Below are 114837 nucleotides of genomic sequence, written 5' to 3'. Positions count from 1 at the left end.
GCTGCTGCAGGTCTGGAGCGAAGAGGATTTTTTGCGGCTGCAGGAGAATCTGATCGGACATCTGATCATGAAGCGCCGCCTGAAACAGACGCCGACGCTGTTTATCGCCGCCACCGAATCGGAGCAGGAGATCGTCTCGATTTGCAACCTGACCGGCGAGGTGATTCTTGAACAGCCCGGTACCAAAAAACGCGAAATTCTGGCGGAAAATGCTCAGATATTTCTTAAGAATTTACAGGTGGTTATACCGGGCTTTGCAGATAATCGCTAGTGACCTTGTGAGATATCTCTTACATGTGCTGTGAGAGATTGGCATTTCTCTCAAGGGACATCCAGAAGTCTGCAATGTAAAAAGATTGTGAATCATTGACTTAATGGCATTACTCCTAAATCTGGTCTATAAACAAATAATGTAACGCTGTTTAGTACCTTGTTTATTCAGCGGCCTCTGCCAGAATAGTCAGCAGTTGGCAGGAAGCCAGAGGATTGAAGATAGCGTCAGGATACGTCATGCCAGGAGGCGGGACCGTAACGGAGTTTACGTCACACGGAAGGCTTCAGGATGAAGCAGGATACTCAGGAGAGAGTCAGGGACACCTCCAGGAAGGAGAACGAGAGCCGTACATGATGCGCGGCGGGCCTGGAAGCCAAAGGAATTATCAGGACGATAAGCGCAGGATGGCGCACAGGAAAAGTTGTCACGGATGAGGCAGGGAGCATCAAAGTAGCGGGAAAGCTGCAAACGAACCGGGAGCACTGTTTTAACAGTGCTCCCTTTTTTTGCGCCCGCGTCCGGCGGTGGTATGCTTGCGGCCCGAATTTACCGCTCGCTGGAGGTGGCCTATGACCCCTTTACTGTTACAACGGCTGGAGCAGCTCGAAACGCTGCTGCGCGATCACCATCACTGGCAGGAAACGCCCCCGTCCGCCAGCGCGCTCGCCAGCAGCCGGCCTTTCTGTCTTGACACGCTGGAGCCGCTCGAATGGCTGCAGTGGGTTCTCATTCCGCGTATGCGGGCGCTTATCGCCGCGCAGCAGCCGCTGCCGCAAAATTTCGCTATCGCCCCCTATTTCGAGGTCGCGCTGACCGCCGCCACGCCGGGCCATGCGCCGATTCTGCACAGCCTGACCCAGCTCGACGCGCTGTTTATGGACGATCCCGCCTGATGCTGGAGATTATCTATCAGGATGAATGGCTGGTGGCGGTCAATAAACCCGCCGGCTGGCTGGTACATCGCAGCTGGCTGGATCGCAAAGAAAAGGTGGTGGTGATGCAGACCGTGCGCGACCAGATCGGCCAGCACGTCTTTACCGCGCATCGGCTCGACCGTCCGACCTCCGGCGTGTTGTTGATGGGCCTCTCCAGCGACGTCGGGCGCCTGCTGTCGCAGCAGTTCGAGCAGCATCAGATGCGGAAAACCTACCACGCGGTGACGCGCGGCTGGCTGCAGGAGAGCGGCACGCTCGACTATCCGCTGGTGGAAGAACTGGACAAGATCGCCGATAAGTTCGCCACGGAAGCGCGCGCGCCGCAGCCTGCAGTGACCGACTATCAGGCGCTGGCCTGGGCGGAAATGCCGGTGGCGATTGGCCGCTATCCGAGCGCGCGCTACAGCCTGATGCAGCTCTCGCCGCGTACGGGCCGCAAGCATCAGCTGCGCCGCCATATGGCGCATCTGCGTCACCCGATTATCGGCGACACCACTCACGGCGATCTGCGGCAAAATCGCGGCGCGGCGCAGCATTTCGGCGCCGACCGCCTGATGCTGCACGCCAGCAGCCTGGCGCTGACGCACCCGGTGACCGGCGAACCGCTGGTGATCCGCGCCGGACTAGATGCGGTTTGGCACCGGCTGGCCTGCGAGTTCGGCTGGCAGGCAGCGTTCGCCGCCGCAGGGCTTGAGTTTGCCGCCGCGGCAGGCGAGGATAGCACCTCAGCTTAAGGAGCAGGCACATGGCGAAGATTGGCATTTTTGTAGGTACGGTATACGGCAACGCGCTGCTGGTGGCGGAAGAGGCGCAGCCGGTTTTACAGGCGCAAGGGCACGAGGTTGCGGTCTATGACGATCCGACGTTAGCGCAGTGGCAAAACTACAGCAGCGACGTCGCGCTGGTGATCACCTCGACCACCGGCCAGGGCAATTTCCCCGACAACATCGCCGCGCTTTATCACGACGTGAAAGATAAGCTGGGCTATCAGCCGACGCTACGTTACGGCGTCATCGCGCTCGGCGACAGCAGCTACGACCACTTTTGCGGTGCGGGCAAAACCTTTGACGCGCTGTTGCAGGAGCAGGGCGCGCAGCGCGTCGGCGAGGTACTGCTGGTAGACGCAACCGAAGATCCTGAGCCGGAGACGGTCACTTCGCCCTGGGTTGAGGCCTGGGGAAAACAGCTGTGAGTTAATCGCGCGCTGCCGCAGCGCAGCGCGCGCCCTTATCAGGTCACCGGCGCCGGATTGAACACCGCCAGCTGATTGCGAATGCCCCAGCGATCCGACCAGGTTTGCTGGCGGCCGCTGGCGATATCCAGAATCAGGTGGAAGAGCCGCCAGCCAACCTGCTCGATAGTCTCTTCGCCCGTGGCGATAGTGCCGGCGTTGATATCCATCAGGTCGTGCCAGCGATCGGCCAGCGCGTTGCGCGTCGCCATCTTGATCACCGGAATCGCCGCCAGGCCATAAGGCGTGCCGCGTCCGGTGGTAAAGACCTGCAGCGTAATGCCCGACGCCATCTGCTGAGTGCCGCAGACGAAATCGCTGGCGGGCGTGGCGGCGTAAATCAGCCCGCGCCGCGTCGGCCGCTGGCCTGGCGACAGTACTTCGACAATGGCGCTGCGGCCCGACTTGGCGATCGATCCCAGCGCTTTTTCCACCACGTTCGCCAGTCCGCCCTTTTTATTGCCGGGCGAAGGGTTGGCGCTGCGGTCGGTCTGGCCCTGATCGAGATAGTCGTCATACCACGCCATCTCTTCCAGCAGCCGCTTGCCCACCTCTTCATTAACGGCGCGCGGCGTCAGCAGATGAATAGCGTCGCGCACTTCGGTCACTTCGGAAAACATCACCGTCGCGCCGCAGCGCACCAGCAGATCGGAGGCGAAGCCCACGGCGGGATTGGCGGTCACGCCGGAAAAGGCGTCGCTGCCGCCGCACTGCGTGCCGACAATCAGCGCGGAGGCGGGGCAGGTTTCGCGCTGGCGGCGGTTGAGGCGCTCAAGGTGCCTTTTCGCCACGCTCAGGATCTCTTCCACCATCGCACCGAAGCCGATATGGCGCTCATCCTGCAACCGTACAATGTCGCTATCGTCCAGCGAGATCGCCTGTACGTCGCTGGTGCCGGTCAGCAGACGCTCGGGCTGCAGCTTCTCGCAGCCAAGGCTCACCACCATGATTTCGCCGCCGAAGTTGGCATTCAGCGCCAGGTTATGAATGGTGCGGATCGGCACTACCGCCGCCGGCGCGTTAATCGCCACGCCGCAGCCGTAAAGGTGGTTCAGCGCCACGACGCCATCGACATTCGGGTAGTTCGGCAGCAGGTCGCGCTCGATAATCTGCACCACATAGTCCACCACGCCCGCCACGCAGTGCACGCTGGTGGTAATGCCGAGCAGGTTGCGCGTGCCGACGCTGCCGTCCGCGTTGCGGTAGCCTTCGAAGGTGTAGCCTTCCAGCGGCGGCAGCTCGGGCGGCACATTAGTCGCCAGCGGCAGGCTGGCGAGCGGCGGCGCTTCAGGCAGCGCCACCAGCGACTCGTCGATCCAGCCGCCTTGCGCGATATCGCGCAGCGCATAGCCGATCACTTCGCCATAGCGGAGGATGGGCGCGCCCTGCGGAATGGCAGCAAGCGCCACTTTATGCCCTTGCGGCACATGCTCCGTCAGCGTTAGCCCGTCGGGAAAGGTCGTGCCTGCCGGCAGTCCCTGGTTGTTGACCACGATAGCGACATTGTCATCTTCATGGACTTTGATATAAAGCGGCGGCTCATTGAGAATTCGGTTCATCGCTCACCTTCCAGTCATGCATACGCAAGTCATTAATAAAGTGCCTTCGCAGGCGAGAGCCTGCCTGCAGGCCAGGTCATCAGTCTGGCGCGCCGTACGTGGCGGCGCGTTATCGTTCTTCATGTCGCACATCGGATTTGCCAGCCTTAGTATATGAATGCGGGTTGCTCGCCGCATTGTGCAACTGTCCGGCATTTACACCCATTTCCGCTGCTTTTTGGTTCGCTTTTCCAAAATCAAGTGAAGAGTCTCACAAAGGCGCCGACCTTCGCTTAATTAATCGCCATTTCGGACGGGAAAAACCGGGTTCCGTGAAGCGCGCCGCAGTCGGCTGTGCAACTGCCAGACAATGCGTGCATTAGCGGCTTAATTGTCAGGCGTTCTTCCAGTGCCTCCGCCTTTTGTCATTCCTATACTGGCTTTCGTTATACGACGTTAGGTTATTCGTCACGACGCACTATCGGTTTGCCCCTATAAAAAATCGCCGTGTTTAACCCGACTTCTCTCTGATACCCAACGCGATGTGTATGCAGTCAGAGCGAATGTAGCGAACGCTATATTTCAGGAGTGCATCATGAATAGTTACAGCCAGACGGCGGAAGCGGTGCAGAAGCGCACCAACGCCCGCTACTGGATCGTGGTGATGTTGTTTATCGTCACCTCGTTCAATTACGGCGACCGCGCCACCATTTCCATCGCCGGTTCCGCCATGTCGAAAGATATCGGCCTCGACTCGGTCGGACTGGGCTACATCTTCTCGGCGTTCTCGTGGGCCTACGTTATCGGCCAGATCCCAGGCGGCTGGCTGCTGGACCGCTTTGGATCAAAACGCGTCTACTTCTGGAGTATCTTCCTCTGGTCGCTTTTTACTCTGCTGCAGGGCTTTGTCGATATCTTCAGCGGCTATGGCATTGTGGTTTCACTGTTTCTGCTGCGCTTTATGGTCGGTCTGGCAGAAGCGCCATCCTTCCCAGGTAACAGCCGTATCGTCGCGGCCTGGTTCCCGGCGCAGGAGCGCGGCACCGCGGTGGCGATTTTCAACTCCGCGCAATATTTCGCTACGGTAATTTTTGCGCCGATTATGGGCTGGCTGGTATCAGAAGTGGGCTGGGCGCATGTGTTCTGGTTTATGGGCGGTCTCGGCATCATCCTCAGCTTTATCTGGCTGAAAGTGATCCACGATCCCAACGACCATCCTGGCGTGAATAAAGCCGAGCTGGAGTATATGGAGCAGGGCGGCGCGCTGATCAATATGGATGCGAAAAAGGCGCAGCAGAAAGTGAGCTGGGATGAGAAGTGGTTCCAGATCAAGCAGCTGCTCTCCTCGCGCATGATGCTGGGCATCTATCTCGGCCAGTACTGCGTCAACGCGCTCACCTACTTCTTTATCACCTGGTTCCCGGTCTATCTGGTGCAGGCGCGCGGCATGTCGATTCTCAAAGCGGGGATGATCGCCTCGATTCCGGCGGTATGCGGCTTCCTCGGCGGCGTGCTGGGCGGCGTCATCTCCGATTACCTGATGCGTAAAACCGGTTCGCTCAACATCGCGCGCAAAACGCCTATCGTGCTCGGCATGCTGCTCTCTATCAGCATGGTGATGTGCAACTACAGCGACACCGAATGGGTAGTGGTGTTCTTCATGGCGCTCGCCTTCTTCGGCAAAGGCATTGGCGCGCTGGGCTGGGCGGTGATGGCGGATACCGCGCCGAAAGAGATCAGCGGCCTGAGCGGCGGCCTGTTCAATATGTTCGGCAACTTTTCCGGCATCGTCACGCCTATCGCTATCGGCTACATCATCGCCACCAGCGGCTCGTTTGAAGGCGCGCTGATCTATGTCGGCATCCATGCGTTCGTCGCCGCCTTCAGCTTCCTGGTGATTGCGGGCGATATCAAACGTATCGAACTGAAACCGCGGACATAAGGAGGGAATATGTCTACGCAAAGCTCACCGGTGATTACCCGCATGCAGGTGATCCCGGTCGCCGGATACGACAGCATGCTGCTGAATATCGGCGGCGCACATAACGCCTGTTTTACCCGCAATATCGTGGTGCTGACCGACAGCGCCGGGCATACCGGCGTCGGCGAAGCACCGGGCGGCGACACCATCTACCAGACGCTGGTCGAGGCGATCCCGCAGGTCGAAGGCCAGCAGGTGGCGCGCATGAACCGGCTGGTGCAGCAGGTGCATAAGGGTAACCAGTCGGCCGATTTCGACAACTTCGGCAAAGGCGCCTGGACCTTCGAGCTGCGCGTCAACGCGGTCGCCGCGCTCGAAGCGGCGCTGCTTGACCTGCTCGGCCAGTGCCTGGGCGTGCCGGTAGCAGAGCTGCTCGGTCCCGGCCAGCAGCGCGACGAGGTGACGGTGCTGGGCTATCTCTTCTATATCGGCGACCGCCGCAAAACCGATCTGCCCTACCAGAGCGGCGAGAACGGCGACCACGACTGGTATCGCCTGCGCCATCAGGAGGCGCTGACGCCCGACGCGGTGGTGCGTCTGGCGGAGGCGGCGCAGGACAAATACGGTTTTAAGGATTTCAAACTTAAAGGCGGCGTGCTGCCGGGCGAGCAGGAGATTGAATCCGCAGCGGCGCTGAAGCGGCGCTTTCCAGACGCGCGCATTACCGTCGATCCCAACGGCGCATGGACGCTGGACGAGGCGATCCGCCTCTGCAAAGGCATGGGCGAGGTGCTGACCTACGCGGAGGATCCGTGCGGCGCCGAGCAGGGCTATTCCGGCCGCGAGGTGATGGCGGAGTTCCGCCGCGCCACCGGGCTGCCGGTCGCCACCAATATGATCGCCACCAACTGGCGCGAGATGAACCACGCGGTGATGCTCAACGCGGTCGATATTCCGCTGGCCGATCCGCACTTCTGGACGCTGAGCGGCGCGGTGCGCGTGGCGCAGCTCTGCGACGAGTGGGGCCTCACCTGGGGCTGCCACTCCAATAACCACTTCGATATTTCGCTGGCGATGTTTACCCACGTCGGCGCAGCGGCGCCGGGCAATCCGACCGCGCTCGATACCCACTGGATCTGGCAGGAGGGCGACCAGCGCCTGACCAAACAGCCGCTGCAGATCCGCAACGGCAAAATCGCCGTGCCCGATGCGCCGGGGCTCGGCGTCGAGCTGGACTGGGATCGGCTGCGCCAGGCCAACGACCTCTTTAAATCGCTGCCGGCGGGCGCGCGTAACGACGCCACCGCCATGCAGTATCTGATTCCCGGTTGGACGTTCGACCGCAAGCGCCCGGCATTCGGCCGCGCCACAGTGTAAGGAGCAGGAGATGAGTTCGACACCGAAAGTCACAGCGATGCAGGTTATTCCGGTAGCCGGATACGACAGCATGTTGCTCAACCTGAGCGGCGCGCACGCGCCTTTTTTCACCCGCAATATCGTGATTATCAAGGATAACGCGGGCCACACCGGCGTTGGCGAAATCCCCGGCGGCGAGAAAATCCGCCAGACGCTGGAAGATGCGGCGGCGCTGGTGATCGGCAAAACGGTGGGCGAGTACAAAAACGTACTCAGCCTGGTGCGCAGCACCTTCGCCGACCGCGATTCGTCGGGACGCGGCAGCCAGACCTTTGACCTGCGCACCACCATTCACGTGGTCACCGGCATCGAGGCGGCGCTGCTCGACCTGCTGGGTCAGCATCTGCAGGTCAACGTCGCTACGCTGCTGGGCGACGGACAGCAGCGCGACCGCGTCGAGATGCTCGGCTACCTGTTCTACATCGGCGACCGTAAAAAGACGGCGCTCCCCTACCAGAACCAGGAAGATGAAGCCTGCGACTGGTATCGCCTGCGCCACGAAGAGGCGCTGACGCCGGAAGCGGTGGTGCGGCTGGCCGAGGCGGCGTACGACAAGTACGGCTTTAACGACTTCAAGCTCAAGGGCGGCGTGCTGCGCGGCGGCGAAGAGGCGGAAGCGGTGACGGCGCTGGCGAAGCGCTTTCCCGAGGCACGCATTACGCTCGATCCCAACGGCGCCTGGTCGCTCAACGAGGCGATCCTGCTCGGCAAGCAGCTGAAAGGGGTGCTGGCCTATGCGGAAGATCCGTGCGGCGCCGAGCAGGGCTATTCCGGCCGCGAGGTGATGGCGGAGTTCCGCCGCGCCACCGGGCTGCCGACCGCCACCAATATGATCGCCACCGACTGGCGGCAGATGGGCCACACGCTGTCGCTGCAGTCGGTCGATATTCCGCTGGCCGATCCGCACTTCTGGACCATGCAGGGCTCGGTGCGCGTGGCGCAGATGTGCCACGACTTCGGCCTGACATGGGGCTCGCACTCCAACAACCATTTCGACGTCTCGCTGGCGATGTTCACCCACGTCGCGGCCGCCGCGCCAGGCGCTATCACCGCCATCGACACTCACTGGATCTGGCAGGAGGGCAACCAGCGCCTGACCAAAGAGCCGCTGCAGATCAAAGGCGGCATGGTGCAGGTGCCGCAGAAGCCGGGGCTGGGCGTCGAGCTGGATATGGATCAGGTTATGCAGGCCAACGCGCTTTATCAAAAACATGGACTGGGCGCGCGCGACGATGCGCAGGCGATGCAGTTCCTCGTGCCGAACTGGACCTTCGACAATAAACGTCCCTGTCTGGTGCGCTAACTTTTAGGCTTCCTGCGGGGAGCGGTTGTAACGGGAGAAGAGATGATGAGTAACACAGCCTGGCCGAATGCATTTCGCCGTCGTCTGCTGGCAGGAGAAACCCTGATCGGCAGCTGGTGCGCGCTGGCGAACCCTATTACCACCGAAGTGCTCGGCCTGGCCGGTTTCGACTGGCTGGTACTGGACGGCGAACATGCGCCCAATGACATTACCACCTTCGTGCCGCAGCTGATGGCGCTCAAAGGCAGCGTCAGCGCGCCGGTGGTGCGTCCGCCCTGCAACGAACCGGTGATCATCAAGCGCCTGCTGGATATCGGCTTCTACAACTTCCTGATCCCGTTTGTGGAAACGGAAGAGGAGGCGCTGCGCGCCGTGGCCTCGACCCGCTATCCGCCCGCTGGCATTCGCGGCGTCTCGGTGTCGCACCGCAGCAATATGTACGGCACGCTGCCCGACTACAACGCCACGGTGAACGACAACATTACGGTGCTGGTGCAGATTGAAACCCAGCAGGCGGTCGACAATATCGACGCCATCGCCGCGGTAGAGGGCGTCGACGGCATCTTTGTCGGGCCGGGCGATCTTTCCGCCGCGCTCGGCTATCTCGGCCAGCCTGCGCACCCAGAGGTGCTCAAGGTCATTAAGCATGTCTTCGAACGCGCCAAAGCGGCGGGCAAGCCGAGCGGCATCCTCGCGCCGGTCGAAGCGGACGCGCGCCGCTATCTCGAATGGGGCGCCAGCTTCGTGGCGGTAGGCAGCGACTTAGGCGTCTTCCGCAACGCGACTCAGGCGCTGTGCGACAAATTTAAGAAGTAACTGACGAAGGGGAAAGGCAATGAAAATTGGATTTATCGGCCTCGGCATCATGGGCAAACCGATGAGTAAAAATCTGGTGAAAGCCGGTTATTCTCTGGTGGTGCGCGATAACAACGCCAGCAACGAAGCGGAACTGACCGCGCTGGGCGCTACCGTAGCGAAAACAGCGAAAGAGGTGGCCGAGCAAGTTGACGTGGTGATCACCATGGTGCCCAACTCGCCGCAGGTGAAAGAGGTTTGCCTGGGCGAAAACGGCATTATCGACGGCGCGAAGCCGGGCCTGATCGTCATCGATATGAGCTCTATCGCGCCGCTCGCCAGCCGCGAGGTGCATGACGCGCTGGCAGAGAAGGGCATCAAAATGCTCGACGCGCCGGTGAGCGGCGGCGAGCCGAAAGCGATCGAAGGCACGCTTTCCGTAATGGTGGGCGGCGATAAAGAGATCTTCGATCGCTGCTACGACATCATGAAGGCGATGGCGGGATCGGTGGTGCACACCGGCGATATCGGCGCGGGCAACGTCACCAAGCTGGCGAACCAGGTGATCGTGGCGCTCAATATCGCGGCGATGTCGGAAGCGCTGTCGCTGGCGACCAAGGCGGGCGTTAATCCCGAGCTGGTCTATCAGGCGATCCGCGGCGGACTGGCCGGCAGCACCGTGCTCGACGCCAAAGCGCCGATGGTGCTGGATCGCAACTTCAAGCCGGGCTTCCGTATCGACCTGCATATTAAGGATCTGGCCAACGCGCTCGATACCTCGCACGGCATCGGCGCCCATCTTCCGCTCACCGCCGCGGTGATGGAGATGATGCAGGCGCTGCGCAACGACGGCCAGGGCAACGCCGACCATAGCGCGCTCGCCTGCTATTATGAAAAATTAGCCAAAGTTGAGATAACCCGTTAATGCGTCGCGGCGGTCGGCGCGGCCGCCGCACTGCGCCATCGCGGATGATGAATCATCTATCAACAGCGCCTGGATTGCCTATGAAAATCGTAATCGCACCGGATTCATACAAAGAGAGTTTATCCGCCTCAGGCGTGGCAACCGCGATTGAAGCGGGCTTCCGCGAGATTTTTCCTGACGCCACTTACGTGAAGATACCGGTTGCCGACGGCGGCGAAGGCACGGTTGAGGCGATGGTGGCGGCCACGGTGGGGAGTATCGTCAACCTGCGCGTAACCGGACCGCTCGGCGCGCCGGTGGACGCCTTCTACGGCCTCTCCGGCGACGCAAGCACCGCCTTTATCGAAATGGCGGCCGCCAGCGGGCTGGAGCTGGTGCCCGCCGCGCAGCGCGATCCCCTGACCACCACTTCGTTCGGCACCGGCGAGCTGATCAAGAGCGCGCTGGATAAAGGCGTCGGGCATATCATTATCGGCATCGGCGGCAGCGCCACCAACGACGGCGGCGCGGGCATGATGCAGGCGCTGGGCGCGCGGCTGCTCGATGCGCAGCAGAACGAGATCGGCTTCGGCGGCGGCGCGCTGCCGGCACTGACAGAAATTGATATCAGCGGACTGGACGCGCGCGTGCGGCAGTGCCGTTTCGAAGTGGCGTGCGACGTGACTAATCCGCTGACCGGCCGCGACGGCGCGTCGGCTATCTTCGGTCCGCAGAAAGGCGCGACGCCGCAGCTGGTGGAGCAGTTGGACAGCGCGCTGGCGCACTATGCGGCGATTATTCAGCGCGATCTCGATATCGACGTGCTGCATATTCCGGGCGGCGGCGCGGCGGGCGGCATGGGCGCGGCGCTGCACGCCTTCTGCCAGGCGGATCTGCGACGCGGCATCGAAATCGTCACCGAGGCGCTCGGGCTGGCGGAGCAGGTCAAAGACGCTTCGCTGGTGATCACCGGCGAAGGGCGCATCGACAGCCAGAGCATCAACGGCAAGGTGCCGATTGGCGTGGCGCAGGTGGCGAAACGGTTTAATAAGCCGGTAATCGGCATTGCCGGCAGCCTGACGGCGGATGTTGGCGTGGTGCATCAGCACGGTCTGGACGCGGTATTCAGCGTGCTCTACAGCATCTGTACGCTGGAGGAGGCGCTGACGAATGCCGAAACCAATCTGCGGCTGGCGGCGCGCAATATCGCCGCGACGCTGAAGATTGGCGGCGTAATAGAGTAAAAAAGCGGCCCTCAGACGGCTAACAAACTTAAAATGTGGATGACATGGATCGAAGAGCAAAGCGTCCCGCGCAAGGGACTGCGCGGGTCGAGCTGTCAGGGATGACGTTTTTTGCGTCTTTGCGATCGAGCCATGTCATCCACATCAGCGCTTTTTCAATAATCTCAAGCAGCCCTCAGGCCGCTTTCTGCTTTACTTTTTGTATTTCGCTTCCAGCGTCGCGAACCACGGCGCGACGAAATCGTTATTGCCGCCCCAGCCGGGGACGATCTTGTTCAGCGACGCCACGTTAATCGCGCCCTGCTGGCTGTTCAGCTGCTGCTGGGAGATCGAGGCGCCTTTGAAATCGTAGCTGGCGGGCGTGGCTTCGCCGGCGATCTTATTCGCCACCAGGCGCATATTCACCGCGCCGATGGTTTTCGGATCGACCGCCACGGTCTGCACCCACGGGCTATTCTTCTCGCGCATCAGCTGCAGATCCTGGTTCGAGACGTCGATGCTGTAGAGCTTGATCTCGGTGCGGCCGTTCTCCTGCAGCGCCTTATAGGCCCCCTGGCTAAAGGCGTCCCACGCGCCCCAGATCGCGTCGATCTTACCTTTCGGATACTTCGCCAGAATCGCGCCGATCTTATTGGCGGTATCGCCTTGCACGTCGGAGGAGACCGCGCCGATCGACTCCAGCTGATGAATGCCCGGATTCTCCTTTAACAGCTTCTCATACACCACCTGACGGCGCTCCATCGCCGGGAAACCGGCGACCCACAGCTTGACGATATTGGCCTTGCCGTTGAAATCCTGAATTAGCTGCCCGAGCGACGCCTGCGCCAGCGAGGCGTCATCCTGCGCGGTGACGGTCACGCCGGGGATCGGCGAATCGACCGGCGTATCGAACACCGAGACTTTGATGCCGGCGTCGGCGACGCGCTTCACCAGATCGCTGGCGTAGGGCGCTTTGCCGTGCGACAGAATAATGCCGTCGTACTTCTGGCTGATCGCCTGATTAACGAAGTCCTGGAAACGTGCGTCGTCGCCGTTGCTGAGAAAGGTGCTGACCTTAAAGCCGAGCTTGCGGCCCTCCTGAATGGCGCCGGCGACAAACTGTGTGGTGTTGTCGTCAGAGCCCAGGTTGCGGATCACCGCGATGCGCACCGGCCCTTCGTGGTTCGCAATGGGCGCCGGCACGGGTACGACGCTATCGGCAAAGGCGCTGGCGGAGAGCAGGCTGACGGCCAGCAGAGAGAGCGTTATTTTTTTCATTGTCTTTTTCCTGGTTAATCAGCGCTAGCGGCGCTGAACGTAGGTCATCGCCAGTGCCAGAGCCAGCACCAGTCCTTTAATAATGTCCATGGCGTAATAGGGAACGGAGAGCATCACCAGCCCGTTTTGCAGCACGCCGAGCAGTACCGCGCCCACCAGCGTGCCGAGCGCGTTAGGCTTGCCGGCGCCCGCCAGCGACAGGCCGATCCAGGCGGCCGCTACAGCGTCCATCAGATAGCCGCCGCCGGCGTTGACCTGCGACGAGCCGATGCGCGACGCCAGCAGAATGCCGCCCAGACCCGCCAGCAGCGAGGCGATCACATAGGCCAGCACGCGGTAGCGCGTGGTGCGAATGCCGGAGAGGCGCGCCGCTTCCGGGTTGCCGCCCAGCGCATACATGCGGCGGCCGTGCGTGGTGAGCGACAGCGCCAGCTGCGCCGCTGCCGTCACCACCAGCATAATAATGACGATCACCGGCACCTGGCCGAGCAGGCCGAAGCCCGCCGGGATAGCGCCTTCCGCCATATCGCCGCTCGGCATCACCATGTTTTCCGTGATCGACCCGCCGAAGCTGTAGGTCATCGCTACGCCCTGGATAATAAACAGCGTGGCGAGCGTCGCCAGCATATCGGGAATGCGCAAAATCACGATCAGAAAGGCGTTGAACAGGCCGATCAGCGTACAGAGCGCCAGAGTCAGCGCAATCGCCTCGACGCTGTTCATGCCGTACCAGACGAACAGCGAAATCACCAGCGCGTTGGCCAGCGAGGCGGTGGAGCCGACCGAAAGATCGAAGCCGCCGACGGTCAGCGACACCGAGACGCCCACGGCGATCACCGTCACGATGGCAATGGAGCGTAGAATATTGATGATGTTATTGGGTTCCAGAAAACTGTCGGAGGCGATGCCGAAGCCCGCAATCAGCAGGGCGACCGTGATCAGCATGCCCCACTTATAGAGGAAGTCGAACAGTCGATGGCGCAGCGGCGTCGCCGCGGTCAGGGTAATCTCTTTGCTGCTCACGCAGGGGTTCCTCCAGTGGAATAAAGCAGAAGCGTCTCTTCGGTGGCCGCGCGCCCGTCCAGCTCGGCCACGATGCGCCCGTCCCAGAGCACGCAAATTCGGTCGCACAGCCCAACCAGCTCGGAAAATTCGCCGGAGGCGTAAATCACGCCTTTGCCTTCCTGAGCCAGACCGCTAATTAAGCGGAACAGTTCGGTTTTCGCCTTGATATCGACGCCTTTGGTCGGCTCATCGAAAATCAGCACGTCGGCGTGGCTGCGCAGCCACTTGCCGATGGCGATCTTCTGCTGGTTGCCGCCGGAGAGGCGGCGCAGCGGCTGCCCCGGACCAGTGGTGCGTACGTTCAGACGCTGGATCACCGCTTCCGCCCAGCGCCACGCCTGGCGATGGCCGAACAGGCTCCAGCGCGAAAAGCTGCTGTCGGCGCTGACGCTGAGATTCATCGCCACAGGCTCGTCGATAAAAATGCCCTCTTTGCGCCGCTCTTCCGGCACCAGCGCCATGCGCCGGCTCACCGAATCGTGCGGCGAGCGCGGCCGCCACGGCCTGCCGTGCAGTTCGCCGCGCGTTACGCGGCTTTTGCTGGCGCCGAACAGCGCTTTGCACAGCTCGGTTTTGCCCGCGCCCGCCAGCCCGGCGATGCCGAGGATCTCGCCCTGGTGCAGCCGCAGCGAAATATCCTGCAGCAGCCGATCGTCGTGCAGCCCCTCTACCGCCAGCAGCAGCGGCTGCGCGCTTTCGGGACGGCGCGGCGGATAGATATCGGTCAGCTGATGGCCGAGCATCTTCTCGACGATCTGCTCGCCGCTGAGCGCCGCCATCGGGCCGCTCTCGATCAGGCGGCCGTCGCGCAGCACCGTCAGACGGTCGCAGATCGCCTTCAGTTCATGAATGCGGTGCGAGATAAACACCACGCCGATGCCGCTGTTTTGCAGGCGGCGCACCACGGCGAACAGCCGCTCGCTTTCGTGCTGGTCGAGCGGGGCGGTCGGTTCGTCGAGGATCAGAAAGCGGCAGTGGTGCGACAGCGCGCGCGCCAGCAAAATCTGCTGCTTCTCCGCCAGCGTGCAGCGCTCCACCAGTTGGTTTACGTCGATGTTCGCCTCGAGCTGCGCCAGCAGAGCGCGCGCCTGGCGGCGAATGGCGCGCCAGTGAAAGCCGTGTCCCGGTTCGGCCAGCCGATCCAGCAGGATGTTTTCCGCCACACTGAGCTGAGGCACCAGGGCTACGTCCACCTCCTGCTGCACCAGATGTATGCCGAGTCGTTTCGCGTCGCGCGGGCTGCGTATCGATACCGGCGCGCCGTCCAGCCAGATTTCGCCGCTGTAGTGACTGTGCGCGCCGGCCAGCACCGCCATCAGCGTCGATTTGCCCGCGCCGTTAGCGCCGGTCAGCGCATGCACCGAGTGGCCTTCCGCGACGAAATCCACCTGCGTCAGCGCGGCGAATCCGCCGAATGCGAGTGAGATATTGCGCATCTCAAGGCGGTTTAAGGCACTCATTAGCTGAAGCTCTCCTGTTACTGGCTGGCCGCAATTTTTTCCTGAAGTTTCAGGCGCGGCAACAGCCGAAAGCGCATAAGCTAGCACGAAATCTTATTAGCCATCCAGACATCTGGATAGTTTGGCGGCTAAAGCTGGCTCGCCCGATAACGCTGGTGTTTTACAACAGGGAAGGAAAGAGAAGTGGTGTTTTATGCTGGCGCGGCGCGCGGGCATAAAAAAACCAGGCCGAAGCCTGGTTGCATGCAGCTGAAAAACTCACTACGCGGATGACATGGACCGAAGAGCAAAGCGTCCCGCGCAAGGGACTGCGCGGGCCGAGCTGCCAGGGATGGCGTTTTGCGTCTTTGCGATCGGGCCATGCCATCCGCGTTAGCGCAGAGCAACATTCCTAAACCAGGCCGAAGCCTGGTTTATCAAAACATGATGCGCTTACTTTTCTGGAATCGCATTCAGCAGGGTAGTGAGCAGTTTCCAGTAAAGGCCAACGCTCTCAATATGCACCTGCTCGTCCGGCGAGTGCGGACCGGTGATGGTCGGGCCGATAGAAACCATATCCATGTTCGGGTAAGGCTTCTTGAACAGGCCGCACTCGAGACCGGCGTGGATCACCTGAATATTCGGCGTTTTGTCGAACAGCGCGATATAGGTCTGACGGGTCAGCGCCATAATCGGCGAGTTAGCGTCTGGCTGCCAGCCCGGATAGCCGCCTTTCGGTTTGGTCTGCGCGCCAGCCAGCTGGCCGAGGGAGGTCAGCATCTGCACCACATAGTCGCGACCGGTGTCGATCAGCGAACGAATCAGGCAGTTAATCTCCGCCTTATCGTGATCCATGGTGACCACGCCGACGTTCAGCGAGGTTTCCACCACGCCTTTCGCCACGTCGGAGTTGCGGATAACGCCGTTCGGCGTGCTGTTTAGCAGGTTCAGGAAGCGGTCGCGGCTCTCTGCGCTCAGCGCCTCGCCCTGATGCGCCAGCGGCTCAGTAACGACGTTGATGTTCTTCTCTTTCACGCCGTGCTCGTTTTGCAGCGCCAGCAGGAAGTGCGCCGCTGCCGATTTCAGCGCGTCGACCTTATGGCTCTCGACCGCCAGCGTAGCGAAGGCTTCGCGCGGGATGGCGTTGCGCAGCGTGCCGCCGGTAAAGTCAATCAGACGCAGGTCGAGCTCGGCGGCGTGCGCGGCGAGGAAGCGCGCCAGCAGCTTGTTGGCGTTGCCGAGGCCCATATGGATATCCGCGCCGGAGTGGCCGCCGCGCAGCCCTTTCAGGGTCAGCTTCAGGGTGTCGAAATTAGCCGGAACCGCTTCGCGCGTCAGCGGGAGAGTAGTGATAAAGTCGATGCCGCCCGCGCAACCCATGTAGATCTCGCCTTCCTCTTCCGAGTCGGTGTTGATCAGGATCTCCGCCTGCAGCCAGTTCGGCTGCAGACCGAAGGCGCCGTCCATGCCGGTCTCTTCGGTCATGGTGAGCAGCACTTCCAGCGGGCCGTGGGTCAGGCTGCTGTCGGCCAGCACCGCCAGCGCGGACGCCATGCCGATGCCGTTGTCGGCGCCCAGCGTGGTGCCGCGCGCCTTCACCCATTCGCCGTCGATATAAGGCTGAATCGGATCTTTGGTGAAGTCATGGGCGGTGTCGTTGTTTTTCTGCGGCACCATATCGAGGTGCGCCTGCAGCGCCACCGGCGTGCGGTTTTCCATCCCGGCGGTGGCCGGTTTGCGGATCAGGATATTGCCGACCGCGTCGCGCTCGACCCAAAAACCTTGCTCTTTCGCCCAGCCGACAATATAGGTGGCCAGCGCTTCTTCATGAAAAGAGGGGTGCGGAATGGAGCAGATTTTGGCGAAGATATCCCACAGCGGTTGGGGAGAAAGCTGAGACAATTCAGACACGACAGGTCTCCTGTGTCAGTGCGCCGGCCAGGCCGGTGTGCGCGAGTTTCCAGTGAATGGTCGCCGTCAGCGAATCTGACGTGATGGGGCTGAGAATATCACTGTTATCGCCGGGTGCGTACTCAGGCGCGCTAAAAAGCCGCAACCAGTGGTTCGGATGCTGGTTTTTAGCGCTGAGGATCCTTATAATCTCGCGCAACCTTTTTCCCGTTGCACATTTTTAAGCCGATTAAACTGGCTGGGATCGCTATTCATGAGTGAAAAATACGTCGTTACCTGGGACATGCTGCAGATTCATGCCCGCAAACTGGCTCAGCGCCTGCTGCCTGTCGAACAGTGGAAGGGCATTATCGCGGTCAGCCGCGGCGGCCTGGTGCCGGCTTCTCTGCTGGCGCGCGAGCTCGGCATTCGCTATGTCGACACCGTCTGCATCTCCAGCTACGACCACGACCATCAGCGCGAGATGACCGTGCTTAAGCGCGCGGAAGGCGACGGCGAAGGCTTTATCGTCATCGACGACCTGGTGGACACCGGCGGCACCGCGCAGGCGATCCGCGAGATGTATCCCAAAGCGCACTTCGTCACTATCTTCGCTAAGCCGGCAGGCCGCCCGCTGGTGGACGACTACGTGGTGGATATTCCGCAGAACACCTGGATCGAGCAGCCGTGGGACATGGGCGTGGTTTACATTCCGCCTATCGTTAAAGGCGCCTGATCGTTTCGTGTTAACAACGCCCGGCTTGCCGGGCGTTGTGCTTTCTGCCGCCGGCATCCGATAGACGGCGGGTCGCATGGCCTGCCCGCAAAGCGTCCTGCGCTCTTTTGCACCTCGCGCCGCCCCTGACCCTGCAGTACACTTAGCCTCTGCCAGAGCCGTCAGGAGAACCGAGCATGTCGAGCAAAAATCTCAGCGAAGAGTTATTTAAGCCGCACTACAACTACCCCGAAACCTCCTCGCTGGTGCATCGCCAGCACCACGCCCAGGTAGACGTCGAAGCGACGCTGGACGGCAGCAGCCAGCACGGCTGGTATCGCATGCTCAACAAACTGATGTGGACGTGGCGCGGCGTGCCGCCGCAGGAGATCATCGAAGTGCTGGCGCGTATCGCCAACAGCGACCAGCGCCATACCGACGACGCGCTGCTCGACACCGTGATCGGTTTTCGCAGCGGCAACTGGGCGTTTGAGTGGTCGAAGCAGGCGGGCCTCTGGCAGGCGCGCGCGCAGGAAGAGCGCGACGACAGTCTGGCTGGCGAATACTGGCTGCGCGCCTCGCACCTCTTCAGCATGGCCGCCTATCCCTATATCAAAGGCGACGAGCTGGCGGACCAGGCGCAGACGCTGGCGAATCGCGCCTATGAAGAGGCGACGCGTCGACTGCCCGGCGAACTCAAGGCGCTGAGCTTCAATATCGAAGGCGGCAGCCCGATTACCGGTTTTCTGCATATGCCGCCCAACGCCTCGGCGCCGTATCCCACTGTGCTGCTGTGCGGCGGCCTCGACTCGCTGCAAAGCGATCACTATCGGCTGTTCCATGACTATCTGGCGCCGCGCGGCATCGCCATGCTGACGCTGGATATGCCGTCGGTGGGCTTCTCGGTGAAGTGGCGACTCAACCAGGACACCAGCTTTCTGCATCAGCAGGTGCTGCGCGACCTGGCGAACGTGCCCTGGATCGATCACCGGCGCGTGGCGGCGTTCGGCTATCGCTTCGGCGCCAACGTCGCGGTGCGGCTCGCCTATCTGGAAGCGCCGCGCCTGCGCGCCGTCGCGACGCTCGGGCCGATGGTGCACAGCCTGCTGACCAGCGCGCAGCAGCAGGACGCCATTCCGGATATGTATATGGATATGCTCGCCAGCCGCCTCGGCATGGCGTTTACCAGCGACAGCGCGCTGCGCACCGAGCTGAATCGCTACTCGCTCAAAGTGCAGGGGCTGCTGGGCCGTCGCACGTCGACGCCGATGCTGGCGGGCTACTGGCCAGACGATCCCTTCGGCCCGGAAGAGGACGCGCGGCTGATCGCCAGCTCCTCCGCCGACGGCAAACTGCTGCCGATCGCCGTCAGGCCGGCGCTGGCGAATTTCGAGCGCGCGCTGAATGAGGTTTGCGACTGGCTGGCAAAGCGGTTACAACAGTAGCTGGCAAATTCACAGCGGTTTGCTTTAATACTAACGGTCAAACTTATGGAGAATTAGCATGACGTTACCGAGTGGTCATCCCCGTAGTCGCCTGCTTAAGCGCTTCACCGAGCTGGGACCGTATATCCGCGAAGGGAAATGTGAAGAAACGCGGTTCTTTTTCGACTGCCTGGCCGCCTGCGTCAATGTCAAACCCGCGCCGGAAAGCCGTGAGTTCTGGGGCTGGTGGATGGAGCTGGACGCGCAGCAAGACCATTTTACCTACGTTTATCATATTGGCCTGTTCGATAAAGATGGCGACTGGTCCGTGGCGAACATCAAGGGAAAAGAGAACGCTCAGAAAGTGGAAGAGACGCTGCGTAACTTCCATACCCGTCTGAAAGCGATGCTGCAGGAGCTGAATCTGGGGCTGACGCCCGCCAGCGGCTTTAAAGAGCCGGTCGATCTCAGCGCGTAATCCTCAACCCTGAACGGCAGGCATAGTTCGATTCGCTTCGGCTATGCCTGTTCTGCATTATTACGGCACTGGCGCTGCGTTTATATTTTTCTCCGCTTTAACGATATTTCCCGACGCGCTTTTTTATTATTTTTTACTCCCGCTTTTATTTAATCTCCTCTCGCAGACATAAAATATTCTCACGGCTTATTTGATTATGGATATTAACTAAAGCCGCTTGATAAAAGCTGTTTAATCAACGGCAGGCGTTGAAATAACCGGTCCAGCTAAATCAGAGGGCGGCACGGTATAATTCCTATTCTCTTTTTATTGAGGCGGATCGCACTGACGATTTGTAGACGTTTTCCTGACGAAATGGTGTGATACCCGCCAGCGCGACTGCCAGTGTCGCGGCTTTTCTCCGTTTGTTATCGGCAAAAAAAGAACGCCAACCCGGACACCTAAAAGTCCGGGTGGTCCTGTGCTGTCTCTCTGGAGGAAAACCCTTTGTTTAAATTAAATCCGCTGTTATTAAGCCTGGCCGCTGCGCCCGGGCTGCTTTTTCCGATTACCTGTAGTCAGGCCGCTACGTTAAAACCTTTTTCCCCATTATTAAATGACTACAAGGCAGGCGTATTTTGCGTCTGTAATGGATCGACGCAAACCCTGAGCGGCATTCAACGCTTTCAGCCGGGCTTAGATGGCGGCCGTCCCATTACCGTCGGCGAATTGTTATCGGGCGGCAGAATTATTTCCGATGACAATGTTATCGGCGCGGATCGCCTGACGTTCGGCGCGCAGGATTATCTGATCAGCGTGCCCGACGTCAACGGCAGCGGCAACAATCAGCTGCCGGTGTTTAATTCGGCAAATATCAGCGCGCTCGCCTCGGTGACGCCCGCCAGCGAATTGCCTGACTACTACAACGTCAACGGCGAGCAATATATCGATGCCCGCGTGGCGCAGGTGAGCAACGGTACCATTAATGTCGATATCGGCGTCGACGGCGCGGCCACCACCGCCGCCACCAACGGCTGGAGCATGGCGGCGAAGCAGAGCCAGCTGTTTACCGCCAGCGGCAGCGGGGCGATGAACTGGCAGTCGGCTAACCGCATCGCCTTTACCGGATCCTATACCGAATACACTTACAACCTGGCCTGGTGGGTAGATAACGTCGCCCAGTACAGCGGCCCGTTCAGCGTCACCACGCTGGACGGCAACAGCCGCGAATTCAACGTCGCCAGCCTGAACGATCTGCGGCAGTACAACGACTGGCTGATTGAGCAGCTGCAGAGCGGCAACCTCAGCGCCGGCAGCTACAACGGCGAATTCAATAAGGCGCTGTCGCTCTACAGCGCGCCCATCGCCTATGTGATCGACGCCGATGAGTACAACGACGAGGTGACGTTGCCGGTGGGCGAGCGCTCGGTGCTGAGCGCCGACGGCCCAGGCGCCAGCGTCTCGGTGCAGAAGGGCGCCACGCTGGAGGTGGTCGACTCGGACGGCGGCGCGGTGCGCGCCACCAACGGCGCGAAGGCCACCATCGACGGCAAGCTGGCCGCCAGCGGATCGGCGGCCCATGAAAACACCGCGCTGCGGCTGGCGGGCGCCAGCGGCGTCAATAACGGCGTCATCAACGGCGGCTTCTTCAATAACGCAGACGGCAGCGGCGTGGATGCGGCGACGCTCGGCTACAGCGGCAGCACGGTACTGGCGACCGGCGGCAGCCGTTTCGTCAACAACGGCGTGCTGAATTACGCCACTACGCAACCAGGCAGCGCGCTGCGGCTCAGTGACGCCCAGGGGATCAACAATGGCGCGATTAATCTCGGCGTGGCGGAGTCGATCGGTAGCCACAGCAGCGCGGGCGTCTTGCTCGACACCAGCGGCGCCAGCTTTATCAACACCGCGGGCGGCGTGATCTACGTCGGCCGCGCGCCGCAGAACGCGAAAAGCGACGTCGTGGAGGATGTGGCGATTAACCAGAGCGGCGGCGTCAACGCCATTGCGCAGCAGTTTAACTCTACCGCGATTAACGACGGGCGCATCGTGCTCGGCAGCAGGGTGCAGAACGCTGCCGCCATGCGCGTCGAGAACGGGCCGGAAGCGATCGCGCTTAACAACGGCACCATCGATCTCAACGGCCGCGCGCAGTTTCGCCCGGCGGAAAGCGTGGGCCTGCTGGCGATCGATTCCGGCAGCGGCGGACTGGTGGGCAACAACGGCACCATCAACCTTAACGGCGACGGCGGCACCGGCATCAAAGTCATCGCTCGCGACGGCCAGCGCGCCAGCGCTTTCTCCAGCGGGACAATCAACGTACCCGGCCGCGCCGATACCCTGAACGGCAGCTTCAACACCGCAGTATGGGTAAACGGGCAGGGCAGCGGCAAAGCGTCCGCTACCCTGAGCGGCCCCATCGCCCTGCAGGGCTACGGCGCGGTCGGCATTCGCGCCGAGGGCAACGCCACGGTCGATCTCACCGCCGATGCGGTGCCGCAGCTCGGCGGCAGCGGAGAGTACCAGATGGGTTTCCTCGCCATCGGACCGAATGCGCACATCAATCTGCCGCAGGCGGGCAACTATGCCACCGGCCCTGACGACTGGTACGCCACTATTTTCCGCTATCAGGACGGCGCAGACTTCGACGGCGCCGGGCTGACCATCGCGCCGGGCGCGGCGTTCTCCACCGGCATCGAAGCGGTGGGCGAGGGTTCGGTGGTCAACACCCACGGCGCGACGTTTAATATCGGCAACACCTCGACCGGCCTGCGCATCGAGGGCGGCGCGCAGGGCACCATCGATGCGGCGACGCAGCTTAACCTCAACGTCGGCGGCGCGACGGCGGCGGTGGTGGATGGCAACTACTACAACCTGACGCGCTACATCACCAACAGCTTCGACCAGCCTTTCGCCTCGACGCTGGTCAATCACGCGAATATCAACGGTCAGAGCGGCCTGCAGGTCGGTTTGATCGCCCAGTACGGCGGCGCGCTGACCAACACCGGCGACATCAGCCTGCGCGGCGAACAAAGCTACGGCATCCAGGCGCTGGTCGGCGGCCAGGCGACCAGCAGCGGCAATATCAGCGTCAGCGACGGCGCGGTGGCGCTCTTTGCCTCAGGCTACGCCTTTGCCGATCCACAAAGCAGCACCATCACCAGCAGCGGCACGCTGAACGTGACGGCAGGCAGCGCGGACGGCTTTTTCCCCACCACCGGCTTATACGCCACAGGCGATGCGGCGCGCATCGAGCAGAATGGCGTTATCAACCTCTATGGCGGCAACGCGCTGGCGGGCGAGGCCCTTTATGGCGGCGCGCTGGTGCTCGGTCAGCAGAGCAAGGTGGTGTTTCACGATCCCAACCAGACCGCTTACCGAGTGGTGGAGGGAGGCGGGACCATCTATGCGTACGGCAGCAATCAGGATGTCTCTACCGACGGCTCGACGCTCTACCAGCTGGGCGACGGCGCAATCCTCTCGCTGCAGCGGTTAGGGGAGATCACCCTGAGCGGCGCTAACACCACTGGGGTGAAAATGTCCGGCAGCGCCACGCTCTATGACAATGAAACCTACTTCGTTAACGGCAAGGGCGCGGTGGCGCTGCGCGCTTCCAACGGCGCCTACGGCGATCTGGGCGACGTGTGGCTGAACGGCGACGAGACTATCGGCGCAATCAGCGAAAACGGCGACGGCGTGGTGTTTAGCAACCGCAACATCATCGGCAGCGGCAAAAACGTCACCGCGCTGCAGGCGTCCGGCGGCGCGACGGTGATGAACAACGGCACCATTATCCTCGACGGCGAGAACAGCACCGGCGCGCGGCTGCTGGACGGCGGCCGCCTGATCAACAACGTCTGGATCCACGTAGCATCCGGCATTGGGATTGACGCCAGCGAAGGAGCAAGCCTTTATCAGCCCTACAACGGCACGGTGCAGGTAGATGGCGGCATTGCTGGCGCGCGCGTGGGAGAAAACGCCATCCTCAACATTGAGGGCGACCAGCTGTTCCGCAGCGGTATCTGGGTCAAAGGTGGGGCGGACGCGGTATTGCTGGATCGCGGCGCGGCGGGGCTGCAGGCGAGCGAAATTATCCTCAGCGCCGAGGGCGGCGGCAGCGCCATCAACAACCGCGCCGAAACCGCGAATATTGCGCTGAATAACGCCTATCTTATTCCTACTAACGGCGCGGGCATCCGCTCCGCCACGTCGTTCGACTACGGCGGCAAGGCAACGATTGACGTGCAGGGCGGCGGCGTCGGCTATCTGTTCCAGAACGAGGATGGCTCCGCCACCGCTAACGATTTGGTGGTGCCGCCAGGCTACGCAATTATCGTCAACGGCAGCGGTGACGGCATTCGCGCCAATACCACCGGCCGCGTCTTCGCCGACGGCTTTATCGCCGTGGGCAGCGAAGCGGGCGGATCGGCGATTGTCACCCGCAGCGCCAGCGAGGTGATAAACCGTGGCACCATCGTCTCCTACAGCCGCGTCGCGCCGGTGATCGATCTGCGCGGCGGCCAGACGGTGTTTATCAACCAGGGCGATATCAGCGCGGAATACCCGGAAACGCCGATCGTGGCGGGCGGCGCGACCAATGACCAGCTCGCCTTTATCGGCGGCAGCGTCATCGGCGAAGTCGATACCGGCAACGGCAGCGATACGCTTGCCGTCACCGGCGGCACCCTCAACGGCAGTCTCACCATGGGCAGCGGCGAGAACAACCAGGCGCTGATCGAAAACGTCAGCCTGGCGAATACCCGTCATATCACCACCGCGGGCGGCGTCGGCAGCACGCTCAGCTTCCGCAACATCGACGCCAGCGGCGGCTCCCTTAGCGGCGACGACCTCAGCAAAGGGGTTAACCTCGGCGCAGGCTGGAGCACGCTCAACTTTACGAAAACTCAGTGGACGCTGACCGACAACCTGAAGCTGGCGCACAGCACCATCAATATCGACCGCGACTCCACGCTGTTTGCCGGGAATAACGTCAACCCGCTGCTGGCGGGCGCCACCGACGACTCGCTGGTGGTGAACAACGCCGGTACGCTCGATCTGAGCAACGGTGGCGCGGGCAACAATCTGCTGACCATCGACGGCACCCAGGCGTCGCTCGGCGGCACGCTGCGGCTGGCGACGCGGCTTAGCGGCGCAGGCGGCCAGAGCGATGCGCTACGGGTGAACGGCGACGTCACCGGCACCACGCTGATTGACGATCGCATTCTCGCAGGCAGCGCCGCGACGCAGAGTGACGCCAGCGGCGACGGCGCGATCGACGGCCGCGAAGGCGTCTCGCTGGCGCAGGTTTCCGGCAACGCCAGCGCCGACAGCTTCGCGCTGCAGGGCGGCTACCTCGCCGCCGGGCCCTGGCAGTACGGGCTGTATGCGTTTGCGCCCGACGGCAGCGGCACGGGCTGGGACTACCGGCTCGCTAACCGCTATGTGTGCGAGGACGGCGCACTGTGCCAGCCGCAGGCGGGCCGCGCCGCATCGCGCGCGGCGCGTCCGGCGCTGGCGCCGCAGGTGCCTTCTTATCTCTCCGCGCCGGTCGGTCTGGCCTACTACACCCAGGCGATTACCGACGATCTGCATAAGCGTCTCGGTGAACTGCGCGACGGCCAGCGCAGCGGCGCGGGCGGCGAGCTGTTCCTGCGCTATCTCGGCTCGAATCTGACCTACCAGAGCAACCGCGACTTTAGCGACTACGGCTTTGACGCCGATATCGACTACAGCGCGGCGCAGCTCGGCGGCAATCTGCTGCAGCTGGACGGCACGAGCGACAGCCTGCGCGGCGGCGTCGCCTATACGCGCGGCAATACGCGCATTCGTCCGCACGCGGCCGACGGCTTTAGCTCAACCACGTTCGACAGCGACAGCGTTTCGTTCTACGGCACCTGGCAGCGCGACAGCGGCTTCTATCTGGACGGCTCGCTGAGCTGGAGCTGGCACCGCGGCGACACCGATGTCGCGCGGCAAAAAGAGGTGGCGAAGCTGAAGGCCGACGGCTGGAGCGCCTCGCTGGAGTCGGGGTATCCCTTTGTTTTCGCCAACGGTCTGCGTCTTGAGCCGCAGGCGCAGCTGACCTGGATGCGTCTGAAGTTCGATGACGCCACCGATAAGGATGGCACCACCGTGAAGTTCGACGACGACGATCAAACCATCGGCCGTCTCGGCGCGCGGCTGGATCGCACCTGGCAGGACGACGCGCAGCGTGAATATACGCCTTATCTGCGCGCCAACTACTCCCACGGCTGGGGCGGTGGCTCGAAGGTAAAAGTCGGCGCGGCGGGGAGCGACATCGGTCAGGATTTCAACAGCGGCAGGTTCGGGCAGATGTGGGACGTCGGCGTCGGCGGCACGACACGCTTCCGCAACGACGTGTCGCTCTACGCCGAAGCGGACTACCGCAAGGAGATCGACGGCAACGGCGCGAAGGGGTGGCGCTATAACGCCGGCGTGCGCTGGACATTCTGAGAGGCAAGGTAAGAACCACCTTAAGGTGGTTCTTACAAAAAAGGTGCAAAAGCGGATGGCATGGTCTGATCGCAAAGTCGCTCAAGGCATCCCTGCGCGCTCGGCCCGCGACATCCCTGTCGCGGGACGCTTTGCTCCTCAGACCATGCCATCCACTTATTGACCAGGGTGCTGCATAAAGAAAGGGCCGCTGATGAGGCGGCCCTTGTTTATCAGACACATTGAGGGGAAAACACTGATGCCGTCGCGCGTCGCTTCGCGGCGGCGCCAGATTTTTAGAACTGGTAAGTCATGCCCAGCGCAACCACGTCGTCGTTGTTCAGGCTCAAACGGTTGTCGTCGTCCAGCTGGTTGATTTTGTAATCCACGAACGCCGACATGTTTTTGTTGAAGTAGTAGGTGGCGCCTACGTCGATATATTTCACCAGATCTGCATCGCCGATACCGTTTTCGATATCTTTGCCTTTGGTCTGCACGTAGCCCAGTGACGGACGCAGGCCGAAATCAAACTGATACTGCGCCACCAGCTCGATGTTCTGCGCTTTGTTCGCCGCGCCCGCGGCCGCCAGACCTGTTGCGCGATCGGTGCCGTTGAACGGCGTCATATTGCGCGTTTCGGTATAAATAGCCGCCAGGTAGACGCTATTGGCGTCATACTTCACGCCAGCGCCCCAGGAGTCCGCACGGTCGCCCTGACCGTAAACGCGCGCCTGCTGCTGGTTGGTGCGGTCGGAAGAGGTGATCGCCGACATCACGCTGATGCCGGTATCGGCGATGGTGTAGCCCAGAGACGCGCCATAGCCGTCGCCGTTCTGACGGTTGATATCGGTACGCGAGTTGCCGCCGTTGGCGTCGTTGCGGCCCTGGTACTGCAGCGCGAAGCGCAGGCCGTCAACCAGACCGAAGAAGTTGTTGTTGCGATAGGTGGCTACGCCGGTGGCGCGCTGCGTCATAAAGTTATCAGCACGCGCGGTGCCGTCGCCGCCGAACTCCGGGAATACGTCGGTCCAGGCTTCGACATCATAGAGCACGCCGTAGTTGCGGCCGTAGTCGAAGGAGCCGTACTGACCAAACTTCAGACCGGCAAAGCCCAGACGGGTTTTGTTGCCGTTGTTGGCGTCGGAGCCTTCAGAGTTATTGACGTTGTACTGATATTCCCACTGGCCGTAACCGGTCATCAGGTCGTTGATCTGGGTCTGGCCTTTGAAGCCGATACGTACATAGGACTTATCCCCGTCCTGGCTGTCCGCGTCGCTCAGATAGTGCATCGCTTTTACTTTGCCGTAGAAGTCCAGCTTATTGCCGTCTTTGTTATACACTTCCGCCGCATGAGCAGCAGAAGTCAGCGCCAGAGCAGAGACGACGAGTGCCAGTGTACTTTTCTTCATTTGCTATCAATCCCGATGAGTAAAATGTGTTATGCCCCTGAAAAGGGCTTATAAAACAGGGGACGTTTTACCGTCTGGAGATGAACGTTTTATGACATTTTTTCTGATTTCTTGTGATATGCGAACTTTTGGTCTACCTGCTTGTCTCGGGTTTTTCGTGCTTTTCCCCGGCGGAGAGTTGGCTTCGCTTCTGACTCCTGATAAAAAGTTCCTTCGCAGAAATTTTTTTCTTTTTTTACTTAAACGGCAGGAAATATGAGCGGCAGTCAGACCCTGGTGGTCAAATTGGGGACCAGCGTCCTTACCGGCGGTTCGCGCCGGTTGAATCGGGCGCATATGGTGGAGTTGGTTCGTCAGTGCGCGCAGCAGCACGCGGCCGGCCATCGCATCGTGATCGTCACCTCCGGCGCGATGGCCGCCGGGCGCGAGCACCTGGGTTACCCGGAACTGCCCCCTACCATCGCCTCAAAGCAGCTGCTGGCTGCGGTGGGGCAGAGCCGTTTAATTCAGCTGTGGGAGCAGCTCTTCTCTATCTACGGCATCCATATCGGCCAGATGCTGCTGACCCGCGCGGATATGGAGGATCGCGAGCGTTTCCTTAACGCCCGCGACACCCTGCGCGCGCTGCTGGACAACCATATCGTGCCGGTGATTAACGAAAACGACGCGGTGGCCACGGCGGAGATTAAAGTCGGCGACAACGATAACCTGTCGGCGCTGGCGGCGATGCTGGGCGGCGCCGATAAGCTGCTGCTGCTCACCGATCAGCAGGGGCTTTATACGGCCGATCCGCGCAGCAATCCGCAGGCGGAGCTGATCGCCGACGTGCATGAAATCGACGACGCGCTGCGCGCGCTGGCGGGCGACAGCGTCTCTGGCCTGGGCACCGGCGGCATGTTCACCAAGCTGCAGGCGGCGGACGTCGCCTGTCGCGCCGGCATCGACACTATTATCGCCGCGGGCAGCCGTCCCGGCGTGATCGCCGACGTGATCGCCGGCAATCCGGTCGGCACGCGCTTTCACGCTATGCAGTCGCCGCTGGAGAACCGCAAGCGCTGGATCTTCGGCGCGCCGCCGGCTGGCGAGATCACCGTGGACGACGGCGCGCTGGCGGCGATACTGGAGCGCGGCAGCTCGCTGCTGCCGAAAGGCATCCGCGAGGTGCGCGGCAACTTTTCGCGCGGCGAGGTGATCCGCATTCGCAGCCTGCAGGGCCGCGATATCGCGCACGGCGTCTCGCGCTACAACAGCGATGCGCTGCGCATCATTGCCGGCCATCACAGCCAGCAGATCGGGGAGATCCTCGGCTACGAATACGGCCCGGTGGCCGTGCATCGCGACGACATGATCGTCAGTTAAGGAGCGGTCAAATGCTTGAAGAAATGGGAAAAGCGGCGCGCGCCGCCGCATATAAGCTGGCCGATCTGTCGACCGCTGAGAAAAACCAGGTGCTGCTGGCGATCGCCGATCGTCTCGACGCGGAGCGCGACGCAATTCTGGCGGCCAACGAGCAGGATCTCGCCGATGCGCGCGTCAGCGGCATGAGCGCCGCGCTGCTCGATCGCCTGATGCTCAATCCGCAGCGCCTGAGCGCCATCGCCGACGACGTGCGCAAAGTGTGCCAGCTCGCCGATCCGGTCGGCCAGCTGATCGACGGCGGTCAGCTCGACAGCGGGCTGCGCATCGAACGTCGCCGCGTTCCGCTCGGCGTGGTTGGGGTGATCTACGAAGCGCGCCCCAACGTCACGGTGGATGTCGCCAGCCTGTGCCTGAAAACCGGCAACGCGTCGATTCTGCGCGGCGGCAAAGAGACGTGGCGCACCAACGCCGCCACGGTGCGGGTGATTCAGAACGCGCTGCAGGCGTTTGGGCTGCCGGCGGCGGCGGTGCAGGCGATTGAAAACCCGGATCGCGAACTGGTGAATCAGCTGCTGAAGCTCGATCGCTACGTCGATATGCTGATCCCGCGCGGCGGCGCCGGCCTGCACAAGCTGTGCCGCGAAAACTCCACCATTCCGGTGATCACCGGCGGCATCGGCGTCTGTCATATCTATCTCGATGAAACCATGGAGGTCGCGCCGGCGCTGGAAGTGATCGTCAACGCGAAAAAACAGCGCCCCAGCGCCTGCAACTCGCTGGAAACCCTGCTGATCCATCGCGCCGCTGCCGACCGTTTCCTGCCGGCGTTTACGGCGCGTATGGCGCAGGAAGGGATCCCGCTGCACGCCGATGAAAATCTGCTGGCGCAGCTGCAGGATAGTCCGGCCAGCGTGACCCCCGTCAGTCAGGGCGATTACGATGACGAGTGGCTGTCGCTCGATCTTAATGTGAAGCTGGTGGATGACATGGACGCGGCTATCGACCATATCCGTACGCATGGCACCCAGCATTCCGACGCTATCCTGACGCGCAGCACGCAGAACGCCAGCCGCTTTGTGAAACAGGTCGACTCCTCGGCGGTGTACGTCAACGCCAGCACACGTTTCACCGACGGCGGCCAGTTCGGTCTCGGCGCGGAAGTGGCGGTGAGCACGCAAAAGCTGCATGCGCGCGGCCCGATGGGGCTGGAGGCGTTAACGACCTACAAATGGGTTGCGTGGGGCGACGATACGCTGCGCCCCTGATTGCGACTTTATTTAACAAAAAGGGTGTCCAGAGCGGGCGCCCTTTTTTTTAACCCCTGTTTTTCGATCCAGTTAATTTTGGAGTTTTCAGGTGTGACATTCGACGCGTCTGGACGCCACTTTTTTTTCGACAAAGTGGCTGTCTGTTTTTTGCCCGTTTTTCTACGGAACATTCCTGAAAGCCGCGCCGCAACGGGGCGCGGCGCGATCGAGACTGGTTGCCCAGAGCATGAGGAGGATAATGATAATTAGCGTTGCTTTACAAAAGCAATTGGGTAGCAAACGGACGGTAATATAAAATGAACTGGTAGCAATAATGAAAATAACATCCAGTATCTCCTCTATGGCAGATTATTAACTAATGGTTAAAAAAGAGAGTACGAGACAAGCTTTTACTGCCAGGCTGATTGCCGCGTGCGAAAGTGCGGGAATTGTCGGACATGGACGAAATAAACAGGTTGCCAAAGCGTTACAGCAGCTGGGGTGCAAAATATCGACGCCGGGCGTGTGGAAGTGGTTCAACGCGCAGTCCGTGCCGGATGATAATAATTTGCTGGCGCTAAGCCGCCTGCTGGGCGTACGGGTTGAATGGCTGCAGTATGGAATGGAAAAGCCCGCTGAATCGCTGTCGCTCGACAGCCTGAAGGCGCAGCGCAACGTCTTCCGTATCGAAAGCCTCGATATTGGGCAAAAGTCAGCATCGGGATTGCACGCGCGCGATGAGTTTGTTGAGACCATTCATGCCATTGAATATGGCGTGGATGAGGCGCGCGTGCTGTTCAACGGTCGGCCGGCGGAAAATATTCGTTTGATAGCGATCAACAGCGATTCGATGGTAGAGACTTTCGCGCCGCGCGATCAGCTGTTCGTGGACATTAGCGTGAAGTTTTTCGACGGGGACGGCATCTATATTTTTACCCTCGATAACCAGCTTTACCTCAAGCGTTTGCAGCTTCAGCACAAGAAAATCGCTGTTATTTCAGACAATAAGCGTTATGAAACCTGGTATCTCAATCGGGAGGATGTCGACAGCATGCAGGTGATGGCCAAGGTGATCCTGAGCCAGACACGGCACTATCAGCTGCTGGGTTAACCTCTGGCTAAATTCTGTTCAGCTGCAACCTGCTGAAAAAAAATAATTCAGCAGAATTCAAAAATTTAACCAATGGTAAATAAAAAATTAACTGTTGGTGTTTGATAAAGCATAAGAACAGGTTAATAATTTGAGCGTGGACCAACGAAGCCCTTCTCTCACGGAGTGAGCCGCTCTTAAACAATCGAGGCGCTGCACAAGCGCGAATCAAACCATCCAAAGTCAGTGAACTTTGGGATGGGGTGGATGCGCACATGCAGCGTCGTCAGATGCCGCCTTTTTCTCCCAACTCGCGCTTAGCCTGGCTGTTATTACAGCCGGGGCATTGCGTCGTGAGCGGAAAACGCGGCATCCGGGACGGTTCGGCTTGCCGAAAACCCATGCCTGCCACCCCATCGCCAAAGACTCATTCACAGGAGGAGTTATGGCGATAATACACTATGGCAAAAGCGTCTTTGTTGGTAATGCCCGCACCCGCAGGCATCGGCGGCGCCAGCCGCTCAGTCGACTCAAGCTCAGCATCGATCAGGCGCTGGGCTGCGAACCCGAAAATCCCCCGTTACGCCACGCCGAGCGCATCGCTCAGCGTCCGGTGACCTCGCGTGTTGAGCGGGCGATTGCCCCGACGCCCGTTAACCGTTCTGAAACCGCCAGTTTCGATAACTGCTGTTTGCCGCATGTGCATCTCTACGCCGTGCGCTAAATCTGCTCTCTATCCGCCTGTACCGCTGTATCTCATCTTTTCTCCCGTTTTATCTGGACGGGAATTCTCAACGCACTGTTTAGTGCCGCTGCTGGTTTCATCTGCAGTTTTGCTGGTGTTATCTCTGGCACTGATCAGTGTGATTTAACTGTCGCTGTCGCATTGGGAATATCTTTCCCATGCCCGGAAAAGAGGAATGGTCATGAGCCAGATTATTGAGATTCTCAATTTTGAAGAGGGTTACGTCGAAGCGCCTTATCTCGACACGCAGGGATTTCCCACCGTGGCGGGCGGCATACGCATCGGTCCGAAAGGCGCATCGCTCAATAACTATGTGTTTCGCGTGCCGCGCCAGGTCGGCGACGTCTGGAAGAAGTGCATTATCGAGGGCAAAGCCCAGCAGATGCAGGGCGTGCCGCTGCTGCAGCAGGCGCTGGCGAAGTGCAACGACGCGCGCAGCGATGTGCTCTACAGCATGGCCTATCAGCTCGGCGTCGACGGACTCTCCTTGTTTAAAAACATGCTGACCGCGGTGGCGGCCGAGGATTACGACAGCGCGGCCAACTCCATGCTCAATAGCCTGTGGGCGCGTCAGACGCCGGGACGCGCCCGCCGTCATGCCGAAGTGATGCGCAGCGGCACCTACGACGTCTACAGGGGGCTGCTATGAGATGGCTCTTTTTTATCATCGCCGTGCTGATGGTGGTGATCGTGCTGCTGATTATGCAGCGCTTTACCACGCTGGAGTTCGTGGCGCATGCGCGCCTGCTGTTTAAAACCTGGTCGGTCTGGCTGGCGTCGCTCGGGTCGATGCTCAGCGCCTGGGTGCAATCCTTTCCCTCCGCCTCGGTGGATGCCTGGAACGCCCTGCCGGAAGATGTGAAATCCATTCTGCCCCACAACTACCTCGGCCTGATCGGCGCCTTTATGGTGGCGATGGGCGTGATCGCGCAGTTTGTGCGACAGAAGAATCTGGTGCAGCAGAGGCAGCAGCTTGAGGCGAAAAAATCATGAGTCTATTTACCGCACTGCTTAGCGGCGGCTGGCACTGGCTCGCCGTCATCGGCGCGCTGATCGCCGCGCTAGGCGCCAGCTACTTCGGCGGCAAAAAGATCGGCAAGGTGCAGCAGCAGGCCGAAGCCGATACCAAAAGCGCGCAGAAAGAGGCGGCGCAAACCGCCGCCGTCGCGCAACAACAGCAAAAGCATCGTGAGGAGGCGACCCGTGTTACCACCGAGAACAGCAATCTTGATGACGCTGCTGCTCGCGACAAGCTGCAGCAGTCGAAATTCAACAAACCCTGAGCCTACGGCCGTCACCGATTCGGCCTGCGTGCTTTTTTCCCCGATTTACACCCACGGCGACGACGCGCAACGCATGGACGTTCGCACAGTTCGCGCCATCAATACCCACAACGACATGTGGGATCAGCTTTGCGGCCATGCGGCCAAACCCTGATTAACGACGTGCTTTAGTACCCAAAATCCTGAGGAGGATACCATGATTGAAGTGAACTCATATGCCGAACTGCGTACCACTAAACCCGCAGCAGCAGGCCAGGTCGCCAGCCTGAATCGTTACTACGATAAGGATTCCACCTTCCGCGGCGGCGGCGATTTTGTCGGCTATCTCGGCACCACCACGCTAAAAGATGACGGCGGCACCATTGCGGTTGGCGACGGCTTCTACTGGAAGCGCACCATCAACGATCCCTCCGAGCTGAACGTGCTGCACTTCGGGGCGAAAGGCGATGGCTACGCCGACGATACCGAAGCCTTTATGCGCATGTACAACTGGACCAAAACCTGGAACGCCAACTGCGTCGCGCTGCCCGTGCGTTTTCCCGGCGGGAAATACCTGATCAAGCCGATCGATCTCAGCGCCACCGACGCGACCTTCTTTGGTCTGCTCGGCGACGATTCGCCGCTGGGCTCGCTGCCGCGCACCACCATTATCTCCGATAAGAGCGATGCGCCGGTGTTCAAGGTAAAAGCGCGGCGCACGGTGATCACCGGGATGGCGTGGAACGGTCAGGCGAGCGCCGATACCGTCGCCAATACCGGCACCATCACCGCCGATCTGGTGAGCAACAAGCAGCCGTTCTTCGAGAACACCTGTATCGAGGGTGAAACGGTGAATATTCACTGCTTCCGCGCGCAGAACACCGGCGGCACGGTATTCAAGCTGCTGGATACGCTCGACAGTAAGTTCGACCAGATCTATACCCTCTACACCTATTCGCGCGTGTTCGATGTAGGCTGGTCAAACTCACCGCGCGGCGTCTGGGATCACTCGACGGCGATCGAGCTGAGCAACGCCAACTTCCAGACCGGCTACGGCGACGCCACGCTCTATATGCCGCGCGTCACCCAGGGGATTATGCGCAACGTCTGGATTGAGCATACGCGCAACCCGGGCGATCTCTCCGACGGCGGCTGGACCATCGACACGCTGAACATCGAGGATTGCGGCAGCCCGTTCAATCTGAACAATGCGCGCGTGGTGATGCGTCAGATCGGTCTGCAGTCGGGGGCGAGGATCTCTCAGGACGCCGCCAGCGGCCGCTGGCTCTCTACCTTCGAGTATGGTTATCGCCGCGATGAAAACCACGGCACCTTTATGACCGGCTCGCTGCGGGTAGGGTACTTCAGCGGTTATAAGGTGACCAACAATACCGGCACCGATAACTGGTATCGCCTCGGTCAGTTCTTTTTCCCTAACGCCAACCAGCAGTGGGTCATCGAAATGATCGGCAAAGGCGACGCCACCTCGCCATCCACCACCGCCGCTTCGCCGGTGAATATGGTGGGCACCGGTAAAACCTGGATTAACCTGCAGCGGCTGGAAACCGTCTGGGCCGACGCCCACCATATGGGGCAGCCGGCCGTGCTGGATATCCGCTACAACCGCGTCGGCACCACCTACGCGGTGGTCTGGGTAAAGCTGGCCGCGAACAGTGGGGACACCCTGTTCAACCTGAAATGTACCGGCCCGACGCGCTTCGATACCGGTTCATGCTCGCTGTTCCAGTCTGATCTGTCGATGGTAACGGATACCACCAAAATAGGGACGCTGAAACCGGCGGCACGCTTTGGCCTGCACAATGGAGTGGCGGGTATCGGCGCCAACGAGAAAGGCGTAGTCACGCTCGCGACGACCGCGGGTACGCCGACTAATAAAACCACGCCTTCGGGCTTTGTGCTGATCAATATCAATGGTACCGACCGCAAGGTTCCTTATTACGATTGATGAAAGGCACTTTTGGCGAGGCTGCGGCCTCGCCTTTTTTTGTTTTTGGCCTGGTAGTGCGCAGGGAAGGGCAGCTGCCGTGCTGTTTTCATTATCAGATGACGAGAAAAGCAGCATCCGCGCGCTGCGGCTCTTGACGGAAGTGACGCTTTTTTCTAACTTAATGCCCCGTAGTTCTCGCCTCTATGCCGGTGTAGCTCAGTTGGTAGAGCAGCGCATTCGTAATGCGAAGGTCGCAGGTTCGACTCCTGTTTCCGGCACCAGTCAGTTCAAGCCTGTGGCTCTGATCCCACTCTTTTCTTCATTTTGTGAGACAGATTTGGCACAGCAGCGGTCCCGTCAAATTCCTGCCTGAAACCTCAAGATGACCTGTTCCTCCTCATCGTTAGCTTATCTGTTGTCCTTTTTGCCAACGCTTAGCATTACGTGCCTGGTAGATAATTTAAATATCCTTAATATCAGATGCTTGCTTCCATTTTAGCATGACAAGGTGATTTTTTATTTGCTATTAAATAGCGCGCTATATATATTCGCCTCATTCCGAATGCGCCGTCGCGAAGGCGGTGCATTTAAATAGCGTGCGATTTAATAGTGAAACAATTCAAGGAGTCACCTGATGACCATTAAACATACCGTTTTAGCGCTGGCGCTGGCCGCCGCGTCCGCCAACAGCTTCGCCGACGTGCCGCAGCCGGAGCGCCACGTACAGACTTTTTTGAACGCGCTGAACAGCAGCGGCGGCAAACCGATTGAGCAGCTCTCGCCGCAGGCGGCGCGCGAGGTGCTGATCGGCGCGCAAAAGGGGGCGACGCTGCCTGAGGCCGAGGTTACGGAAAAAACCATTGAGGTGAACGGCCAGCCTTTAAAACTGAATATCGTTAAGCCCAAAGGGGCGCAGGGCACGCTGCCGGTGTTTATGTTCTTTCACGGCGGCGGCTGGGTGTTAGGGGATTTTCAGACCCATGAACGCCTGGTGCGCGACCTGGTAGTTGAGTCAGGTGCCGCTGCGGTCTTCGTTAACTACACGCCGTCGCCGGAAGCGCACTTTCCCGTCGCGATCAATCAGGCCTACGCCGCTACCCGCTGGGTAGCAGAGCACGGCGCCGAGATTGGCGTAGACGGCAAGCGCCTGGCGCTGGCGGGCAACAGCGTCGGCGGCAACATGGTGGCGGCGGTGGCGCTGCAGGCGAAGCAGCAGCATGCTCCGGCCATTCGCTATGAGGTGATGCTGTGGCCGGTGACCGACGCGCGCTTCGATACCGGCTCCTATCAGCAGTTCCAGAAGGGCTATTTCCTGACGCGCAATATGATGAAATGGTTCTGGGATAACTACACCACCAAAGCAGGCGACCGTAACAATATTCTGGCGTCGCCGCTGCGTGCGACCCGCGAACAGCTGCAGGGGCTGCCGCCAACCTTAATTCAGACCGCCGAGCTTGACGTGCTGCGCGACGAAGGCGAGGCCTTTGGCCGCAAGCTGGACGCGGCAGGCGTCGACGTCACGGTAACGCGCTACAACGGGCTGATCCACGACTACGGCTTGCTGAACGGGCTGAGCGACGTGCCGGCGGTGCGTACTGCGCTGCGCCAGGCGGCCGATGGGCTGAAAACGCACCTGAACTGATGCTGCGCCAGGCGAAACGCCTGGCTTTTTTCCCTTGCCGCAGCACAAAAAAAGCAAGGCATCCGCGACTGGCCAGGTTAGATTAGCAAAATCATACGGTTAATCTACTCACTACTGCAGGATACGGACATGTTTGCAAAGCATTATGATGTTGATGAAAAGCATATCGATTTCCAGGGCATCGTCGACGGCCTCTATTATCCGTTTTATATGGAATGGACGCGGCATGCCTACATGCGCGAAGCGCTGGGCATCGACATCGAAGAGGAGTTCAAACAGGGACGCCTCTATATGGTGCTGGAATATTCGCTGCGCTTCCGTAAAAGCCTGCAAAAGGGCGACCGCCTGGAGGTGACCTGCGCGCTGGAGAAAAATAGCAAGCGCAACCGGGTAAACTTCGTTCAGCAGATCAGAGTCGATGGCGTCACCTGTGCCGAAGCGACCTTCGTCTGCACCTGTCTCAGCAACGGCAGGCCCAGCATGCCGGATGCGGTCATGAACGCGCTGAATGCGCTTTAACCCCTTGCGTTAAGGGAGAAAGCCAGCTCTTCACGCAATGCGCGGCGCCAGCGCCTTGTTTTCCTCTGCCCTGACGCCTCGCTCAATTCTTAGTCCGACCGGCAAAATTTACGCGACCTGCGTCACGTTAACCGCCTTAATTTTTCCCCGCTTTTTCCCCGTTTTTTTCACATCAGCGTTGTTTAACCTGGCGCTATGCTTTAAATGTATATTGTTATTATCCTTAAGAGAGCATAATTGACCGCTGATAAATAACGACGCTTTCGAGAAATAAAAATTATTAAGCCCGATTAACAGGATTGCATGCTTAATTTTGTGATGCCATGAAAGCACTGTACTTTTTATTTTCCGCTACCAGGATAATTCCTAATGGATAAGCGTTTGCTGGCGCCGTCGAAGCACGGTTTTTATTCGACTTTTTTTCGCCTTTTAATGGTTTCGGTTCGAAGAAGCGAGAGCAATCACAGATAAGCGTAATGCCCGCTTATCCATTAATTCTGATGGATAAGCAGAGCATCTGTGCGGAAATTCCGGTTTAGCGCTCGCCCCATTGACGCAATAAAAGCGCCACGTAATATCTCCTCATTCAATCCTGATTTTTTCTGTAGTCGCACAACACTTATCCGGGATAAAAACAAAAACGCTAACGTGAGCCCGGCACTAAAACTTTATTGCGGTTATTGCCGCGCTTTTTAGCGCGGAGGTAAAAACTTTTCCAGAGGATCTATGGTGACGCTTAACAACCCGTTAATTAGCGTAATTGTGCCGGTCTATAATGCCGAAAACTCGATTATTCGCTGCGTTGAAAGCGTGCTGGCGCAGCGGGCGCCGCGCGTCGAGCTGATTCTGGTGGACGACGGTTCGACCGACAGTTCCCCGCTGATACTGGAGAGCTGGAGCGACCATCCTCAGGTGCGTATTATCACCCAGCGCAATGCCGGCGTTTCGTCGGCGCGCAACGCCGGCATTGCCGCCTCGCGCGGCACCTATTTGCGCTTCGTCGATGCAGATGATTTTCTACCCGCCGACGCGTTGAGCCTCTGTCTGGCGCTGATGAATGACGAAGTCGGCCTGATTGTCGGCGAGTCGCAGCACTTTACGCCGCAGGGGCAGCCGATTGCGCGCACCTTTCCGCCGGAGGCGCAGCGCGTACTCAGCGCCAGCGACGCGGTCAACGATCTGCTCTATTTCCATCCGCGCCACGGCATCTGCGACAAACTCTTTAACGGCGAGCTGATCCGCGCACATCAGCTGCGCTTTAACGAACAGATCGCCAATTTCGAGGATCTGCTGTTTGTGATGCAGTATCTCAGCCTGCTCAGCACGCAGCGGGTCATCTGCATCAACAGCGTGATTTATCACTACGTTGAGTCAGAGAACTCGGCGACGCGCTCGTCGGTGCGCGAAAAGCATTTCTCCTTCGCCCGTTCATTTAGCGAAATGCAGCGGCTGCTGTCGCGCAGCAACGATAAGTTTTTCTATTTTCTGCTGCTAAAAGTCTCTTCAGCCTATTTATATAAGGCCATCGCCTCCGGCGAATTTAACGCCGCCTTTATCAACGACCATATTCGGCGCTATCGCAAAGTCTTTAAAGCCTATCTCTCTTCCGGCGTCATCGTTAACGGCTGGAGTCTCTACTTCACGCTCTTTTTCTGCTCGCCGCGCCTGGTTTCGCAACTGCGTAAGCTGGCGCAAAACGTGGGGCGCGAAGGATAACCATGAAAGATAAACTGAAGAACTCGATGTGGATGATCGCCGAAAAGATCATTGCGGTGTTCGGCCTGATTTTCGTCACCTCTTTTGTGGCGAAATATGTCGGCCCGACCACCTTCGGCATTATCTCTATTTCGCTGCTGGTGTTTCAGTTTTTGCAGACCGTGGCCTATATGGGCAGCGATGTCATCCTGCTGAAACGGCTGTCGCAGAATAAAGCGTCCGGTATCAGGCTGATGATCTCCGCCTCGGTGCTGATCGTCACGCTCTACCTGGCGCTGGCGTCGGTCGGGATGGTGATCATGCACAAAGAGATGAGCTCGCAGGCGCAGATCTTTATTGTCGCTGCGGCCATCGCCTGCCTCTTTTCCGCCATCGATCTGGTAAACGTCTTTAACGAGGCGATGCTGAATGCGAAGCTGAACGTTATCGCTAACGTTATCGGCTTAACCATCAGTTTGACGATACGCTTCGTTATCTCCAGCTGGGGGCTCGACCCCGCCTGGCTGGCGCTGCCGATCGTACTGGCGACCTTTATTCCCTTCGTGATTAAGCTGGCGCTGTTCCGCCGCTACGAAGGCGCGCTGCACAGGCCCAGCCGTAAACAGCTGAAAGCCTATTCGCGCTACATGCTGGCTTCCGGCGGCACGCTGATCTTCTCGGTAATCGCCGTGGCGCTCTATACGCGCCTCAACCAGTTCAGCGTCAGCTATTTTCTCGGCGTAAAAGAGGCGGGCGTATTTTCCGTGGCCTTAACCCTCTCCGGCGCCTGGGTCTTTTTGCCCAATGCGCTGCTGGCGTCTTTCTATCCGGCCTTTTTCTCGGAGCGCGATCCTAAACGCGCCATCGTCAAAATTCAGCAGCTGCATCTGCTGGTGGTCGGCGTGTCGGCGCTGGTCATTGCCGCCGTCGCGCTGCTGGCGCCGCCCTTTATTCACTACTTTTACGGCCCGGCCTACCAGGATGCGGTCGCGCCCACGGTCTGGCTCTGCCTGGGCGCAATGTTCGGCCTGCTGAGCAGCGTCATGGATCGCTTTATTATCAAGTACAACGGCTACGCCTACCTGGTGAAAAAAACCTTCTTCGTACTGCTGATTTGCCTGGTTTCTTCCGCCGTGCTGGTGCCGCTCTATGGGCTAACCGGCGCTGCCTTTAGCGTAATTTTGACCGAGCTGCTCTCCTTTACGCTGCTGAATTACTTTTTTGCCGCTCAACCGATGTTCACTATTCATCGCTCTTTTTTCAGTCCCAAAAAAATATGGTTTTTATTAAACGACGCCAAGACCCTCAGATAGTTAAGAGGAATGAAAAATGATTCCAGCACCAAAGTTCAGCATTATTATTCCCGCGTGGAATGCGCAAAAAACATTGAGAAGAACCTTGATCAGTGTGCTGCAGCAAACCTGCGATGATTATGAAGTGATCGTGGTTAATGACGGCAGCACCGACGGCACCGCCGCGCTGCTGGAGGAGTTTAGCTATCAGCCGACGATCCGCGTTATCAATCAGCCGAATGGCGGCGTCAGCGCGGCGCGCAATCGCGCGCTGAAGCAGGCGCAAGGGGATTTTATTATTTTCCTCGACGCTGACGACTGGGTGGAAGAGTCTTTCCTCGCCAGCTTTCAGCAGTCGCTGGATAACAGCCACGGCCGGCCGGTGGATTTAATTGTCGGCAACCTCGTGGACGACCGTATCGGCAGCATTCGCAAATATGGCTATTTTGCGGCGCAGGAGATGCCTTATCTACTGGGCGAGCTGGAGATGAGCGACAATATCGGCTATCTGCACAACAAGTGCTACAGCCGACGGGTGATTGAGGTGAACAATCTCTATTTCCTCGAGGGCATCTCCATGAGCGAGGATCTGCTGTTCAATCTCAAATATTTCTACAATATCAGCAACTGTCTGGTGATTGACAGCGCCGCCTATCACTATGAAAACGTGATGGATTCGCTGTCAAAAAAGCGCGTGCAGTACAACGAGCTCAAGGAGCGCAAGCAGTTTCTGACCGGGCTTTACGACACCATTATGAATAAATATACGCATCGCGATCTCGACTACTTCCTTAAAGGGGTGTCGAAACGGGTGCTGGCGCTGGATATGCAGATTGTGACGTCGATGTACCACGACTCCTTTACGCACAATGAAATCTCGCGCGAAATTAACGAGATCAAGCGCGGCAAATATTCGAAAGGGATTTTTATTCTGCTGAACCGCAATGAAAAGCTGAAATATATTATTATGAATTTCAACAGCTTTGCGGCTTACTACTGCCTTTACGCCCTGTATAAGGCGCGTGCATTTTAATGGATGTGCTTCATCCGCTACACACGACCAGGTTTGACGTTTCTGTGGTTTATTCGCGCTAATCGCATCGGGCGGCCCTTTCGGGTCGCCCAATGCTGAACGGCTTACTGCGCCGGACGCAGCGCGCCGGTTTTAAACACGCTCATCGCCTGCGCCATGCGCTCTGCCTGATCCTGCAGCGCCTGCGACGCGGCGGAGGCTTCCTGCACCAGCGCGGCGTTCTGCTGCGTTACCGCTTCCATCTGGGTAATCGCCATATTGATCTCGCTGATGCCGGTGCTCTGCTCGCTGCTGGCAATAGTGATTTCACTCATAATGCCGGCCACGCTCTTCACGCTATTGACCACCTCGCCGATGGTTGAGCCGGCATGGGAAACCAGCTTGCTGCCTTCCTCTACTTTAGCCACCGAATCTTCAATCAGCAGTTTGATCTCTTTCGCCGCTGACGCCGAGCGCTGCGCCAGATTGCGCACCTCGCTCGCCACCACCGCAAATCCGCGTCCCTGTTCGCCCGCACGTGCCGCTTCGACGGCGGCGTTGAGCGACAGGATGTTGGTCTGGAAGGCGATGGAATCGATGACGCTGATGATATCGACAATTTTCTTCGACGAGAGCGCTATCGCCTCCATCTTCTCAATCACCTGTTCCATCACCACGCCGCCTTCGCGCGCGACCGCGGAGGTGCTCGCCACCAGCTGGTTGGCTTCGCGCGCGTTGTCGGCGTTGTGCTTCACGGTAGAGGTCATCTGCTCCATCGCCGAAGCGGTCTCCTCCAGCGAGCTGGCCTGCTGCTCGGTGCGGGTGGAGAGATCGAGGTTGCCGCTGGAGATTTGATTCGAAGCGACGGCGATGGTGTCGGAGCCAGTGCGCACTTCGGTCACAATGCTCAGCAGGTTGTCGTTCATCTGCTGCAGCGCGCGCATCAGCACACCAGTTTCGTCGCGGCTGTCGATGGTGATTTTCGAGCTCAGATCGCCGGCGGCGACGCGTTCGGCGACGCCGACCGCTTCTGTCAACGGACGTACAATTGAGCGGGTCAGGTAGATGCCCAGCAGGATCGAGGCGATAATCGCCAGCGCGGCGCACACCAGCGTAATCATAATCGCCGTGCTGGCGGCGCTGACGATGGTTTGGCCTTCATTGCGCAGCTGCGAATCCTGCGAGTTGGCGAACTTCACGGCGCCCTCAAGAAAGGCGTTCTGGCTTGGCGTCATGGTTTTTAGCGCATAGACACCCGCGCCTTCAAAATCGCCGGCTTTGACCAGCGCAATCAGCGCGTTTTTCGCGTTTTCAAACTGCTGGCCAGATTCAATCAGTCCCTGAATTTTCTTTTTGCCGACGGCGGTGACCTGAATGGCGGCGATGCGGTTCATCGCGGTATTGGTGCGCTGGGTCGCTTCATCCAGCTGGCCATAGCGCTTGATGTTTCTGTCGGGATGGGCGGTATCAATTACCAGGCCGCGCAGGTATTTAATCTGATCGTTTACGCCGTCGCGCACGTCGAAGGCGAGGCGCACTTTGACATAGCGGTCGTCGACGATAGCGGAAATGCCGCTGTTAATGCTTTGAATTTTGCTGACGGTAGTGACGCCGATGATCACCATCAGCACCACGACAATGCCGAAGGCGACGCCAAGCCGGGCGCCGACCTTCATATTTTTTAAACTCCACATCTCTGTTCTCCCGCGATTACATCGAATGTTGCTGCTGCAATAGTTAAGTTTTTTAACGCCTGTGCGTGACCAGCCCAGGCCGCCCAATAGCGGTTAAAAATGAGAGCTGGCGCACAGGTTATCGGATGTTTTTGTTTTGACTTTAATTTTTTCCAGGCGGTTTCTGCCTGCCTGAACGGCGTAAAGGGGGCGTTGAACCGCAACCATAAGCCGCAAAGGCGGCGCTCCAGCGGCGATGTGCGATCAGATTAACCTGGCTAAGCAGTTGAATAACGGCGGTCAGCGCGTAAACGGGCAGGGCAGCAAGGCGAGAAGGAGAAAGCGGCAGGAGAGGCGATGAAAGGGCAGCAGAAAGGGAACACGCGACGTAGCGTCGCGTGTTGAGTGCGCATCAGGGCGCTTTTTCCAGCACGCTGTGGATCACGGTGGAGAGTTCGTTGATTTCAAATTTGGCGACGTAGCCGTCGGCACCGACTTTGCGCACGTGATCTTCGTTGGCGCTGCCGGAGAGCGAGGAGTGGATCACCACCGGAATGCGCTTCAGCGACTCTTCGCGCTTGATATTGCGCGTCAGGGTAAAGCCGTCCATCTCCGGCATTTCGAGGTCGGTCAGCACCAGCGCGATTTTGTCGTGGATCGACTCGCCCGCCGCCTGCGCCGCTTCGTTCATCTCTTTAATTTTCAGCCAGGCTTCAAGCCCGGTGTTGTGCATCAGCGCGGGAATGCCCATGCTTTTCAGACCCTGCTCCAGCAGTTGACGCGCCACTTTCGAATCTTCCGCCACGATGGCGACCGCGCCCGGCTTAAGATTAAAGTTGCGCACGTTTTCCGGCGCCGGCTCGACGCCGCGCACCGAAGGGATAACGTCATAGAGGATCTGCTCGACGTCGAGCACCATCGCCAGGCTGTTGCTGCCCTTTTCATCGTCGAGGCAGGCGATGCTGGTGATATTGCGGCCGCCAATCCCTTTCTCGGCGGTATGCACCTGGCTCCAGTCGAGGCGCACGATGTTATCTACCGACTCCACGGCGAAGGCCTGGGTGTTGCGCGCATACTCGGTGACCAGCAGCAGGTTCAGGCCGGTTTCCGGCGTGCAGCCCGCTACCGCCGGCAGATCGATTACCGGGATAAACTGGCCGCGAATATTAGTCATGCCCAGCAGCGGCGAGCGCATGCCGGCCGCGCGGGTGATGGGCTGCATCGGCACAATTTCGCGCAGCTTGAAGACGTTAATGCCGAACAGCTCCGATTTACCTTTGGCCTGATCGGTGCCGAGACGGAACAGCAGCAGTTCAAAGCGGTTCGATAACGCCAGATTCGCTCTTTCATCTATCTCTTTTTGAAAATTATCCATCGTTGCTCTGCCTTGCTGCCGCCTGTGACGCGGCGAAAGTGAATGATAAGAGCGTTATCGGCACGGTTGGCTAAAAAGTGAGAGGCGAGCGCGCAAATTTGATCGCGCGGGCAGTTAGCGATTCTTGTGCCAGGCTTAGAGGGTAACAACGGAAAAATTTCACTAAAGGAGCGCACCATGAAAAAAGTCATGACGTTTACGCTGTTGGCCGTTTTGAGTCTGCCAGCGCTGGCTGAGAAGGGCGGTTTTGAAGCGGGCGCGACGCCGCCGCCGCAGAAAAAACAGGATGCAGGTTATAAAGGTTCAGAGGATACCGGCCAGACCCACATCAACCAGATCCGCGATTTTCGTCAGGACGGTTACGTCACGCTTGAAGGCTATATTCTGAAGAAGCTGCAGGGCGATAACTACCAGTTCCGCGACAGCACCGGCACCATCACCATTATCGCGCCGGAGAAAACCTTCGACGGCAAAACCTATAAAGCGGACGAGCAGGTGCGCGTCAGCGGCCGCGTACACGGCAAAGGCGAGAAAACGGTGCTGCACGTTACGCAGATCGACGAGCCATAAGCGCCAGAACGGCTTTTCAGTGTCATGATATTTGGCGCGGGCGGGTTAACGCCGCGCCGTTTCAGCGTGACGCTTAGTCCTGCAGCAGAATCGCCCGCACGCTCTTACCCTTCATTTTTCCCTGCTTCAGCCTGACCAGCGCCGCTTTGGCTTCGCTCGCCGCCACGGCGACATAGGCGTGAGTAGGAGTAATATCGATTTTGCCGATCTGGTCGGCGCGGAAGCCCGCATCGCCGGTCAGCGCGCCGAGAATATCTCCCGGACGGATTTTCGCTTTACGGCCGCCGTCGATGCAGAGCGTCATCATGTCAGCCGGAAGCGGCTGGCGCGCGCCTTTTTTCAACGCGCTTGCCGCCAGCCAGCGAAGCGGCTGCTGGAGAAAATCTTCCAGCGCGTGGGCGCGCGCCATTTCGTCCGCCGCGACAAAGCTTACCGCGCTGCCCTGTTCGCCGGCGCGCCCGGTGCGGCCGATGCGGTGCACATGCACCTCGGGATCCCACGCCAGCTGATAGTTCACCACCATCGCCAGCGCTTTAATATCCAGGCCGCGCGCCGCCACGTCGGTCGCCACTAATACGCGTCCGCTGCCGTTGGCGAAGCGGATCAGCACGCGTTCGCGATCGCGCTGCTCCAGATCGCCATGCAGCGCCAGCGCGCTGATGTTTTGCTGGTTGAGCGCGGCGGCGATATCGTCGCACTCGCGTTTGGTATTGCAGAACACCACGCACGAGGCTGGCTGACGCTGCGCCAGCAGCGCCTGCAGCAGCGGCAGCTTTTCGCTCGGGCTCGCTTCGATAAATTCCTGTTCGATCGCAGGCAGCTCGCTCACCTCTTCAGTGGCGACATGCAGCGCGTCGCGCTGAAAGCGCGCGCTGAGCGAGGCGATGCTCTCGGGCCAGGTGGCGGAGAAGAGCAGCGTCTGGCGACTGGCGGGCGTAAGCGCCGCCACCGCTTCCATATCGTCGCGGAACCCCATCTCCAGCATGCGATCCGCCTCGTCGAGCACCAGCGTGTCGAGCTGATCGAGCTTTAGCGTCTCGCGTTTCAGGTGATCGAGAATACGGCCCGGCGTGCCGACCACGATGTGGGGCGCGTGCGCCAGCGAGTCGCGCTGCGCGCTGATGGGCTGGCCGCCGCACAGGGTGAGGATCTTAATATTGCGGGTAAAGCGCGCCAGCTGACGCAGCACGTTGCTGACCTGATCAGCCAGCTCGCGCGTTGGACAGAGCACCAGCGCCTGAGTAACGTAGCGGCTGCTGTCGATATGCTGCAGCAGGCCAATGCCGAACGCCGCCGTTTTGCCACTGCCGGTTTTGGCCTGCGCCCGCACGTCGCGTCGCGCCAGGATAGCGGGCAGCGTGGCGGCCTGAACAGGGGTCATCTCGGTGTAACCCATGTCGGCCAGATTGGCGATCTGGCTGGCGGGAAGATCGGTAAGGGTAGTAAATGCGGTCACGGGCGGCCTCGGCGGCAAAAGGTGGTCGAAAAATAGCGCGGCAAGTCTGGCAGAATGTGCGTCGCGCGGCAACCTGCGAAAAGGGTTACCTGCATGATAGCTTCGCGCGACGGGCGTTTAGGAATAACCCGAAGATCGGTGAGAATGGATGTTATCTTCTAATGCTTTTACCCGGCGTCAGTCTGTTTGTGCATATCGTGTGGCGTTTCAAGGCCAGTGAAAACTTTATAACTACGCGAATAAGCAAATTAATTTCTTTTGGTATCAGATGATTCCCTTTTTTACACTCCAGCAAAAGAATTAATCATTAAATAAAGTCACCTGTGCAGCCGATAAAATAATCACCGCAATTGCTTTATATTTAGCGCGCCATACTTCTATTACAACGACAGTTTGAGGGTTCTCCATTGAGTAATATTGCCCAGGGATCACATGAAGAAGTGCTGAAAATCGTTGGCCGCGCAGTGCTTACGCTGCATGTCCACGGTGAAAGCTTATCTGCTGACAAGGTTGTCTCAATGATCGGCTGCTACGCCGAAAGCGCGGAACAGAACCAGCAGCAGCTGTTTGCGCTGGCGATGGAAATGATGACGGCCCAGAAATGGGCGAAGAGCGCCTGACGTCATCGTCTCAGTTGAACCAAGCCTCCAGCCGGAGGCTTTTTTTATGCCTCTCTCTTTTTCTCGATTCGCCCTGTTGGTCCTACCAATTCAAGCCTGCTTTTTAGCATCAGTCACAGAAGCGGAAAAATAGCGCCGCAAAGGTTGTCTCAGGTTAACAAAAGATTAACCATTTGGACTCTTATTGTCGCGCAGCGCGCCGTTGGTCCGACCAAAAAGGGCGCGCCGCTTTGGAATAACGCCATGAGTGAATCGACATCGACGGCCGCAGAGCATCTTGTGGTGCGGCTGCGCCGCTATATCGAGCAGCAAAAGCTGGAGCCAGGCATGAGGCTGCCCGCGGAACGCCAGCTTGCCGCTGAGCTGGGCGTGTCGCGATCGTCGCTGCGCGAAGCGCTGCAACAGTTGATCAGCAGCGGCCTGCTGATCAGCCGTCGCGGCGGCGGCACCTGGCTGCGTCAACAGCTGGCGCCCTGGGCGGAACAGCGCATCGTCGCGCCGGTGCGCGCGCTGCTGCAGGACGATCCCGACTATCGCTACGACATTCTCGAAGCGCGCCATGCCATCGAGGCGAGCACCGCCTGGTATGCGGCGCAGCGCGCCACCGAGGCGGATAAGGAGCGGCTGCGGCTCGCCTTCGACGCCACGCTGAAGCTGAAAGAGAGCGACGATCCCGACCTCGCCGCGCAGGCCGACGTGCGCTTTCACCTTGCTATCGCCGAAGCGTCGCACAATGTGGTGCTGCTGCAGACCATGCGCGGTTTCTTTGCGCTGCTGCAATCCTCGGTGCTGCAAAGCCGACAGCGCATGTACAGCCAGCCGCCGATTTTCGCCCGCCTCACCGAACAGCATCAGCGCCTGCTCGACGCCATCCTCGCCGGTGAGGCTGAGGCGGCGCGCCGGGCGGCGATGGATCATCTCGGCTTTGTCCACGCCACCCTGAAAAGCCTGCATGAAGACGAAGCGCGCCAGGCGCGCATCACGCGTCTGCCAGGCAATGACGCTCTTTAACCGTAAGGAAACTGACCTGTGATTATCTCTGCCGCTTCCGATTATCGCGCCGCCGCGCAGCGTATTCTGCCGCCGTTTCTTTTCCACTACATCGACGGTGGCGCCTATAACGAGCGCACGCTGCAGCGCAACGTCGAGGATTTGGCCGACGTGGCGCTGCGCCAGCGCGTGCTGAAAAATATGTCCGACCTAAGCCTGGAGACCCGCCTGTTTAACGAAACCCTGGCGATGCCGGTGGCGCTGGCGCCGGTCGGGCTTTGCGGCATGTACGCGCGTCGCGGCGAGGTGCAGGCGGCGCGCGCCGCGGCGCTGAAAGGCATCCCTTTTACCCTGTCGACGGTCTCGGTCTGTCCGATCGAAGAGGTGGCGCCCGCCATCAACCGTCCGATGTGGTTCCAGCTCTACGTGCTGCGCGACCGCGGCTTTATGCGCAACGCGCTGGAGCGCGCCAAAGCAGCCGGCTGCTCGACGCTGGTGTTTACCGTGGATATGCCGACGCCCGGCGCGCGCTATCGCGATGCGCACTCCGGCATGAGCGGGCAGCACGCCGCGCTGCGCCGCTACTGGCAGGCGGCGACGCATCCGCAGTGGGCGTGGGACGTCGGCCTGCACGGCCGTCCGCACGATCTCGGCAATATTTCGACCTATCTCGGCAAACCGACAGGACTGGAGGATTATATCGGCTGGCTGGCGAACAACTTCGATCCCTCTATTTCCTGGCGCGATCTGGAGTGGATCCGCGAATTCTGGGACGGCCCGATGGTGATCAAAGGGATCCTCGATCCTGAAGACGCGCGCGATGCGGTGCGTTTTGGCGCGGACGGCATTGTGGTGTCGAACCACGGCGGCCGCCAGCTGGACGGCGTGCTCTCCTCGGCGCGCGCGCTGCCCGCTATCGCCGATGCGGTGAAAGGCGATATCACTATCCTTGCCGACAGCGGCATTCGCAACGGGCTGGATGTGGTGCGCATGATTGCGCTGGGCGCCGACAGCGTGCTGCTGGGACGCGCCTGGCTTTATGCGCTGGCGACGCACGGCCAGCGCGGCGTGGAAAACCTGCTTTCGCTGGTGGAAAAAGAGATGCGCGTGGCGATGACCCTGACCGGCGCGAAATCGATCGCCGATATCACGCGCGATGCGTTGGTGGATGCCGGCGCGGCGCTCACTAATGCAGCCGTCGCGCCGCGTCCGCGTGCCGTTAGCTGAGGCTTGTCTATACTTACTCACTCTTCATCAACAGGAGGAATGAAATGACTATTCACAAGAAAGGATCGGCGCACTGGGAAGGCGATATCAAAGGCAAAGGCACCATCAGCACCGAAAGCGGCGTGCTGAGCCAGACGCCTTACGGTTTCAATACCCGCTTCGAAGGCGAGAAGGGCACCAACCCGGAAGAGCTGATCGGCGCGGCGCACGCCGCCTGTTTCTCCATGGCGCTGTCGCTGATGCTGGGCAATGCCGGCCATAAGCCGCAGAGCATCGACACCACTGCTGACGTCTCGCTGGATAAAAAAGGCGAAGGCTTCGCCATCACCAAAGTGGCGCTGAACAGCACCATCAGCCTGCCGGGCATCGACAGCGCGGCGTTTGACGAAATCATTCAGAAGGCGAAGGCGGGCTGTCCGGTCTCGCAGGTGCTGAACGCCGAGATCACCCTTGATTATACCCTGAATAATTGATCCAGCAGGTCGCCCTCAATCGGCGACCGCGCTATGCTGGCTGACACGGGTTCTGATGAACCGCAATGGATGCGCCCTGGGGCGCATCTTTTCTTTCTGCGGAAGGAGGAGAAGCGTGGCGAAATATCTGCCGGCAAAAAGACACTGGAAAATGGTGCTGGTGCTGCTCTGTATTTGCGGCGCGTTGATGCTGATCCGCTGGGCGGCGATGATATGGGCCTGAAGGCGTGGATTTGCCGCCACAAGCTGGGCGTATTAGTGATGATCGTGCTGGCGCTGGAGCTGATTCATTTTCTGTTGACCTCATCCTGGCTGCCCTGGGTCTCCCGCTGAGCTGCGTCACACATACTCACGCTCTTCCTGCTCGCGCCGCTTAGCGCGCACGTCGCTGCGGGCGATGCGATACGCCTTGCCGGGATCGCCGGCGACGAACTCGAAGGTCGGCGAATAGTAAAACGGCAGCCAGCCGCCGAAGCCGCTTTCCCACTCCCAGCGCACCGGGCAGGGCCAGATAATGCCGTCATACAAAATGTAATAAACCCAGCGTCCAGTCGGACGACGGGGGCGTGGTGTTTTCATGGGGATCACAACGATAATAGGTTAAAACAGCTTATATTTTGAACGCTGTTGCCGCAGGCTGCAACGTTTAAACCGCTTCTTTTTTCCTCACATCCTTCAGCGGCCTTAATTAACGATGCACTTCGCCGCACAGCAGGACCACGCCAGGCCGCACTTTATGAATGCGATCCGCCATGGTTTCACAGGCTGCTTTGGTCGGGTAAATGCGCTCCGACACCGGCAGGGCATCGCAGGCATCATGGCCGCAGGCGCTCACTAACAACACAAATCCAATCAACATGGCTCGACTCCTTTACACGGTCTCGTTGGTACGGACTGTGATGCTTAGATTCCTTTTTTACGATCCAGTATAGACAAACGTGACGGCGCGGCATTATCAGCCTGAGCGGTATTGCGTCTCAGGAGAAAAACCAGGCGGGCAGCAGGGCGATAAGGTTGTTGAAAGTATGCAGGAAAATCGGCAAGGCCAGGCTGTTGCTGCGCAGGCGCGCATAGCAGAGCAGCAGGGAAAAGAGCGTCAGCGCCACCAGGGTTTCCCAGTGCACGTACTGAGTATGCATCGCCGCGAACAGCAGCGACGTCAGCAGCATGCAGGCGAAGCGGCTGCGCGGCGCCCACAGCAGAAATCCCTGCAGCAGAAAGCCGCGAAACAGCACCTCTTCGAACACCGGCGCCAGCAGCACGGCGGTCAGCAGCAGGATCAGCATCGAATTGCGGCCCTGCTGCGCCTGCTCTACCAGCCAGCCTTCAGGCTGCAAAAACTGCGTCTGGGCCGCCATCAGCGCCAACAGCGCCAGGATAAACAGCAGCGTCTGACGAATGCGCAGCTCGCCCAGCGGCAGATCGCTGCGGCGCTGGCAATAAAAGCGGTAAAGCGGATAGATCACGGCGAATTCAAACAGGCAGAGCACCGGCACCAGAAGACCGTCGTTACGCAGCACGCCGTAGTTGGGAAACAGCGTAATCAGCATCGTCACGAGGTAATAGACCACAAAGCTGCCGACGTAGAACAGCGTCAACGTCACTCTGTCGGGATTGGTGTTCATAGGCAACCCAGCCACTGGAGGAAAGCGCATAGTAGCAACGCGCCCGATCCCTGTCGAGGGAGGCGCGCGTACAAACTTAACGCAGTAAATTGACGGCTCAGGCTAAAACCGCGACGCCGCGCGCCGATAACCGATTAAACCTGTTTGGGCCTGCGACGTCAGCTGCTGACGCGCTGTTGCCCGAGCCTCTTTTATCGCTTTGCTGTGAGCGCCCTTGATGACTTTTGACACACCGGAATCGCCGTCGCGCCGCTCTGCGCCGGCGGCTGAAGATCGCACTCTGCGCAGCACGCGCCGCAGCCTGCGCATCTTTTCGCTGCTGCTCTCCGGCGTGCTGCTGCTCGTCGTGCTGATGGTGCTCGTCATCGCCCAGCGGCAGAACCGCGACGCGACGGATCACGATCGCCAGCGGCTGCGCCAGGCGTGGGACGCCCGGCAGGAGACGATGCTGACCGACGTGCGCGACTACGCCTTCTGGAGCGAGGCGTGGCGCAACCTGCATCTGACGCTAAACAAACGCTGGGCGTGGGATGAGGAGAATATCGGGCCGGATCTCTACAACGAGTATCACTACGAAGGGGTGTTCGTGGTGGATAATGCGGGCCGCACGCGCTACGCGGTGATTAACGGAAAACTCGCCGATCTGCCGCTAGAGGCCTGGCTCGGCGCGCACAGCGCGTCGCTGCTGCGCGACGCGCGCGGGCTGCAGAACGCGGCGCTGGCGCGCAACGTCGTGATTGAGCGACAACCTGCCATTGTCGTGGCGGCACCTATCTCAAGGGGCAAAGCGGCCGGTCTCTCTGAGCGGCCGGGCGCTCCCTCGGTGCTCGTCTTCGTCAATCTGTTCACGCCGGCCAAATTAGAGGCGCTGGGCAAAATGCTTGACGTCCTTGCGCCGCGCGGCGCGGCGGAAAACGACGCGCGTCAGCGCCCGACCATGGCGCTGAAGGCGATAGACGGCGGGAGCATGGCGCTGCGCTGGCAGCCGAAAATGCCGGGCACGCGCCTGCTGATGCTGCTGCTGCCGATCCTGGCGGCGGTGGCGCTGCTCACCGGCTGGATTACGCGCCGCGTCAGTCGCCACGCGCTGCATCACGCCCTGCTATCCGATCGCCGTTTCGCCATGCTGACCCAGAGTCAGCAGGAGCTGGCCAACAGCGAAGCGCGCTTCCGCGATCTGGCTGAAGCGGCTTCAGACTGGATCTGGGAAACCGATGAGCACGGACGGCTGATCTATCTCTCTTCCCGCTTCCATCGCCTGACAGGCCACCAGATTGCCGACTGGACGGGCGAGCATATCGATCGTCTGCTGACGCACTCCAGCCACTCGCTGGTGGCCTGGCTGATGCGTCAGGAAGATAGCGGCTCCTCCGCGCCGCTGCGCTGCCAGTTTATGAGCGCGCAGGGCGAACGCCGCATCGGCCATCTGGTGGCGAAAACCATCTGGCACGAGGGGCGTCGCGCCGGCTTTCGCGGCACGGTGTCGGATATTACTCAGGGAATGGAGGCGGAGGCGCGCATTCAGTTTCTGTCGCGCCACGACGCATTGACCGGACTCGCCAACCGCATTCAGCTGCAGGAGTTCCTGACGCGCCATCTGGAGCCGCCGCAGCTGGCGTCGCCGCTGGCGATCGTCAGCCTCGATCTCGACCAGTTCAGGCCGCTAAACGATAACTGGGGGCACGCGGCGGGCGATCAGGTGCTGAATCAGCTGGCGCAGCGGCTGCAGCGCGGCGTCGACGCGCACGAGCTGGCGGCGCGGCTGGGCGGCGACGAGTTCGTGCTGGTGCTGCAGGAGGGCGACGCCGAAGTGGTGGCGCACCGCTGCGCCCGGCTGCTGCAAGAGGTGCAGCAGCCGATCTACACCGGCCAGCACGCGCACTATCTCACCGCCAGCATCGGCATCGCCTGCGCGCCGCAGGACGCCAGCCACCCCGAGGCGCTGCTGCGCATGGCGGATATCGCCCTGAACGAAGCGCGCGCCGCGGGGCGCAACCGCTGGGTCTGGTACGCCAATAATATGGCCAGCCAGCGCGAGCATAAGCGCGAGATGGCGAAACGTATCGAGCAGGCGTTGCTCAACGACGAGTTTTGCCTGCATTATCAGCCGCGCTATCAGCTGCAAAGCGGCAGGCTGGCGGGAGCGGAGGCGCTGATTCGCTGGCAGCCCGAGGAGGGGCCGCCGATTACGCCCGATCGCTTTATTCCGCTGGCGGAAGAGAACGGCCTGATCGTCGCCATCAGCGACTGGGTGCTGGCGCGCGCCTGCCGCGACGCCCGCGCCTGGGGCGCGGATCGCTATGTGTCGGTCAATATCTCGCCGGTAGAGTTTCGCACCAACGATTTGGTGCAGCGCGTCGCGCGCGCGCTGGCGAGCAGCGGGCTGCCCGCCACGCGGCTGGAGCTGGAGATCACGGAAAACGTAACGTTCGAGCATCCGCAGCAGGCGCTGGAAGTGATGCAGGGGCTGCGCGCGCTCGGCGTCAGGCTAACGGTAGACGATTTCGGCACCGGCTATGCGGCACTGGGTTATCTGAAGACCTTTCCGTTTAACGGCCTGAAGATCGATCGCTCCTGGATGAAGGATTTTCCAGAGTCACAGCAGGCGGAGTCGGTGGTAGCGGGCATTATCGCGCTGGCGCACGCTTTTGCGCTGACGATTACGGCGGAAGGGATTGAGACAGAAGCGCAGCTTGACCAGCTAAAACGGCTCTCCTGCGAAGAGGGGCAGGGCTACTTTTTGGGACGCCCCGTGCCGCTGGCGGACTTTACTGCGCTTCTGGAAACCACATCTCAACCAATTCGGGCTTAACGCACTTTGACCGCCACGGCGGTCATCAGAACGGCAAAGCCCACGAAAATTGCCAGTTCCATACGATCCTCCTCAGAAAAGTCTTAATAATTTTAGCGCTCCAGCGGAGAGGTTTTGTTCCGTAAGTGCGATTTATCTGAAAAGTTCGGCGCGCAACGTCGTAAACAGGCTATTCGCGGCCATCTTTTTAGCGCCTGAGGGTTAAGCCTGGCGCACGCCTTTGCTACTCTCTGGGGCGAGTTCACCACGTTCATGAGGAGAAAGCGTGAAATATTATGGAAAAGCGCTGCTGGCGCTGGGCATGCTCGCCTTAACCGCCTGTCAGTCAGCGAATAAACCTGATAACACCGCAGCAGACGCGGATGCGGCAAGCGACACCTGCGGCGCTTCGCAGTATCAGAGCTACGTCGGCAAGCCGATTAGCGCCGCCAGCAGCCTGCGTCTGGAGACGCCGGTGCGGGCCATTCACTGGAACAGCGCGGTCACGATGGACTTTAATCTGCACCGTCTTAACTTCCTGGCGGACAAAAACGACGTTATCAGTCAGGTCTACTGCGGCTAAGGCGTCATAAAAAAAGCGTCGCATTGTCATGTGCTGGTCATTAATGGAGTCGAGGATAGATCGCGGATAACAGAGATTTCCTCGTCACTCTCAATATGCAATGCTCGTCTTGTTTATTCCCGCTTCGGCGGGAATTTTTTTGTTTATTCCGACGAACCGGTTTCCATTAACTGCGCCAGCAGTTGACGATAATTTTCCAGACGGCGCGCGTCGCCTTCCACCTCCAGCCGCTCAATAACCCGCGCGATCACCGCTTTATTGGTGGCGGGCTCGCCAGCTTCCATTAGCTCGCGCAGGATCACCGCCAGCAGATCGGACTCCTGCGGGGCGCTCCAGGCGGGGCTGTTGAAATAGTCCACAATCGCACGGCTGGCACTGTTTTGAACTCTCATATTCACCTCCGCTAAGGCGACGGCGCGTCTGTCACGACCTGCGCAGCGCAGCGTGATAGTCAACGTGATGGGTAACTGTGGACCTCGCCGCGACAGGAAGTGGCGGAGGCGTTAGCGCAGCCGGAAAGCCGCACCTGCGCCAGAGAAACTGGCGTTTTTTTAAACATACAACCGACATCTTAACTTGTCAGTAACAGGCTGACATATTTTTTCATCTCTGCTGACACTCAGCCAGCGGCGCCATCGACATTCACTGCAAAAAAGCGCTAACAGCCTATATACGGCAGTGAAAAAGGGCTGACGCAGCAAAAAACGGTTTTTTTCTTTTCGTGCCATCATTTGTCGCTCAGCGACAGCGCGCCATTGATAGACTGTGACCTCCCTCTGTCAGCGCCCGTTTGCTCATGCCACGCACAATTGAACCCTGGAAAATCAATCTTATCTCGGTCTGGTTCGGCTGTTTTTTTACCGGCCTGGCCATCAGTCAGATCATTCCTTTTCTGCCGCTCTATATCGAACAGCTCGGCATCAAAGGCGGCGATGCGCTTAGCCTCTGGTCAGGACTCACCTTCAGCATCACCTTTGTGATATCGGCCGCCGTCGCGCCGCTGTGGGGCAGTCTCGCCGATCGCAAAGGACGCAAGCTGATGCTGCTACGCGCGGCGTTCGGCATGGGCGTGGTGATCCTGCTGCAGGCCTTCGTTACCCAGGCCTGGCAATTACTGCTGCTGCGCGCGCTGATGGGGCTGACCTCGGGCTATATTCCTAACGCGATGGCGCTGGTAGCGGCGCAGGTGCCGCGCGACCGCAGCGGCTGGGCGCTGAGCTGCGTCTCGACCGGCCAGATCGGCGGGGTGATCCTCGGGCCGATGCTCGGCGGACTGCTGGCGGACTGGGTCGGCCTGCGCATGGTCTTTATCGTTACCGCCGCGCTGCTGCTGGTGAGTTTCCTGGTGACGCTGTTTCTGATTAAAGAGACCGGCTATACGCCGGTGAGTAAAAAGGACAAGCTGAGCGGGCGCGAGGTATTCGCTTCGCTCGACAATCCCAGACTCATGCTTTGCCTGTTTGTCACCACCATGGTGATCCAGATGTGCAACGGCTCGGTTAACCCGATTCTGACGCTGTTCGTCCGCGAACTGGCGCCGACCGCGGATAACATCGCCTTTCTCAGCGGAGTGATCGCCGCGCTGCCGGGCATCTCGGCGCTGATTGCCGCGCCGCGCCTGGGCAGGCTGGGTGACCGTATCGGCACCCAGCGGATTCTGCTGGCGACCATGGTGATGTCGCTGCTGCTGCTGATCGCCATGTCTTTCGTCACCAGCGCCACCCAGCTCGGCGCGCTGCGCTTCCTGCTCGGCTTTGCCGACGGCGCGATGATGCCGGCGGTGCAGACGCTGCTGGTGCGCCACTCGCGCGACAACATTACCGGCCGTATCTTTGGCTACAACCAGTCCTTTATGTATCTCGGCAACGTCGCCGGCCCGCTGCTCGGCGCGGCGGTGTCGGCGCTGACCGGCTACCGCTGGGTCTTCTTCGCCACTGCACTGGTGGTGCTGGTTAACGTGCTGCTGCTGAAGCGCTTTTACCGTCGTCCGCGTACGGTGCTGGAGCCGAAAGGGAAAAGCGCAGCGCATAGCGCCAGCGACGCTGAGTCAACAGAAACTCGGCGCTGACGCTCGGGCTCCAGGAGTCGTCGCCGCCTACGCCCATATGTGCGGCGTCGAGATGCAGCCAGCATCCCGGCTCCGCGCGCAGCAGATGGCGGTGCGACGTGTCGCGCAGCTGCTCAAGGCTGTAGCGGCTCAGCGAGAAGCTGAAGTCGCCGCTGACGCGCCAGTCTTCCGCCTCCAGCCGCCGCGTGCCGCCGCGCAGGCCGTTTTCGCTCGGAAAGATGTAAGGGGTATGCAGCGCGTCGAGAGGCAGCTGCCAGCGCGAGAACTGCGCCGCCAGCTGGCGGTCCGGATAGTTTTCATGGGGGCCCAGCCCCAGCCAGGCGACCTGCTGCGGCGCGGCGGCGAACTGACAGCGCAGGCCGATGCGCGCCGGCGCGGGCGCGTCGGCGGCCTGTTCCACCTCAACCTCCAGATGCATTTCGCCCTGCGCGTCGAACCGGTAGCGTTTGTGGCTGAGAAAGGCGAGCCGGCCTCGGGCGTACCAGCCGTGCAGCACGCTGATCTGCACCGCGTCCGACAGCATCGAAGCCTCTGTTCGCTCTACGCGGCTGGTCATGACGTCGTAGCCGGCCGCTTTCCAGCGCTCCGACCAGGCGTTGGGATCGACGCGCTCCGCTTCGCTGGTGCCGATATCGTTATCGAGCGGCGCGCGGATAAAGCAGTCCTGCAGCGGAGAGAGCAGCCTCGCCTGCTCGTCGACCTGCCACTGCGTCAGCTCGCCGCTTCTGCGGTTAAACTGCCAGCGCTGGTTGCGGTGCGTGACGGCGATAACCGTCTCCTCCACGCTGAGCGTCGGCGGCTCGCCCGCACTCGGCTGCGGCGGAAGCGCCAGCGCGGCGGGCAGCGGCCACTGATGCCAGGCGACGCGCCAGTCGGCGTCAGACCAGGCGGTGGCGGCGCGCTGATGTACGGCGACGTTTAGCCAGCACTCGCCGGTAAGATCCGCTATCGGCGGAACGCAGAGGCGCTGCGTTCCCTGAGGCGCGATATCCAGCGCGGTTTCGCCCTGGGTTACCACTTCGCCCTGCTGCTCAACGCGCCAGCGCAGCACCTCGTTGTCGCTGCGGCGAAACAGGTAGTCGCTGCTGACGGTAAAGCTAAAGGGATCGTCGGCGTCCGGGGTAAAGTGGAAAAACTGCTGCGCGCGCTGCGCTTCAAACAGCGCCGGATGCGGCGTGCGGTCGGCGAACACCAGGCCGTTCATGCAGAACTGGCGGTCGTTAGGCTTGTCGCCGAAGTCGCCGCCGTAGGCCTGCCAGGGCTGCCCGTTTTCATCGTAGCGCGTCAGGCTCTGATCGACCCAGTCCCAGACGAAGCCGCCCTGCAGGCGCGGAAACTGACGAAACGCCTGCCAGTATTTTGCAAAGCCGCCGAGGCTGTTGCCCATGGCGTGCGCATACTCGCACAGGATCAGCGGCCGGTTTTCCCCCGGCAGGCCGATCCACTTTTTCAGCGACCATTTCGGCACGGCGGGGAAGGGCTGATCTTCATCGACGCGCGCGTACATCGGGCAGAGAATATCGGTCGCCGCGCTGTTGGCGCCGCCGCCTTCATACTGCACGGGGCGCGTCGGATCGGCGCTTTTCACCCAGCGATAGAGCGCGTCGTGCGTGCTGCCGTGCCCCGATTCGTTGCCCAGCGACCAGATAATAATGCTGCAGTGGTTGCGGTCGCGCTGCACCATGCGCGTAACGCGTTCGCTAAAGGCGGCGAACCAGCGGGGATCCTCTGCCAGGCGGCTCATCGGCTGCATGCCGTGGGTTTCGATATTGGCTTCGTCGACCACGTAGAGGCCGTAGCGGTCGCACAGTCGATACCAGAGCGGATGGTTAGGGTAGTGCGAACAGCGCACCGCGTTGAAGTTATGCTGCTTCATCAGTTCGATGTCGCGCCGCATCGTCGCTTCATCCACCACCTGGCCTTTCTCCGCGTGATGTTCATGGCGGTTTACGCCGCGTATCAGCAGTGGCTGGCCGTTCAGGCAGAGCAGGCCGTTTTCGATAGCAACGCGGCGAAAGCCCACATCGTACGCCTCGACCTCAATGGTTTCGCCCTGCGCGTCGAGCAGCGCCAGCGTGGCGCGGTAGAGCGTCGGCGTTTCGGCGCTCCATAGCACAGGCGCGTCAACGCGCAGGCGCAGTTCGGCGCGATCGCCATAGTGGCCGCGCTCATCGATAATCGCGCTGCCGAGCGGCTGCTCGATGACGCCCGTCTGCTTGCCTTCTCGCCACAGCGTCAGCCGCAAACGCAGCGCCGCGTCCTGAGCGGTGACGCATACCCGCGCCACCAGATCTGCGCTGCGGTATTCCGGGCTCAGCAGCGTCTCCAGCTGGACATCCGCCAGATGCGGCGTCGGCTTATGCAGCAGCGAGACGTCGCGGAAAATGCCGCTCATGCGCCACATATCCTGGTCCTCCAGCCAGGTGCCGTCGCTCCAGCGCAGCACCATCACCGCCAGGCGATTCGCGCCGCGCACCAGCGCCGCGCTGAGGTCGAATTCGGCGGGCAGCCGACTATCTTGGGAGTAGCCGATAAACCGGCCGTTGCACCACAGATAAAAGGCGGAGCTGACGCCGTCGAAGATCACGCGCGTCTGTCCGGTTTCAGGCCAGCTGTCGTCAAGGTTGAATGTGAGCGAGTAACAACCTGTAGGGTTCTCTTGCGGCACGCACGGCGGTGTCGCCGCGATCGGATACTGGACGTTGGTATAAATGGGCGCGTCATAACCGTGCATCTGCCAGTTAGCGGGCACAGGCAACGAGGCGGCGTCGGGCAGATCCTGCTGCAGCCACCCCTCCGGCACCGCTTCAGGGCGGCTGAAGTAGCTAAAGTTCCACGTGCCGTTCAGGCTGCGCTGCGCGGCAGAGGGCCGATCGTCGCGCGCCGCCTCTTCGCTGCGCCAGCTGGCGAAAGGCGGATGGGCGTCAAGGCGATGCAGACTGGTGACGACCGGGTTCTCCCAGTCGCGGCGGGTAAGAAGCTGACTCAACGAAATCGGCGGCGTTGACATAGCGGTGTCCTTAAATTGTATTGCGCTCACAATGCAGTGTTTACCGCAGGCTGTAAAGAGCGACGGTTAAAAGAAAGGGGCAATTTTTTAACGCGCTCTGCGCCGTAAAACGGCCGGATGCCGGTTTTGTGTCGCTTTCGTGCCAGTAAATTGTTAAGCCTGGTATGCAAGGGTTAATACCGCCCTGAGTCAGAGAATTCTCTCTTGTCGCCCCGGTTTGCCGCTCATACACTCAGCCCGATTTCATCCATCCTGAGGTTGTTATGGTACGTATTGTTAAACTTGCCGCGGTCGTGGCGCTGGCGACCGCGCTGAGCGGCTGTATTTTCCCGCCCCCGGGCGGCGGCTGGGGAGGTCCTGGCGGCGGTGGCGGTGGTGGCGGTGGTGGCGGCTGGGGCGGTCACGGTCACGGTTTTACTGGCCCGCGTTAATCCTGTCTAATTTCCGCTTTATTCCGGGCTGAAACGCGTTACGTCTCGCTTATTTAGCAGTAAAACGTTTCGCCCGCTCCTTAAAAAACGTTTAAGCCCTGTTTTAATAAAACGCGTTATAAAGAGCCGTGGAAAATCGGCGCAAAAGCGCTGTTTTTTTATTTTGGCGAATGATAACGTCTGCTTTTATTTACCCCATGGGAAAAGGGCATGAAGAACCTTATCGCTGAATTACTGGTAAAACTGGCGGCAAAAGAAGAAGAATCGAAAGAGCTGGTCGCTCAGGTTGAGGCGCTGGAAATTATCGTAACGGCGATGCTGCGCAAGATGGAGCCGGAACAACAGCGCGCTATCGCCGCCGGAATCGACAACGCGATGCATAATGCAGACGCCGACGGCAGTAATGAAGATGCGCTTTTGTTACGTAACTACCTGGACAAATTACTTAATCATCCGCGCGTCTGATTGCTAATAGCGGAGCAGTGCGATCGGCGCTGCAAATTTGCGCAAATTTCCACCGCTCTGTTTCTCTCGTGCCAGAATTAACGGATTATTCATCAAGGGAGTCATACCATGAAATTGCATTTAGCGGCAGTCGTGATGGCAGGTTTGCTGATGAACGGCGTCAGCATGGCGCAGGCCGCCGAGAAAACGGCGCAGCAGCAAAAAATGACGCAGTGCAACCAGCACGCCAGCACGCAAAATCTGAAAGGCGACGCGCGTAAATCTTTTATGAGCGAGTGTCTGAAAAAAGAGAGCAATATCTCCAGCATGACGCCGCAGCAGGTAAAAATGAAAAGCTGCAACACCGCAGCGGGCGATAAAAAGCTTAGCGGCGACGCGCGTAAAAGCTTTATGAGTTCCTGTCTGAAAAAAGCCTGATATCCGGTTTATTACGGCCGCCGCGCGGCCGTAATATCCTCCGCGCCTCTTCCGCTCCGTTTTTTAAATATTTACACTTGCTAAAACTTTAAATAGACGCCTTAACAACGGGTTAGCCACTTTTTTTATTTTCAGACTCTGCCTTCCGCTTTCCTTTGCCACACTTACTTTTTGTAGGGGAATAGCGGCGTCCGCCCAGGGCGCATTGTTGAATAACGACAAAGAAGGAGCCGTGTCATGAATTATCAGCCTGTCATCGCCTTAAAGAATCTGCCCGATCGCCAGCCCACTAAAACGAAAATAGCCGATACCGATATTCTGCTGGTGCGCGACGGAGACAAGGTGCGCGCTTATCAGGCCACCTGTCCGCATGCGGGCGCGCCGCTGGAGCAGGGCGCTATCTGCGGCGATAAGCTGGTCTGCCCCTGGCATAAGGCGGTGTTTGCGCTGGAAGATGGCCATATGTGCGAGCCGCTGGCGCTGGCCGATCTCAAACAGTTTCCGCTGCGCGTCGAGAACGGCATCGTGCAGGTCAATCCCAAAGCCATGTCATCTGCGACGCCCATCGGCAGCGGCGGCGATGCGCCGGTTTATGCGGTGCTCGGCGGCGGCGCGGCAGGCAGCGCCGCCATCTGGACGCTGCGCCGGGAAGGCTTTAAGGGAAAGGTGGTGCTGGTGGAACGCGAGCCGGAGGCGCCCTACGACCGCACGGCGCTGACGAAATTCGTCCCCTCCGGCAAGATGGATATCAAGGATGTGCCGCGCATTCTAAAAGAGGACATTTTGCAGCACGTCGATCGCCTTCAGGGCGAAGTGTCGCGTCTCGACACGCGCGAGCAGCGTATCCACTTCGCCGACGGCGACTCGCTGTTTTACGACAAATTGCTGATCGCCTCAGGCGGCGCGCCGCAGCGTCCCGATTTAGCGGGCAGCGATCTGGCGGGCGTACACCTGCTGCGTTCGCTGGCGCAGGCGGATGCGCTGCTCAAAGAGGTTGACCAGAGCCAGCAACTGGTGATTGTCGGCAACAGCTTTATCGGCATGGAGATGGCGTCGGCGCTGCGCAATCGCGACGTCGAGGTCACGGTGGTGGCGCGGCATCCGCTGCCTTTCGCGCGCCAGTTCGGCGAGCAGATCGGCCGCTATTTCCGCGATCTGCACGGCAGCAACGGCGTGCATTTTGTTGATGGCGATCCGGCAGAGCTGGAGGGCGAGCAGCACGTTACCGCGCTGCGTCTGCAGGATGGCCGTCGCATCAAGGCGGACGTGGTGCTGCTGGCGACCGGCATTCAGCCCGCTACCGGGTTTATTCACGATCTGCCGCTGCGCGAGGATGGCAGCCTGCTCGCCGACAGCCAGCTGCGCGTGACGCAAAACGTCTGGGTGGCGGGAGATATCGCCAGCTATCTGACGCCGCAGGGGCCGCTGCGCGTCGAGCACTATCGCGTCGCTCATCAGCAGGGACGCATCGCCGCCTTTAATATGCTGGACAAGCGCATGATGTACGACCGCGTGCCCTTTTTCTGGACCACGCACTTCGGCACGCGCTACGAGTATCTTGGTCATGCCGAGGAGTGGGACGAGTATCGCCTGATCGGCTCGCTGGAGGAGAAAAAGTTTATCGCGCTTTACGGCCAGCAGGGCAAGCTGGCGGCGGCGTTCTCTTGCGGCATGTATACGCTCACGGCGGCGCTGGTGCTGGAGATGCAGCAGCCGATGACCATGGATCAGGCACTGGCGACGGTGGCTAGCCGGCAGGGATAGTGAAAGCGGGCGGAGCGGGCGCTCCGCCCTGTGCGTTACTTCTTACTCAGCGCTTCAGACTTCGCCATACACTGCTGCATCGCCTCCATCACGGCGGCGCGAAAGCCTTTCTCTTCCAGCACTTTCACCGCTTCGATGGTAGTGCCGCCGGGCGAGCAGACCATATCTTTCAGTTCGGCGGGATGTTTGCCGGTTTCCAGCACCATCTGCGCCGAACCCTTCACCGCCTGGGCGGCGAACTGATAGGCCTGGGCGCGCGGCATGCCGCCGAGCACGGCGGCATCCGCCATCGCCTCGATGAACATAAAGACATAGGCGGGCGCCGAGCCGCTAACGCCGACTACCGAATGGATCAGATATTCGCTGACCACCGCCGCTTTGCCGAAGCTCTCGAATATCGTGACCACCTCGTCAATTTCCGGCTGCTCGACCAGCACGTTCGGCGTTATCGAGGTCATCCCTTCGTTGACCAGCGCCGGCGTATTCGGCATGACGCGCACGATTTTGCGGTCGTGGCCAAGCACCGTCGCCAGCGAATCGAGCGTCACGCCCGCGGCGATAGAGACCACCAGCGCCTCTTTTTTCAGCTGGCTGGCCAGATCTTTCAGCACTTTCAGGATGACGTTGGGTTTGACCGCGCCGAACAGAATATCGACTTCGCGCGCCAGCGCCTCGGCGCTCTCGGCGGCCTGAATGCCGTACTCGCGCGCCAGCGCCTCGTTGGCCTCCGCTTTGCGATCAAATACCCAGATATTCGAGGGCGCGACCTGGCCGCTTTTCACCAGTCCGCCGATAATGGCTTTGGCCATATTGCCGCCGCCGATAAACCCAATCTTCTTCTCCAGCATCGCCGTATCCTTCAGAAAGTTCGAAAATCTTAACGCGTTAGCTTACTTCAGCCAGGATTAATAACAAGTCAGCAAGGAGAACACTGCATGGGCGACAATGAAAATCAAAGCCGGCACTACCCGGTTAAAGAGAATATGCCGTGGCAACGTATCGAGTGGCGTATTCAGCACGCAGGTTTTGCGCTGCTGCTGCTAATTGTTGTCGCTGGGGCGGCAGGGCTGTTTTCAAAAGGCTGGCTGAGTAACCAGAGCGTCGCCAGCACGGATAAGCGGCTGAGTGTCGATTACGAACGCTTCGGGCGACGGGAAAGCAACATGGATATGACGCTGCGTCTGAGGCAGCTGCGCGGCGACGCTTATCAGATCAGGCTGCGCGGTCCGCAGCTCGACGATATTCAGCTGCAGACCCTTCAGCCGCAGCCGGACGACGCCTGGAGCACCGGCGATAGCCTGGTGCTGCGCTGGCACCGACGCGCCGATCAGCAGGAGGCGACTATCTGGATCGGCACCCAGCCGCAGGACTTCGGCCGCTATCACCTTACCGTCACGCTCGACGACGCCTCCAGCGTACGGTTTAGTCAGTTTATCTATCCTTAGGAGAGCCATATGGAAACGGTTTTGCGCGCAGCCAGCATGTATCTGCTGTTGATGGTGGTGTTTAAAATCGCTGGACGGCGCACCCTCATGGAGATGACCTCTTTTGACCTGATTTTGCTGCTGATTATCAGCGAGGCGACCCAGCAGGCGCTGCTCGGCGATGACTTTTCCGTCACGGGCGCCGGATTGACCATCGTCACGCTGATCGTCATTGATATTCTGTTCGGCGTGATGAAAACGCGCTTTCCCCGCATGGAGCGGCTGATTGACGGCTCCTCGCTGATCCTGGTGGAAGAGGGCAAACTGCTGCGCCAGCGGGCGAAGCGCGCCGGGGTAGATGAAGAGGACATTCTGCAGAGCGCGCGCAGCTCGCAGGGGCTGGAGCGGCTGGATCAAATAAAGTTTGCCATTCTGGAGAAGACCGGCAAGATCTCCATCATTCCCAAAGAGTAAGGAAAGAATATGGTTATCTGGGTTGATGCCGACGCCTGCCCCAACGTCATTAAAGAGGTGCTTTACCGCGCGGCGGATCGCACCAAAACGCAGGTGACCTTCGTCGCCAACCAGTCGCTGCGCGTGCCGCCATCGCCCTGGCTGAAAACGCTGCGCGTGCCAGCCGGATTCGACGTCGCAGATAACGAGATCGTGAAGCGCGTGGAACCCGGAGATCTGGTGATTACCGCCGATATTCCGCTGGCGGCTGAGGTGCTGGAGAAAGGGGGCGCGGCGCTTAATCCGCGCGGCGAGCGCTATTCGCCCGCCACCATTCGCGAAAAGCTAACCATGCGCGACTTTATGGACACCATGCGCGCCAGCGGCGTGCAAACGGGCGGTCCCGCAGCGATGAGCCCGCGGGACCGCCAGCAGTTCGCTAACGCGCTCGACAGCTGGCTGACGCAGCGCCAGCGCTGAAATCAGACAAAGCTGTCGTCGTCGTCGTTAAAGCCGTCGAAGCTGTCGTTGCCGAGATCGTTGAAGTCGTTATTATCCGCGTAGTTGTTATCCCAGCCGTTGTTCTGGTCGAGGAAGCCACTGCCGCCGCTGTTGAAGGTGTCGAGATTGTCATCGACCTGCGGCAGCGGCGCGTCGGGTTCGTTGATAATGTTGACGATCTCTTCCGGCTGCGAGTGGTGGAACAGGCTGGTCAGCATATCCGCCATCACCACGCCGCCTGCGACGCCCACTGCGGTTTGCAGCGCGCCGCCGAGAAAGCCGGTACCGCGCGCCGGCGCGGCTGGCGCGTTGTTATATTGCTGCGGCTGCTGCGGCGCGTTGTTCCACGCCTGCTGCTGTGGCTGTTGCGCAGGCGCCTGCTGGCGCGATCCGCCGCCGAACAGGCTCGACAGAAAACCGCCGCTGCTCTGCTGTTGAGGCTGCTGTTGCTGTTGCGCCAGGCGATTCTCCAGCTCGGAGATGCGATCGTTGAGTTTCTTCATCGCCGCTTCCTGGATCAGGATCGCCTGCGCCATATAGTAAGGCGCGCCGGGCTGCTGTTGCAGATGCTCTTTAATCAGCTGTTCCGCCGCCGCGTCACGCGGTCCGGTCTGGCTCTCGGCCTGTTTCAGACGGCTGAACAGCCCCTCAATTAACTGATGTTCCTGACTGTACATAATGGCTCTCCTGTTGCGATGGAATAAGTATATGGGGGCGCGACGCGGCAAAGTAAAATCCACCAGGTAAGCAAATGTTGCCGCCGCTTGATCTGACGCGATCTGCACGAAATGCGCATGGTTAACCCGTTAATATTTAATGAAATTGGTGTGAAAGTCTGAAAAGGATGCGCAATTCTTGCTTCACGGGTGGAGGCTATAGCGGTTTCCAGTTATGATGCGTCGCATTATTAAGCGATACGCCGCGATATACGGCCTGTAACGGCGGAGGAACTGCCCGATGTCTCTACCCATTTATTTGATCGGCGCGCGCGGCTGCGGCAAAACCACCGTGGGCGAGGCGCTATCGCGCGCGCTTGGCTATGCCTTTCGCGATACCGATCACCATCTGCAGCTCAGCACCCAGCGCAGCGTCGCGCAAATTGTGGCCGATGAAGGCTGGGAAGGCTTTCGCGCGCGGGAAACAGAGGCGCTGAAAGCGGTTACCGCGCCAGCCACGGTGATCGCTACCGGCGGCGGCATGGTGCTGGCGGAGCACAATCGTCGCTTTATGCGCGAACAGGGGCGCGTGATCTGGCTCAGCGCGCCATCACATATTCTGGCGCAGCGGCTGGAGAGCCAGCCGGAAGCGGCGCAGCGCCCAACGCTGACCGGCCGTCCCATCGCCGAAGAGATGGGCGATATTCTGCGCGAACGCGCGCATCTCTATCGCGACGCCGCCCACCATGAAGTCAACGCCATGCAGACGCCGGAACGCGTTATCGACGAGATTCTTCAGTCGCTGTCGCTGGCGCGCGCCAGCTAATTTCCGCCTTTTCTTCAGATTTTTCCCGCTTTCCCGTCTGGGTTGCGTAGCCTGGCTATACTGATCCTCAGACGGGAATCGTCTCGTCGTGTGGAATACGATTAGCCAGGAGGGATTGAATATGCCGACCAGACCGCCTTATCCACGCGAAGCTCGCGTCGTCACCGTTGAGAAGGGACCGCCGGGCAGCACCGTAACCTCATGGGAGTTACGCGCCGATCATCCATCGCCCAATACCTTAATTAGCGAACATACGTCTGAAGCGGAAGCGCAGGATGCCAAAGTTCGCTATGAAGATGTGGAAAAAGAGTAGGGTAATCTTTCTGGCAGGGATGCCAGCCTGAATACGCTTTTTCGCTGATTTCTATTTGCTGTTATTCGCTGCCTGCGCGCAGCGAAGCTGTTATCCATTCTGCTATTTCTCTTAACTCCCTTATAAAATCATTTCTCTTTGCCGCCTGCCCATTTATTTCACTGCGCACTATTTCCCCTGACAAAAATTGACGCTTGACCCTTATTCCCCCGCGTTTTAGTTTTAACCATCGATACAGGAACTCGGTTCCATATAGTGAAACTCGCAATATGACCACACTCGAAAACGCCGCCGCGGTGCTTAAGCTGTTTCAGCAAAAAGGCGTGACGCAGGGAAATCCCGGGCTGACGTTTACCGATGTCGTCGAGGCGCTGCGCCTGCCAAAAAGCACCGTATCGCGCCTGCTGGCCACCATGGAAAGTCAGGGCATGCTCGAGCGCGACGCAGAGAGCCGCTGTTTTCATATTGGCCGCGTGCTGCTGTCGGCTGCCGGACACTATCTCTCCGCGCCGCTGGTGGACAGCGCCGCGCCGGCGATGGCGCGGCTGGCGGATAAAACCGGCAGCATCGGCTATATCTCGCGCCTCGACGGGCGCGATCTGGTGGTGATGCGCATGTTTCACGGACGCCACTTCACCCAGCTGGTGACGCCGCCGGGAAGCCGCATGATCGCCGCCGCCACCTCGACCGGCCGCGTGCTGCTGGCGCAGCTCAGCGAAGAAGAGGTGCGCGAGCGCTACCGCGACGCCTGGCAGCCGCTGCCGCCCAATTCGCCGCAAACGCTGGAGGCGCTCTGCGCGCAGCTGGCGGCGATCCGCAGCCAGCGCTGGTCGCTGGCGCGCAATGAAACGCTGCCCGGCATCAGTTCGCTCTCCGTCGCGCTGCATAATAAATATCACGGCGATACGGTGGCGCTTTGCCTCTCGTTTTTATCGCAGGAGAGTTCGCCTGGCTATCCGCCCGCGCTGCTTGACGAATTACGCATAACGGCCAGCGACCTGGCCGAGAAATATGGCGCAACGCCACTCTGAATTTATTTTTTATCGGCGCAATACTTTCGCCACACCGGGAAAACGTCAGGCCTTCGGGCCTGTTTATTCAACCTCACGGACGAAATAAAAAAACGACGTAAGCGAGCCTGATTCAGGCTCGCGAAGCGTCATTTCATTTCTACCGGCATTGCTGACGGGGACAATATGGAGAAGGTTAATCCAGTTAAACAGGCTGGCGTGGCGATAGTATTAATCGCCCTGTCGGTAGCGGGCGCCATTATCGGCGTGCAGCTTATTACCACTATCGGCGTGACGCCGAATACCTCAATTATCGGCGCGCTATTCGCCATGCTGCTGGCGCGTATTCCTTTACAGGCGTTTCGTCGCTATCGTTCGATTGAAATTCAAAACCTCGCGCAAACCGCTATTTCCTCCGCCACCTTCGGCGCGGCCAACAGCTTATTAATGCCGATCGCCGTGCCCTGGGCGCTGGGCGAGCCGCAGCTGGTGCTGCCGATGTTCTGCGGCGTCAGCGCGGCGATGCTGCTGGACGCTTATCTGCTCTACCGCCTGTTCGATACCCGCGTCTTTCCCGCCAGCAACGCCTGGCCGCCTGGCGTGGCCGCCGCAGAGGCGATCAAAGCGGGCGACAGGGGCGGACGACAGGCCTGGCTGCTGGCGGCGGGCATCGTCGGCGGCATTCTCGGCTCAATGCTGAAGATCCCGATGTCCGCTTTCGGCACCGCCTTTATCGGCAATATCTGGGCGCTAGGCATGCTTGGGCTGGGCTTTCTGGTGCGCGCCTATGCGCAACCGGTTGCCGGCATCGACATCAACGCGCTCTATCTGCCGCACGGCGTCATGGTCGGCGCGGGGCTGGTGGCGCTGATTCAGGTGGTGATGGTGATCCGCAGCCGTCGCCACGACGAGCAAAAAGTAAGCCGCGGCGGCAATGAGGTCAGGCGCGCGCTCGGTCTCGGCGGCGCGGGCTACCTGATTATTTCGGCGCTGCTGGCGCTGGCGGGCGGGCTATGGAGCGAAATGAGCCTGCCGATGCTGCTGCTGTTTGTGATTTACGCCGCGTTCGCCGCCTTTGTGCATGAGCTGATCGTCGGCATCGCCGCGATGCACTCCGGCTGGTTCCCGGCCTTCGCAGTGGCGCTGATTACCCTGATCGTCGGCATCCTGCTCGGCTTTCCGCCGCTGGCGCTCTGCCTGCTGTGCGGCTTTACCGCAGCGACCGGGCCCGCCTTCGCCGACATGGGCTACGATCTTAAAGCGGGCTTTATCCTGCGCGGCAACGGCGCGGATCTGCAGCAGGAGCTGTGGGGCCGCCGCATTCAGCTGATCGCGGCGATGATCGCGTTTCTGGTCTCTATTCCCGTCGTCTGGTACGCGCATAACCTGTTCTTTGCGGAAAACCTGCTGCCGCCGGTGGCGCGCGTCTACGCCAAAACCATCCAGGCGGGCGCGGAGCCCGGCATCGCCGGTAGCCTGCTGATGTGGGCAATTCCCGGTGCCATTATTCAGCTGATCGGCGGGCCGAAACGCCAGCTCGGCGTGCTGCTTGCCACCGGCCTGCTGATCAACAACGCGATGGCCGGCTGGGCGGTGGTGGTGGGCATTGCGCTGCGCATCGTTATTATTCGCGTATGGGGCGAACGCGGCCGCTCGCCGATGGAGGTGATGGCGGCGGGCTTTATCGCCGGCGACGCGCTCTATAGCTTCTTTCACTCGCTGTTTGCCAGCGGCAAAAAATAATTAAGGGATGTCATGAGTCTGCACCAGACGTTACAGGTATTTGAATTATTCGACAGCGCATTTATCGACGGTCAGCAGGTAGTCGACCTGTTTGCCGCTTTTCCCGGCGTCAAAGCCAGCTTTAAACGCGTCAGCGGGCCGAAAGGGCGCACCGATTTCGTTCGCATCGATATTCCAGGCGCGCAGGGCAAAGCTGGCGGCGGCAGCGCGCCGACGCTCGGCATCATCGGCCGCCTGGGCGGCATCGGCGCGCGCCCGACGCGCATCGGCATGGTCTCCGACGCCGATGGCGCCGTCGCGGCGGTGAGCAGCGCGCTGAAGCTGGCCGTTATGCAGACCAAAGGCGACGTGCTGGCGGGCGACGTCATCGTCACCACCCATATCTGTCCCGATGCGCCGACGCGTCCGCACGAGCCGGTCGATTTTATGGATTCGCCTATCGACGACGTCACCATGAACGACAATGAGGTGGTTCAGGAGGTCGACGCTATCCTGTCGATCGATACCACTAAGGGCAACCGCATTATCAACCACAAAGGATTTGCGCTGTCGCCTACGGTAAAAGAGGGCTATATCCTGCGCGTATCGGACGATCTGCTGCGCATCATGGAGATGACCACCGGCCGTCCGGCGGTGACCTTTCCCATCACCACTCAGGACATTACGCCTTACGGCAACGGCATTTATCACCTCAACAGCATTCTGCAGCCCTCTACCGCCACCGATGTGCCGGTGGTCGGCGTGGCGATCACCGCCGAGTCGGTGGTGCCGGGCTGCGGCACCGGCGCCAGCCACGAAGTGGATATCGCGGCGGCGGCGAAGTTTGCGGTGGAGGTGGCGAAAGAGTTCGGCCGCGAGACCTGCCATTTCTACGACGCGGACGAATATGCCCGCCTGCTGGCGCTCTATGGCAGCCTGAGCCATCTGCGTAAACGAGACTAATATGACGAAATCCCTGGTTACGCTGACCATCGGTCAGTCGCCGCGCAGCGATATCATGCCGCTGCTGACAGAGTTTTTACCCGGCGAGCAGACCGACCATGTCGGCCTGCTGGATGGGCTGAGCGAAGCGGAGATCGCCGCGCGCTACGCGCCTGACGCTCAGGACGGCGTGCTGGTGTCGCGCCTGCAGAACGGCGCGCAGGTGCGGCTGGCCACGGCAAAGGTAGAACAGGGATTGCAGGCGAAAATCGCCGCGCTGGAAGCCGAAGGCTACGACACTATTCTGCTGCTCTGCACCGGCGAGTTCGGCGCGCTGACCGCGAAAAGCGCGCTGCTGCTGGAGCCGGACCGCATTATTCCGCCGCTGGTTGCCGCCATTGTGCAGGACCATCAGGTCGGCATCGTGGTGCCGGTCGAGGAGCAGATCCGGCAGCAGGCGAATAAGTGGCGCAATCTGAAGCGCCGTCCCTGTTTCGCCGTCGCCAGCCCCTATATTCCCGATAATGAGAAGCTTACCGACGCCGCGCTCTCCCTTCAGGAGCAGGGCGCGGACGTGGTGGTGCTGGACTGCGTCGGCTATAACCAGACACATCGCGACTTTTTGCAAAAGCTGCTCGGCATTCCGGTGCTGCTCTCCAACGTGCTGGTCGCCAAACTGGCCGCTGAACTTATCGTCTGATAACCGACGCGATCACAAAGCGGGAGGCGGCGCTGCAATTCGCGTGACAGATCAGCGAGTTCCGCTCTACACTGCCAGATACCTTAATGTGCTGTGAGGAAGTAATATGCTCAATGTAAGCGAGTATTTTGACGGAAAAGTGAAATCGATCGGTTTCGACAGTGCCAGCACTGGTCGCGCCAGCGTAGGCGTGATGGCGGAAGGCGAATACACCTTCGGCACGGCGCAGCCGGAAGAGATGACGGTAGTCAGCGGATCGCTGAAGGTGCTGCTGCCGGGCGAAACCGAGTGGCAATGGTTCGAAGCGGGTTCGGTGTTCAACGTGCCGGGTCACAGCGAGTTTCATCTGCAGGTGGGCGAGCCGAGTTCCTATCTCTGCCGCTACCTGAAAGAGTAAACATCACCGCAAAGCGGCCCGCGACGTTCTTAGCGCAGGCCGCTTTACTGCTCGGGACAGGTTATCCCGGCCGTCTGTAGAGCGGTTTTTAGCGGGTGACAGTGACCTGCTCCAGTCGCGTATCCTGCCACGGCGCACTGCCCAGCTTCGACGCCAGCGGCGCCAGCACGCGCAGATCCTCCAGCCACGCGTCGCGCGTTTCAACCGTCTTCTGTCCGTCACCCTCACTACGACAGGCTACCTGCAGATAGCGACCGCTGAAAGCGGGGTTGATGCTCTGCGCCTCGCCGCCTGCCAGCACGCTGCACTGCTGCCGTGTGCGGCGCACGTCCGATGACGGCGCGCGCTCCACTAAATCGGTGTCGACGGTAAACGTCTGTCCGGCCACCAGCGGGAAACGCAGCGTGGTTTTTAGCGCTTCCAGTCGACTGGGCTGTGAGGCAATCGACATCGCAAACTTCAGCTGGATCAGATTGCCGAGCGTCAGGCGCTGCACCTTCCAGATACCGTAATTCTCCAGCTTGCGCAGGTAGCCATGCTCGTCGACGTCGATGCGTACCGCTACCTTGCCTGAGGGGCTGTTTTCCACCCAGTTCAGCTGACGAAAACGCGGCAGCGCCCAGGGCGCAATCAGCTGATGAACCTGCTGTTCCAGCCCCTTGTCCAGCGGCAGCGCCGCCATAACTGAGGCCGGGTTATCGCTTAGCGCGGGCAGAATAGTGTGCGCATCGCGGCTGACCGTTTTGCGCGTCGCAGAGACAAAGCGGCCCAGCGCGCGGAAGCGTTGCAGATCGGCGGTGGTGCAAAGGCGGGTAAAGGTCTGTTTCATAAGCGGCGTCAGCGGGAAATCGTCTTTGCGACGGGCGATATCCACGCCGTCCAGCGAGTCGGTCACATAGCCTTTGTCATCCACATCCATCATCGACACGGGTGCAAGCGCCTGTGTCTGACAGTTGAAGCGATAGTTTTCCACCTTAAACGCGTAAGGCGCGTCATAGGGCGGATCGAAATCGCGGGTCGCATAGTCGTAGCCGAGGCGCACCTGCAATTCGTCGCCGCTGCGCTTCAGGCTGGCGACATCCACCAGCGCGGTGGCGCCAAAGCGGTTGGTCGGTTCGATTTTTTCCCAGACTACCGCTTTCTCCGGCAGGCTACAGATGCGCTTCAGCGTCTCTGGATCCTGATTGGGACCAGGCTGCGGCGGTGTGTAACGGCCGAATTCGCTGCCGTAGAAGCGCGCGGTCGTCACACCTTTATTGTCGAGAAAATTGCGGTAGAGCGCCTCCGCAGTGAGCGATTTGCAGTCATAGGCCTGCCAGGCCTGCATCGCGCCGCCCGATTTACCGGCCAGCGCCACCATGACATTAAGGCGGTCGTTGATACGCAACGCATTCAGGCGGGTAAAAGGGGCGTCGCCAAAGCTGGCGGAAGAGAAGAGCACCAGCCCGGCGAGCAGCGCCGCGCGGGTAGAGGAACGAGACATAGCGGGAATCCTTTGCCGAAAGAAGTGATTATCGGCAAAGGCGCGTCACTCTTGAACCGTCAGCGTTTTGCTTCGCCGCCCAGCGCTTCCACCAGATTGCTGGTGAGCGCGGCGAGTTCGCTGGTCATCAGGATAAAGTCGGCGTCGAAACGCTGAGCGAAATCTTCGCGGTCGATATCGTCATTTTGCTCGCGCAGCGTGTCGCTGAACTTCAGGCGCTTCACCGAGCCGTCGTCCGCCAGTACGAACTGAATGCGCTCCTGCCAGTCGAGCGCCAGCTTGGTCACCAGCTTGCCCGCTTCGATATGGTTGGCGATCTCGTCGCACACCAGATCCTGTTTTTTACAGCGGATCACGCCGCCATCTTCAAGGATCGCCTTCAGCTCCGCTTCGTCCATCAGGGCGAAACCGGCGGGCAGATCGCCGGAGCGCACCCATTCGGTCAGCGTCAGCTCGATCGGGCTTTCCAGCGTCAGCGGCACGACCGGCAGCGAGCCGAGGCTCTTGCGCAGCAGCGCCAGCGTATCTTCCGCCTTTTTCGCGCTGGCGCAGTCGACCATGATCAGGCTGTTGACGGTATCGATCCAGATAAAGGTCTGGCTGAGACGGCTGAAGGCGCGCGGCAGCAGGCTGTGCAGCACTTCATCTTTCAGCGAATCTTTTTCCGTTTTCTTCAGCTTGCGGCTCTGTTCCGCTTCCAGCTTGCTGATCTTCGCTTCCAGCGCCTGCTTCACCACCGGGGACGGCAGGATCTTTTCCTCTTTACGGGCGCAAATCACGATCTGGCCGTTGTTCACGTGGGTCAGCGCGTCGCTGCGGTTGCCCATCGGCGACACCCAGCCGGTTTTGCTCATATCCTGGCTGCCGCAGGGAGAGAAGGTGTAAGCCTCAAGCTGTTTTTCCATGTCGTCTGCAAAGAGCGGAATGTCCCGATTCAGACGATAAACCATCATATTTTTAAACCACAACATCATAATTCCTTACCGGGTCGCGCGATCTGGCGCACAAGTCGAGAGGTCAGCGCGCATGATAGCGAAACATCGAAACGGTTTCATTGCCTTTCCCCGACGCCGCTCCTAATGTATCCCTCACACTGCTGAATAATGAGGAATAACGCGTGCGTATAGGTATTGATTTGGGCGGCACCAAGGTCGAAGTGATCGCCCTGTCTGACGAGGGAAATGAGCTGTTTCGCCACCGCGTGGATACGCCGCGCGACGACTACGGTGCCACGGTGCAGGCGATTGCGGATCTGGTGCGTCTCGCCGAAGCGAAAACCGGCCAGACCGGCAGCGTCGGCGTCGGCATTCCCGGTACGATTTCGCCTTACGCGCACCGCGTGAAAAACGCTAACTCCACCTGGCTTAACGGTCAGCCGCTGGATCGCGATCTGGCGCTGGCGCTGCAGCGCGAGGTGCGCATCGCCAACGACGCCAACTGCCTGGCGGCCTCAGAGGCGGTAGACGGCGCGGGCGCCGGTCAGCCGCTGGTGTTCGCGGTGATCATCGGCACCGGATCGGGCGCGGGCGTGGCGATCAACGGCGAAGCGCGCATCGGCGGCAACGGCAACGCGGGCGAGTGGGGCCACAATCCGCTTCCGTGGATGGACGAAGAGGAGCTGCGCTACCGTGAGGAGGTGCCGTGCTACTGCGGCCAGAAAGGCTGCATCGAGACCTTTGTTTCCGGCACCGGCTTCGGCATCGACTACCGGCGTCTGAGCGGGCAGGCGCTGAAGGGCGCGGAGATCGTCAGGCTGATCGCGCAGCAGGATCCCGTCGCCGAGCAGGCGATGCGGCGCTACGAAACCCGGCTGGCGAAGTCGCTGGCGCAGGTGGTGAACCTGCTCGATCCCGATGTGATCGTGCTCGGCGGCGGCATGAGTAATAACGATCGTCTCTACCAGACGGTGCCGACGCTGATGAAGCAGTGGGTTTTCGGCGGAGAGTGCGAAACGCCGGTGCTAAAAGCAAAACACGGCGATTCGAGCGGGGTGCGCGGCGCGGCCTGGCTCTGGCCGCTGAAAAAATAGGGATTACTGCGTCGCGCCGAAGGGAAACTGCCAGTCCTCCGGCACGCCGACCGGCGGCAGCGGCAGGTTGCGCGCGCTGCTGACCTGCTGCCAGGCGCGCAGGCAGAGCGCCTCGTCGCCTTCGGTGCGCAGCACGCTGTAGCCGCCGTCGGCGCGGCGGTGCGCCGACACCAGACAGGTCTGGCCGGGATAGCGCGGCGCGACGCTGCTGTTGAAGCTGTCGATCAGCTGGTGCTGAACGTCACGCAGATAGTTGCACTGCGCCGCCGAGTAAGCGCGGTCGCAGCTGAGATTGCTTTGCGGTTTGCTGCTGCATCCCGCCAGCAGCGCGCTGGCGAGCAGCAGCGCCATGCCTGTTTTCATTACGCCTCCTGAGGGCGGGGCAGCTCCAGTTTGCTGTAGCCCAGCCCATTAATCTTGCGCACCCGAATCTGTACCGGAATGCGCTCTTTCATCGCCTCGACGTGGCTAATGACACCGATGGTTTTACCGCTGGCGTTAAGCGCGTCCAGCGCGTCCAGCGCGGTGTCGAGCGTTTCGGCGTCCAGCGTACCGAAGCCCTCGTCGAGAAACAAAGACTCTATGCGGGTTTTCACGCTGACTAAATCTGAAAGTGCCAGCGCCAGCGCGAGGCTGACCAGAAAACTCTCGCCGCCCGAAAGGGTGCGGGTGTCGCGCGCGGCGTCCGCCTGCCAGGTATCGATCACGTCCAGCTCCAGCGCGTCGCTGGCGCGGCGCTGCAGCAGATAGCGGCCGTGCAGCCGATCGAGCTGGCGGTTGGCGAGCGCCACCAGGTGATCCAGCGTCAGCCCCTGCGCGAAGCGGCGGAATTTATCGCCGCTGGCGGAGCCGATAAGATCGTTTAGCTGGCTCCACTGCGCCAGCGCCGCTTCATCCTCTTCGATCTGGGTCATCAGGCTTTGCTGCTGTTCGCGCAGGCGCGCGTCGCTCTGAAGCTGCTGCTGCGCTTCGCCCTGCTGGCGCGCATTGTCGCGCAGCGCCAGGCGCAGCGCCTCAAGCTGCGCTTCCAGCGCGGCGGCGTTTTCTGTCGCGCCCTCGGGCCGGCTTTGCTGATGCGTCGCCCGACGCTGGGCCAGCTGCTGCCGCTGAGCCTGCAGCGCCTGGCGCTGCTGCTCAAGCTGCTGTAACCGGCTGCGCAGCGCGCGCGCCTCCTCTTCCTCCAGCAGCGCGGCGCGCAGGCTGGCTTCATCGTCAAAGCCGGCGGCGGCCAGCGCGACGCTGAACGACTGTTGCGCCTCGCGCAGCTGCTGGCTGACTTTTTCCTGCTGCGCCTCCAGTTCTGCGGCGCGCCCGGCCAGCTGGCTGAGGTGGCTCTGGGTTTTCTGCAGCGCCTCCAGCGCGGCGGCGAGGGCGGCTTCCTGCTGCTGGATCTGCGCCTGCATTTGTCGCCGCGCCGCGGCGACGTCGCTATCGCCGAACAGCGCCTGTCGCGTCGCGCGCTGCTGCGCCAGCGTCGCGTCGCTTTGCGCGCGCTGCTGCTGCAGAACGTCGAGCCGCTGCCGTTCGCTCTCTACGCGCTGCTGCAGGCTGCTGCACTGCGCCTCGACGCGCGCCAGCTGCGGCTGAAGTTGAGCCAGCTGCTGCTCGCTCTCGTTCCACTGCCGCCAGCGCTGCTGCTGCTGTTGCAGCCAGCCGTCGCGCGACGCCGCGTCGGGCAGGGCGAGACCGGCGTCCGCCAGCTCCTGATGCAGCGCGTCGCGGCGCTGCCGCCAGTCGCGCTCTTCCTGTTCCAGACGCTGCGCCAGCGTTGTCGCGCCCTCTTGCAGGTTAGTGAGCGCTTGCTGGGCCAGTTGAAGCTGCTGCTGATGCTGCTGTAGCGCCTGCTGATGCCGCAGGTGCTCATCTTTCGCCTGCTGGCGCTGGCGCGCGGCGCTCTCCTGCTGACGCATCAGCTGCTGCAGCGCCTGCTCTTCGCTGTTGTGCTGCTGCTGCCAGGCGGCCAGCGCGGCGCTGTCGCCCGCATCGAATGTGAGCGCCAGCTCACGCTGTAGAACTTGCCACTGCTGGGTTAACTCATCCAGCTGTTGGGTCTCTGCCGCCAGCTCCTCCTGCAGCCGCTGCCGTTCGGCCTTCGCCTGCTTAACGGCCTCGCCTTTTTTGATGCCCTGTTCGCGCAGCGCCTCAACCTGCAGCTCCTGTTCGGCCAGCCGTCGCTGATTCTCGCTCAGCTCCAGCGCGGCGTAGCGCTCGACCGCCGGATGCTGGCAAGAGCCGCACAGCGGGCAAGGCTGCTCCGGTTCCAGGCGCGCGCGCCAGACCGCCAGATCGGCGATATGCTGCTCCAGCTCGCAAATCTTTTTGATATCGGCCAGCGACGCTTTTTCGCGCGCGAAGGCGGCGCGCAGCGTCTGCAGCGTTTCGTCATCCTGCTGCAGCGTCTTTTCCAGCGCGGCAAGGCGCTGCTGACGCGCGGCGAGATGCTGCTGCAGCGGCGTCCACTGCGAGGCGAGCACCGCCAGCTGCTCGCGCAGCGGGCGGCTCGTCTCGCTTTGCGCCAGGCTGGCCTGCAGCGCCTGCGGCGGATGGCGCTGCTCCAGATCGGCCAGCGCCTGTTGCGCCTTCTCCAGGGCGCTCGCCGCCTGCTGTTCGGCCTGGCTCAGCGGCGTCGCCTGCTGCTCCAGCCGGGCGAGCTCCGCCTGCCGCTGCGCCAGCGTCCGCTGCTGCTGAATTTGCTGCTCGCGCAGCGCCGCCAGCGCGGTTTCGCGCTGCGTCAGCTGGGCGAAACGCTCCTGCCACAGCGCCAGCGACGGGCCCCACTGCGGCAGCGCGCCCTGATCCGCGCGCCACTGCTGCTGTTGCGCCAGCGCGGCCTGCAGGCTGTCGCGCTGGGCCGCTTCCTGCTGCAGCGCGCGCGCGCTTTGCGTCAGCGCCTGCTGCTGCTGGTCGCTTTCCTGCCGCTGCTGCTGCGCCTGCGCCAGCAAGGCGGCGATCTGCTGGTCGAGCGGAATAACCTGTTCCGTCAGCAGCGTCTCCTGCGTCTGCTGCTCGCGCAGCGCGGCGTCGCGCGCCGCCTGGGCCGCCTCGCGGCGCTGCCGATCGCTCTCGGTTTGCTGCTCGGCGGCCTGGCGCTGCTGTGCGAGCTGCTGCTGCGTCTGCTGCAGGCGCTGCTGCTCATGCAGCAGACTGTCGCGCTGAGCTAATTTATCGCGCAGCTTCTCCGCCGGCTCGCTGCGCGCCAGCCGCTGGCGATCCGCTTCCGCGTCGCGCCACGCCTGTTCTGCCGCCTCCAGCGCAGCCTGCGCGGCCTGAATGTCGCTGTCGAGCTGCTGCGCCTGGGTCAGCCACTGATGCTGCCTGCGCAGGCTATCGTTCTGCTGAGTAAGCGCCTGCTCCGCTTCGGTCAGCGCAGCCAGCTGCTGCTGCAGCGCGGCGCGCGCTTCGGCGTCGAGCAGCGTCAGGGTGCCGGCGCGGCTGCGCAGGTTATCCAGCGCCAGCCGCGCCGCCTTGTGGCGCTCGTAGATGGCGACGGAGATCTGGCCGTAGATCTCGGTGCCGGTCAGCTCCTCCAGCAGTTCGGCGCGCTCGCCGGGCTTCGCGTTAAGAAACGCGGCGAACTGCCCCTGCGACAGCATCATCGAGCGGGTAAAGCGCTCGAAGTCGAGGCCCGACAGCGACTCGATCAGTTTTAATTTGTCGTTGACCTTGTCCGCGAAGATTTTGTCGTCGATGCAGCGCGCCAGCTCGACGCGCGGCGCCTGCAGCTTGCCGTCGGCCGCGCCGCGCGCGCGGTTCTGACTCCAGAAGGCGCGCCAGGCTTCGCCTTTGATCTCGAACTCCACTTCGGCGAGGCATTCGGCGGTGTCGCGCGTCATCAGACCGTTTTGCGTCTGCGACAGCACGCCGAGGCGCGGCGTCTGGTGATAGAGCGCCAGACAGATGGCGTCGAGCAGAGTGGTTTTGCCTGCGCCGGTCGCGCCGGTTATGGCGAACAGGCCGTTGCTGGCGAAGGGCTCAGCGCGAAAGTCGATAAACCATTCGCCTTTCAGCGCGTTCAGGTTTTTAAAGCGCAGCGTGAGGATTTTCATTCGCTCTCCTCCAGCGAGGCGAGGGCAGAGCGGAACAGGGCGCTGAGGCGCGCATGCTCGGATTCTTCGATATCCTCCGCCAGCGCGATGCGGCGGGCGAAGACCTCTTCCACTTTTAGCTCGCTTAGGGTTTCGTTTTTTAGCTGCGCCAGGCTGTGCTGGCGCTGTTCGCGGCTGCGGCGCAGCAGCAGGACTTCGACCGGCAGATCGGCGGTCAGCGCCTCGACGCGGCGCTGCAGATCGCTGAGAAATTCCTGGGTCGTCACCTCAATATCGAGCCAAACCGGCTTGTCGCCCTGATGGTCGGCGAAGGGCGCCAGCTGCGCCTCGATCTCCGCCAGCGAGCCTTTCAGCATTTTCATTGGCTGGAACGGCGGAACGGGCAGCGGCGTCACGCTCTGCAAACCGGCGCTGTTCAGCTCCAGTAAAAAGACGCTTTTCTCGCTGCCGAGCTCGTCGAAGCTGAGCGGGATCGGCGAGCCGCTGTAGCGAATATGATCGCTGTTGGCGACGCGCTGGGCGCGATGGATATGGCCGAGCGCCACGTAGTCGACGTCGGGAAAAGCCGACGCGGGAAAGGCGTCGAGCGTGCCGATATAGATATCGCGCACCGAATCGCTTTTGCTGACGCCGACGGTGGTGAGATGGCCGGTAGCGATAACCGGCAGCGCCAGCGGATGCGCGCGCGCCGCGTCGACGCTGCGCTGATAGTGCGCGGCGATCGCCTCCAGCAGGCTGAGCTGTTTCTCGCGCCCCGACTGGCCCGCGCGGCTGCGCATAATATCGCGCGGCCGCAGATAGGGAATGGCGCAGAGCAGCGCGCCTGGTTCGCCGGCGCGGTCGCGCAGCAGCAGCAGATTGTGATCCGCCTGCGGCGTGGTGATCACCTGGGTATTCAGGCAGGCGAGCAGGGCGCGCGATTCGTTGAGCGTGGCGACCGAATCGTGATTGCCCGCCAGCACCACCAGCTGGCAGCCGGTCGGCTGCAGCGCCACCACAAAACGGTTAAAGAGTTCGCGCGCATAGCTTGGCGGCGTGCCGCTATCGAAGAGGTCGCCCGCAACGATCAGCGCATCGACCTGATGCGCCTCGATACGCGCCAGCAGCCAGTCGAGAAAGGCCTGGTGCTCGGCCGCCCGGCTCTTGTTATAGAAAAACTGACCGAGATGCCAGTCCGCGGTATGAATGATGCGCATAAAACTCCCTGCGGTAACGGTTTGCCGGAGGATTATACCGGCTATGGCGCAAAAGCGAAAAAAGCTGCGCCGGCTGTCATAAAGCAGTGTTAACGCGCTGATTAAGCGGCTATGTTTTTCATAAAAGTGTCATAAATCTGACGCATAATGGCGCCGCATATAACGGTGACAGCGGTCACATCAGCAGGAGTTGCAATGGCTAAGCGCATTTTGGTTGTGGAAGATGAAGCCCCTATCCGTGAAATGTTGTGCTTTGTTCTGGAGCAGAACGACTACCAGCCCATTGAGGCCGAGGATTATGACAGCGCGATAGGGAAACTGATTGAGCCCTGGCCAGATTTAATTCTGCTGGACTGGATGTTGCCGGGCGGCAGCGGTATTCAGTTTATTAAGCATCTCAAGCGCGAAGCCCTGACGCGCGATATTCCGGTGATGATGCTGACGGCGCGCGGCGAAGAGGAAGATCGCGTGCGCGGTCTGGAAGTGGGCGCGGATGACTACATCACCAAGCCTTTCTCGCCGAAAGAGCTGATGGCGCGCATCAAGGCGGTGATGCGCCGCATTTCGCCGATGGCGGTGGAAGAGGTGATCGAGATGCAGGGGCTGAGCCTGGACCCGTCGTCGCACCGCGTGATGTCGGAGTCGACGCCGCTGGAGATGGGCCCGACCGAATATAAGCTGCTGCACTTCTTTATGACCCATCCCGAGCGCGTCTACAGCCGCGAGCAGCTGCTGAACCACGTCTGGGGCACCAATGTCTATGTGGAAGATCGCACCGTCGACGTGCATATCCGCCGCTTACGTAAGGCGCTGGAAGTTTCCGGCCACGATCGCATGGTTCAAACCGTTCGCGGAACGGGGTATCGTTTCTCCGCCCGCTACTAAACGGAGTTTTTACCGTGCTGGAACGACTCTCCTGGAAGAGATTGCTCTCCGAGCTGGCGCTGGCCTGCCTGCCAGCGCTGATTATCGGTTTGATTTTCGGCTATCTCCCCTGGCTGCTGCTGATCAGCGTGCTGGGGATGCTGCTGTGGCACTTCTATAATCTGATGCGGCTGTCGCACTGGCTGTGGGTGGATCGCACCATGACGCCGCCCACCGGGCAGGCGAGCTGGGAGCCGCTGTTTTACGGCCTCTATCAGATGCAGCTGCGCAACCGGCGGCGGCGGCGCGAGCTGGGCAACCTGATCAAGCGCTTTCGCAGCGGCGCCGAGACGCTGCCCGACGCGGTGGTGCTCACCACGGAAGAGGGCGCCATTTTCTGGTGTAACGGTCTGGCGCAGCAGCATCTTGGCCTGCGCTGGCCGGAAGATAACGGCCAGAACATCCTCAACCTGCTGCGCTATCCGGAGTTCTCCCGCTATATTCGCCAGCGCGATTTCAACAAGCCGCTCACCTTGATTCTCAATAACCAGCACCACATGGAGTTTCGCATCATGCCCTACAGCGAAGGGCAATGGCTGATGGTGGCGCGCGACGTGACGCAGATGCACCAGCTGGAAGGGGCGCGGCGCAATTTCTTCGCCAACGTCAGCCATGAGCTGCGCACGCCGCTGACGGTGCTGCAGGGCTATCTGGAGATGATGAACGACTCGGTGATGAACGAGCGCTCGCGCGGCAAAGCGCTGCAGACCATGCAGGAGCAGACGCGCCGCATGGACAGCCTGGTGCGCCAGCTGCTGACGCTGTCGCGTATCGAGGCGGCGCCGGCCATCGACATGAAAGAGACGGTGGACGTGCCGATGATGCTGCATCTGCTGCAGCGCGAGGCGGAGACGCTGAGCGGCGGCCGCCACGAGATTCACTTTCACACCGATTCGCATCTCAAGGTGCTCGGCGACGACGATCAGCTACGCAGCGCCCTCTCTAACCTGGTCTATAACGCGGTGAACCATACGCCGGACGGCACGCGCATCGACATCAGCTGGCTGCGCAGCCGCCAGGGGGCGCAGTTCAAAGTCTGCGACAACGGGCCGGGCATTCCGGCGGAGCACCTGCCGCGCCTGACGGAGCGCTTCTATCGCGTAGATAAGGCGCGCTCGCGCGCCACCGGTGGCAGCGGACTGGGGCTGGCGATCGTCAAGCACGCCCTTAGCCACCATAATGCGCGGCTGGAGATCACCAGCATTCCCGATAAAGAGACCTGTTTTACCTTTACGCTGCCGTCAAGGTTGATCGTCAGCGCGGGATTGCAGGAGAATGCCGTCCATTAACCGTTAATGGAACCTCTCATGCGCGCCTTGCTGCTGTTGCTTTCTCTCTTTTCGCCTGCGCTGACGCTGGCGGCGGCGCCTCAGCCCGAAATGCTCACCGGCAACCTCAGCAGCGTCGGCTCAGACACGCTGGGAACGCTGATGATGCTGTGGAGCGAAGATTTCAGCGCGCGGGCGCCGGGCGTCAATCTACAGGTGCAGGCCTCCGGCTCTTCTACCGCGCCGACCGCGCTGGCGGCGGGCGCCGCGCAGCTCGGCCCGATGAGCCGCCCCATGCAGGCGGAAGAGCGGCAAACATTCCAGGCGCGCTATGGCTACGCGCCGCTCGCCGTGCCGGTGGCGCTCGACGCGCTGGTGGTAGTGGTCAATCAGCGCAATCCGCTGACGCAGATCGATGCGCGCCAGCTGGATGCCATCTTTTCCGTGACGCGCCTGTGCGGCGCGCCGCAGGTGCCGACGCGCTGGGGCGATATGGGCGTGCGACAGCCCGACTGGGCGCGGCGGCCGATTCAGCGTTACGGACGCAACTCCGCCTCGGGCACCTGGGGATTTTTCAAGCAGCAGGCGCTGTGCAACGGCGATTTTCGCGCCGACGTGGCGGAGTTTCCCGGATCGGCCGCCGTGGTGCAGGCGGTTGCCGCCAATCCGCGCAGCATCGGCTACGCCAGCTTCGGTTTTCATCTCAGCGGCGTGAAGATGCTTGCCGTGACGGACGCGCAGGGCGCGGCGGTAACGCCGGACGCCGACTCTATCCGCAGCGGCCGCTATCCCTGGGCGCGCCCGCTCTATATCTATGTCAATAAGCCGCCGGGCAAGCCGCTGCCGCCGCTGGTAAACGCCTTTCTCCATCAGGTGCTTTCGCCGCAGGGCCAGCGCCGCGTCAGCGAAGCGGGCTATCTTCCGCTGTCAGCAGCGCAGCGTGATCAGGCTCTGTCTGCGATAGAGGCGAAGTAACTACTAACGTGAATTTTTTTCATCTCCGCTGAAATTTCTTCTGTTGCAGATAAGGCGCGCACATGCCAATCTGTCCACAGACGTTTAGCCATCCAGATGGCTACATATAACTTAGCGAAATTATTCCCTGACGTGATTAACGTTCAGGGTGCCAGGAGTGAAGATGACCGCACAGACCGCCCCGTTCCGCGCCGATACCGTCGGCAGCTTCCTGCGTCCCGCCGCCATTAAAAACGCGCGCGAGCAGTATGCCGCCGGCCAGATTGATAAAACCGAGCTGACCCGCATCGAAGACGAAGCGATTCGCGACGTCGTCAGCAAGCAGATCGCCAACGGGCTGCAGGTGGTGACTGACGGCGAATTCCGCCGCGCCTGGTGGCACTTCGACTTTTTCGGCGGCCTGGAGGGCGTCGAGCTGTTCGAAGCGGAGCAGGGCATTCAGTTCAACGGCGTCCAGACCAAAGCGCACGGCGTGCGCGTGGTGGGCAAGCTGGGCTTCCGCGATCACCCGATGCTGGAGCATTTTCGCTTCCTGCAGAGCGTCGCGGGCGATGCGGTGCCGAAGATGACCATCCCCAGCCCGAGCGTGCTGCACTTCCGCGGCGGCCGCAAAGTGATTGACGAGAACGTCTATCCCGATCTGGCGGACTACTTCGACGACCTGGCCGACACCTATAAAACGGCGATCAAAGCCTTTTACGATGCGGGCTGCCGCTATCTGCAGCTGGACGATACCGTCTGGGCCTATCTCTGCTCGGAAGATCAGAAGCGTCAGATCCGCGAGCGCGGCGACGATCCCGAGCAGCTGGCGCACACCTATGCCCGCGTGCTCAATAAAGCGCTGGAGGGCAAGCCCGCCGATCTTACCGTTGGCCTGCACGTCTGCCGCGGCAACTTCCGCTCGACCTGGATCTCTGAAGGCGGCTATGAGCCGGTGGCGGAGATTCTGTTCGGCGGCGTGAACATCGACGCATTCTTCCTGGAGTACGATAACGAGCGCGCCGGCGGCTTCGAACCTCTGCGTTTTATCAAGCCTGGCCACCAGAAAGTGGTGCTGGGTCTGGTGACCACCAAAAACGGCGAGCTGGAAGATCCGGCGCAGGTGAAGGCGCGTCTGCAGGAGGCGGCGAAGTTCGTCAGCCTTGACCAGATCTGCCTCAGCCCGCAGTGCGGCTTCGCCTCGACAGAAGAGGGCAACAGCCTGAGCGAAGAGCAGCAGTGGGCGAAGATTCGCCTGGTGGTCGATATCGCCGGACAGGTGTGGTAATGCTGTAAACTTGTGCAAACAGGCGCGTAAAACGCGCCTTTTGTGCATCATGCCGCGCACTTACGCTGAAATTTCTTACGCGCTGCAGAAAAAATAAGCACATCATCTGATGCCCTGCAGAGATATATCCGAGATATTCACTGCTTTTACTCTGTTTTCCGTCATAACCTTCTGGTTTTCCGATCCTGTATTGCCTTTCTCCGCTATAAACGTTCTACTTACGGCCGTTGTCGTAGCATCCCACTTGTGAACAGAACAAAAGCAGCTTAATTCACCTGCGCGACACGATTAAGGCAAGCACAATGCGCTGGCATCGTGCGCTGAGTCGTTGTCAACGCGCGGTCTGGGGACAACATAAACCCAACTTCCACCGCAACACTCGTAACAGGCAATACAGTTGTATGACACATCGTTTAACCTCGAAGGATATCCTCGCGCTGGGCTTTATGACGTTTGCCCTGTTTGTTGGCGCGGGTAACATTATTTTCCCGCCGATGGTCGGTATTCAGTCTGGCGAACATGTCTGGACGGCCGCTATTGGCTTCTTGATCACCGCCGTCGGCCTGCCGGTAATGACCGTTATCGCGCTGGCGCGCGTCGGCGGCGGCGTCGACGCGCTCAGCTCCCCTATCGGCAAGGGCGCCGGACTGCTGCTGGCCACCGTCTGCTATCTGGCGGTCGGCCCGCTGTTTGCCACGCCGCGCACCGCGACCGTATCGTTCGAAATGGGCATCGCACCGCTGACCGGCGACGGCGCGCTGCCGCTGTTTGTCTACAGCTTTATCTATTTCGCGCTGGTGATTGGCGTTTCGCTCTATCCCGGCAAGCTGCTGGACACCGTGGGCCACTTCCTCGCGCCGCTGAAAATCGTCGCGCTGACGGTGCTCGGCGTCGCCGCGCTGATCTGGCCGGCGGGCACCATCGCGCCTGCCACTGAAGACTATCAGCGCGCCGCCTTCTCCAGCGGCTTCGTCAATGGCTATCTCACTATGGATACGCTTGGCGCGCTGGTGTTCGGTATCGTTATCGTCAACGCGGCGCGCTCGCGCGGCGTTGAGAGCGCCAGCCTGCTGACGCGCTATACCGTGATGGCGGGTCTGATCGCCGGCGTCGGCCTGACGCTGGTCTACCTCAGCCTGTTCAAGCTCGGCAACGGCAGCGGCGCGCTGGTGGCGCAGAGCGCGAACGGCGCGGCGATCCTGCATGCCTACGTGCAGCAGACCTTCGGCGGCATGGGCAGTTTCTTCCTGGCGGCGCTGATTTTCGTCGCCTGCATGGTGACGGCGGTCGGTCTGACCTGCGCCTGTGCGGAATTTTTTGCGCAATACCTGCCGTTGTCGTATAAAGCACTGGTCTTTATTCTGGGTCTGTTCTCAATGGTGGTGTCGAACCTCGGCCTGAGCCATCTGATTCAGATTTCGATTCCGGTGCTGACGGCGATCTATCCGCCGTGCATCGTGCTGATCGTGCTGAGTTTCACCCTGAACTGGTGGAACAAGAGCAGCCGTCTGATTGCGCCGACCATGCTGGTCAGCCTGATCTTCGGCGTTATCGACGGAGTGAAGACCACCAGCTTTAAAGATATGCTGCCGGCGTTCAGCCAGCAGCTGCCGCTGGCGGACCAGGGACTCGCCTGGCTGCCGCCCGCGCTGGTGATGCTGCTGATCGCGGCGATTGTGGATCGCGTTAAAGGACGCGAGCAGGTTACGGCGCACTCGTAACCGCCGCCGCTGTTTTCTCTGACCACGGGCTTGCCCGTGGTTAGTTTAGTGACAGAGTGCTGACGCGGGAGAAATGGCCCGATCGCAAAGACGCAACATGGCATCCATGCCAGCTCGGCCCGCACCATCCATGGCGCGGGACGCTTTGCTCTTCGGGCCATCTCACCCGCTTGCGGGCTTTGGCTGCAATGTAACCACGGGCTTGCCCGTGGTTTTTCTTTTACAGGTACAGGTTGTTATGCAAGAAACCAACAAGCTCAAACGCGGACTGAGCACGCGCCATATCCGTTTTATGGCGCTGGGATCGGCGATTGGCACCGGACTGTTTTACGGGTCGGCGGATGCCATCAAGATGGCGGGGCCGAGCGTGCTGCTCGCCTATATTATCGGCGGCGCGGTGGCCTATATCATTATGCGCGCGCTCGGCGAGATGTCGGTGAATAACCCGCAGGCCAGCTCCTTTTCGCGCTATGCGCAGGACTATCTCGGGCCGCTGGCGGGCTATATCACCGGCTGGACCTACTGCTTTGAGATCCTGATCGTCGCCATCGCCGACGTGACCGCCTTCGGCATCTATATGGGCGTCTGGTTTCCAGAGGTGCCGCACTGGATTTGGGTGCTGAGCGTGGTATTGATTATCGGCGCCGTTAACCTGATGAGCGTGAAGGTGTTCGGCGAAGTCGAATTCTGGTTCTCTTTCTTCAAGGTCGCCACCATTGTGGTGATGATCGTCGCCGGTTTCGCGATGATTTTCTGGGGCATCGGCAACGGCGGTCAGCCGACCGGCATTCATAACCTGTGGAGCAACGGCGGCTTCTTCGCCCACGGCATCGTCGGCATGCTGCTGTCGCTGCAGATGGTGATGTTCGCCTACGGCGGCATCGAAATTATCGGCATTACCGCCGGCGAGGCTAAAGATCCGGCGCAGTCGATTCCGCGCGCCATTAACTCGGTGCCGATGCGCATTCTGGTGTTTTACGTCGGCACGCTGTTCGTGATTATGTCGATCTATCCGTGGAATCAGGTCGGCACTAACGGCTCGCCTTTCGTGCTGACCTTCCAGCATCTCGGCATTGCGGCGGCCGCCTCTATCCTGAATTTCGTGGTGCTGACGGCGTCGCTGTCGGCGATCAACAGCGATGTGTTTGGCGTCGGACGTATGCTGCACGGTATGGCGCAGCAGGGCCACGCGCCGAAGATGTTTATGAAGGTTTCCGCGCGCGGTATTCCCTGGGTGACGGTGGTGGTGATGATGGCGGCGATGCTGATCGCGGTCTATCTCAACTATCTGATGCCGGAAAAAGTCTTCCTGGTTATCGCCTCGCTGGCGACCTTCGCCACCGTCTGGGTGTGGATTATGATCCTGCTGTCGCAGATCGCTTTCCGCCGCAAGATCGGCAAAGAGGCGGCGAGCAAGCTGCAGTTCGCGGTGCCTGGCGGCATCTGGACCTCGCTATTCGGCGTGCTGTTCCTGGGCTTTATTATCGCGCTGATCGGCTACTTCCCGGATACGCGTATTTCGCTCTATGTGGGACTGGTGTGGATCGTGCTGCTGCTGGCGGGCTATAAGCTGGTGCGTAAGTCATAAATCGTTATAAGACGAAAACGGCCCGCGCAAGAGATTGCGCGGGCCGTTTTGCTTTATGGCGCAGGGTCAAAGGCGCTACCAGCGACTGCCCAGCGCGATCTCCACGCCCTGCGGACTCAGATGGCTATCGTCGTAATAGAGCGGCAGCCCCTGCCAGGTCACCAGACAGCCGCTGCGGTTGCATAAATTTTCCTGTAACGAGACCACCCGCACGTCGCGCTGTTCGTAGCCGCGCAGCAGCCGCGTCACGTCCGCTTCCGGCAGCGAATAGAGCCGGGTGCGAGCGTTCTGCGTCGGCAGGGGTTTCCAGTCGCTCAGCCACTGGCTCAGCTCGCGGCGCAGCGGCATATTTCGGTTGTTGCTGTAGCGCAGGGGATCCAGCGACAGCAATGGCGCATCCTCGATCAATACCACTTTTTTGCCCGCCTGGCGCAGCTGGGCGATAACCCCGTCCATACCCTGTTTCAGCGCGCTGAGATTATCTCTGTCGGGATGATGAATGTCGCGGTAGCCTGCGCCGGGCAGCGTTTCGATTCCGGCCGCCCAGGAAGCGGCGATGACCACCTCGTCGATGCGCGGGCTGACCAGCGCTTTCATGACGGCGGCGTTGAACGCCGCGCACTGGCTGGCGTGCGCCGGCTGCTGATAGAGCGCCCGCGTGACGCCCGCCGCCAGCAGCGGGCAGGTGGTTTTCGTTAGCTGAAAGAGCGGCTTGTCCTGCGCCTCGGCGTAGCGCGCCACGGCGCTACGCATCGCCGCCGCATGGCTGTCGCCGACCAGCGCGATGCCGGGACGCGACCGCTTCGGCTGGCAGCGCGCGCTGGCTGAGGGCAGTCCGGCGCCGCTATCGACCAGGCAGGGATCGGCCTGAGCGTCGATTTTGTAGGCTTCGCTGCTGACCACCTTATCATTGACGCGCCAGGGAAGGCCGCCGCTGCTCCACAGGCCGACCATCGCAGCGGCGGCGACGCCTGAGATCAGACAATAGGTGGGGATAACCGCGCGCGGCGCTCTGGCCGGTCGGCGGAACGGCTGCTCAACGTAGCGCCACGACAGCCAGGCGACGCCTAGCGCTATCGCGCTGATGCTCAGCCCCTGATTGACGCTGACCGGACCGTCGCTACAGATGCGCGCCAGCGCCAGCAGCGGCCAGTGCCACAGATACCAGGAGTAAGAAATTTTGCCGATAAAGCGCATCGGCGCGTTTTCCAGCGCCAGGCGGCTAATTGCGCTGCGCGCCGCGATTAGCAGGCAGGCCGCCAGCACCGGCAGCAGCGCCTGGTCGCCGGGAAAACCCTCGCCGTTGTTGAGCCGGCGCGCGCAAAAGGCGATTAGCGCCAGTCCGGCCAGCGTGAAAAGGTTGGCCCACAGGCCGCCGATCGGCCGCGGTCTCCACAGCGCCAGCAGCACGCCCGCGCCCAGCTCCCAGCCGCGCGTCGGCAGCAGGTAGAAGGCCTGCGAGCTGTTTTGCGGCGTCAGCCAGATGCAGCCCGCCAGCGACAGCAGGCTCAGCAGCGCCACCACCGTGAATAATAAAGCGCGTTTTCTGGCGGCCAGCAGCATGATAATCGGCAGCACAAGATAGAACTGCTCTTCAATGCCGAGCGACCAGGTGATCAGCAGCGGATTTAAATCTGCCGGTGCGCTGAAATAATCCGCGCCTTTTAGCAGAATAATATTGGGCACCGAAAGAAAGACGCCAAAGCTGTATTTCGCCAGCTGGCTATATTCCAGCGGCGAAAGCAGGAAATAGCCGATAAACAGCAGGCCGAATAGCATGGTCAACAGCGCAGGTGCGATGCGGCGAATACGGCGCACGGCGAAGCGATAGAGCGAGAACTGGCCGGCAGCGTAGTCGCGGTAGAGCGCACCGCCGATAAGAAAGCCTGAAATAACAAAGAAGAGGTCGACGCCGACGTAGCCGCCGGGCAGGGCGCTGACGCCCGCGTGAAACAGAACAACCAGCAGGATCGCCACTGCGCGGAGGCCGTCGATATCCGCGCGATAATCCTGTGATGAGAGCGTTTTCATTATCGGATTCCCCGAGTATCGACAAAGGTATTTAACACCGCTGATGTCGTTGGCGCCGCCCATAAAGAAATCGGCGAATCCAGTCGCCGAATTAAGCAAAAGACAAAATAAAAAAATAATGATAAAGGGATGATTGACGCCTTTATTTTAAGTCAAAAAAGGGCAGAGAAATCATGTCGGCGCGAATATAGAAAAGTTCGCAGTGGCGCTGAAAAAACAGTGCAGCGGCGGTTAAGGATAAAAGGGCGATAGATTAGACAGGCTAAAGGCAGATAAGGAAGGGAAGGCGCAGACGCGGAGAGCATGGCCCGATGAACAAGCACGCCGCGCGTTGGCCCGTTACCGGGCCGATCGCGCAGGGGGACGATGGACTGTGCGATCGCGCCATGCTCTCTGCGCTATAGACGATTACGCCGACTGTCTAAAGGCGTGTCTGGCTCAGGTTTCCTTAATCGCGTCCGGGCCGAGCAGCGCGTTGATTTGCGCATAGATAGCCGGATTGGCCAGCAGCACCGGATTCCCGTTTTTCAGGCCGTCGTTGGCGAGATAGTCGTTGGTGACGCCGCCCGCTTCGCGCATCAGCACGATGCCCGGCAGGCTGTCCCAGGGATTCATATGCGCTTCGTAGTAGCCGATCAGACGGCCCGCCGCCGCCCAGGCGGTGGTGAGCGCGCCGGAGCCGATGCGAACAAACATGCCGCCTTCGGCAAGCAGGCCCTGAATGAATGCGGCGGTCTGTTCCGCCGGCGCGCGGCTGGAGTTGCTTAATCCCAGCACCCCCTCACTGAGATGCTGCGCGCCGTGCGCCTGCAGGCGCGTTTCGTTGACCCAGGCGCCGCGGCCCGCGCGGGCATGAAACAGCTCCTGATGGTTCGGATCGCAAATCACGCCGATCAGCGCTTCGCCGTCGCACAAGACGGCCAGCGAGACGCACCAGTTATGCAGTCCGTTGAGGAAGCAGGCGGTGCCGTCGATGGGGTCCACTACCCACACCCAGTGCGCGCCCTCGATCTCTCCGCCGCTCTCTTCCCCCAGCACCGCATCGTCCGGGAAGCGTTCGGCAATCAGGGTTTTAATCAGCTCTTCGACGTTGCGGTCCGCCTCGCTGACCACATCCTGTAAATCCCGCTTGTGTTCCACCACCAGCTGCTGGCGCTGCTGATACCAGGCATAGGCGCGGCTGGCCGCCGCGCGGGCGATTTCACAGGCATAGTGGTAACGCGCGTCTGTTTCGGTTTGCGAAGCGGATGACATCCTTTCCCTCTTATGATTTGTCACGCGGCTGAATCGATCATTCGCCGGAAATAGCGGGCAGGGTGCACGCTATTGTTAAGCAGGGTTACATTAAGCCGCAAATGCAGAGGGCTGGCAAGTCGGGAAAAGATTAGAGCGTCTTGCTGCGCGCCAGCGCCATCAGGCGCGGGTAGAAGCGGAAAAAAAGCGTTTCCAGCTGATCGTAGTGGTCGGTGAAATCCTGATAGGAGTCGCGCAGCGCGGCGAGACGCGGCCGCCGCTGGGCCATGCCGCTAAGCACGCGCGCCATGCGCGCCGGATCGGCGTAGTGTTCGAACCAGCGTTCGCGCCACATCACCGCGTTGAGCGCCTGAAAACTCTCCGGCGTGCCCGCCATCTGCGGCACCACGCGCTGTTCAGCAAAGCGCGAGAACGCCGCCAGCGTCACCTCAGGATGGATGGTTGCCCAGTGGCGGGCGAGAAAGTGATCCCACACCACGTCCAGCGTAATGGGCGCGACGCGGCGCGTTTCCGGTCGAAACAGCGGGCGGGCCTCCTGCACTTCCGGCAGGGCGTCGGTCATCGCATCGAGCCGGCGGTGCATCAAAATGCCGTCGGCCACCGGCGTCGGCCACTGTTCGTGCGGGTTTCCGCGCACGAAATCCGCCAGCAGGTTGCCGAGCAGCGAGCTTTCGGCGAGATGAGCAAGGTGAAGATGGGCAAGAAAGTTCATGCCGCATTATAGCCAGAAGTGCGAACGTGCAGCCAGTTGTTCAGAATTGGCCGCTTTTCCGCTAAACTGTGCCGCCTGTTTTTATGCCTGAGTAAGAAGTTAGCCATGCGTGTCGCCGATTTTACTTTTGAGTTGCCTGAATCTCTTATCGCCCACTATCCGCAGGCGCAGCGCAGCGGTTGTCGCCTGCTGTCGCTGGACGGTCCGAGCGGGCAGCTGACGCACGGGGTCTTTACCGACGTGCTGGAGAAGCTGAATCCCGGCGATCTGCTGGTGTTCAATAATACGCGGGTGATCCCGGCGCGCGTTTACGGCCGGAAGGCGAGCGGCGGCAAAATCGAAATGCTGGTGGAGCGCATGCTGGACGAGAAGCGCGTGCTGGCGCACGTGCGCGCCTCTAAAGCGCCGAAGCCTGGCGCAGAGCTGCTGCTGGGCGACGACGAGAGCGTGAAGGCGACGATGGTGGCGCGTCACGACGCCCTGTTCGAGATTGCGTTCGAAGACGACCGCGCGGTGCTGGATATTCTCAACAGCGTCGGCCATATGCCGCTGCCGCCCTATATCGATCGTCCCGACGAAGAGGCGGATCGCGAGCTGTATCAGACCGTCTATAGCGCGCGTCCCGGCGCCGTGGCAGCGCCGACCGCCGGACTGCATTTCGACGAGCCGCTGCTGGCCGCGCTGCGTGAGAAGGGCGTCGAGATGGCGTTCGTGACGCTGCACGTCGGCGCGGGCACCTTTCAGCCGGTGCGCGTCGACAGTATCGAAGAGCATGTCATGCACTCCGAATATGCCGAAGTGCCGCAGGAGGTAGTCGACGCGGTGCTGGCGTGCAAAGCGCGCGGCAATAAAGTGGTCGCCGTCGGCACCACCTCGGTGCGCTCGCTGGAGAGCGCGGCGCAGACAAGCCAGCAAGCGCTGATTGCGCCCTTCTTCGACGACACCCAGATCTTTATCTATCCCGGCTACCAGTATCAGGTGATCGACGCGCTGATCACCAATTTCCACCTGCCGGAATCGACCCTGATTATGCTGGTGTCGGCCTTTGCCGGCTATCAGCACACCATGGCGGCCTATCAGGCCGCTGTGGCTGAACAATATCGCTTTTTCAGCTATGGCGACGCGATGTTCATTACGAAAAATCCGCAGGCACCGCACGAGAAAGTCGGCGCCTGATGACGTCCGGTTTACGGCGGCGCCGTAAACTGCTTGTTTAACCATCGCATCAGACTGTTTCTCTGATGGAGGCTTTGTGAAGTTTGAACTCGACACTACCGACGGGCGCGCGCGCCGTGGCCGTCTGATTTTCGATCGCGGCGTGGTGGAAACCCCGGCGTTTATGCCGGTAGGCACCTACGGCACGGTTAAGGGCATGACGCCGGAAGAGGTTCAGGAAACCGGCGCGCAGATTATCCTCGGCAACACCTTCCATCTCTGGCTGCGTCCTGGCCAGGAGATCATGAAGCTGCACGGCGATCTGCATGATTTTATGCAGTGGAAAGGGCCGATTCTCACCGATTCCGGCGGTTTCCAGGTGTTCAGCCTCGGCGATATCCGCAAGATCACCGAAGCGGGCGTTCACTTCCGCAACCCGATCAACGGCGATCCGATCTTCCTCGATCCGGAAAAATCGATGGAGATCCAGTTCGATCTGGGATCGGACATCGTGATGATCTTCGACGAATGTACGCCATACCCGGCGGACTGGGACTACGCGAAGCGCTCGATGGAGATGTCGCTGCGCTGGGCGCGACGCAGTCGCGATCGCTTCGACAGCCTGGGCAACAAGAACGCGCTGTTCGGCATTATCCAGGGCTCTGTTTACGAAGATTTACGTGATGTCTCGGTCAAAGGTCTGGTAGAGATTGGCTTTGATGGGTACGCTGTGGGCGGCCTGGCGGTGGGTGAGCCGAAAGAGGACATGCATCGCATCCTGGAGCACGTTTGTCCGCAGATCCCGCAGGATAAACCTCGTTACCTGATGGGCGTCGGCAAGCCGGAAGATCTGGTGGAAGGCGTACGTCGCGGCATTGATATGTTCGACTGCGTGATGCCGACGCGCAACGCGCGCAACGGTCATCTGTTCGTCACCGACGGCGTGGTGAAAATCCGTAACGCGAAGCATAAAGACGACACCTCGCCGCTGGATGCGGAGTGTGATTGCTACACCTGTCGCAATTACAGCCGCGCCTACTTGCATCATCTTGATCGCTGTAACGAAATACTCGGCGCGCGCCTGAATACCATTCATAACCTGCGCTACTACCAGCGCCTGATGGCGGGTTTACGCCAGGCTATCGAAGAGGGTAAATTGGAGCGCTTTGTTAGCGAGTTCTACCAACGGACGGGCAAAGCGGTTCCGCCGTTAAACGTCTGATAATTCTATCAATGAGGGAAATTAAATGAGCTTTTTCATTTCTGACGCCGTGGCTGCCGCAGGTGCACCGTCGCAGGGAAGTCCGTATTCTCTGGTGATCATGCTGGTGGTGTTTGGCCTGATTTTTTACTTCATGATCCTGCGTCCGCAGCAGAAGCGTGCGAAAGAGCACAAAAAGCTGATGGATTCCATCGCTAAAGGCGACGAAGTGCTGACCAGCGGTGGCCTGGTAGGCCGCGTGACGAAAGTTTCCGACACGGGCTATGTTTCTATCGCCCTGAACGAGACGAACGAAGTAGTTATCAAACGTGATTTCGTGGCTGCCGTCCTGCCGAAAGGTACGATGAAGGCGCTCTAATATTTACTTCCCTAAGGGAACTGCCGTGTTAAATCGTTATCCTTTGTGGAAGTACGTGATGCTGGTCGTCGTCATTCTTGTCGGCCTGCTCTATGCGCTTCCCAACCTGTATGGTGAGGATCCGGCCGTTCAGATCACTGGCGCGCGCGGCGGCGCCGCCAGTGAGCAAACGTTGGATCAGATTCAGAACCTGTTAAAACAAGAGAATATCCAGAGCAAATCCCTCGCGCTGGAAAACGGCGCCATTCTGGCGCGCTTCGCCAACACGGATGTGCAGCTGCGCGCCCGTGAAGCGATTGTGAATAAGCTTGGCGAGAACTACGTCGTCGCGCTCAACCTTGCGCCGGCTACCCCGCGCTGGCTAAGCATGCTGGCGGCTGAGCCGATGAAGCTCGGTCTGGATCTGCGCGGCGGCGTGCACTTCCTGATGGAAGTGGATATGGACACCGCGCTGGGCAAACTGCAGGAGCAGAATGCCGACAGCCTGCGCAGCGACCTGCGCGAAAAGAATATCCCCTATACCAACGTCAATAAAATCGCCAACTACGGCGTGGAAATCCGTTTCCGCGACGGCGACAGCCGCGATGCCGCGATTAACTGGCTGAGCGCGCGCCATCGCGACATGGTGATCTCCTCCAGCGGCAGCGACGCGCTGCGCGCGGTGATGAGCGACGCACGTCTCAGCGAAGCGCGCGAATACGCCGTTCAGCAGAACATCACTATTCTGCGTAACCGCGTTAACCAGCTCGGCGTCGCCGAACCGCTGGTGCAGCGTCAGGGCACCGATCGCATCGTGGTTGAGCTGCCGGGCATTCAGGATACCGCGCGCGCCAAAGAGATCCTCGGCGCTACCGCAACCCTGGAGTTCCGTCTGGTGAACACCACCGCCGATCCGACCGCCGCCGCCAACGGCCGCGTGCCGGGCGACTCGGAAGTGAAGCAGACGCGCGAAGGTCAGCCGGTTGTGCTCTACAAGCGCGTGATCCTGACCGGTGACCATATCACCGACTCAACCTCCAGCATGGACGAGTACAACCAGCCGCAGGTCAATATCTCCCTGGACGGCGCGGGCGGCAATATCATGTCTAACTTCACCAAGGACAACATCGGTAAGCCGATGGCGACCCTGTTCGTGGAGTACAAAGACAGCGGTAAGAAAGACGCCAACGGTCGCGCGGTGCTGGTGAAACAGGAAGAGGTGATTAACGTCGCCAATATCCAGTCTCGTCTCGGCAACAGCTTCCGCATCACCGGCATCAACAACCCGAACGAAGCGCGTCAGCTCTCGCTGCTGCTGCGTGCGGGCGCGCTGATTGCGCCGATTCAGATCGTGGAAGAGCGCACTATCGGCCCGACCATGGGCGCGCAGAATATCACGCAGGGGCTTGAAGCCTGCCTGTGGGGCCTGATCGCTTCGATTCTGTTTATGGTGGTGTTCTATAAGAAGTTCGGCCTGATCGCCACCAGCGCGCTGCTGTGCAACCTGGTGCTGATTGTCGGCATCATGTCGCTGCTGCCGGGCGCCACACTCACCATGCCGGGTATCGCCGGTATCGTGCTGACGCTGGCGGTAGCGGTGGATGCGAACGTACTGATTAACGAGCGTATTAAGGAAGAGCTGAGAAACGGCCGTTCCGTGCAGCAGGCGATTCATGAAGGCTACAAAGGCGCCTTCTCCAGTATCGTCGATGCTAACGTAACCACGCTGATCAAGGTCATCATCCTGTATGCCGTTGGTACAGGTTCAATTAAAGGCTTTGCGATTACCACCGCTATTGGTATCGCCACCTCGATGTTTACCGCGATCGTTGGAACGCGCGCCATCGTGAACCTAGTGTACGGCGGCAAGCGCATCAACAAGCTGTCTATCTGAGGAGTGCGTTGTGGCACAGGAATACAATATTGAACAGCTGAACCACGGGCGTAAAGTCGTCGACTTTATGCGCTGGGACACGCTGGCGTTTATTATCTCCGGCCTGCTGATCGTGGCGTCTATCGCCATGGTCTCAGTGCGCGGTTTCAACTGGGGTCTTGATTTTACCGGCGGTACGGTGATCGAGATCGCGCTGGAGAAACCCGCAGAGCTGGATACGCTGCGTGACGGGCTGGAAAAGGCCGGTTATGCCGATCCTATCGTGCAGAACTTCGGCAGCAGCCGCGACGTGATGGTGCGCATGGCGCCCATGGACGGACCGGCCGGCCAGGAGCTGGGCAACAAGATTATCACTATCATCAATCAGACCACCCAGCAGAACGCGACGGTGAAGCGCATTGAGTTCGTCGGCCCGAGCGTGGGCAACGACCTGGCGCAGGCGGGCGCGATGGCGCTGCTGGCGGCGCTGATTGCGATTCTGATCTATATCGGCTTTCGCTTTGAGTGGCGTCTGGCGCTCGGCACCGTGCTGGCGCTGGCGCACGACGTGATCATTACCTGCGGCATTCTGTCGCTGGCGCACATCGAGATCGATCTGACCATCGTCGCCTCGCTGATGTCGGTGATCGGCTACTCGCTAAACGATAAAATCGTGGTATCCGACCGTATTCGTGAGAACTTCCGTAAGATCCGCCGCGGCTCTTCTTACGATATCACCAACGTGTCGCTGACCCAGACGTTGAGCCGTACCTTGATCACCTCGCTCACCACGCTGGCGATGATCCTGATTCTGTTCATCTTTGGCGGCGCGTTGCTGAAAGGCTTCTCGCTGACCATGCTGATCGGCGTCACCATCGGTACCATTTCGTCGATTTATGTCTCTTCCGCGCTGGCGCTGAAGCTGGGCATGAAGCGCGAACATATGCTGGTGCAGAAGGTGGAGAAAGAGGGCGCGGACCAGCCTTCAATTCTGCCGTAACGCGCGAGCGTAATAAAAAAACGGGCTGCCATCTGGCAGCCCGTTTTGTTTGGGCGCTTCTTTTACTGCGCGACGGGCGCGGCAGGCGCGTCGCCTACAACGTCATGCACGCGCACGAAACCGAGCTGGTCAGGCGTCAGGCCGCTCAGACGCAGCGGCACGATGACCGAGGCGCGCGGCAGCAGCACGGCTGGCACCTCGATCTCCTGGCTCAGGCTGGTGGCGTCAAGCGGCTTGCCGGTCGCCGGATCGCGCTCGCCCCATACCACGCGCGCGCGCAGCGCCGGAACGGGCTGACTGTCGGTGGCGCTGATGGTCAGGTTAGCGCGCGCGCCGTTGGCTTCCGCCGCTACGCGCGTCAGCGAGAGACGCAGCTTGCCGAGCTGGGTTTGCAGCTCGACCGGCGTGTTAGCCTGCGGCACCAGCCAGGCGCCCTGCGTCGAGTTGCTGTTAAGCTGCCCCTGGATTTCGATGGCGCTCGCCTGCGTGGTCAGGTGGCGCATCTGCTGATTCAGCTGGCTCACTTCCTGATGCAGCTGATTCACTTTGGGGCTGACGGGCGTCGAGCTACAGCCGCTTAACAGCGCCATCGCACACGCCAGCGGCGCCCAAACCGTCCTGATCATAAACTCTTCCTTGTCCGTTATTTAGGAATACGTAATACCTGGCCCGGATAGATTTTGTCAGGATGGGTCAGCATCGGCTTGTTGGCTTCGAAAATCTTATTGTATTCGTTAGGGTTGCCGTAAACCGCTTTCGAAATGGCGCTCAGCGTGTCGCCTTTTTTCACGGTGTAGAATTCCGCTTCCGGCGCGCCGTCGGCTGTTTTGACCTGGTCGTCGACTTTGGTGATGCCTGCAACGTTGCCGGCCGCCACCAAAATTTTCTCTTTCAGCTCCTGAGAAATGCCATCGCCGCTCACCGTTACGGTGTCGCCGTTGACCGCTACGTTTACTTTGTCGCTGTCAGGTAGGCCCAGCTTGTCGATGTGCTCTTTCAGCTTTTTGCTGGCATCATCATGGCCGGATACCGCGTCCCACAGTTTTTCGCCTGCCTCTTTCACAAAGTTAAACAAACCCATATATATCCTCCAGATTGTCATGGTGTAGGCCGTCTTTCTGACGACATCAGTAAGCATAGACACTTTCTCGCGACGTCTCCTGCCGAATGGCAAAAGAGGAAAGGCACGCTAATACATTTTGTTGACATGCCATTCGCGCTACACTGTGTGGCCCATTTGTTTAGCGTCAGGAAAGGTCATGCACTGCCCATTTTGCTCTGCTGTGGACACTAAAGTCATTGATTCACGTCTGGTTAGTGAAGGTTCGTCCGTGCGCCGGCGCCGGCAGTGTCTGATGTGCCATGAGCGCTTCACCACCTTTGAAGTGGCGGAGCTGGTGATGCCGCGGGTGGTGAAAAGCAATGACGTGCGCGAGCCCTTTAATGAAGACAAGCTCAGCAGCGGCATGATGAAGGCGCTGGAGAAGCGCCCGGTCAGCGCCGATGCGGTGGAAAGCGCGGTAAACCATATCAAAACCCAGCTGCGCGCCACCGGCGAGCGAGAGATTCCCAGCAAGCTGATCGGCAATCTGGTGATGGACGAGCTGAAAAAGCTCGATAAGGTCGCCTATATTCGTTTCGCCTCGGTTTACCGCAGCTTTGAAGATATTCGCGATTTCGGTGCGGAGATCGCCAGGTTACAGGATTGATTATGGATGAACGCTATATGGCGCGCGCGCTGGAGCTGGCGCGGCGCGGACGCTTTACCACCACGCCCAATCCTAACGTGGGCTGCGTTATCGTACGCGACGGCGAGATCGTCGGCGAAGGCTGGCATCAGCGCGCCGGCGAGCCGCACGCCGAGGTGCACGCGCTGCGCATGGCGGGGGACAGGGCGCGCGGTGCCACCGCCTACGTCACGCTCGAACCGTGCAGCCATCACGGCCGCACGCCGCCGTGCTGCGACGCGCTGATCGCCGCCGGCGTCAGCCGCGTGGTCGCGGCGATGCAGGATCCTAATCCGCAGGTTGCCGGACGCGGACTTTACCGCCTGCAGCAGGCGGGCGTCGCGGTCAGCCACGGGCTGATGATGGCGGAAGCGGAAGCGCTCAATCGCGGCTTTCTGAAGCGCATGCGCACCGGATTTCCGTTTGTTCAGCTCAAGCTCGGCGCCTCGCTGGATGGCCGCACTGCCATGGCGAGCGGCGAAAGCCAGTGGATTACCTCGGCCGCCGCGCGTCGCGACGTGCAGCGTCTGCGGGCGCAGAGCTCCGCGATCCTCAGCAGCAGCGCCACCGTGCTGGCGGACGATCCTTCGCTGACGGTGCGCTGGGCAGAGCTCGATAGCGCGTCGCAGTCGCTGCTGAACGAAGCAGAGCTACGGCAGCCGCTGCGCGTCATTGTCGACAGCCGCAATCGGGTGACGCCGCAGCACAAACTGATTGCCCAGCCGGGCGAAACCTGGCTGATGCGCGCCGCGCCGGACCAGCAGGTCTGGCCGGAGAGCGTGACGCAGATCGCCGTGCCGCCGCGCGGCGAGCAGCTCGACCTGGTGGCGCTGATGATGCTGCTGGGCAAACAGCAGGTGAACAGCTTGTGGGTCGAAGCGGGCGCGTCGCTGGCCGGCGCGCTGCTGCAGACGGGCGTGGTGGATGAGCTGATCGTCTATATGGCGCCGAAGCTGCTCGGCGATGCCGCGCGCGGCCTGTGCCAGCTGCCCGGCCTAGCGCAACTGGCCGATGCGCCGGCCTTTTCATTTAGCGACGTGCGCCAGGTCGGTCCCGATCTGCGCCTGACGCTGACGCCGCGCTGAGCGCGGCGGAAAAGCGAGAGCACGCCGCCAAAGAGTGTGATAGAATCCGCCCCCCTGCGGGGCCATAACAAAACCCTGAAAGGATAAGTATGAAAGTTATCGAAGCTGCTGTTGCCACGCCTGAGGCCAATGTCGCCATCGTTATCGCGCGTTTTAACAACTTCATCAACGACAGCCTGCTGCACGGCGCGATCGATGCCCTGAAGCGTATCGGTCAGGTGAAAGATGAAAACATCACCGTCGTCTGGGTTCCAGGCGCATACGAACTGCCGCTGGCAGCCCGCGCGCTGGCGAACAGCGGTAAGCACGACGCCATCGTGGCGCTGGGCACCGTGATTCGCGGCGGCACCGCCCACTTTGAATATGTCGCCGGCGAAGCCAGCTCCGGCATCGCTAACGTCGCGATGACCAGCGAAATCCCGGTGACTTTCGGCGTGTTGACCACGGAAAATATCGAGCAGGCTATTGAGCGTGCCGGTACCAAAGCGGGTAACAAAGGCGCCGAAGCGGCCCTGACCGCACTCGAAATGATTAACGTATTGAAAGCCATCAAAGCCTGATTTTTGTAAGGGGAATTTTGTGAAACCTGCTGCTCGTCGCCGCGCCCGCGAGTGCGCTGTCCAGGCGCTCTACTCCTGGCAGTTGTCTAAAAACGACATTGCCGATGTGGAATACCAGTTTCTGGCGGAACAGGACGTCAAAGACGTCGACATTACCTATTTCCGCGAACTGCTGTCCGGTGTGGCGACCAACAGCGCGTATCTGGATGGGCTGATGAAACCTTACCTGTCGCGCCAGCTTGAAGAGCTGGGCCAGGTAGAAAAAGCAATCCTGCGTATTTCGCTGTATGAACTGAGCAAGCGCGCTGATGTGCCCTACAAAGTGGCGATCAACGAAGGTATCGAGCTGGCGAAAGTATTTGGCGCCGAAGATAGCCATAAGTTCGTCAATGGTGTGCTGGATAAAGCCGCTCCACAAATCAGACCCAATCGCAAATAAAGAAAAGGCCAGCTTGCTGGCCTTTTTTCATCAGTAAGCGGAACGCAACCATGTCCTGTGGCGAATTCGAACTCATCGCACGCTATTTCAATCGCAGAACCCGCAGCCGCCGCGACGTTGAGACCGGCATCGGCGACGACTGCGCGCTGATGAGCGTGCCGGAGAAACAGACGCTGGCAATCAGCACCGATACGCTGGTGGCGGGCGTTCACTTTTTACGCGATATCCATCCTGCCGATCTCGGCTATAAAGCGCTGGCGGTCAACCTCAGCGATCTGGCGGCCATGGGTGCCGATCCGGCGTGGCTGACGCTGGCGCTGGCGCTGCCGGAGGTCGACGAAGAGTGGCTGAAAGCCTTTAGCGAAAGCCTGTTCGAGCTGCTGGAATATTACGATATGCAGCTGGTGGGCGGCGATACCACGCGCGGCCCGCTGAGCATGACGCTCGGCATCCACGGCCTGGTGCCGCAGGGTCGCGCGCTGAAGCGCTCGGGCGCGAAGCCGGGCGACTGGATCTACGTGACCGGCACGCTGGGCGACAGCGCTGCGGGCCTGTCGCTGCTGCAGCATCGTCACCGCATTAACGATCCGGCGGTGCATGAGGCGCTGATTAAGCGCCATCTGCGGCCGATGCCGCGCATCCTGCAGGGCCAGGCGCTGCGTTCGCTCGCCTCGGCGGCGATCGATCTCTCCGACGGCCTGATTTCCGATCTCGGCCATATTCTCAAGGCCAGCGGCTGCGGCGCGCGGCTGAATCTGGAGGCGCTGCCGCTGTCGCCTGCGCTGCGCGACCATTTCGAGCCTGAGCAGGTGCTGCGCTGGGCGCTGAGCGGCGGCGAGGATTACGAGCTCTGCTTTACCGTACCGGAGATGAACCGCGGCGCACTCGACGTGGCGCTGGGCCACCTTGGCGTGCCCTTTACCTGCATCGGACAGCTGATGCCGGAAGCGGAAGGGCTGACGCTGCTGGAGCACGGCAAACCGGTTACCTTCAGCCATAAGGGATTTGATCATTTTGACGCGAAATAAGGATGTGGCGAAGAGCCGACTGCGCATGAGCAATCCCTGGCATCTGCTCGCCACCGGTTTCGGCAGCGGCTTGAGCCCTTATGTGCCGGGCACCATGGGGTCGCTGGCGGCGATCCCGTTCTGGTGGCTGATGGCGCGGCTGCCGCAGGATCTCTATTCGCTGATCGTGCTGTTGGGCATTAGCATCGGCGTCTATATCTGCCACCGTACCGCCAAAGATATGGGCGTGCACGATCACGGCAGCATCGTCTGGGATGAGTTTATCGGCATGTGGATTACGCTGATGGCGATTCCGGCGAATAGCTGGCAGTGGGTGCTGGCCGGTTTTGTGGTGTTCCGCATTTTCGATATGTGGAAGCCCTGGCCCATCCGTTGGTTCGATCGCAACGTGCACGGCGGCATGGGGATTATGGTGGACGATATTATCGCCGGCGTGATCTCAGCGGCGCTGCTTTATGGCGCAGGCGTGTGGCTGGCGGCCTGATTTTTGCTGGCGCGTGCTGAAACCTCTTTCAGCGCGCACGCTATTCCTACAAGCGGGCGGCATGGGCAGAAGAGCAAAGCGTCCCGCGCCAGGGATGGCGCGGGCCGAGCGTGCAGGGATGCCTTGAGCGACTTTGCGATCTGGCCATGCCGCCCATGCAGGCACTTGATTCACAGGCTACTATTCGAAGCCTACTACTGGATGGGGCTGATAAACCGTCTCCAGCTCGGCAATCTCCTCAGCACTCAGTTCCACCTCAACTGCTTTCACCAGGTCCGCCAGCTGCTCGGCGCGCGATGCGCCGATAATCGGCGCGGTCACGGCCGGCTTATGCAGCAGCCAGGCGAGCGCCACCTGCGCGCGGCTCACGCCTCTGCGCGCCGCGATCGCCTCTACGCGCTGGGCGATGGCCGCATCATTCTCTTCCGTAGCATGATAAAGGGTTTTGCCATACTCGTCCGAGGCTGTACGCGCTGTGGCTTCGCCCCAGGGACGCGTCAGCCTGCCGCGCGCCAGCGGACTCCACGGCAGCACGGCGATATTTTCCGCCTGACAGAGCGGGTGCATCTCGCGCTCCTCTTCGCGTTGAATCAGGTTGTACTGATCCTGCATGCTGACGAACGGCGCCCAGCCGTGCTGCCGCTGGGTATAAACCGCTTTGGCGAACTGCCAGGCATGCATCGAAGAGGCGCCGATATAGCGCGCTTTACCCGCCTTCACCACGTCGCTCAGCGCTTCCAGCGTCTCCTCCAGCGGCGTCTCATAATCCCAGCGGTGAATTTGCAGCAGGTCGACATACTCCATATCCAGACGGCGCAGGCTGTCGTCGATCGACTGCATAATATTTTTGCGCGACAGGCCCTGCGACAGATTGCTGAGCGGGAAGTAAACCTTGGTGGCGACCACGATCTCCTCGCGACGCGCAAAGGCCTTTAGCGCGCGGCCGACGATCTCTTCGCTGCTGCCGTCAGAATAGCTGTTCGCGGTATCGAAAAAGTTAATGCCTGCTTCCAGCGCCTGCTGGATCAGCGGACGGCTGCTCGCTTCCGGCAGCGTCCAGGCGTGGCGACCGCGGTCCGGCTCGCCAAAGGTCATACAACCGAGGCAGAGACGGGAAACCTGAAGGTCGGTGTTGCCTAAATGGGTGGTTTTCATGAAAGCTCCTGCTATGCATTAAACCATCAAGCATAGCAGGAGAGGAGGGCAGGGGATTACTGCGCGAGCCAGTCGCGGATTTGCTGCTGAATGCCTTGCGCGTCCAGCTGGTAATCGTGACGCACTTCATCCTGAGTGCCCTGCGGAATAAATTCATCCGGCAGGCCGAGGTTAAGCACCGAGACGCGCAGCCGCTTTGCCATCACCGTCTCGTTGACGCCGCTGCCTGCGCCGCCTTTAATCGCGCCTTCTTCCAGCGTCACCAGCGATTCGTGACTCTGCGCTAGCTCGGCGATCAGCGCCTCATCCAGCGGCTTAACGAAGCGCATATCCACCAGCGTGGCGTTAAGCGCTTCCGCCGCTTCCGCCGCCGCAGGCAGCAGCGTGCCGAAGTTCAGGATCGCCAGCTTCTCGCCCTGACGCTTCACGACGCCTTTGCCCAGCGGCAGGCTCTGCAGCGGCGTCAGCTCGACGCCGACCGCGTTGCCGCGCGGATAGCGCACCGCGCTCGGCCCGTCCTGATAGTGATAGCCGGTATAGAGCATCTGACGACATTCGTTCTCGTCGCTCGGCGTCATAATCACCATTTCCGGCACGCAGCGCAGAAATGCAAGGTCGAACGCGCCCTGATGGGTCTGCCCGTCGGCGCCGACGATGCCGCCGCGATCGATGGCGAACATCACCGGCAGCTTCTGGATCGCCACGTCGTGGATCACCTGATCGTAGGCGCGCTGCAGAAAGGTCGAGTAGATCGCGACGATCGGCTTATAGCCGCCGATCGCCATGCCCGCGGCGAACGTCACCGCATGCTGCTCGGCAATCGCCACGTCGAAATACTGCGCCGGATAGCGGCGCGAAAACTCCACCATGCCGGAGCCTTCGCGCATCGCAGGGGTGATCGCCATCAGCTTAGGATCGTCCTGCGCCATTTCGCACAGCCAGCTGCCGAAAATTTTGGAGTAGCTCGGCAGGCCTTCGGCGCTTTTAGGCAGCGCGCCGCTGGCGGGATCGAACTTCGGCACCGCGTGCCAGGCGATCGGATCCTGTTCCGCCGGCGCGTAACCTTTGCCCTTTTTGGTCATGATATGCAGGAACTGCGGCCCTTTCAGGCTGCGCATATTCTTCAGCGTCGTCACCAGCGTCAGCACGTCGTGACCGTCCACCGGGCCGATATAGTTAAAGCCCAGCTCTTCAAACAGCGTGCCTGGCACCACCATGCCTTTCAGGTGTTCTTCGGTGCGCTTCACCAGCTCTTTAATCGGCGGCAGCCCGCCCAGTACGCGCTTGCCCCCTTCGCGCAGGCGCGAGTAGGTTTTGCCGGACAGGATCTGCGCCAGACGGTTATTCAGCGCGCCGACGTTTTCCGAAATCGACATCTCGTTGTCGTTGAGGATCACCAGCATATCGGGCTTGATATCGCCCGCGTGGTTCATCGCCTCAAACGCCATGCCGGCGGTAATGGCGCCGTCGCCGATAATGCAGGCGGTGCGGCGGCCCAGACCTTCGCGCTCCGCCGCCGCTGCCATGCCGAGTCCGGCGCTGATGGAGGTAGAGGAGTGGCCGACGCTCAGCACGTCATATTCGCTCTCGCCGCGCCATGGAAAGGGGTGCAGGCCATTTTTCTGGCGAATAGTGCCGATGCGGTCGCGGCGTCCGGTCAGAATTTTATGCGGGTAGGCCTGATGTCCGACGTCCCACACCAGATGATCGAACGGCGTGTTGTAGACGTAATGCAGCGCGACGGTCAGCTCGACGACGCCCAGACCCGAGGCGAAATGGCCGCTCGAGCGGCTTACGCTGTCCAGCAGGTATTGACGAAGCTCGTCGCACAGCGCCGGAAGCGACTCTTTCGGGAGAGAACGCAGCTCCTCAACGGTGCTTGCCTGCGCCAGTGTCGGGTATTTTGCAATATCAAAACTCATCAGAGACTCATTATGGAAGTTATTTGTCGCGTTCAATTATGAAGCTTGCCAGCGCCTGCAATGCTGTGGTGTCTAACGATTGCGCCGCAAGAATATCCAGCGCGCTCAGCGCTTGCTGGTGAAGCTCCCTGGCTTTCGCTCGGGCATTGTCGAGCCCCAGCAGCGACGGGTAAGTGCTTTTGTCCAGATCCTGATCGGCACCCTGTTTTTTGCCGGTGATGGCGCTGTCGCCTACCACATCAAGAATATCGTCTTGTACCTGAAACGCGAGGCCGATGGCGTCGGCATAGATATCCAGCGCCGGCAGCGCGTCGCGTCCGCGTTCGCCCGCCGCTAACGCGCCCAGGCGCACGGCGGCGCGGATCAGCGCGCCGGTTTTATGGCGATGGATCTGCTCCAGCTGTTCCAGCCCGACCCGCTGGCCTTCCGCCGCTAAATCAAGCGCCTGGCCGCCGCACATGCCTGCTACGCCGCTGGCGCGCGCCAGTTCGGCAATCATCGCAATGCGGCTGGCGTCGCTGACGCCCGGCATCGGCTCGTCCGCCAGGATAGAGAACGCCAGCGTTTGCAGCGCGTCGCCGGCGAGTATCGCGGTATCTTCGCCATATTTGATATGACAGGTCGGCTGGCCGCGGCGCAACGCATCGTCATCCATCGCTGGCAGGTCGTCATGGATCAGGGAGTAGGCGTGAATGCATTCCACGGCGGCGGCGGGCGCGTCAAGGCTCGTCGGATCCGCGTTGAACATTTCGCCGGTGGCGTAGACCAGAAAGGGGCGCAGGCGTTTACCGCCTAATAATGCCCCATAACGCATAGCGTTAACCAGAGGAGAACTCTGAAAGGGAAGCGGCGCTAATAAGCGAGACAGCGCGGCATTGGCCCGCTCCGGATAAAGGCTCAGCAGGTGAATAAAATCCATTACTCTTTTTCCGGGGTGAAGGGGCTGAGATCGGCGTCTTTATCGTCGCTGAGCAGAATGCGTACGCGCTGCTCGGCCTGTTGTAATGTTTGCTGACCGTTGCGCGCCAGCTGTACGCCGCGCTCAAACTCATTCAGCGCCTCTTCCAGCGGCAGCTCGCCGCTCTCGAGCCGGCTGACGATCTGCTCCAGCTGCTGCAAGGAGGTTTCAAAACTAGCGGGCTGTTCGGCTTTTTTCGGCATATTCAGTGTCGACTCACGTGTAAGACTTTCTCTCGTAATCGGTCATGGTAGCGGAGAGCGTTTGATTAGCAAAATAATCAATGTGACTGCGGTTGCAGAAGCAGTCATCTGACAAAGGTGATATACTCTCGCGCCTCGGATGCGGCTGCGCCCTTTAGCCCGCAATTTTTATGATTTTACCAGCTAAGTGCCGCTCGCTCGCACTTATTTGCCCAACGAATTCGTGTCGCCATGAAGTTTATCATCAAGTTATTTCCCGAAATCACCATCAAAAGTCAGTCGGTGCGGTTGCGCTTTATTAAAATTCTCACCAGCAATATTCGCAACGTGCTGAAGACCGTCGGCGACGATATCGCCGTGGTGCGCCACTGGGATCACATCGAAGTCCGGTCGAAAGACGAAGGGCTGCGCGGCGTGATTGTGGATGAGCTCACCCGCATTCCCGGCATTCATCACGTGCTGTCGGTCGAAGACCGCAGCTACACCGACGTGCACGATATTTTCGAGCAGACGCTGGCGCAGTATGGCGAGAGCCTGCAGAACAAAAGCTTCTGCGTGCGCGTTAAGCGCCGCGGTAAACATGAGTTTAGCTCGCAGGACGTAGAGCGCTACGTCGGCGGCGGCCTGAATCAGCATATCGCCAGCGCGAAGGTGCAGCTGAACAAGCCTGACGTCACCGTGCATCTTGAAATCGACGACGATCGGCTGATGCTGATCACCGGCCGCTATGAAGGGCTGGGCGGTTTTCCGATCGGCACGCAGGAAGATGTGCTGTCGCTGATCTCCGGCGGCTTCGACTCCGGCGTCTCCAGCTATATGCTGCTGCGCCGCGGCTGTCGCGTGCACTACTGCTTCTTTAATCTCGGCGGCGCAGCGCACGAAATCGGCGTTCGCCAGGTGGCGCACTATATCTGGAACCGCTTCGGCCGCTCGCACCGCGTGCGCTTTGTGGCGATCAACTTCGAGCCGGTGGTCGGCGAGATTCTGGAAAAAGTGGATGACGGCCAGATGGGCGTAGTGCTGAAACGCATGATGGTGCGCGCCGCGTCGATGGTCGCAGAGCGCTACGGCGTGCAGGCGCTGGTGACCGGCGAAGCGCTGGGCCAGGTCTCCAGCCAGACGCTGACCAACCTGCGCCTGATCGACAACGCCTCCGACACCCTGATCCTGCGTCCGCTGATCTCACACGATAAAGAGCACATCATCAAAGTGGCGCGCGAGATCGGCACCGAAGATTTTGCCAGCACCATGCCGGAATATTGCGGCGTTATCTCTAAAAGCCCGACGGTGAAAGCGGTTAAGGCGAAGATTGAAGCGGAAGAGCAGAACTTCGATTTCGCTATTCTGCAGCGCGTAGTGGAAGAGGCGAGCAACGTCGATATCCGCGATATCGCCGAGCAGGCCGAAGAAGAGGTCGTGGAAGTGGAAACCGTGGACTCGTTCGGCAGCGATGATGTGGTGCTGGATATCCGCGCCATCGACGAGCAGGAAGATAAGCCGCTGGCGCTGCAGGGCACCGAGGTGAAATCGCTGCCGTTTTATAAGCTCAGCAGCCAGTTCGGCGATCTCGACCAGAGCAAGACCTGGCTGCTCTACTGCGATCGCGGCGTGATGAGCAAGCTGCAGGCGCTCTATCTGCACGAGCAGGGCTTTAAAAACGTGAAGGTCTACCGCCCGTAATGAAACAGGCTGCGCATAGTGCGCAGCCTCAGGCTGCCTGCAACCTGAAATGCGGGTGACATGGGCAGAAGAGCAAAGCGTCCCGCGCAAGGGACTGCGCGGGTCGAGCTGTCAGGGATGACGTTTTTTGCGTCTTTGCGATCGGGCCATGGCACCTGCATCGGCACCTGATGCACAGGCTGCGCGCAGCTTTTTTACTCGCTGTAATCGTAGATGCCCGCCGCCAGCACCAGCTGGGACGCCACCTCCGCCGCTTTCTCTTTACCCGCCAGCAGATCGATCAGCTTAAGCGCGAAATCCATCGCCGTGCCCGGCCCCTGGCTGGTCAGCAGATTGACGCGCGGATCCCATACCACGCGCCTCTCCATCCACTTCTCCGCCGGAATCGTCTCCTTTAAGCCGGGAAAGCCAGTCATATTGCCCACCGGAAAGAGGTCGTGCGGCACCAGCACCGTGCCGGCCGCCGCGCAGATCGCCGCAACGATGCGGCCGGAGAGATGGAACTGGCGCACCGTTTCCACCAGCAGCGGACTGTCGCGGAAGGTTTCCGCGCCTTTCAGACCGCCCGGCAGCACGATCGCCGCGTACTCATCATCGGCCACCTCTACCAGCGGCGCATCCGCCAGCAGACGCACGCCGCGCGAGCAGAGGATTTCGCGCGCGCCGTCGCTTTCTACGCTGGCGGTAACGACTTTCAGGCCGCCGCGCACCAGCAAATCGATAGTGGTGACCGCCTCGGTCTCTTCACTGCCATGTGCCAGGCAAACGAGAACTGGCGTGTTCGCGGTCATAATGGGACTCCTTGCGTTTTACGAGCTCATAAAGGCGGGTGTTTTCCGGCACCGCGATGCCCTGCGCGCGCGCGCGTCGCAGCAGAAAGCCGGAGATGTAATCGATTTCAGTTAAACGCTGTGCGCGTACGTCCTGCAGCATAGAGGAGGTATTGGCCGCGGTGGTTTCAATCACGTTGTAGACAATATCCCGCAGGCTGTCGGCGGTGATATGCTGGCCCTCGCGCTCCATCACCCAGCTTAGCTCCTGACAGAGCAGGTCGATCTGTTCCGGCCAGGCGCGCAGCGCGCCGTTCTGGCAGTCGTGCTCCACGGTCAGCGGATTGATAACGCAGTTGACCGCCAGCTTGCGCCAGCAGGCGGCGGCGATATTGTCGTGCCAGGCGACGTCCGGCAGCGCCGCGTGCAGGATATCGGCGAGGTCGCTAAAGGCCGCGCTTTTCCGGTTTGCCGGGCCGATATGCGTAATGCCGCTGGCGACATGTTTAATCACCGTACCGTCGCGCATCGCCGCATGCGTGGTGATGCCGCGCAGCAGCGGCTGGCTCAAGCCTTTCAGCTCTTCCAGCGTACCCATGCCGTTGTGCAGCAGCAGCACCGGACAATCGTCCGACAGCACGCTCTGCAGGTTGCGCACCGCGGGCGAAACCTGCGGCGCCTTGAGCGTCACCAGCAGCAGCTGGCTGTCGGCCAGAAACAGCGGGTCGTTGGCGATAAAGGTGTTGTTGCTCACCTGGCCCTGGTAATCAATCACGTTGACGGAACAGTAGGGCTGCGGCACGCGCAGCCATCCCTGCACTTCGTGGCCCTGGCGCGCCAGGGCGGCGAGCCAGACCTGGCCAATAGCGCCACAACCCAACACGGTAATCTTCATACTGCCTCCCGTATCCGGGTTTGTCGTTTGTTCTGTTATACACAGCGATAATAAGTATAGCGTTGTGCGCAGCCTGATTTTGTTTAGTGCGGCAAGACGCGTATTATGCATGTCACTTTAGCGTCAGGAGAAGAAGAGATGCCATCTTTCGATATCGTTTCAGAAATCGACATGCAGGAAGTCCGCAACGCGGTCGAAAACGCCAACCGTGAATTAACTACCCGCTTCGATTTTCGCAACGTGAGCGCCAGTTTCGAGCTCAACGAAAAGAATGAAACCATCAAAGTGACCAGCGAGTCCGATTTTCAGGTGAAACAGCTGGTGGATATGCTGCGCGAAAAGATGCTCAAGCGCGGCATTGAGGGCGCCGCGCTCGATATCCCTGAGGAGATCGAGCACAGCGGCAAGAGCTGGAGCGTCGATGCCAAAATGAAAAAGGGCATTGAGAGCGAAGTGGCGAAAAAGATCGTGAAGCTGATTAAAGACAGCAAGATCAAGGTGCAGACGCAGATTCAGGGCGAATCGCTGCGCGTTACCGGCAAATCGCGCGACGATCTGCAGAGCGCGATGGCGCTGGTGCGCGGCGGCAATCTCGGCCAGCCGTTCCAGTTTAAGAACTTCCGCGATTAATCCTCTTAAAGCGTGCGGCAGCTAAACTGCTGCACGCTTTGCTTATCGCCTCTCTCGCCCCGTTTGTTTCCCCTTCCCTCTGCGTTAAATCAATATGCTTACCCGCAAAGGTGTGCAACTCTCTTGATGAAACCCTCAACAGGAGAAAGAAGTCATGAAAATGATGAAAGCTGCCGTGGTTAAGGCGTTTGGTGCACCGCTGGTTATTGAGCAGGTGCCAATACCAGAAGTTGGCGCGGGGCAGGTACTGGTCAAAATCGCGGCGACCGGCGTCTGCCATACCGATCTCCATGCGGCGCAGGGCGACTGGCCCGTCAAACCTGTACCGCCTTTTATTCCCGGTCATGAAGGGGTCGGCGAGGTGGTTGCGGTAGGGCCTAATGTCACGCATCTTAAGCTGGGAGATCGCGTTGGCGTGCCCTGGCTCTACTCGGCGTGCGGGCACTGCGAGCACTGCCTTGATAGCTGGGAGACGCTCTGTCATGAACAGAAGAATGCAGGCTATTCGGTTAACGGCAGCTTTGCGGAGTATTGCCTGGCCGATGCCAACTATGTCGGCATTTTGCCTGATAACCTCGATTATGCCGAGGTTGCGCCGATCCTTTGCGCCGGGGTAACGGTCTACAAGGGCTTGAAAATGACGGAGGCCCGGCCCGGAAACTGGGTAGTTATTTCCGGTATCGGCGGACTGGGCCATCTGGCTGTCCAGTATGCCGTGGCGATGGGGCTAAACGTCGCCGCGGTAGATGTTGACGATGACAAGCTGACTTTCGCGCAGCGCCTCGGCGCCAGCGTGGTGGTGAACGCACGTAAAGACGATCCGGCAGAGGTGTTTCACGCGCAGTTCGGCGGCGCACATGCCGCGCTGGTCACCGCCGTGTCACCTGCGGCGTTTGAACAGGCCATCGGCACGCTGCGGCGTGGCGGAACCATGGTGCTTAACGGGCTGCCGCCGGGCAAGTTCGATCTCTCTATCTTCGATATGGTACTGGACGGTATCACGGTGCGCGGCTCTATCGTTGGCACCAGAAAAGATTTGCAGGAGGCGCTCGATTTTGCCGGACGGCATAAGGTGAAAGCCACCATTGCCGTCGAGCCGCTGAGTCATATCAACGCCATCTTTGAGCGTATGCACGCTGGAAAAATCGAGGGGCGGATCGTGGTGGATATGTCACTTTAACGCAGGCGTGAAAAGCAAAGAACCGGCGCAAAGCCGGTTCTTTTGTCTCAGTTCTAAAGCCCGCGTTTAGCTGCTTGCCAGCAGCGCCTCCAGCTCGGGGCGGCTGGTGACCTTGCTGTCGATTTTGATATAGGCGCTTTTCTCTTCCGGCACGATCAGCACTGCCGATACGCCCGGCTGTGCTTTCAGACGCTGTTCCAGATTCGGCACCGCCAGCGCGTTATCGCTCAACACGATACGCAGGCTGCTGACGTAGGGCGGCTCCTGCATGGTCATGGCGACGAACAGCCAGAGCGCCGCCACGATGGCGCCCACCAGGAACACCGTCTGCGCGTCGAAATGGCCGAACACCCAGCCGCCGAGGCTGCCGCCAATCGCCACGCCGATAAACTGGCTGGTGGAGTAGAGCCCCATCGCCGTGCCTTTATAGCCCGCCGGCGACTCTTTGCTCACCAGCGACGGCAGAATCGCCTCCATCAGGTTAAAGGCGAAGAAAAAGAGCTGCACGCCGATCACCAGCGTCCAGAAATGGCCCGCCGCGCCCCACAGCACGATCTCTGCGATAACGATCAGGCCGACACAGGCGACGAATACGCGCTTCATGCGGCGCTTAACCTCGGCGTAGATAATAAAGGGCACCACGCCGACAAAGGCGATCAGCATCGTCACCAGATAGATTTTCCAGTGCTCGGCGGCGGGCAGACCCGCCTGCTCGAACTGGCCGGGCAGGGCGACGAAGCTGGACATCAGCAAAATATGCAGACAGAGAATGCCGACGTTGAGTTTGATCAGGCGCGAATTGCCGAGCACCTTGCGGAAGCTGCCTTTCACCATGCCCGATTCGCGGTTCAGCACATGGCCGGGCGCGCTCGGCACCACCAGCAGGGTAATCACGATACCCAGCGAGGCGAGAATGGCGATCATCCAGAACAGCGCGTGCAGGCCGAGCGCGTGGGTAACGATGGGACCGACCACCATCGCGATAGCGAAGGTGACGCCGAAGCTGATGCCGATAAAGGCCATCGCCTTGGTGCGGTTCTGTTCGCGGGTTAAATCAGAGAGCAGCGCCATCACGGCGGCGGCGATCGCGCCGGAGCCCTGCAGCGCGCGGCCGAGAATAATGCCCCAGATAGAGGTAGTGGTCGCGGCGATAAGGCTACCGAGAACAAACAGCAGCAGGCCGCCGACGATCAGCGGCTTACGGCCGATGCGGTCAGACATCAGGCCGAAGGGGATTTGAAAGATCGCCTGCGCCAGACCGTAGATGCCGATTGCCAGGCCGATAAGCGTTTCACTTGCACCCTGAAGAGCCATGCCGTAAGTGGTTAATACCGGCAGGACCATAAACATGCCCAGCATACGCAGGGAAAACACCGTGCCCAAACCCCATGTGGCGCGGAGCTCCACCGGCGTCATTTTATTATCGTTCATTCCAACCTCTGTAAGTTTGCCGTATCTATTTTAGGGAGCAGGGCAGGGCGGGTAAAATAATAGTGTTTAAGAAGTGGTAACAAAAAGAAAGGGCGCGAAATCGCGCCCTTAGCATGCATGGCAGTGCGGCATTACCACACGTAGGTCAGCAGATCTTTTGACGCCGGAGCCATAAAGTCCACCGACATCATGACGCTCAGCGCGGTGATAGCCACGATAGAGAAGACGAACAGCTTACGGGCCCAGACACGATCGTTCGAGGTCTTGTAACCTGACAACGCCATTCCCAGCCACCATACGCTCACGGCCGCCGCGACCACCAGATATTTATAGCCCGCGTAGCCGCCCAGCGACAGCATCAGCGTGGCGATCATAAACGCCAGAATGTAGAGCGTAATATGATTCTTCGCCACGGAGATGCCTTTCACCACCGGCAGTACCGGGATGTTCGCCGCCTGGTAATCTTTGAAGCGGAAGATAGCAATCGCATAGGAGTGCGGCATCTGCCACAGGCTAAAGATCGCCAGCAGGATCAGCGCGCCGGCATCAAACTGGTTGGTGACGGCGCAGTAGCCGATCACCGGCGGCGCGGCGCCAGACAGGCTGCCAATCAGCGTCCCGTAAACCGAGTGACGCTTCATGTAGA

Annotated in this window: 104 protein-coding genes, 1 tRNA gene and 1 pseudogene (2 of these 106 running past the window's edge); 72 read left to right on the top strand and 34 right to left on the bottom strand. The window is 60.4% G+C overall.

The window, feature by feature from the left end:
- The 4 genes from syd to JS46_RS15550 form a co-directional block, all read left to right on the top strand.
- Nucleotides 1-271, top strand: the 3' end of a protein-coding gene (syd, locus tag JS46_RS15565) for a SecY-interacting protein (protein WP_033752819.1). Its footprint begins 293 nt before the window's first position; only the last 271 of its 564 coding nucleotides appear in the window; its start codon lies beyond the left edge, outside the window; the stop codon is at nt 269-271.
- 572 nt (nt 272-843) lie between these two features.
- Nucleotides 844-1167, top strand: a complete 324-nt coding sequence (locus JS46_RS15560; protein ID WP_033752818.1) for a YqcC family protein — start codon at nt 844-846, stop codon at nt 1165-1167.
- Nucleotides 1167-1943, top strand: a complete 777-nt coding sequence (gene truC / locus JS46_RS15555; protein WP_033752817.1) for a tRNA pseudouridine(65) synthase TruC — start codon at nt 1167-1169, stop codon at nt 1941-1943. Before JS46_RS15560 ends, truC begins: the two co-directional genes overlap by 1 nt.
- An 11-nt stretch (nt 1944-1954) precedes the next feature.
- On the top strand, nt 1955-2401 hold the full coding sequence (locus JS46_RS15550; RefSeq protein ID WP_033752816.1) for a flavodoxin: 447 nt from the start codon (nt 1955-1957) through the stop codon (nt 2399-2401).
- A 38-nt stretch (nt 2402-2439) separates the two neighbouring features.
- Here JS46_RS15550 and garD read toward each other — a convergent pair whose 3' ends face one another.
- Nucleotides 2440-3999, bottom strand: coding sequence for a galactarate dehydratase (gene garD / locus JS46_RS15545; protein WP_033752815.1), 1560 nt, complete (start codon nt 3997-3999; stop codon nt 2440-2442).
- 574 nt (nt 4000-4573) lie between these two features.
- On the opposite strand from garD, the gene JS46_RS15540 reads away from it, so the two are divergent.
- The 6 genes from JS46_RS15540 (at nt 4574) to JS46_RS15515 (ending at nt 11561) form a co-directional block, all read left to right on the top strand.
- Nucleotides 4574-5920, top strand: a complete 1347-nt coding sequence (locus JS46_RS15540) for an MFS transporter (protein ID WP_033752814.1) — start codon at nt 4574-4576, stop codon at nt 5918-5920.
- A gap of 9 nt (nt 5921-5929) precedes the next feature.
- Nucleotides 5930-7276: an enolase C-terminal domain-like protein gene (locus JS46_RS15535; protein ID WP_033752813.1), complete on the top strand. Its 1347-nt coding sequence runs from the start codon at nt 5930-5932 to the stop codon at nt 7274-7276.
- 10 nt (nt 7277-7286) lie between these two features.
- Nucleotides 7287-8618, top strand: coding sequence for a glucarate dehydratase (gene gudD / locus JS46_RS15530; RefSeq protein WP_033752812.1), 1332 nt, complete (start codon nt 7287-7289; stop codon nt 8616-8618).
- A 45-nt stretch (nt 8619-8663) separates the two neighbouring features.
- Complete coding sequence (gene garL, locus JS46_RS15525) at nt 8664-9434, top strand: 2-dehydro-3-deoxyglucarate aldolase (RefSeq protein ID WP_033752898.1); 771 nt, start codon at nt 8664-8666, stop codon at nt 9432-9434.
- Between the two features lie 19 nt (nt 9435-9453).
- A complete protein-coding gene (garR, locus tag JS46_RS15520) occupies nt 9454-10338 on the top strand; it encodes a 2-hydroxy-3-oxopropionate reductase (RefSeq protein ID WP_033752811.1) in 885 nt (294 codons plus the stop codon).
- An 80-nt stretch (nt 10339-10418) separates the two neighbouring features.
- Nucleotides 10419-11561 carry a glycerate kinase gene (locus JS46_RS15515; protein WP_033752810.1) on the top strand — a complete coding sequence of 381 codons (1143 nt, stop codon included), beginning with the start codon at nt 10419-10421 and terminating at the stop codon, nt 11559-11561.
- Nucleotides 11562-11753: 192 nt separating this feature from the next.
- Here the strand turns inward: JS46_RS15515 and JS46_RS15510 are convergent, their stop codons facing one another.
- The 4 genes from JS46_RS15510 to pepD form a co-directional block, all read right to left on the bottom strand.
- The gene (locus JS46_RS15510; RefSeq protein WP_033752809.1) at nt 11754-12818 is read right to left on the bottom strand and encodes a sugar ABC transporter substrate-binding protein; all 1065 of its coding nucleotides are present in this window, start codon (nt 12816-12818) and stop codon (nt 11754-11756) included.
- Between the two features lie 24 nt (nt 12819-12842).
- The gene (locus JS46_RS15505; protein ID WP_033752808.1) at nt 12843-13841 is read right to left on the bottom strand and encodes an ABC transporter permease; all 999 of its coding nucleotides are present in this window, start codon (nt 13839-13841) and stop codon (nt 12843-12845) included.
- The gene (locus JS46_RS15500; protein ID WP_033752807.1) at nt 13838-15343 is read right to left on the bottom strand and encodes a sugar ABC transporter ATP-binding protein; all 1506 of its coding nucleotides are present in this window, start codon (nt 15341-15343) and stop codon (nt 13838-13840) included. Before JS46_RS15500 ends, JS46_RS15505 begins: the two co-directional genes overlap by 4 nt.
- Nucleotides 15344-15775: 432 nt before the next feature.
- On the bottom strand, nt 15776-17233 hold the full coding sequence (gene pepD / locus JS46_RS15495) for a beta-Ala-His dipeptidase (protein ID WP_033752806.1): 1458 nt from the start codon (nt 17231-17233) through the stop codon (nt 15776-15778).
- A gap of 253 nt (nt 17234-17486) precedes the next feature.
- Between pepD and gpt the strand changes: the two genes are divergently transcribed.
- The 4 genes from gpt (at nt 17487) to JS46_RS15470 (ending at nt 26282) form a co-directional block, all read left to right on the top strand.
- Entirely contained in the window at nt 17487-17948 is a 462-nt protein-coding gene (gpt, locus tag JS46_RS15485) for a xanthine phosphoribosyltransferase (protein ID WP_033752804.1), read from the top strand.
- Nucleotides 17949-18124: 176 nt separating this feature from the next.
- Nucleotides 18125-19372, top strand: coding sequence for an esterase FrsA (gene frsA / locus JS46_RS15480; protein WP_033752803.1), 1248 nt, complete (start codon nt 18125-18127; stop codon nt 19370-19372).
- Between the two features lie 58 nt (nt 19373-19430).
- Nucleotides 19431-19829, top strand: a complete 399-nt coding sequence (gene crl, locus JS46_RS15475) for a sigma factor-binding protein Crl (protein ID WP_033752802.1) — start codon at nt 19431-19433, stop codon at nt 19827-19829.
- Between the two features lie 486 nt (nt 19830-20315).
- Nucleotides 20316-26282, top strand: coding sequence for an autotransporter outer membrane beta-barrel domain-containing protein (locus JS46_RS15470; RefSeq protein ID WP_033752801.1), 5967 nt, complete (start codon nt 20316-20318; stop codon nt 26280-26282).
- A 275-nt stretch (nt 26283-26557) separates the two neighbouring features.
- Here the strand turns inward: JS46_RS15470 and ompC are convergent, their stop codons facing one another.
- Nucleotides 26558-27670: a porin OmpC gene (ompC, locus tag JS46_RS15465; RefSeq protein ID WP_033752800.1), complete on the bottom strand. Its 1113-nt coding sequence runs from the start codon at nt 27668-27670 to the stop codon at nt 26558-26560.
- A 255-nt stretch (nt 27671-27925) separates the two neighbouring features.
- On the opposite strand from ompC, the gene proB reads away from it, so the two are divergent.
- The 14 genes from proB (at nt 27926) to JS46_RS15395 (ending at nt 41502) form a co-directional block, all read left to right on the top strand.
- Complete coding sequence (gene proB / locus JS46_RS15460) at nt 27926-29029, top strand: glutamate 5-kinase (RefSeq protein ID WP_033752799.1); 1104 nt, start codon at nt 27926-27928, stop codon at nt 29027-29029.
- 11 nt (nt 29030-29040) lie between these two features.
- The gene (gene proA / locus JS46_RS15455) at nt 29041-30294 is read left to right on the top strand and encodes a glutamate-5-semialdehyde dehydrogenase (RefSeq protein WP_033752798.1); all 1254 of its coding nucleotides are present in this window, start codon (nt 29041-29043) and stop codon (nt 30292-30294) included.
- Between the two features lie 361 nt (nt 30295-30655).
- Nucleotides 30656-31387, top strand: a complete 732-nt coding sequence (locus tag JS46_RS15450; protein WP_033752797.1) for an XRE family transcriptional regulator — start codon at nt 30656-30658, stop codon at nt 31385-31387.
- 424 nt (nt 31388-31811) lie between these two features.
- Nucleotides 31812-32090 (top strand): hypothetical protein, encoded by a 279-nt coding sequence (locus JS46_RS15445; RefSeq protein WP_033752796.1) that lies wholly within the window; start codon nt 31812-31814, stop codon nt 32088-32090.
- A gap of 202 nt (nt 32091-32292) precedes the next feature.
- Nucleotides 32293-32760 (top strand): glycoside hydrolase family protein, encoded by a 468-nt coding sequence (locus JS46_RS15440; RefSeq protein ID WP_033752795.1) that lies wholly within the window; start codon nt 32293-32295, stop codon nt 32758-32760.
- Complete coding sequence (locus JS46_RS15435) at nt 32757-33104, top strand: hypothetical protein (protein WP_033752794.1); 348 nt, start codon at nt 32757-32759, stop codon at nt 33102-33104. Before JS46_RS15440 ends, JS46_RS15435 begins: the two co-directional genes overlap by 4 nt.
- Nucleotides 33101-33394, top strand: a complete 294-nt coding sequence (locus JS46_RS15430) for a hypothetical protein (RefSeq protein ID WP_033752793.1) — start codon at nt 33101-33103, stop codon at nt 33392-33394. The genes JS46_RS15435 and JS46_RS15430 overlap by 4 nt, the downstream gene beginning before the upstream one ends.
- Before the next feature lie 196 nt (nt 33395-33590).
- Nucleotides 33591-35339: a glycosyl hydrolase family 28-related protein gene (locus JS46_RS15425; protein ID WP_033752792.1), complete on the top strand. Its 1749-nt coding sequence runs from the start codon at nt 33591-33593 to the stop codon at nt 35337-35339.
- Between the two features lie 187 nt (nt 35340-35526).
- Nucleotides 35527-35602: transfer RNA gene (locus tag JS46_RS15420), tRNA-Thr, on the top strand.
- A gap of 353 nt (nt 35603-35955) precedes the next feature.
- The gene (locus JS46_RS15415; RefSeq protein WP_033752791.1) at nt 35956-36963 is read left to right on the top strand and encodes an alpha/beta hydrolase; all 1008 of its coding nucleotides are present in this window, start codon (nt 35956-35958) and stop codon (nt 36961-36963) included.
- Nucleotides 36964-37092: 129 nt separating this feature from the next.
- Complete coding sequence (locus JS46_RS15410) at nt 37093-37482, top strand: thioesterase family protein (protein ID WP_033752790.1); 390 nt, start codon at nt 37093-37095, stop codon at nt 37480-37482.
- Nucleotides 37483-38208: 726 nt separating this feature from the next.
- The gene (locus JS46_RS15405; protein ID WP_033752789.1) at nt 38209-39198 is read left to right on the top strand and encodes a glycosyltransferase; all 990 of its coding nucleotides are present in this window, start codon (nt 38209-38211) and stop codon (nt 39196-39198) included.
- 2 nt (nt 39199-39200) lie between these two features.
- Nucleotides 39201-40490 carry an oligosaccharide flippase family protein gene (locus JS46_RS15400; protein WP_033752788.1) on the top strand — a complete coding sequence of 430 codons (1290 nt, stop codon included), beginning with the start codon at nt 39201-39203 and terminating at the stop codon, nt 40488-40490.
- Nucleotides 40491-40506: 16 nt separating this feature from the next.
- Nucleotides 40507-41502, top strand: a complete 996-nt coding sequence (locus JS46_RS15395) for a glycosyltransferase family 2 protein (protein ID WP_033752787.1) — start codon at nt 40507-40509, stop codon at nt 41500-41502.
- A gap of 104 nt (nt 41503-41606) precedes the next feature.
- Here the strand turns inward: JS46_RS15395 and JS46_RS15390 are convergent, their stop codons facing one another.
- Nucleotides 41607-43175 (bottom strand): methyl-accepting chemotaxis protein, encoded by a 1569-nt coding sequence (locus tag JS46_RS15390; protein WP_033752786.1) that lies wholly within the window; start codon nt 43173-43175, stop codon nt 41607-41609.
- Between the two features lie 391 nt (nt 43176-43566).
- The gene (locus JS46_RS15385; RefSeq protein WP_033752785.1) at nt 43567-44529 is read right to left on the bottom strand and encodes a chemotaxis protein; all 963 of its coding nucleotides are present in this window, start codon (nt 44527-44529) and stop codon (nt 43567-43569) included.
- A 177-nt stretch (nt 44530-44706) separates the two neighbouring features.
- Between JS46_RS15385 and JS46_RS15380 the strand changes: the two genes are divergently transcribed.
- Nucleotides 44707-45099 (top strand): YgiW/YdeI family stress tolerance OB fold protein, encoded by a 393-nt coding sequence (locus JS46_RS15380; RefSeq protein WP_033752784.1) that lies wholly within the window; start codon nt 44707-44709, stop codon nt 45097-45099.
- A 73-nt stretch (nt 45100-45172) separates the two neighbouring features.
- On the opposite strand, the gene dbpA is transcribed toward JS46_RS15380, so the two are convergent.
- Nucleotides 45173-46555, bottom strand: a complete 1383-nt coding sequence (dbpA, locus tag JS46_RS15375; protein WP_033752783.1) for an ATP-dependent RNA helicase DbpA — start codon at nt 46553-46555, stop codon at nt 45173-45175.
- A 407-nt stretch (nt 46556-46962) separates the two neighbouring features.
- Between dbpA and JS46_RS15370 the strand changes: the two genes are divergently transcribed.
- The 5 genes and pseudogenes from JS46_RS15370 (at nt 46963) to yniD (ending at nt 50088) form a co-directional block, all read left to right on the top strand.
- Nucleotides 46963-47175 carry a hypothetical protein gene (locus tag JS46_RS15370; RefSeq protein ID WP_033752782.1) on the top strand — a complete coding sequence of 71 codons (213 nt, stop codon included), beginning with the start codon at nt 46963-46965 and terminating at the stop codon, nt 47173-47175.
- A gap of 243 nt (nt 47176-47418) precedes the next feature.
- A pseudogene (gene lldR / locus JS46_RS15365) lies at nt 47419-48208 on the top strand (transcriptional regulator LldR).
- Nucleotides 48205-49392 carry an FMN-dependent L-lactate dehydrogenase LldD gene (gene lldD, locus JS46_RS15360; RefSeq protein WP_033752780.1) on the top strand — a complete coding sequence of 396 codons (1188 nt, stop codon included), beginning with the start codon at nt 48205-48207 and terminating at the stop codon, nt 49390-49392. The pseudogene lldR and the gene lldD overlap by 4 nt, the downstream one beginning before the upstream one ends.
- Before the next feature lie 44 nt (nt 49393-49436).
- The gene (locus JS46_RS15355) at nt 49437-49865 is read left to right on the top strand and encodes an OsmC family protein (RefSeq protein WP_033752779.1); all 429 of its coding nucleotides are present in this window, start codon (nt 49437-49439) and stop codon (nt 49863-49865) included.
- Nucleotides 49866-49980: 115 nt separating this feature from the next.
- Entirely contained in the window at nt 49981-50088 is a 108-nt protein-coding gene (yniD, locus tag JS46_RS24635) for a small membrane protein YniD (protein ID WP_096072666.1), read from the top strand.
- A 116-nt stretch (nt 50089-50204) separates the two neighbouring features.
- Here yniD and JS46_RS15350 read toward each other — a convergent pair whose 3' ends face one another.
- The 3 genes from JS46_RS15350 to JS46_RS15345 form a co-directional block, all read right to left on the bottom strand.
- The gene (locus tag JS46_RS15350; RefSeq protein ID WP_033752778.1) at nt 50205-50444 is read right to left on the bottom strand and encodes a hypothetical protein; all 240 of its coding nucleotides are present in this window, start codon (nt 50442-50444) and stop codon (nt 50205-50207) included.
- Nucleotides 50445-50553: 109 nt separating this feature from the next.
- Nucleotides 50554-50724, bottom strand: a complete 171-nt coding sequence (locus JS46_RS24475; protein ID WP_094078501.1) for a hypothetical protein — start codon at nt 50722-50724, stop codon at nt 50554-50556.
- A gap of 118 nt (nt 50725-50842) precedes the next feature.
- Nucleotides 50843-51490 (bottom strand): CPBP family intramembrane glutamic endopeptidase, encoded by a 648-nt coding sequence (locus tag JS46_RS15345; RefSeq protein ID WP_033752777.1) that lies wholly within the window; start codon nt 51488-51490, stop codon nt 50843-50845.
- Between the two features lie 217 nt (nt 51491-51707).
- Here JS46_RS15345 and JS46_RS15340 point away from each other — a divergent pair, with 217 nt between their 5' ends.
- Both JS46_RS15340 and JS46_RS15335 read left to right on the top strand, forming a co-directional pair.
- A complete protein-coding gene (locus JS46_RS15340; RefSeq protein ID WP_033752776.1) occupies nt 51708-54302 on the top strand; it encodes an EAL domain-containing protein in 2595 nt (864 codons plus the stop codon).
- Nucleotides 54303-54567: 265 nt separating this feature from the next.
- Nucleotides 54568-54864: an I78 family peptidase inhibitor gene (locus JS46_RS15335; protein WP_033752775.1), complete on the top strand. Its 297-nt coding sequence runs from the start codon at nt 54568-54570 to the stop codon at nt 54862-54864.
- A gap of 143 nt (nt 54865-55007) precedes the next feature.
- Here JS46_RS15335 and JS46_RS15330 read toward each other — a convergent pair whose 3' ends face one another.
- Entirely contained in the window at nt 55008-55256 is a 249-nt protein-coding gene (locus JS46_RS15330) for a biofilm development regulator YmgB/AriR family protein (RefSeq protein WP_033752774.1), read from the bottom strand.
- 404 nt (nt 55257-55660) lie between these two features.
- On the opposite strand from JS46_RS15330, the gene JS46_RS23515 reads away from it, so the two are divergent.
- Nucleotides 55661-56932 (top strand): multidrug efflux MFS transporter, encoded by a 1272-nt coding sequence (locus tag JS46_RS23515; protein ID WP_072010448.1) that lies wholly within the window; start codon nt 55661-55663, stop codon nt 56930-56932.
- On the opposite strand, the gene JS46_RS15320 is transcribed toward JS46_RS23515, so the two are convergent.
- Nucleotides 56817-59942 (bottom strand): beta-galactosidase, encoded by a 3126-nt coding sequence (locus JS46_RS15320; protein WP_033752772.1) that lies wholly within the window; start codon nt 59940-59942, stop codon nt 56817-56819. The two genes, JS46_RS23515 and JS46_RS15320, sit on opposite strands and share 116 nt — an antisense overlap.
- Nucleotides 59943-60205: 263 nt before the next feature.
- On the opposite strand from JS46_RS15320, the gene JS46_RS24470 reads away from it, so the two are divergent.
- The 4 genes from JS46_RS24470 (at nt 60206) to JS46_RS15305 (ending at nt 63019) form a co-directional block, all read left to right on the top strand.
- Nucleotides 60206-60373 carry a hypothetical protein gene (locus JS46_RS24470; RefSeq protein WP_200879040.1) on the top strand — a complete coding sequence of 56 codons (168 nt, stop codon included), beginning with the start codon at nt 60206-60208 and terminating at the stop codon, nt 60371-60373.
- A 210-nt stretch (nt 60374-60583) separates the two neighbouring features.
- Nucleotides 60584-60838: an anti-adapter protein IraP gene (gene iraP, locus JS46_RS15315; protein ID WP_033752771.1), complete on the top strand. Its 255-nt coding sequence runs from the start codon at nt 60584-60586 to the stop codon at nt 60836-60838.
- 108 nt (nt 60839-60946) lie between these two features.
- Entirely contained in the window at nt 60947-61255 is a 309-nt protein-coding gene (locus tag JS46_RS15310; RefSeq protein ID WP_033752770.1) for a PsiF family protein, read from the top strand.
- A gap of 237 nt (nt 61256-61492) precedes the next feature.
- Nucleotides 61493-63019, top strand: a complete 1527-nt coding sequence (locus JS46_RS15305; protein WP_033752769.1) for an FAD-dependent oxidoreductase — start codon at nt 61493-61495, stop codon at nt 63017-63019.
- Nucleotides 63020-63054: 35 nt separating this feature from the next.
- Here JS46_RS15305 and proC read toward each other — a convergent pair whose 3' ends face one another.
- Nucleotides 63055-63867, bottom strand: a complete 813-nt coding sequence (gene proC / locus JS46_RS15300; protein WP_033752768.1) for a pyrroline-5-carboxylate reductase — start codon at nt 63865-63867, stop codon at nt 63055-63057.
- Between the two features lie 87 nt (nt 63868-63954).
- On the opposite strand from proC, the gene JS46_RS15295 reads away from it, so the two are divergent.
- Genes JS46_RS15295 through JS46_RS15285 form a run of 3 tightly spaced genes read left to right on the top strand, consistent with a single transcriptional unit; the run spans nt 63955 to nt 65376 of the window.
- Entirely contained in the window at nt 63955-64464 is a 510-nt protein-coding gene (locus JS46_RS15295) for a hypothetical protein (RefSeq protein ID WP_033752767.1), read from the top strand.
- Between the two features lie 9 nt (nt 64465-64473).
- The gene (locus JS46_RS15290) at nt 64474-64917 is read left to right on the top strand and encodes a DUF421 domain-containing protein (RefSeq protein WP_033752766.1); all 444 of its coding nucleotides are present in this window, start codon (nt 64474-64476) and stop codon (nt 64915-64917) included.
- A 9-nt stretch (nt 64918-64926) separates the two neighbouring features.
- Nucleotides 64927-65376 (top strand): YaiI/YqxD family protein, encoded by a 450-nt coding sequence (locus JS46_RS15285; protein ID WP_033752765.1) that lies wholly within the window; start codon nt 64927-64929, stop codon nt 65374-65376.
- Nucleotides 65377-65378: 2 nt separating this feature from the next.
- Here the strand turns inward: JS46_RS15285 and JS46_RS15280 are convergent, their stop codons facing one another.
- The gene (locus JS46_RS15280; RefSeq protein ID WP_033752764.1) at nt 65379-66074 is read right to left on the bottom strand and encodes a DUF2076 domain-containing protein; all 696 of its coding nucleotides are present in this window, start codon (nt 66072-66074) and stop codon (nt 65379-65381) included.
- A gap of 280 nt (nt 66075-66354) precedes the next feature.
- Between JS46_RS15280 and aroL the strand changes: the two genes are divergently transcribed.
- From aroL to ppnP, 7 genes are all read left to right on the top strand, one after another.
- Nucleotides 66355-66879 carry a shikimate kinase AroL gene (gene aroL, locus JS46_RS15275; RefSeq protein ID WP_033752763.1) on the top strand — a complete coding sequence of 175 codons (525 nt, stop codon included), beginning with the start codon at nt 66355-66357 and terminating at the stop codon, nt 66877-66879.
- Between the two features lie 121 nt (nt 66880-67000).
- On the top strand, nt 67001-67192 hold the full coding sequence (locus JS46_RS15270) for a YaiA family protein (RefSeq protein ID WP_033752762.1): 192 nt from the start codon (nt 67001-67003) through the stop codon (nt 67190-67192).
- 269 nt (nt 67193-67461) lie between these two features.
- On the top strand, nt 67462-68223 hold the full coding sequence (locus JS46_RS15265; RefSeq protein WP_033752761.1) for an IclR family transcriptional regulator: 762 nt from the start codon (nt 67462-67464) through the stop codon (nt 68221-68223).
- 165 nt (nt 68224-68388) lie between these two features.
- A complete protein-coding gene (locus tag JS46_RS15260) occupies nt 68389-69945 on the top strand; it encodes an OPT/YSL family transporter (protein ID WP_033752760.1) in 1557 nt (518 codons plus the stop codon).
- 12 nt (nt 69946-69957) lie between these two features.
- Nucleotides 69958-70887, top strand: a complete 930-nt coding sequence (locus JS46_RS15255) for a DUF1177 domain-containing protein (protein ID WP_033752759.1) — start codon at nt 69958-69960, stop codon at nt 70885-70887.
- A gap of 1 nt (nt 70888) precedes the next feature.
- Nucleotides 70889-71566 (top strand): AroM family protein, encoded by a 678-nt coding sequence (locus JS46_RS15250; protein WP_033752758.1) that lies wholly within the window; start codon nt 70889-70891, stop codon nt 71564-71566.
- A gap of 106 nt (nt 71567-71672) precedes the next feature.
- The gene (ppnP, locus tag JS46_RS15245) at nt 71673-71963 is read left to right on the top strand and encodes a pyrimidine/purine nucleoside phosphorylase (protein WP_033752757.1); all 291 of its coding nucleotides are present in this window, start codon (nt 71673-71675) and stop codon (nt 71961-71963) included.
- Between the two features lie 88 nt (nt 71964-72051).
- On the opposite strand, the gene JS46_RS15240 is transcribed toward ppnP, so the two are convergent.
- Nucleotides 72052-73446, bottom strand: a complete 1395-nt coding sequence (locus tag JS46_RS15240; RefSeq protein WP_051905632.1) for a hypothetical protein — start codon at nt 73444-73446, stop codon at nt 72052-72054.
- A gap of 59 nt (nt 73447-73505) precedes the next feature.
- On the bottom strand, nt 73506-74417 hold the full coding sequence (gene rdgC / locus JS46_RS15235) for a recombination-associated protein RdgC (RefSeq protein ID WP_033752756.1): 912 nt from the start codon (nt 74415-74417) through the stop codon (nt 73506-73508).
- Between the two features lie 146 nt (nt 74418-74563).
- Here rdgC and mak point away from each other — a divergent pair, with 146 nt between their 5' ends.
- On the top strand, nt 74564-75475 hold the full coding sequence (gene mak / locus JS46_RS15230) for a fructokinase (RefSeq protein WP_033752755.1): 912 nt from the start codon (nt 74564-74566) through the stop codon (nt 75473-75475).
- A gap of 3 nt (nt 75476-75478) precedes the next feature.
- Here the strand turns inward: mak and JS46_RS15225 are convergent, their stop codons facing one another.
- The 3 genes from JS46_RS15225 to sbcD are packed head-to-tail and all read right to left on the bottom strand — an operon-like array spanning nt 75479 to nt 80717.
- The gene (locus JS46_RS15225; RefSeq protein WP_051905631.1) at nt 75479-75838 is read right to left on the bottom strand and encodes a cell envelope integrity protein TolA; all 360 of its coding nucleotides are present in this window, start codon (nt 75836-75838) and stop codon (nt 75479-75481) included.
- On the bottom strand, nt 75838-79521 hold the full coding sequence (locus JS46_RS15220; protein WP_033752754.1) for an AAA family ATPase: 3684 nt from the start codon (nt 79519-79521) through the stop codon (nt 75838-75840). The genes JS46_RS15225 and JS46_RS15220 overlap by 1 nt, the downstream gene beginning before the upstream one ends.
- Complete coding sequence (gene sbcD / locus JS46_RS15215; protein ID WP_033752753.1) at nt 79518-80717, bottom strand: exonuclease subunit SbcD; 1200 nt, start codon at nt 80715-80717, stop codon at nt 79518-79520. Before sbcD ends, JS46_RS15220 begins: the two co-directional genes overlap by 4 nt.
- A 195-nt stretch (nt 80718-80912) precedes the next feature.
- Here sbcD and phoB point away from each other — a divergent pair, with 195 nt between their 5' ends.
- The 6 genes from phoB (at nt 80913) to proY (ending at nt 88460) form a co-directional block, all read left to right on the top strand.
- Nucleotides 80913-81602 carry a phosphate response regulator transcription factor PhoB gene (phoB, locus tag JS46_RS15210; protein WP_033752752.1) on the top strand — a complete coding sequence of 230 codons (690 nt, stop codon included), beginning with the start codon at nt 80913-80915 and terminating at the stop codon, nt 81600-81602.
- A gap of 14 nt (nt 81603-81616) precedes the next feature.
- The gene (gene phoR / locus JS46_RS15205; protein WP_033752751.1) at nt 81617-82930 is read left to right on the top strand and encodes a phosphate regulon sensor histidine kinase PhoR; all 1314 of its coding nucleotides are present in this window, start codon (nt 81617-81619) and stop codon (nt 82928-82930) included.
- 18 nt (nt 82931-82948) lie between these two features.
- Nucleotides 82949-83884, top strand: coding sequence for a PstS family phosphate ABC transporter substrate-binding protein (locus JS46_RS15200; protein ID WP_033752750.1), 936 nt, complete (start codon nt 82949-82951; stop codon nt 83882-83884).
- A 163-nt stretch (nt 83885-84047) separates the two neighbouring features.
- Nucleotides 84048-85151, top strand: a complete 1104-nt coding sequence (locus JS46_RS15195; RefSeq protein WP_033752749.1) for a cobalamin-independent methionine synthase II family protein — start codon at nt 84048-84050, stop codon at nt 85149-85151.
- A 401-nt stretch (nt 85152-85552) separates the two neighbouring features.
- Entirely contained in the window at nt 85553-86872 is a 1320-nt protein-coding gene (gene brnQ / locus JS46_RS15190; protein WP_033752748.1) for a branched-chain amino acid transporter carrier protein BrnQ, read from the top strand.
- Nucleotides 86873-87110: 238 nt separating this feature from the next.
- A complete protein-coding gene (proY, locus tag JS46_RS15185; protein ID WP_033752747.1) occupies nt 87111-88460 on the top strand; it encodes a proline-specific permease ProY in 1350 nt (449 codons plus the stop codon).
- Nucleotides 88461-88535: 75 nt separating this feature from the next.
- Here proY and JS46_RS15180 read toward each other — a convergent pair whose 3' ends face one another.
- From JS46_RS15180 to JS46_RS15170, 3 genes are all read right to left on the bottom strand, one after another.
- A complete protein-coding gene (locus JS46_RS15180) occupies nt 88536-90491 on the bottom strand; it encodes an acyltransferase family protein (RefSeq protein WP_033752746.1) in 1956 nt (651 codons plus the stop codon).
- Between the two features lie 438 nt (nt 90492-90929).
- Entirely contained in the window at nt 90930-91745 is an 816-nt protein-coding gene (locus JS46_RS15175) for an inositol monophosphatase family protein (RefSeq protein WP_033752745.1), read from the bottom strand.
- A 130-nt stretch (nt 91746-91875) separates the two neighbouring features.
- Nucleotides 91876-92457, bottom strand: a complete 582-nt coding sequence (locus tag JS46_RS15170; protein ID WP_033752744.1) for an ACP phosphodiesterase — start codon at nt 92455-92457, stop codon at nt 91876-91878.
- A 105-nt stretch (nt 92458-92562) separates the two neighbouring features.
- Here JS46_RS15170 and queA point away from each other — a divergent pair, with 105 nt between their 5' ends.
- The 5 genes from queA to secF all read left to right on the top strand — a co-directional run bounded on the left by queA (nt 92563) and on the right by secF (nt 98044).
- Nucleotides 92563-93633: a tRNA preQ1(34) S-adenosylmethionine ribosyltransferase-isomerase QueA gene (queA, locus tag JS46_RS15165; protein WP_033752743.1), complete on the top strand. Its 1071-nt coding sequence runs from the start codon at nt 92563-92565 to the stop codon at nt 93631-93633.
- A 76-nt stretch (nt 93634-93709) separates the two neighbouring features.
- The gene (gene tgt / locus JS46_RS15160) at nt 93710-94834 is read left to right on the top strand and encodes a tRNA guanosine(34) transglycosylase Tgt (RefSeq protein ID WP_033752742.1); all 1125 of its coding nucleotides are present in this window, start codon (nt 93710-93712) and stop codon (nt 94832-94834) included.
- Nucleotides 94835-94859: 25 nt separating this feature from the next.
- On the top strand, nt 94860-95192 hold the full coding sequence (gene yajC, locus JS46_RS15155) for a preprotein translocase subunit YajC (protein WP_033752741.1): 333 nt from the start codon (nt 94860-94862) through the stop codon (nt 95190-95192).
- Nucleotides 95193-95217: 25 nt separating this feature from the next.
- The gene (gene secD / locus JS46_RS15150) at nt 95218-97065 is read left to right on the top strand and encodes a protein translocase subunit SecD (protein ID WP_072010447.1); all 1848 of its coding nucleotides are present in this window, start codon (nt 95218-95220) and stop codon (nt 97063-97065) included.
- Between the two features lie 10 nt (nt 97066-97075).
- Nucleotides 97076-98044 (top strand): protein translocase subunit SecF, encoded by a 969-nt coding sequence (gene secF, locus JS46_RS15145; protein WP_033752739.1) that lies wholly within the window; start codon nt 97076-97078, stop codon nt 98042-98044.
- Between the two features lie 62 nt (nt 98045-98106).
- Here the strand turns inward: secF and JS46_RS15140 are convergent, their stop codons facing one another.
- Nucleotides 98107-98670, bottom strand: a complete 564-nt coding sequence (locus tag JS46_RS15140; protein ID WP_033752738.1) for a DUF3251 domain-containing protein — start codon at nt 98668-98670, stop codon at nt 98107-98109.
- A gap of 17 nt (nt 98671-98687) precedes the next feature.
- Entirely contained in the window at nt 98688-99125 is a 438-nt protein-coding gene (gene lysM, locus JS46_RS15135; RefSeq protein WP_033752737.1) for a peptidoglycan-binding protein LysM, read from the bottom strand.
- A gap of 178 nt (nt 99126-99303) precedes the next feature.
- Here lysM and nrdR point away from each other — a divergent pair, with 178 nt between their 5' ends.
- The 6 genes from nrdR to pgpA all read left to right on the top strand — a co-directional run bounded on the left by nrdR (nt 99304) and on the right by pgpA (nt 103367).
- Complete coding sequence (gene nrdR, locus JS46_RS15130) at nt 99304-99753, top strand: transcriptional regulator NrdR (RefSeq protein ID WP_033752736.1); 450 nt, start codon at nt 99304-99306, stop codon at nt 99751-99753.
- Between the two features lie 2 nt (nt 99754-99755).
- Nucleotides 99756-100856: a bifunctional diaminohydroxyphosphoribosylaminopyrimidine deaminase/5-amino-6-(5-phosphoribosylamino)uracil reductase RibD gene (ribD, locus tag JS46_RS15125; RefSeq protein ID WP_187143621.1), complete on the top strand. Its 1101-nt coding sequence runs from the start codon at nt 99756-99758 to the stop codon at nt 100854-100856.
- Between the two features lie 89 nt (nt 100857-100945).
- Nucleotides 100946-101416 carry a 6,7-dimethyl-8-ribityllumazine synthase gene (gene ribE / locus JS46_RS15120; RefSeq protein ID WP_033752735.1) on the top strand — a complete coding sequence of 157 codons (471 nt, stop codon included), beginning with the start codon at nt 100946-100948 and terminating at the stop codon, nt 101414-101416.
- 19 nt (nt 101417-101435) lie between these two features.
- Entirely contained in the window at nt 101436-101855 is a 420-nt protein-coding gene (nusB, locus tag JS46_RS15115) for a transcription antitermination factor NusB (RefSeq protein ID WP_033752734.1), read from the top strand.
- Between the two features lie 50 nt (nt 101856-101905).
- On the top strand, nt 101906-102883 hold the full coding sequence (thiL, locus tag JS46_RS15110) for a thiamine-phosphate kinase (protein ID WP_033752733.1): 978 nt from the start codon (nt 101906-101908) through the stop codon (nt 102881-102883).
- Nucleotides 102870-103367: a phosphatidylglycerophosphatase A gene (pgpA, locus tag JS46_RS15105; RefSeq protein ID WP_033752732.1), complete on the top strand. Its 498-nt coding sequence runs from the start codon at nt 102870-102872 to the stop codon at nt 103365-103367. The genes thiL and pgpA overlap by 14 nt, the downstream gene beginning before the upstream one ends.
- A 180-nt stretch (nt 103368-103547) precedes the next feature.
- Here the strand turns inward: pgpA and JS46_RS15100 are convergent, their stop codons facing one another.
- From JS46_RS15100 to xseB, 4 genes are read right to left on the bottom strand one after another with little or no spacing between them, the layout of a single operon-like run.
- Entirely contained in the window at nt 103548-104522 is a 975-nt protein-coding gene (locus tag JS46_RS15100) for an aldo/keto reductase (RefSeq protein ID WP_033752731.1), read from the bottom strand.
- 56 nt (nt 104523-104578) lie between these two features.
- Complete coding sequence (gene dxs / locus JS46_RS15095; RefSeq protein ID WP_033752730.1) at nt 104579-106444, bottom strand: 1-deoxy-D-xylulose-5-phosphate synthase; 1866 nt, start codon at nt 106442-106444, stop codon at nt 104579-104581.
- 19 nt (nt 106445-106463) lie between these two features.
- Nucleotides 106464-107363, bottom strand: coding sequence for a (2E,6E)-farnesyl diphosphate synthase (gene ispA, locus JS46_RS15090; protein WP_033752729.1), 900 nt, complete (start codon nt 107361-107363; stop codon nt 106464-106466).
- Nucleotides 107363-107605, bottom strand: a complete 243-nt coding sequence (gene xseB / locus JS46_RS15085) for an exodeoxyribonuclease VII small subunit (RefSeq protein WP_033752728.1) — start codon at nt 107603-107605, stop codon at nt 107363-107365. The genes ispA and xseB overlap by 1 nt, the downstream gene beginning before the upstream one ends.
- A 231-nt stretch (nt 107606-107836) precedes the next feature.
- Here xseB and thiI point away from each other — a divergent pair, with 231 nt between their 5' ends.
- Complete coding sequence (gene thiI, locus JS46_RS15080) at nt 107837-109285, top strand: tRNA uracil 4-sulfurtransferase ThiI (protein WP_033752727.1); 1449 nt, start codon at nt 107837-107839, stop codon at nt 109283-109285.
- A 194-nt stretch (nt 109286-109479) separates the two neighbouring features.
- Here thiI and yajL read toward each other — a convergent pair whose 3' ends face one another.
- Nucleotides 109480-110076 carry a protein deglycase YajL gene (gene yajL, locus JS46_RS15075; protein WP_033752726.1) on the bottom strand — a complete coding sequence of 199 codons (597 nt, stop codon included), beginning with the start codon at nt 110074-110076 and terminating at the stop codon, nt 109480-109482.
- Nucleotides 110030-110950: a 2-dehydropantoate 2-reductase gene (gene panE / locus JS46_RS15070; protein WP_033752725.1), complete on the bottom strand. Its 921-nt coding sequence runs from the start codon at nt 110948-110950 to the stop codon at nt 110030-110032. Before panE ends, yajL begins: the two co-directional genes overlap by 47 nt.
- Before the next feature lie 138 nt (nt 110951-111088).
- Between panE and JS46_RS15065 the strand changes: the two genes are divergently transcribed.
- Both JS46_RS15065 and adhP read left to right on the top strand, forming a co-directional pair.
- Complete coding sequence (locus tag JS46_RS15065) at nt 111089-111580, top strand: YajQ family cyclic di-GMP-binding protein (protein WP_033752724.1); 492 nt, start codon at nt 111089-111091, stop codon at nt 111578-111580.
- A 154-nt stretch (nt 111581-111734) separates the two neighbouring features.
- Nucleotides 111735-112760 carry an alcohol dehydrogenase AdhP gene (gene adhP / locus JS46_RS15060; RefSeq protein WP_033752723.1) on the top strand — a complete coding sequence of 342 codons (1026 nt, stop codon included), beginning with the start codon at nt 111735-111737 and terminating at the stop codon, nt 112758-112760.
- Between the two features lie 66 nt (nt 112761-112826).
- On the opposite strand, the gene JS46_RS15055 is transcribed toward adhP, so the two are convergent.
- Together JS46_RS15055 and cyoE are read right to left on the bottom strand one after the other, a co-directional pair.
- Nucleotides 112827-114191, bottom strand: a complete 1365-nt coding sequence (locus JS46_RS15055) for an MFS transporter (RefSeq protein WP_033752722.1) — start codon at nt 114189-114191, stop codon at nt 112827-112829.
- Nucleotides 114192-114322: 131 nt separating this feature from the next.
- A protein-coding gene (gene cyoE, locus JS46_RS15050; RefSeq protein ID WP_033752721.1) for a heme o synthase crosses the window boundary here: on the bottom strand, nt 114323-114837 show its 3' portion. Its footprint extends 373 nt past the window's final position; only the last 515 of its 888 coding nucleotides appear in the window; the start codon falls outside the window, past its right edge; the stop codon is at nt 114323-114325.

Source organism: Pantoea sp. NGS-ED-1003, assembly GCF_000738765.1.
In the GTDB taxonomy this organism is placed as follows: Bacteria; Pseudomonadota; Gammaproteobacteria; order Enterobacterales; family Enterobacteriaceae; genus Pantoea; species Pantoea septica.
The sequence above is the reverse complement of the archived record's forward strand: the minus strand, read 5'-3'. Positions and strand labels throughout refer to the sequence as shown.

What these genes read in the sequence shown, in the direction of transcription:
- JS46_RS15445 (WP_033752796.1), top strand. Translation starts at nt 31,812, where the DNA reads ATGGCGATAATACACTATGGCAAAAGCGTCTTTGTTGGTAATGCCCGC.
- JS46_RS15510 (WP_033752809.1), bottom strand. Translation starts at nt 12,818, where the DNA reads ATGAAAAAAATAACGCTCTCTCTGCTGGCCGTCAGCCTGCTCTCCGCC.
- JS46_RS15295 (WP_033752767.1), top strand. Translation starts at nt 63,955, where the DNA reads ATGGGCGACAATGAAAATCAAAGCCGGCACTACCCGGTTAAAGAGAAT.
- JS46_RS15305 (WP_033752769.1), top strand. Translation starts at nt 61,493, where the DNA reads ATGAATTATCAGCCTGTCATCGCCTTAAAGAATCTGCCCGATCGCCAG.
- JS46_RS15345 (WP_033752777.1), bottom strand. Translation starts at nt 51,490, where the DNA reads ATGAACACCAATCCCGACAGAGTGACGTTGACGCTGTTCTACGTCGGC.
- JS46_RS15355 (WP_033752779.1), top strand. Translation starts at nt 49,437, where the DNA reads ATGACTATTCACAAGAAAGGATCGGCGCACTGGGAAGGCGATATCAAA.
- JS46_RS15310 (WP_033752770.1), top strand. Translation starts at nt 60,947, where the DNA reads ATGAAATTGCATTTAGCGGCAGTCGTGATGGCAGGTTTGCTGATGAAC.
- JS46_RS15440 (WP_033752795.1), top strand. Translation starts at nt 32,293, where the DNA reads ATGAGCCAGATTATTGAGATTCTCAATTTTGAAGAGGGTTACGTCGAA.
- JS46_RS15290 (WP_033752766.1), top strand. Translation starts at nt 64,474, where the DNA reads ATGGAAACGGTTTTGCGCGCAGCCAGCATGTATCTGCTGTTGATGGTG.
- brnQ (WP_033752748.1), top strand. Translation starts at nt 85,553, where the DNA reads ATGACACATCGTTTAACCTCGAAGGATATCCTCGCGCTGGGCTTTATG.
- garL (WP_033752898.1), top strand. Translation starts at nt 8,664, where the DNA reads ATGAGTAACACAGCCTGGCCGAATGCATTTCGCCGTCGTCTGCTGGCA.
- JS46_RS15265 (WP_033752761.1), top strand. Translation starts at nt 67,462, where the DNA reads ATGACCACACTCGAAAACGCCGCCGCGGTGCTTAAGCTGTTTCAGCAA.
- JS46_RS15550 (WP_033752816.1), top strand. Translation starts at nt 1,955, where the DNA reads ATGGCGAAGATTGGCATTTTTGTAGGTACGGTATACGGCAACGCGCTG.
- thiI (WP_033752727.1), top strand. Translation starts at nt 107,837, where the DNA reads ATGAAGTTTATCATCAAGTTATTTCCCGAAATCACCATCAAAAGTCAG.
- JS46_RS15380 (WP_033752784.1), top strand. Translation starts at nt 44,707, where the DNA reads ATGAAAAAAGTCATGACGTTTACGCTGTTGGCCGTTTTGAGTCTGCCA.
- JS46_RS24475 (WP_094078501.1), bottom strand. Translation starts at nt 50,724, where the DNA reads ATGTTGATTGGATTTGTGTTGTTAGTGAGCGCCTGCGGCCATGATGCC.
- JS46_RS15220 (WP_033752754.1), bottom strand. Translation starts at nt 79,521, where the DNA reads ATGAAAATCCTCACGCTGCGCTTTAAAAACCTGAACGCGCTGAAAGGC.
- JS46_RS15175 (WP_033752745.1), bottom strand. Translation starts at nt 91,745, where the DNA reads ATGTCATCCGCTTCGCAAACCGAAACAGACGCGCGTTACCACTATGCC.
- JS46_RS15260 (WP_033752760.1), top strand. Translation starts at nt 68,389, where the DNA reads ATGGAGAAGGTTAATCCAGTTAAACAGGCTGGCGTGGCGATAGTATTA.
- JS46_RS15435 (WP_033752794.1), top strand. Translation starts at nt 32,757, where the DNA reads ATGAGATGGCTCTTTTTTATCATCGCCGTGCTGATGGTGGTGATCGTG.
- JS46_RS15350 (WP_033752778.1), bottom strand. Translation starts at nt 50,444, where the DNA reads ATGAAAACACCACGCCCCCGTCGTCCGACTGGACGCTGGGTTTATTAC.
- proB (WP_033752799.1), top strand. Translation starts at nt 27,926, where the DNA reads ATGAGCGGCAGTCAGACCCTGGTGGTCAAATTGGGGACCAGCGTCCTT.
- proA (WP_033752798.1), top strand. Translation starts at nt 29,041, where the DNA reads ATGCTTGAAGAAATGGGAAAAGCGGCGCGCGCCGCCGCATATAAGCTG.
- JS46_RS15240 (WP_051905632.1), bottom strand. Translation starts at nt 73,446, where the DNA reads ATGTCTCGTTCCTCTACCCGCGCGGCGCTGCTCGCCGGGCTGGTGCTC.
- JS46_RS15515 (WP_033752810.1), top strand. Translation starts at nt 10,419, where the DNA reads ATGAAAATCGTAATCGCACCGGATTCATACAAAGAGAGTTTATCCGCC.
- dxs (WP_033752730.1), bottom strand. Translation starts at nt 106,444, where the DNA reads ATGAGTTTTGATATTGCAAAATACCCGACACTGGCGCAGGCAAGCACC.
- nrdR (WP_033752736.1), top strand. Translation starts at nt 99,304, where the DNA reads ATGCACTGCCCATTTTGCTCTGCTGTGGACACTAAAGTCATTGATTCA.
- JS46_RS15425 (WP_033752792.1), top strand. Translation starts at nt 33,591, where the DNA reads ATGATTGAAGTGAACTCATATGCCGAACTGCGTACCACTAAACCCGCA.
- yajL (WP_033752726.1), bottom strand. Translation starts at nt 110,076, where the DNA reads ATGACCGCGAACACGCCAGTTCTCGTTTGCCTGGCACATGGCAGTGAA.
- truC (WP_033752817.1), top strand. Translation starts at nt 1,167, where the DNA reads ATGCTGGAGATTATCTATCAGGATGAATGGCTGGTGGCGGTCAATAAA.
- JS46_RS24470 (WP_200879040.1), top strand. Translation starts at nt 60,206, where the DNA reads ATGGTACGTATTGTTAAACTTGCCGCGGTCGTGGCGCTGGCGACCGCG.
- proY (WP_033752747.1), top strand. Translation starts at nt 87,111, where the DNA reads ATGCAAGAAACCAACAAGCTCAAACGCGGACTGAGCACGCGCCATATC.
- rdgC (WP_033752756.1), bottom strand. Translation starts at nt 74,417, where the DNA reads ATGTTGTGGTTTAAAAATATGATGGTTTATCGTCTGAATCGGGACATT.
- JS46_RS15540 (WP_033752814.1), top strand. Translation starts at nt 4,574, where the DNA reads ATGAATAGTTACAGCCAGACGGCGGAAGCGGTGCAGAAGCGCACCAAC.
- JS46_RS15430 (WP_033752793.1), top strand. Translation starts at nt 33,101, where the DNA reads ATGAGTCTATTTACCGCACTGCTTAGCGGCGGCTGGCACTGGCTCGCC.
- panE (WP_033752725.1), bottom strand. Translation starts at nt 110,950, where the DNA reads ATGAAGATTACCGTGTTGGGTTGTGGCGCTATTGGCCAGGTCTGGCTC.
- JS46_RS15255 (WP_033752759.1), top strand. Translation starts at nt 69,958, where the DNA reads ATGAGTCTGCACCAGACGTTACAGGTATTTGAATTATTCGACAGCGCA.
- sbcD (WP_033752753.1), bottom strand. Translation starts at nt 80,717, where the DNA reads ATGCGCATCATTCATACCGCGGACTGGCATCTCGGTCAGTTTTTCTAT.
- ppnP (WP_033752757.1), top strand. Translation starts at nt 71,673, where the DNA reads ATGCTCAATGTAAGCGAGTATTTTGACGGAAAAGTGAAATCGATCGGT.
- ribD (WP_187143621.1), top strand. Translation starts at nt 99,756, where the DNA reads ATGGATGAACGCTATATGGCGCGCGCGCTGGAGCTGGCGCGGCGCGGA.
- proC (WP_033752768.1), bottom strand. Translation starts at nt 63,867, where the DNA reads ATGCTGGAGAAGAAGATTGGGTTTATCGGCGGCGGCAATATGGCCAAA.
- JS46_RS15415 (WP_033752791.1), top strand. Translation starts at nt 35,956, where the DNA reads ATGACCATTAAACATACCGTTTTAGCGCTGGCGCTGGCCGCCGCGTCC.
- frsA (WP_033752803.1), top strand. Translation starts at nt 18,125, where the DNA reads ATGTCGAGCAAAAATCTCAGCGAAGAGTTATTTAAGCCGCACTACAAC.
- gpt (WP_033752804.1), top strand. Translation starts at nt 17,487, where the DNA reads ATGAGTGAAAAATACGTCGTTACCTGGGACATGCTGCAGATTCATGCC.
- JS46_RS15250 (WP_033752758.1), top strand. Translation starts at nt 70,889, where the DNA reads ATGACGAAATCCCTGGTTACGCTGACCATCGGTCAGTCGCCGCGCAGC.
- JS46_RS15330 (WP_033752774.1), bottom strand. Translation starts at nt 55,256, where the DNA reads ATGAGAGTTCAAAACAGTGCCAGCCGTGCGATTGTGGACTATTTCAAC.
- JS46_RS15390 (WP_033752786.1), bottom strand. Translation starts at nt 43,175, where the DNA reads ATGTGGAGTTTAAAAAATATGAAGGTCGGCGCCCGGCTTGGCGTCGCC.
- JS46_RS15055 (WP_033752722.1), bottom strand. Translation starts at nt 114,191, where the DNA reads ATGAACGATAATAAAATGACGCCGGTGGAGCTCCGCGCCACATGGGGT.
- JS46_RS15195 (WP_033752749.1), top strand. Translation starts at nt 84,048, where the DNA reads ATGACCGCACAGACCGCCCCGTTCCGCGCCGATACCGTCGGCAGCTTC.
- JS46_RS15320 (WP_033752772.1), bottom strand. Translation starts at nt 59,942, where the DNA reads ATGTCAACGCCGCCGATTTCGTTGAGTCAGCTTCTTACCCGCCGCGAC.
- gudD (WP_033752812.1), top strand. Translation starts at nt 7,287, where the DNA reads ATGAGTTCGACACCGAAAGTCACAGCGATGCAGGTTATTCCGGTAGCC.
- JS46_RS15500 (WP_033752807.1), bottom strand. Translation starts at nt 15,343, where the DNA reads ATGAGTGCCTTAAACCGCCTTGAGATGCGCAATATCTCACTCGCATTC.
- JS46_RS15560 (WP_033752818.1), top strand. Translation starts at nt 844, where the DNA reads ATGACCCCTTTACTGTTACAACGGCTGGAGCAGCTCGAAACGCTGCTG.
- JS46_RS15385 (WP_033752785.1), bottom strand. Translation starts at nt 44,529, where the DNA reads ATGGATAATTTTCAAAAAGAGATAGATGAAAGAGCGAATCTGGCGTTA.
- aroL (WP_033752763.1), top strand. Translation starts at nt 66,355, where the DNA reads ATGTCTCTACCCATTTATTTGATCGGCGCGCGCGGCTGCGGCAAAACC.
- ompC (WP_033752800.1), bottom strand. Translation starts at nt 27,670, where the DNA reads ATGAAGAAAAGTACACTGGCACTCGTCGTCTCTGCTCTGGCGCTGACT.
- lysM (WP_033752737.1), bottom strand. Translation starts at nt 99,125, where the DNA reads ATGGGTTTGTTTAACTTTGTGAAAGAGGCAGGCGAAAAACTGTGGGAC.
- phoB (WP_033752752.1), top strand. Translation starts at nt 80,913, where the DNA reads ATGGCTAAGCGCATTTTGGTTGTGGAAGATGAAGCCCCTATCCGTGAA.
- JS46_RS15535 (WP_033752813.1), top strand. Translation starts at nt 5,930, where the DNA reads ATGTCTACGCAAAGCTCACCGGTGATTACCCGCATGCAGGTGATCCCG.
- JS46_RS15270 (WP_033752762.1), top strand. Translation starts at nt 67,001, where the DNA reads ATGCCGACCAGACCGCCTTATCCACGCGAAGCTCGCGTCGTCACCGTT.
- garR (WP_033752811.1), top strand. Translation starts at nt 9,454, where the DNA reads ATGAAAATTGGATTTATCGGCCTCGGCATCATGGGCAAACCGATGAGT.
- yajC (WP_033752741.1), top strand. Translation starts at nt 94,860, where the DNA reads ATGAGCTTTTTCATTTCTGACGCCGTGGCTGCCGCAGGTGCACCGTCG.
- adhP (WP_033752723.1), top strand. Translation starts at nt 111,735, where the DNA reads ATGAAAATGATGAAAGCTGCCGTGGTTAAGGCGTTTGGTGCACCGCTG.
- JS46_RS15285 (WP_033752765.1), top strand. Translation starts at nt 64,927, where the DNA reads ATGGTTATCTGGGTTGATGCCGACGCCTGCCCCAACGTCATTAAAGAG.
- JS46_RS15100 (WP_033752731.1), bottom strand. Translation starts at nt 104,522, where the DNA reads ATGAAAACCACCCATTTAGGCAACACCGACCTTCAGGTTTCCCGTCTC.
- garD (WP_033752815.1), bottom strand. Translation starts at nt 3,999, where the DNA reads ATGAACCGAATTCTCAATGAGCCGCCGCTTTATATCAAAGTCCATGAA.
- JS46_RS15450 (WP_033752797.1), top strand. Translation starts at nt 30,656, where the DNA reads ATGGTTAAAAAAGAGAGTACGAGACAAGCTTTTACTGCCAGGCTGATT.
- JS46_RS15405 (WP_033752789.1), top strand. Translation starts at nt 38,209, where the DNA reads ATGGTGACGCTTAACAACCCGTTAATTAGCGTAATTGTGCCGGTCTAT.
- JS46_RS15340 (WP_033752776.1), top strand. Translation starts at nt 51,708, where the DNA reads ATGACTTTTGACACACCGGAATCGCCGTCGCGCCGCTCTGCGCCGGCG.
- crl (WP_033752802.1), top strand. Translation starts at nt 19,431, where the DNA reads ATGACGTTACCGAGTGGTCATCCCCGTAGTCGCCTGCTTAAGCGCTTC.
- JS46_RS15170 (WP_033752744.1), bottom strand. Translation starts at nt 92,457, where the DNA reads ATGAACTTTCTTGCCCATCTTCACCTTGCTCATCTCGCCGAAAGCTCG.
- xseB (WP_033752728.1), bottom strand. Translation starts at nt 107,605, where the DNA reads ATGCCGAAAAAAGCCGAACAGCCCGCTAGTTTTGAAACCTCCTTGCAG.
- ribE (WP_033752735.1), top strand. Translation starts at nt 100,946, where the DNA reads ATGAAAGTTATCGAAGCTGCTGTTGCCACGCCTGAGGCCAATGTCGCC.
- JS46_RS15180 (WP_033752746.1), bottom strand. Translation starts at nt 90,491, where the DNA reads ATGAAAACGCTCTCATCACAGGATTATCGCGCGGATATCGACGGCCTC.
- ispA (WP_033752729.1), bottom strand. Translation starts at nt 107,363, where the DNA reads ATGGATTTTATTCACCTGCTGAGCCTTTATCCGGAGCGGGCCAATGCC.
- queA (WP_033752743.1), top strand. Translation starts at nt 92,563, where the DNA reads ATGCGTGTCGCCGATTTTACTTTTGAGTTGCCTGAATCTCTTATCGCC.
- JS46_RS15065 (WP_033752724.1), top strand. Translation starts at nt 111,089, where the DNA reads ATGCCATCTTTCGATATCGTTTCAGAAATCGACATGCAGGAAGTCCGC.
- iraP (WP_033752771.1), top strand. Translation starts at nt 60,584, where the DNA reads ATGAAGAACCTTATCGCTGAATTACTGGTAAAACTGGCGGCAAAAGAA.
- thiL (WP_033752733.1), top strand. Translation starts at nt 101,906, where the DNA reads ATGTCCTGTGGCGAATTCGAACTCATCGCACGCTATTTCAATCGCAGA.
- JS46_RS15400 (WP_033752788.1), top strand. Translation starts at nt 39,201, where the DNA reads ATGAAAGATAAACTGAAGAACTCGATGTGGATGATCGCCGAAAAGATC.
- JS46_RS23515 (WP_072010448.1), top strand. Translation starts at nt 55,661, where the DNA reads ATGCCACGCACAATTGAACCCTGGAAAATCAATCTTATCTCGGTCTGG.
- JS46_RS15225 (WP_051905631.1), bottom strand. Translation starts at nt 75,838, where the DNA reads ATGAAAACAGGCATGGCGCTGCTGCTCGCCAGCGCGCTGCTGGCGGGA.
- JS46_RS15395 (WP_033752787.1), top strand. Translation starts at nt 40,507, where the DNA reads ATGATTCCAGCACCAAAGTTCAGCATTATTATTCCCGCGTGGAATGCG.
- JS46_RS15280 (WP_033752764.1), bottom strand. Translation starts at nt 66,074, where the DNA reads ATGTACAGTCAGGAACATCAGTTAATTGAGGGGCTGTTCAGCCGTCTG.
- JS46_RS15200 (WP_033752750.1), top strand. Translation starts at nt 82,949, where the DNA reads ATGCGCGCCTTGCTGCTGTTGCTTTCTCTCTTTTCGCCTGCGCTGACG.
- JS46_RS15410 (WP_033752790.1), top strand. Translation starts at nt 37,093, where the DNA reads ATGTTTGCAAAGCATTATGATGTTGATGAAAAGCATATCGATTTCCAG.
- JS46_RS15140 (WP_033752738.1), bottom strand. Translation starts at nt 98,670, where the DNA reads ATGATCAGGACGGTTTGGGCGCCGCTGGCGTGTGCGATGGCGCTGTTA.